At 49.2% G+C, this 112,974-nt stretch carries 119 protein-coding genes, 1 tRNA gene and 3 pseudogenes (1 of these 123 cut by a window edge); 32 read left to right on the top strand and 91 right to left on the bottom strand.

What is annotated here, in order from left to right:
- Positions 1-795, top strand: the 3' portion of a protein-coding gene (locus BLQ82_RS02860) for a transglycosylase domain-containing protein (RefSeq protein ID WP_062524048.1). The gene continues 2,175 nt to the left of window position 1, outside the view; only the last 795 of its 2,970 coding nucleotides appear in the window; its start codon lies off the left edge, out of view; its stop codon occupies positions 793-795.
- 99 nt (positions 796-894) lie between these two features.
- On the opposite strand, the gene acsA is transcribed toward BLQ82_RS02860, so the two are convergent.
- Entirely contained in the window at positions 895-2,619 is a 1,725-nt protein-coding gene (acsA, locus tag BLQ82_RS02855) for an acetate--CoA ligase (RefSeq protein WP_074647690.1), read from the bottom strand.
- A gap of 161 nt (positions 2,620-2,780) precedes the next feature.
- On the opposite strand from acsA, the gene BLQ82_RS02850 reads away from it, so the two are divergent.
- Positions 2,781-3,413: a GNAT family N-acetyltransferase gene (locus tag BLQ82_RS02850; RefSeq protein WP_062524046.1), complete on the top strand. Its 633-nt coding sequence runs from the start codon at positions 2,781-2,783 to the stop codon at positions 3,411-3,413.
- A 29-nt stretch (positions 3,414-3,442) separates the two neighbouring features.
- On the opposite strand, the gene BLQ82_RS02845 is transcribed toward BLQ82_RS02850, so the two are convergent.
- The 3 genes from BLQ82_RS02845 to BLQ82_RS02835 all read right to left on the bottom strand — a co-directional run bounded on the left by BLQ82_RS02845 (position 3,443) and on the right by BLQ82_RS02835 (position 5,965).
- Positions 3,443-4,138 (bottom strand): 5'-methylthioadenosine/adenosylhomocysteine nucleosidase, encoded by a 696-nt coding sequence (locus tag BLQ82_RS02845; protein ID WP_062524045.1) that lies wholly within the window; start codon positions 4,136-4,138, stop codon positions 3,443-3,445.
- Positions 4,139-4,231: 93 nt separating this feature from the next.
- Positions 4,232-5,242, bottom strand: a complete 1,011-nt coding sequence (gene ccpA / locus BLQ82_RS02840; protein ID WP_062524044.1) for a catabolite control protein A — start codon at positions 5,240-5,242, stop codon at positions 4,232-4,234.
- 318 nt (positions 5,243-5,560) lie between these two features.
- Positions 5,561-5,965 carry a hypothetical protein gene (locus BLQ82_RS02835; protein ID WP_143013329.1) on the bottom strand — a complete coding sequence of 135 codons (405 nt, stop codon included), beginning with the start codon at positions 5,963-5,965 and terminating at the stop codon, positions 5,561-5,563.
- Positions 5,966-6,244: 279 nt separating this feature from the next.
- Here BLQ82_RS02835 and BLQ82_RS02830 point away from each other — a divergent pair, with 279 nt between their 5' ends.
- Positions 6,245-6,769, top strand: a complete 525-nt coding sequence (locus BLQ82_RS02830; RefSeq protein ID WP_062524042.1) for a type 1 glutamine amidotransferase domain-containing protein — start codon at positions 6,245-6,247, stop codon at positions 6,767-6,769.
- 118 nt (positions 6,770-6,887) lie between these two features.
- On the opposite strand, the gene BLQ82_RS02825 is transcribed toward BLQ82_RS02830, so the two are convergent.
- From BLQ82_RS02825 to aroA, 13 genes and pseudogenes are all read right to left on the bottom strand, one after another.
- On the bottom strand, positions 6,888-8,312 hold the full coding sequence (locus BLQ82_RS02825; protein WP_062524041.1) for a DUF4179 domain-containing protein: 1,425 nt from the start codon (positions 8,310-8,312) through the stop codon (positions 6,888-6,890).
- Positions 8,299-8,841, bottom strand: a complete 543-nt coding sequence (locus tag BLQ82_RS02820) for a sigma-70 family RNA polymerase sigma factor (protein WP_062524040.1) — start codon at positions 8,839-8,841, stop codon at positions 8,299-8,301. Before BLQ82_RS02820 ends, BLQ82_RS02825 begins: the two co-directional genes overlap by 14 nt.
- Positions 8,842-9,110: 269 nt before the next feature.
- Positions 9,111-10,877 (bottom strand): phosphoenolpyruvate--protein phosphotransferase, encoded by a 1,767-nt coding sequence (gene ptsP, locus BLQ82_RS02815; RefSeq protein ID WP_062524039.1) that lies wholly within the window; start codon positions 10,875-10,877, stop codon positions 9,111-9,113.
- A complete protein-coding gene (locus BLQ82_RS02810; RefSeq protein WP_062524038.1) occupies positions 10,874-12,760 on the bottom strand; it encodes a glucose PTS transporter subunit IIA in 1,887 nt (628 codons plus the stop codon). The genes ptsP and BLQ82_RS02810 overlap by 4 nt, the downstream gene beginning before the upstream one ends.
- A gap of 658 nt (positions 12,761-13,418) precedes the next feature.
- The gene (locus BLQ82_RS02805) at positions 13,419-14,087 is read right to left on the bottom strand and encodes a hypothetical protein (RefSeq protein WP_062524037.1); all 669 of its coding nucleotides are present in this window, start codon (positions 14,085-14,087) and stop codon (positions 13,419-13,421) included.
- Between the two features lie 246 nt (positions 14,088-14,333).
- Positions 14,334-14,768, bottom strand: a complete 435-nt coding sequence (locus tag BLQ82_RS02800) for a CoA-binding protein (RefSeq protein WP_020433036.1) — start codon at positions 14,766-14,768, stop codon at positions 14,334-14,336.
- A gap of 127 nt (positions 14,769-14,895) precedes the next feature.
- Positions 14,896-15,768, bottom strand: coding sequence for a DUF4097 family beta strand repeat-containing protein (locus tag BLQ82_RS02795; RefSeq protein WP_082722698.1), 873 nt, complete (start codon positions 15,766-15,768; stop codon positions 14,896-14,898).
- A gap of 3 nt (positions 15,769-15,771) precedes the next feature.
- Positions 15,772-16,476: an ABC transporter permease gene (locus BLQ82_RS02790; RefSeq protein WP_062524035.1), complete on the bottom strand. Its 705-nt coding sequence runs from the start codon at positions 16,474-16,476 to the stop codon at positions 15,772-15,774.
- A pseudogene (locus BLQ82_RS02785) lies at positions 16,469-17,393 on the bottom strand (ABC transporter ATP-binding protein). Before BLQ82_RS02785 ends, BLQ82_RS02790 begins: the two are co-directional and overlap by 8 nt.
- A 208-nt stretch (positions 17,394-17,601) precedes the next feature.
- On the bottom strand, positions 17,602-18,357 hold the full coding sequence (locus BLQ82_RS02780; protein ID WP_062524034.1) for a response regulator transcription factor: 756 nt from the start codon (positions 18,355-18,357) through the stop codon (positions 17,602-17,604).
- On the bottom strand, positions 18,354-19,679 hold the full coding sequence (locus tag BLQ82_RS02775) for a sensor histidine kinase (RefSeq protein ID WP_062524033.1): 1,326 nt from the start codon (positions 19,677-19,679) through the stop codon (positions 18,354-18,356). The genes BLQ82_RS02780 and BLQ82_RS02775 overlap by 4 nt, the downstream gene beginning before the upstream one ends.
- A 165-nt stretch (positions 19,680-19,844) precedes the next feature.
- Positions 19,845-20,399, bottom strand: coding sequence for a GNAT family N-acetyltransferase (locus BLQ82_RS02770; RefSeq protein WP_062524032.1), 555 nt, complete (start codon positions 20,397-20,399; stop codon positions 19,845-19,847).
- Positions 20,396-21,685: a 3-phosphoshikimate 1-carboxyvinyltransferase gene (gene aroA, locus BLQ82_RS02765; protein ID WP_062524031.1), complete on the bottom strand. Its 1,290-nt coding sequence runs from the start codon at positions 21,683-21,685 to the stop codon at positions 20,396-20,398. Before aroA ends, BLQ82_RS02770 begins: the two co-directional genes overlap by 4 nt.
- 113 nt (positions 21,686-21,798) lie before the next feature.
- Between aroA and BLQ82_RS02760 the strand changes: the two genes are divergently transcribed.
- Positions 21,799-22,107 (top strand): rhodanese-like domain-containing protein, encoded by a 309-nt coding sequence (locus BLQ82_RS02760; protein WP_074647689.1) that lies wholly within the window; start codon positions 21,799-21,801, stop codon positions 22,105-22,107.
- Positions 22,108-22,132: 25 nt separating this feature from the next.
- Here the strand turns inward: BLQ82_RS02760 and BLQ82_RS02755 are convergent, their stop codons facing one another.
- From BLQ82_RS02755 to BLQ82_RS02745, 3 genes are all read right to left on the bottom strand, one after another.
- The gene (locus tag BLQ82_RS02755; RefSeq protein ID WP_062524029.1) at positions 22,133-22,645 is read right to left on the bottom strand and encodes a shikimate kinase; all 513 of its coding nucleotides are present in this window, start codon (positions 22,643-22,645) and stop codon (positions 22,133-22,135) included.
- 263 nt (positions 22,646-22,908) lie between these two features.
- A complete protein-coding gene (gene gndA / locus BLQ82_RS02750) occupies positions 22,909-24,321 on the bottom strand; it encodes an NADP-dependent phosphogluconate dehydrogenase (RefSeq protein WP_062524140.1) in 1,413 nt (470 codons plus the stop codon).
- A 262-nt stretch (positions 24,322-24,583) separates the two neighbouring features.
- Positions 24,584-25,180, bottom strand: coding sequence for a hypothetical protein (locus BLQ82_RS02745; RefSeq protein ID WP_020433063.1), 597 nt, complete (start codon positions 25,178-25,180; stop codon positions 24,584-24,586).
- Between the two features lie 258 nt (positions 25,181-25,438).
- Here BLQ82_RS02745 and BLQ82_RS02740 point away from each other — a divergent pair, with 258 nt between their 5' ends.
- A complete protein-coding gene (locus tag BLQ82_RS02740) occupies positions 25,439-26,062 on the top strand; it encodes a DUF1054 domain-containing protein (RefSeq protein ID WP_062524028.1) in 624 nt (207 codons plus the stop codon).
- A 140-nt stretch (positions 26,063-26,202) separates the two neighbouring features.
- Here the strand turns inward: BLQ82_RS02740 and BLQ82_RS02735 are convergent, their stop codons facing one another.
- Positions 26,203-27,480, bottom strand: coding sequence for an MFS transporter (locus BLQ82_RS02735; protein WP_062524027.1), 1,278 nt, complete (start codon positions 27,478-27,480; stop codon positions 26,203-26,205).
- Between the two features lie 91 nt (positions 27,481-27,571).
- Between BLQ82_RS02735 and BLQ82_RS02730 the strand changes: the two genes are divergently transcribed.
- Positions 27,572-29,047, top strand: a complete 1,476-nt coding sequence (locus tag BLQ82_RS02730) for an aminotransferase class I/II-fold pyridoxal phosphate-dependent enzyme (RefSeq protein WP_062524026.1) — start codon at positions 27,572-27,574, stop codon at positions 29,045-29,047.
- A gap of 128 nt (positions 29,048-29,175) precedes the next feature.
- Here BLQ82_RS02730 and BLQ82_RS02725 read toward each other — a convergent pair whose 3' ends face one another.
- A complete protein-coding gene (locus tag BLQ82_RS02725) occupies positions 29,176-29,499 on the bottom strand; it encodes a DUF1292 domain-containing protein (RefSeq protein WP_019911532.1) in 324 nt (107 codons plus the stop codon).
- Between the two features lie 90 nt (positions 29,500-29,589).
- The gene (locus BLQ82_RS02720) at positions 29,590-30,141 is read right to left on the bottom strand and encodes a hypothetical protein (RefSeq protein WP_020433070.1); all 552 of its coding nucleotides are present in this window, start codon (positions 30,139-30,141) and stop codon (positions 29,590-29,592) included.
- A gap of 152 nt (positions 30,142-30,293) precedes the next feature.
- On the opposite strand from BLQ82_RS02720, the gene BLQ82_RS02715 reads away from it, so the two are divergent.
- Complete coding sequence (locus BLQ82_RS02715; protein ID WP_062524025.1) at positions 30,294-31,052, top strand: MBL fold metallo-hydrolase; 759 nt, start codon at positions 30,294-30,296, stop codon at positions 31,050-31,052.
- A gap of 91 nt (positions 31,053-31,143) precedes the next feature.
- Here the strand turns inward: BLQ82_RS02715 and BLQ82_RS02710 are convergent, their stop codons facing one another.
- From BLQ82_RS02710 to BLQ82_RS02690, 5 genes are all read right to left on the bottom strand, one after another.
- Complete coding sequence (locus BLQ82_RS02710; RefSeq protein WP_425281137.1) at positions 31,144-31,377, bottom strand: DUF3892 domain-containing protein; 234 nt, start codon at positions 31,375-31,377, stop codon at positions 31,144-31,146.
- A gap of 92 nt (positions 31,378-31,469) precedes the next feature.
- The gene (locus tag BLQ82_RS02705; protein ID WP_062524023.1) at positions 31,470-31,913 is read right to left on the bottom strand and encodes a GNAT family N-acetyltransferase; all 444 of its coding nucleotides are present in this window, start codon (positions 31,911-31,913) and stop codon (positions 31,470-31,472) included.
- Between the two features lie 114 nt (positions 31,914-32,027).
- On the bottom strand, positions 32,028-32,240 hold the full coding sequence (locus BLQ82_RS02700; protein ID WP_062524022.1) for a hypothetical protein: 213 nt from the start codon (positions 32,238-32,240) through the stop codon (positions 32,028-32,030).
- 66 nt (positions 32,241-32,306) lie between these two features.
- The gene (locus BLQ82_RS02695; protein ID WP_062524021.1) at positions 32,307-33,386 is read right to left on the bottom strand and encodes a site-2 protease family protein; all 1,080 of its coding nucleotides are present in this window, start codon (positions 33,384-33,386) and stop codon (positions 32,307-32,309) included.
- A 229-nt stretch (positions 33,387-33,615) separates the two neighbouring features.
- On the bottom strand, positions 33,616-34,098 hold the full coding sequence (locus BLQ82_RS02690; RefSeq protein WP_062524020.1) for an NUDIX hydrolase: 483 nt from the start codon (positions 34,096-34,098) through the stop codon (positions 33,616-33,618).
- Between the two features lie 259 nt (positions 34,099-34,357).
- Between BLQ82_RS02690 and BLQ82_RS02685 the strand changes: the two genes are divergently transcribed.
- Both BLQ82_RS02685 and BLQ82_RS02680 read left to right on the top strand, forming a co-directional pair.
- Positions 34,358-34,429, top strand: a tRNA-Val gene (locus tag BLQ82_RS02685).
- A gap of 371 nt (positions 34,430-34,800) precedes the next feature.
- Positions 34,801-35,208 carry a ferritin-like domain-containing protein gene (locus tag BLQ82_RS02680; protein ID WP_244280676.1) on the top strand — a complete coding sequence of 136 codons (408 nt, stop codon included), beginning with the start codon at positions 34,801-34,803 and terminating at the stop codon, positions 35,206-35,208.
- A gap of 307 nt (positions 35,209-35,515) precedes the next feature.
- On the opposite strand, the gene BLQ82_RS31750 is transcribed toward BLQ82_RS02680, so the two are convergent.
- Together BLQ82_RS31750 and BLQ82_RS02670 are read right to left on the bottom strand one after the other, a co-directional pair.
- Positions 35,516-35,671, bottom strand: coding sequence for a hypothetical protein (locus BLQ82_RS31750; RefSeq protein WP_157243821.1), 156 nt, complete (start codon positions 35,669-35,671; stop codon positions 35,516-35,518).
- A 304-nt stretch (positions 35,672-35,975) separates the two neighbouring features.
- Complete coding sequence (locus tag BLQ82_RS02670) at positions 35,976-36,173, bottom strand: hypothetical protein (RefSeq protein WP_208810653.1); 198 nt, start codon at positions 36,171-36,173, stop codon at positions 35,976-35,978.
- Positions 36,174-36,603: 430 nt separating this feature from the next.
- Here BLQ82_RS02670 and BLQ82_RS32325 point away from each other — a divergent pair, with 430 nt between their 5' ends.
- From BLQ82_RS32325 to BLQ82_RS02650, 3 genes are all read left to right on the top strand, one after another.
- Entirely contained in the window at positions 36,604-37,506 is a 903-nt protein-coding gene (locus BLQ82_RS32325; RefSeq protein ID WP_157243820.1) for a hypothetical protein, read from the top strand.
- A gap of 68 nt (positions 37,507-37,574) precedes the next feature.
- Positions 37,575-38,447, top strand: a complete 873-nt coding sequence (locus BLQ82_RS02655) for an ATP-dependent DNA ligase (RefSeq protein ID WP_062524018.1) — start codon at positions 37,575-37,577, stop codon at positions 38,445-38,447.
- Between the two features lie 241 nt (positions 38,448-38,688).
- Positions 38,689-39,051, top strand: a complete 363-nt coding sequence (locus BLQ82_RS02650; RefSeq protein WP_062524017.1) for a hypothetical protein — start codon at positions 38,689-38,691, stop codon at positions 39,049-39,051.
- A gap of 313 nt (positions 39,052-39,364) precedes the next feature.
- Here BLQ82_RS02650 and BLQ82_RS02645 read toward each other — a convergent pair whose 3' ends face one another.
- The 6 genes from BLQ82_RS02645 to BLQ82_RS02620 form a co-directional block, all read right to left on the bottom strand.
- Positions 39,365-39,901, bottom strand: coding sequence for a hypothetical protein (locus BLQ82_RS02645; protein ID WP_062524016.1), 537 nt, complete (start codon positions 39,899-39,901; stop codon positions 39,365-39,367).
- A gap of 183 nt (positions 39,902-40,084) precedes the next feature.
- Positions 40,085-40,300: a phage holin gene (locus BLQ82_RS02640; RefSeq protein ID WP_062524015.1), complete on the bottom strand. Its 216-nt coding sequence runs from the start codon at positions 40,298-40,300 to the stop codon at positions 40,085-40,087.
- Entirely contained in the window at positions 40,300-41,016 is a 717-nt protein-coding gene (locus BLQ82_RS02635; RefSeq protein WP_062524014.1) for an N-acetylmuramoyl-L-alanine amidase, read from the bottom strand. The genes BLQ82_RS02640 and BLQ82_RS02635 overlap by 1 nt, the downstream gene beginning before the upstream one ends.
- Positions 41,013-41,564 (bottom strand): hypothetical protein, encoded by a 552-nt coding sequence (locus tag BLQ82_RS32320; RefSeq protein ID WP_208810651.1) that lies wholly within the window; start codon positions 41,562-41,564, stop codon positions 41,013-41,015. Before BLQ82_RS32320 ends, BLQ82_RS02635 begins: the two co-directional genes overlap by 4 nt.
- Positions 41,565-41,569: 5 nt before the next feature.
- Positions 41,570-41,869: a hypothetical protein gene (locus tag BLQ82_RS02625; RefSeq protein ID WP_062524013.1), complete on the bottom strand. Its 300-nt coding sequence runs from the start codon at positions 41,867-41,869 to the stop codon at positions 41,570-41,572.
- 20 nt (positions 41,870-41,889) lie between these two features.
- Positions 41,890-42,096: a hypothetical protein gene (locus tag BLQ82_RS02620; protein WP_062524012.1), complete on the bottom strand. Its 207-nt coding sequence runs from the start codon at positions 42,094-42,096 to the stop codon at positions 41,890-41,892.
- Between the two features lie 207 nt (positions 42,097-42,303).
- On the opposite strand from BLQ82_RS02620, the gene BLQ82_RS02615 reads away from it, so the two are divergent.
- Entirely contained in the window at positions 42,304-42,894 is a 591-nt protein-coding gene (locus BLQ82_RS02615) for a hypothetical protein (protein WP_062524011.1), read from the top strand.
- Here the strand turns inward: BLQ82_RS02615 and BLQ82_RS02610 are convergent.
- The 5 genes and pseudogenes from BLQ82_RS02610 to BLQ82_RS02580 form a co-directional block, all read right to left on the bottom strand.
- On the bottom strand, positions 42,878-43,075 hold the full coding sequence (locus BLQ82_RS02610; protein ID WP_062524010.1) for a hypothetical protein: 198 nt from the start codon (positions 43,073-43,075) through the stop codon (positions 42,878-42,880). The genes BLQ82_RS02615 and BLQ82_RS02610 overlap by 17 nt on opposite strands.
- 574 nt (positions 43,076-43,649) lie before the next feature.
- Complete coding sequence (locus BLQ82_RS02600) at positions 43,650-44,192, bottom strand: MerR family transcriptional regulator (protein WP_062524008.1); 543 nt, start codon at positions 44,190-44,192, stop codon at positions 43,650-43,652.
- A gap of 68 nt (positions 44,193-44,260) precedes the next feature.
- On the bottom strand, positions 44,261-44,968 hold the full coding sequence (locus BLQ82_RS02595) for a hypothetical protein (protein WP_062524007.1): 708 nt from the start codon (positions 44,966-44,968) through the stop codon (positions 44,261-44,263).
- A gap of 456 nt (positions 44,969-45,424) precedes the next feature.
- Positions 45,425-45,691: pseudogene (gene tnpA, locus BLQ82_RS02585) on the bottom strand (IS200/IS605 family transposase); the annotation flags it as partial.
- A gap of 25 nt (positions 45,692-45,716) precedes the next feature.
- Entirely contained in the window at positions 45,717-46,712 is a 996-nt protein-coding gene (locus BLQ82_RS02580; protein ID WP_062524004.1) for a hypothetical protein, read from the bottom strand.
- A gap of 812 nt (positions 46,713-47,524) precedes the next feature.
- Between BLQ82_RS02580 and BLQ82_RS02570 the strand changes: the two are divergent.
- Positions 47,525-47,854 (top strand): annotated as a pseudogene (locus tag BLQ82_RS02570) (transposase); the annotation flags it as partial.
- 104 nt (positions 47,855-47,958) lie between these two features.
- Here BLQ82_RS02570 and BLQ82_RS02565 read toward each other — a convergent pair.
- From BLQ82_RS02565 to BLQ82_RS02540, 5 genes are all read right to left on the bottom strand, one after another.
- A complete protein-coding gene (locus tag BLQ82_RS02565; protein ID WP_062524003.1) occupies positions 47,959-48,630 on the bottom strand; it encodes a hypothetical protein in 672 nt (223 codons plus the stop codon).
- A 282-nt stretch (positions 48,631-48,912) separates the two neighbouring features.
- Positions 48,913-49,110 carry a hypothetical protein gene (locus BLQ82_RS02560; protein WP_062524002.1) on the bottom strand — a complete coding sequence of 66 codons (198 nt, stop codon included), beginning with the start codon at positions 49,108-49,110 and terminating at the stop codon, positions 48,913-48,915.
- Between the two features lie 4 nt (positions 49,111-49,114).
- On the bottom strand, positions 49,115-49,408 hold the full coding sequence (locus tag BLQ82_RS02555; RefSeq protein WP_062524001.1) for a YciI family protein: 294 nt from the start codon (positions 49,406-49,408) through the stop codon (positions 49,115-49,117).
- Positions 49,409-49,702: 294 nt separating this feature from the next.
- Positions 49,703-49,948 carry a hypothetical protein gene (locus BLQ82_RS02550; RefSeq protein ID WP_425281066.1) on the bottom strand — a complete coding sequence of 82 codons (246 nt, stop codon included), beginning with the start codon at positions 49,946-49,948 and terminating at the stop codon, positions 49,703-49,705.
- Positions 49,949-50,486: 538 nt separating this feature from the next.
- Positions 50,487-50,699 (bottom strand): hypothetical protein, encoded by a 213-nt coding sequence (locus BLQ82_RS02540; protein ID WP_062524000.1) that lies wholly within the window; start codon positions 50,697-50,699, stop codon positions 50,487-50,489.
- A 293-nt stretch (positions 50,700-50,992) separates the two neighbouring features.
- On the opposite strand from BLQ82_RS02540, the gene BLQ82_RS02535 reads away from it, so the two are divergent.
- Positions 50,993-51,418 carry a hypothetical protein gene (locus BLQ82_RS02535; RefSeq protein ID WP_062523999.1) on the top strand — a complete coding sequence of 142 codons (426 nt, stop codon included), beginning with the start codon at positions 50,993-50,995 and terminating at the stop codon, positions 51,416-51,418.
- Between the two features lie 65 nt (positions 51,419-51,483).
- Here BLQ82_RS02535 and BLQ82_RS02530 read toward each other — a convergent pair whose 3' ends face one another.
- From BLQ82_RS02530 to BLQ82_RS02520, 3 genes are read right to left on the bottom strand one after another with little or no spacing between them, the layout of a single operon-like run.
- On the bottom strand, positions 51,484-51,957 hold the full coding sequence (locus BLQ82_RS02530; protein WP_062523998.1) for a YhjD family protein: 474 nt from the start codon (positions 51,955-51,957) through the stop codon (positions 51,484-51,486).
- On the bottom strand, positions 51,954-53,216 hold the full coding sequence (locus BLQ82_RS02525) for a DNA polymerase IV (protein WP_062523997.1): 1,263 nt from the start codon (positions 53,214-53,216) through the stop codon (positions 51,954-51,956). The genes BLQ82_RS02530 and BLQ82_RS02525 overlap by 4 nt, the downstream gene beginning before the upstream one ends.
- Positions 53,209-53,406: a hypothetical protein gene (locus tag BLQ82_RS02520; RefSeq protein ID WP_062523996.1), complete on the bottom strand. Its 198-nt coding sequence runs from the start codon at positions 53,404-53,406 to the stop codon at positions 53,209-53,211. Before BLQ82_RS02520 ends, BLQ82_RS02525 begins: the two co-directional genes overlap by 8 nt.
- A 245-nt stretch (positions 53,407-53,651) precedes the next feature.
- On the opposite strand from BLQ82_RS02520, the gene BLQ82_RS02515 reads away from it, so the two are divergent.
- The 4 genes from BLQ82_RS02515 (at position 53,652) to BLQ82_RS02500 (ending at position 57,642) form a co-directional block, all read left to right on the top strand.
- Positions 53,652-54,104 (top strand): MarR family winged helix-turn-helix transcriptional regulator, encoded by a 453-nt coding sequence (locus tag BLQ82_RS02515; RefSeq protein WP_062523995.1) that lies wholly within the window; start codon positions 53,652-53,654, stop codon positions 54,102-54,104.
- Between the two features lie 24 nt (positions 54,105-54,128).
- Complete coding sequence (gene paiA / locus BLQ82_RS02510) at positions 54,129-54,647, top strand: spermidine/spermine N(1)-acetyltransferase (protein ID WP_062523994.1); 519 nt, start codon at positions 54,129-54,131, stop codon at positions 54,645-54,647.
- 97 nt (positions 54,648-54,744) lie between these two features.
- Positions 54,745-55,788: an ArsR/SmtB family transcription factor gene (locus BLQ82_RS02505; protein WP_062523993.1), complete on the top strand. Its 1,044-nt coding sequence runs from the start codon at positions 54,745-54,747 to the stop codon at positions 55,786-55,788.
- Between the two features lie 147 nt (positions 55,789-55,935).
- The gene (locus BLQ82_RS02500) at positions 55,936-57,642 is read left to right on the top strand and encodes an ABC transporter ATP-binding protein (protein ID WP_074647680.1); all 1,707 of its coding nucleotides are present in this window, start codon (positions 55,936-55,938) and stop codon (positions 57,640-57,642) included.
- Positions 57,643-57,741: 99 nt separating this feature from the next.
- Here the strand turns inward: BLQ82_RS02500 and BLQ82_RS32315 are convergent, their stop codons facing one another.
- Positions 57,742-57,855: a YjcZ family sporulation protein gene (locus BLQ82_RS32315; RefSeq protein WP_208619445.1), complete on the bottom strand. Its 114-nt coding sequence runs from the start codon at positions 57,853-57,855 to the stop codon at positions 57,742-57,744.
- A 431-nt stretch (positions 57,856-58,286) separates the two neighbouring features.
- Between BLQ82_RS32315 and BLQ82_RS32935 the strand changes: the two genes are divergently transcribed.
- A complete protein-coding gene (locus BLQ82_RS32935) occupies positions 58,287-58,409 on the top strand; it encodes a hypothetical protein (protein WP_280117265.1) in 123 nt (40 codons plus the stop codon).
- Between the two features lie 38 nt (positions 58,410-58,447).
- Here BLQ82_RS32935 and BLQ82_RS02490 read toward each other — a convergent pair whose 3' ends face one another.
- Together BLQ82_RS02490 and BLQ82_RS02485 are read right to left on the bottom strand one after the other, a co-directional pair.
- Positions 58,448-60,049, bottom strand: coding sequence for a helix-turn-helix domain-containing protein (locus tag BLQ82_RS02490; RefSeq protein WP_244280675.1), 1,602 nt, complete (start codon positions 60,047-60,049; stop codon positions 58,448-58,450).
- Between the two features lie 115 nt (positions 60,050-60,164).
- Complete coding sequence (locus tag BLQ82_RS02485; RefSeq protein ID WP_062523990.1) at positions 60,165-61,184, bottom strand: ABC transporter substrate-binding protein; 1,020 nt, start codon at positions 61,182-61,184, stop codon at positions 60,165-60,167.
- Positions 61,185-61,483: 299 nt separating this feature from the next.
- Here BLQ82_RS02485 and BLQ82_RS02480 point away from each other — a divergent pair, with 299 nt between their 5' ends.
- Complete coding sequence (locus BLQ82_RS02480) at positions 61,484-61,675, top strand: hypothetical protein (RefSeq protein ID WP_062523989.1); 192 nt, start codon at positions 61,484-61,486, stop codon at positions 61,673-61,675.
- Between the two features lie 42 nt (positions 61,676-61,717).
- Here the strand turns inward: BLQ82_RS02480 and BLQ82_RS02475 are convergent, their stop codons facing one another.
- Together BLQ82_RS02475 and BLQ82_RS02470 are read right to left on the bottom strand one after the other, a co-directional pair.
- Positions 61,718-61,939, bottom strand: a complete 222-nt coding sequence (locus BLQ82_RS02475) for a DUF6199 family natural product biosynthesis protein (RefSeq protein WP_062523988.1) — start codon at positions 61,937-61,939, stop codon at positions 61,718-61,720.
- Between the two features lie 150 nt (positions 61,940-62,089).
- Positions 62,090-62,569 carry a GNAT family N-acetyltransferase gene (locus tag BLQ82_RS02470; protein ID WP_062523987.1) on the bottom strand — a complete coding sequence of 160 codons (480 nt, stop codon included), beginning with the start codon at positions 62,567-62,569 and terminating at the stop codon, positions 62,090-62,092.
- 89 nt (positions 62,570-62,658) lie between these two features.
- Between BLQ82_RS02470 and BLQ82_RS02465 the strand changes: the two genes are divergently transcribed.
- The 3 genes from BLQ82_RS02465 (at position 62,659) to BLQ82_RS02455 (ending at position 67,595) form a co-directional block, all read left to right on the top strand.
- Positions 62,659-63,783 (top strand): LacI family DNA-binding transcriptional regulator, encoded by a 1,125-nt coding sequence (locus BLQ82_RS02465; protein ID WP_280140346.1) that lies wholly within the window; start codon positions 62,659-62,661, stop codon positions 63,781-63,783.
- 134 nt (positions 63,784-63,917) lie between these two features.
- Entirely contained in the window at positions 63,918-66,353 is a 2,436-nt protein-coding gene (locus tag BLQ82_RS02460) for a glycoside hydrolase family 94 protein (protein ID WP_074647674.1), read from the top strand.
- A gap of 384 nt (positions 66,354-66,737) precedes the next feature.
- The gene (locus BLQ82_RS02455) at positions 66,738-67,595 is read left to right on the top strand and encodes a P-loop NTPase family protein (protein WP_062523984.1); all 858 of its coding nucleotides are present in this window, start codon (positions 66,738-66,740) and stop codon (positions 67,593-67,595) included.
- Positions 67,596-67,601: 6 nt separating this feature from the next.
- On the opposite strand, the gene BLQ82_RS02450 is transcribed toward BLQ82_RS02455, so the two are convergent.
- Together BLQ82_RS02450 and BLQ82_RS02445 are read right to left on the bottom strand one after the other, a co-directional pair.
- On the bottom strand, positions 67,602-68,381 hold the full coding sequence (locus tag BLQ82_RS02450) for a DUF817 domain-containing protein (RefSeq protein WP_074647670.1): 780 nt from the start codon (positions 68,379-68,381) through the stop codon (positions 67,602-67,604).
- Positions 68,382-68,715: 334 nt separating this feature from the next.
- Positions 68,716-70,683, bottom strand: a complete 1,968-nt coding sequence (locus tag BLQ82_RS02445; RefSeq protein WP_062523983.1) for a glycoside hydrolase family 127 protein — start codon at positions 70,681-70,683, stop codon at positions 68,716-68,718.
- A gap of 161 nt (positions 70,684-70,844) precedes the next feature.
- Between BLQ82_RS02445 and BLQ82_RS02440 the strand changes: the two genes are divergently transcribed.
- Positions 70,845-71,717, top strand: coding sequence for a helix-turn-helix transcriptional regulator (locus BLQ82_RS02440; RefSeq protein WP_062523982.1), 873 nt, complete (start codon positions 70,845-70,847; stop codon positions 71,715-71,717).
- 77 nt (positions 71,718-71,794) lie between these two features.
- Here the strand turns inward: BLQ82_RS02440 and BLQ82_RS02435 are convergent, their stop codons facing one another.
- Positions 71,795-72,016, bottom strand: a complete 222-nt coding sequence (locus tag BLQ82_RS02435; protein WP_062523981.1) for a hypothetical protein — start codon at positions 72,014-72,016, stop codon at positions 71,795-71,797.
- A gap of 319 nt (positions 72,017-72,335) precedes the next feature.
- Here BLQ82_RS02435 and BLQ82_RS02430 point away from each other — a divergent pair, with 319 nt between their 5' ends.
- Positions 72,336-72,917 carry a YitT family protein gene (locus BLQ82_RS02430; RefSeq protein ID WP_062523980.1) on the top strand — a complete coding sequence of 194 codons (582 nt, stop codon included), beginning with the start codon at positions 72,336-72,338 and terminating at the stop codon, positions 72,915-72,917.
- Between the two features lie 106 nt (positions 72,918-73,023).
- Here BLQ82_RS02430 and BLQ82_RS02425 read toward each other — a convergent pair whose 3' ends face one another.
- Positions 73,024-75,093, bottom strand: coding sequence for an AraC family transcriptional regulator (locus tag BLQ82_RS02425; RefSeq protein ID WP_244280674.1), 2,070 nt, complete (start codon positions 75,091-75,093; stop codon positions 73,024-73,026).
- Between the two features lie 184 nt (positions 75,094-75,277).
- On the opposite strand from BLQ82_RS02425, the gene BLQ82_RS02420 reads away from it, so the two are divergent.
- Both BLQ82_RS02420 and BLQ82_RS02415 read left to right on the top strand, forming a co-directional pair.
- Positions 75,278-76,045 carry a threonine/serine exporter family protein gene (locus tag BLQ82_RS02420; RefSeq protein WP_062523979.1) on the top strand — a complete coding sequence of 256 codons (768 nt, stop codon included), beginning with the start codon at positions 75,278-75,280 and terminating at the stop codon, positions 76,043-76,045.
- 28 nt (positions 76,046-76,073) lie between these two features.
- Positions 76,074-76,505 carry a threonine/serine exporter family protein gene (locus tag BLQ82_RS02415; protein ID WP_208810649.1) on the top strand — a complete coding sequence of 144 codons (432 nt, stop codon included), beginning with the start codon at positions 76,074-76,076 and terminating at the stop codon, positions 76,503-76,505.
- 151 nt (positions 76,506-76,656) lie between these two features.
- On the opposite strand, the gene BLQ82_RS02410 is transcribed toward BLQ82_RS02415, so the two are convergent.
- From BLQ82_RS02410 to BLQ82_RS02400, 3 genes are all read right to left on the bottom strand, one after another.
- A complete protein-coding gene (locus BLQ82_RS02410) occupies positions 76,657-77,178 on the bottom strand; it encodes a GNAT family N-acetyltransferase (RefSeq protein WP_062523978.1) in 522 nt (173 codons plus the stop codon).
- A 2-nt stretch (positions 77,179-77,180) separates the two neighbouring features.
- Positions 77,181-79,202 carry a Na+/H+ antiporter gene (locus tag BLQ82_RS02405; protein ID WP_062524131.1) on the bottom strand — a complete coding sequence of 674 codons (2,022 nt, stop codon included), beginning with the start codon at positions 79,200-79,202 and terminating at the stop codon, positions 77,181-77,183.
- A 195-nt stretch (positions 79,203-79,397) separates the two neighbouring features.
- Entirely contained in the window at positions 79,398-79,598 is a 201-nt protein-coding gene (locus BLQ82_RS02400; RefSeq protein WP_020433825.1) for a helix-turn-helix transcriptional regulator, read from the bottom strand.
- 231 nt (positions 79,599-79,829) lie between these two features.
- Here BLQ82_RS02400 and BLQ82_RS02395 point away from each other — a divergent pair, with 231 nt between their 5' ends.
- Complete coding sequence (locus BLQ82_RS02395; protein WP_062523977.1) at positions 79,830-80,585, top strand: MBL fold metallo-hydrolase; 756 nt, start codon at positions 79,830-79,832, stop codon at positions 80,583-80,585.
- A gap of 109 nt (positions 80,586-80,694) precedes the next feature.
- On the opposite strand, the gene BLQ82_RS02390 is transcribed toward BLQ82_RS02395, so the two are convergent.
- The 16 genes from BLQ82_RS02390 to BLQ82_RS02320 form a co-directional block, all read right to left on the bottom strand.
- Positions 80,695-81,570, bottom strand: a complete 876-nt coding sequence (locus BLQ82_RS02390) for a beta-1,6-N-acetylglucosaminyltransferase (RefSeq protein ID WP_062523976.1) — start codon at positions 81,568-81,570, stop codon at positions 80,695-80,697.
- A 75-nt stretch (positions 81,571-81,645) separates the two neighbouring features.
- A complete protein-coding gene (locus BLQ82_RS02385; protein ID WP_062523975.1) occupies positions 81,646-82,512 on the bottom strand; it encodes a VOC family protein in 867 nt (288 codons plus the stop codon).
- 231 nt (positions 82,513-82,743) lie between these two features.
- On the bottom strand, positions 82,744-83,475 hold the full coding sequence (locus BLQ82_RS02380) for a metallophosphoesterase family protein (RefSeq protein ID WP_062523974.1): 732 nt from the start codon (positions 83,473-83,475) through the stop codon (positions 82,744-82,746).
- Between the two features lie 107 nt (positions 83,476-83,582).
- A complete protein-coding gene (locus BLQ82_RS32505) occupies positions 83,583-83,954 on the bottom strand; it encodes a helix-turn-helix domain-containing protein (protein ID WP_244280673.1) in 372 nt (123 codons plus the stop codon).
- Positions 83,955-84,092: 138 nt separating this feature from the next.
- Positions 84,093-84,221: an acetyltransferase gene (locus tag BLQ82_RS32500; protein ID WP_244280672.1), complete on the bottom strand. Its 129-nt coding sequence runs from the start codon at positions 84,219-84,221 to the stop codon at positions 84,093-84,095.
- 116 nt (positions 84,222-84,337) lie between these two features.
- On the bottom strand, positions 84,338-84,514 hold the full coding sequence (locus BLQ82_RS31740) for a hypothetical protein (protein WP_157243819.1): 177 nt from the start codon (positions 84,512-84,514) through the stop codon (positions 84,338-84,340).
- A 699-nt stretch (positions 84,515-85,213) separates the two neighbouring features.
- Positions 85,214-85,636: an Rrf2 family transcriptional regulator gene (locus tag BLQ82_RS02365; protein WP_062523972.1), complete on the bottom strand. Its 423-nt coding sequence runs from the start codon at positions 85,634-85,636 to the stop codon at positions 85,214-85,216.
- Between the two features lie 53 nt (positions 85,637-85,689).
- On the bottom strand, positions 85,690-86,505 hold the full coding sequence (locus tag BLQ82_RS02360) for a hypothetical protein (protein WP_062523971.1): 816 nt from the start codon (positions 86,503-86,505) through the stop codon (positions 85,690-85,692).
- Positions 86,506-86,530: 25 nt separating this feature from the next.
- Positions 86,531-87,115 (bottom strand): DJ-1/PfpI family protein, encoded by a 585-nt coding sequence (locus tag BLQ82_RS02355; protein WP_062523970.1) that lies wholly within the window; start codon positions 87,113-87,115, stop codon positions 86,531-86,533.
- 31 nt (positions 87,116-87,146) lie between these two features.
- Positions 87,147-87,467 carry a carboxymuconolactone decarboxylase family protein gene (locus tag BLQ82_RS02350; protein WP_020433839.1) on the bottom strand — a complete coding sequence of 107 codons (321 nt, stop codon included), beginning with the start codon at positions 87,465-87,467 and terminating at the stop codon, positions 87,147-87,149.
- Between the two features lie 32 nt (positions 87,468-87,499).
- The gene (gene map, locus BLQ82_RS02345; protein WP_062524130.1) at positions 87,500-88,246 is read right to left on the bottom strand and encodes a type I methionyl aminopeptidase; all 747 of its coding nucleotides are present in this window, start codon (positions 88,244-88,246) and stop codon (positions 87,500-87,502) included.
- A 113-nt stretch (positions 88,247-88,359) separates the two neighbouring features.
- Entirely contained in the window at positions 88,360-88,908 is a 549-nt protein-coding gene (locus BLQ82_RS02340; RefSeq protein ID WP_062523969.1) for a YhfM domain-containing protein, read from the bottom strand.
- A 195-nt stretch (positions 88,909-89,103) separates the two neighbouring features.
- Positions 89,104-89,733 (bottom strand): SGNH/GDSL hydrolase family protein, encoded by a 630-nt coding sequence (locus BLQ82_RS02335; RefSeq protein WP_062523968.1) that lies wholly within the window; start codon positions 89,731-89,733, stop codon positions 89,104-89,106.
- A gap of 75 nt (positions 89,734-89,808) precedes the next feature.
- Entirely contained in the window at positions 89,809-90,672 is an 864-nt protein-coding gene (locus BLQ82_RS02330; protein ID WP_062523967.1) for a DUF2785 domain-containing protein, read from the bottom strand.
- Positions 90,673-90,948: 276 nt separating this feature from the next.
- Positions 90,949-92,127, bottom strand: coding sequence for an NAD(P)/FAD-dependent oxidoreductase (locus BLQ82_RS02325; protein WP_062523966.1), 1,179 nt, complete (start codon positions 92,125-92,127; stop codon positions 90,949-90,951).
- A gap of 17 nt (positions 92,128-92,144) precedes the next feature.
- The gene (locus tag BLQ82_RS02320; RefSeq protein WP_025703573.1) at positions 92,145-92,558 is read right to left on the bottom strand and encodes a helical membrane plugin domain-containing protein; all 414 of its coding nucleotides are present in this window, start codon (positions 92,556-92,558) and stop codon (positions 92,145-92,147) included.
- A gap of 331 nt (positions 92,559-92,889) precedes the next feature.
- On the opposite strand from BLQ82_RS02320, the gene BLQ82_RS02315 reads away from it, so the two are divergent.
- Positions 92,890-93,507 (top strand): nitroreductase family protein, encoded by a 618-nt coding sequence (locus BLQ82_RS02315; protein ID WP_062520635.1) that lies wholly within the window; start codon positions 92,890-92,892, stop codon positions 93,505-93,507.
- An 81-nt stretch (positions 93,508-93,588) separates the two neighbouring features.
- Here the strand turns inward: BLQ82_RS02315 and BLQ82_RS02310 are convergent, their stop codons facing one another.
- From BLQ82_RS02310 to BLQ82_RS02300, 3 genes are all read right to left on the bottom strand, one after another.
- Complete coding sequence (locus BLQ82_RS02310; protein ID WP_062520634.1) at positions 93,589-94,212, bottom strand: hypothetical protein; 624 nt, start codon at positions 94,210-94,212, stop codon at positions 93,589-93,591.
- A gap of 765 nt (positions 94,213-94,977) precedes the next feature.
- A complete protein-coding gene (locus BLQ82_RS02305) occupies positions 94,978-95,589 on the bottom strand; it encodes a class I SAM-dependent methyltransferase (RefSeq protein ID WP_341874771.1) in 612 nt (203 codons plus the stop codon).
- 33 nt (positions 95,590-95,622) lie between these two features.
- Positions 95,623-96,525, bottom strand: a complete 903-nt coding sequence (locus BLQ82_RS02300) for a LysR family transcriptional regulator (RefSeq protein ID WP_062520632.1) — start codon at positions 96,523-96,525, stop codon at positions 95,623-95,625.
- A gap of 285 nt (positions 96,526-96,810) precedes the next feature.
- Between BLQ82_RS02300 and BLQ82_RS02295 the strand changes: the two genes are divergently transcribed.
- The gene (locus tag BLQ82_RS02295; RefSeq protein WP_062520630.1) at positions 96,811-97,551 is read left to right on the top strand and encodes an SDR family NAD(P)-dependent oxidoreductase; all 741 of its coding nucleotides are present in this window, start codon (positions 96,811-96,813) and stop codon (positions 97,549-97,551) included.
- 373 nt (positions 97,552-97,924) lie between these two features.
- On the opposite strand, the gene BLQ82_RS02290 is transcribed toward BLQ82_RS02295, so the two are convergent.
- The 10 genes from BLQ82_RS02290 to BLQ82_RS02245 all read right to left on the bottom strand — a co-directional run bounded on the left by BLQ82_RS02290 (position 97,925) and on the right by BLQ82_RS02245 (position 110,264).
- A complete protein-coding gene (locus BLQ82_RS02290; RefSeq protein WP_074647661.1) occupies positions 97,925-98,386 on the bottom strand; it encodes a hypothetical protein in 462 nt (153 codons plus the stop codon).
- 48 nt (positions 98,387-98,434) lie between these two features.
- On the bottom strand, positions 98,435-101,821 hold the full coding sequence (locus BLQ82_RS02285) for a X2-like carbohydrate binding domain-containing protein (RefSeq protein WP_062520618.1): 3,387 nt from the start codon (positions 101,819-101,821) through the stop codon (positions 98,435-98,437).
- A 330-nt stretch (positions 101,822-102,151) separates the two neighbouring features.
- Positions 102,152-102,823 carry a YcnI family protein gene (locus BLQ82_RS02280; protein ID WP_062520615.1) on the bottom strand — a complete coding sequence of 224 codons (672 nt, stop codon included), beginning with the start codon at positions 102,821-102,823 and terminating at the stop codon, positions 102,152-102,154.
- Between the two features lie 62 nt (positions 102,824-102,885).
- Entirely contained in the window at positions 102,886-103,551 is a 666-nt protein-coding gene (locus BLQ82_RS02275; protein ID WP_062520614.1) for a response regulator, read from the bottom strand.
- Complete coding sequence (locus BLQ82_RS02270; RefSeq protein ID WP_062520612.1) at positions 103,548-104,345, bottom strand: sensor histidine kinase; 798 nt, start codon at positions 104,343-104,345, stop codon at positions 103,548-103,550. The genes BLQ82_RS02275 and BLQ82_RS02270 overlap by 4 nt, the downstream gene beginning before the upstream one ends.
- 323 nt (positions 104,346-104,668) lie before the next feature.
- Positions 104,669-105,691: a hypothetical protein gene (locus tag BLQ82_RS02265; protein WP_062520611.1), complete on the bottom strand. Its 1,023-nt coding sequence runs from the start codon at positions 105,689-105,691 to the stop codon at positions 104,669-104,671.
- A 34-nt stretch (positions 105,692-105,725) separates the two neighbouring features.
- A complete protein-coding gene (gene cysK, locus BLQ82_RS02260; RefSeq protein ID WP_062520609.1) occupies positions 105,726-106,646 on the bottom strand; it encodes a cysteine synthase A in 921 nt (306 codons plus the stop codon).
- Positions 106,647-107,295: 649 nt separating this feature from the next.
- Positions 107,296-107,871 (bottom strand): DUF4256 domain-containing protein, encoded by a 576-nt coding sequence (locus BLQ82_RS02255; RefSeq protein WP_062520607.1) that lies wholly within the window; start codon positions 107,869-107,871, stop codon positions 107,296-107,298.
- Between the two features lie 42 nt (positions 107,872-107,913).
- Positions 107,914-108,609 carry a Crp/Fnr family transcriptional regulator gene (locus BLQ82_RS02250; RefSeq protein ID WP_062520605.1) on the bottom strand — a complete coding sequence of 232 codons (696 nt, stop codon included), beginning with the start codon at positions 108,607-108,609 and terminating at the stop codon, positions 107,914-107,916.
- A 119-nt stretch (positions 108,610-108,728) separates the two neighbouring features.
- Entirely contained in the window at positions 108,729-110,264 is a 1,536-nt protein-coding gene (locus BLQ82_RS02245; RefSeq protein ID WP_062520604.1) for a DUF4153 domain-containing protein, read from the bottom strand.
- 114 nt (positions 110,265-110,378) lie between these two features.
- On the opposite strand from BLQ82_RS02245, the gene BLQ82_RS02240 reads away from it, so the two are divergent.
- Positions 110,379-112,049, top strand: a complete 1,671-nt coding sequence (locus BLQ82_RS02240; RefSeq protein ID WP_074647658.1) for an ABC transporter substrate-binding protein — start codon at positions 110,379-110,381, stop codon at positions 112,047-112,049.
- Between the two features lie 104 nt (positions 112,050-112,153).
- Here the strand turns inward: BLQ82_RS02240 and BLQ82_RS02235 are convergent, their stop codons facing one another.
- On the bottom strand, positions 112,154-112,645 hold the full coding sequence (locus BLQ82_RS02235; protein ID WP_062520600.1) for a DinB family protein: 492 nt from the start codon (positions 112,643-112,645) through the stop codon (positions 112,154-112,156).
- Positions 112,646-112,974 lie beyond the last annotated feature (329 nt).

Here is a 112,974-nt window from a genome sequence, read left to right as displayed (position 1 = left end):
GTGAAATATGTACCGAAGCAAAGTGATGATGGAATCTCCAGAGCCAAATATATTACTTATAATGGCGTGAATTACCTTCCGCTGGAAGGCACACCTGAGGATTTCCTCAAAGAGAAAATTGTCGTCAAACGCGACAAACCGATCCAGGATCTCGTGAAGGAGCTGCTCGCCGCCTTCAAGTCGATGAGGGAGCATCAATCGCTGCAATACTATATGCCGGAGGATGCGAAATCCGATTTCCCGACCGAGGTTGATCCTCGCGTGGATGACGGCAATGCCCCAACGGCTCCAAGCGGAGTCAATGTCTCATACACTACGGGTAAAGCCGTTATCACCTTTAACCCAAGCGGTTCGCCGGATGTGGTCGGCTACCGCCTGTACCGTTCACTTAACGGAGGAGCGTACAAGAAGCAGGCTATTCTATCCGTCGGCGAAGGAACCACTTTCACCCCCGGCACTCCGTCCAGTGCCAATGCCTCCTTCTATGTGGCTGCGGTGGATGTAGCCGGTCATGAGACATCTTCGGGCAGTGTAGCCGGAGCAGTCACTCCGACACCGGAGACTACGCCGCCGCCGGAAGAGTCTCCTGGTACAGAAGCTACACCAGACCCGGGAGCGCAGCCAGGCAGCACCGAAGATCCCGGCATGGTCATTATTGAGCCGCCGGGATCATCCGATGTCCCAGCCGGTGGAGGCACGAATGCCGCAGGCGGCAGTAATACTGCAGGCGGCAGCAATGCTGCTGGCGGAAATGCCGGCTCCGGAAATACGGGAGCGGAAACTGCAGCACCTTAAATTCAGGTCTAAGGGAAACCGTCAGACCTGCACAGCACAAAAACACCGTTCCCGGATCAATGCCGGGAGCGGTGTTTTTCATACTGCACAAAGTCTATATTAATCCTCGATTGTAGACAAATCCCCCGCAGGAAGATGAAGCTCCCAGGCCTTCAGCACGCGGCGCATGATTTTACCGGAACGGGTCTTGGGCAGCTTCTCCCTGAATTCAATTTCACGTGGTGCTGCATGGGCGGACAAACCTGCTTTGACAAAGGCCGCGATTTCCTCCTTCAGCTCTGCCGTAGGAATATATCCATCCCGCAGGGAAATGAACGCTTTAATAATCTCTCCCCGCATCACATCCGGTTTGCCGATCACCCCGGCTTCAGCAACCGCAGGATGCTCTACCAGCTTGCTCTCCACCTCGAACGGGCCAATCCGTTCGCCGGAGGAATTGATGACATCATCGATCCGGCCCTGGAACCAGAAGTAGCCGTCTTCATCCATATATGCGGAATCACCGGAGATGTACCAGCCGGGAATACGGAAATACTCCTCGTATTTCGCTTGGTTGTTCCATATCTTCCCCATCATGGAGGGCCAAGGCGTTCTAATCGCCAGATTGCCCATTGCATAAGGCGGCAGCAGATTGCCCCGGTCATCCAGAATAGCAGCTTCGATGCCGGGCAGCGGGCGCCCCATGGAGCCGGGCTTAATATCCATCCCCGGATAATTGCAGATCAGTTGGGCTCCTGTTTCCGTCATCCACCAGGTATCATGAATACGCTGCTGATAAAATTTATCGCCCCAGCGCACAACTTCGGGATTGAGCGGCTCTCCTACTGACAGAACATGCCGCAGACTGCTGAGATCGATGTCCTTCAGGCTGGCCTCCCCCGCTCCCATCAGCATACGGAACGCGGTAGGTGCGCTGTACCATACCGTGACCCCAAACCGCTCAATGGTCTTATACCAGTCCTGCGGGCTGAAGCGGCCGCCTCTTACAACATTGGTCACCCCGTTCAGCCAAGGCGCAAAAATCCCATAGGATGTTCCGGTAACCCAACCGGGATCGGCCGTGCACCAATAGACATCGTCAGGGCGCAAATCCAGTACAATTTTGCCTGTATAATAATGCTGGATCATGGCTCTTTGCACATGATATACCCCTTTGGGCTTGCCGGTTGAGCCGGAGGTATAATGCATAATCAGCCCGTCCTCCAGACTCAGCCACTCCGGTTCAAGCTCTGCAGAGGCCGCAGCCATCGCTTCTTCGTAACTGACAAGCCTTTGCCCGCCGTCCGTCAAGCCGCCTACTACAAACACATGCTTAAGCTCCGGCAGCTCGGCTCGTTTGACCCGCTGCAGCAGCTCAGGTGTGGTAATGAGTGCCACTGCACCGCTGTCCTCCAGCCGGTCCTTCACAGCCGTTTCCATAAAAGCCTCAAACAGCGGTCCCGCTACCGCTCCCACCTTGAGAACTCCCAGCAGACTGAAATAGAGCTCCGGCCGGCGCGGCATAAAAATAAACACCCGGTCACCCCGCCCGATGCCATGCTGGCGCAGCACATTTCCGAAACGGTTCGACTGCTCCCGCAAATCTGAGAACGTGTACATTTCTTCCCTCGCGGAATCACTGTAGATCAAAGCGGTGGCTGCTCCACGGCCTTCAAGCACATGCCGGTCAATGGCTTCATGGGCCATATTCACCTTGCCGCTCTCATACCAGGAGAAGCTTTTCTCTACATCCTCCCACCGGAATTCGCTGACTGCCCGGGAATAATCAGCCATGTTGGCCTGCTTTACACGGCCCGGTAAAATTTCGCTGTGAACTTGCCCCATTACTCTTGCCTCCCTCACTTGTTTGATTTAAGCTTTAAGGGTGAGACTCTTCTCTTAAGCAATGCTGTCAATGGATCAAATGTGAAAATTTTATGTCGGACTTAGTATATCACAGGAAGCGGTTACATTCTAGAATATAGTGAATTGAAGGGAGCCTAGCTATGGAGCACCGCAAAATCCCTGTATCCCATACACTTCCACATCACGAAAGTACAATTACCGTTAGCGGACCTTTGTCTCCAGACGCGCTGCAAAGGCTGCAGATGCACCCTGATCTGGACGCCTTCCGTAAACCGCAAGAACAGCTGGAAGCGCTTATAGAGATTGCCGGACTGCCGGAAGGGCGTGTAATTGCCGCTGTTGTTGACCAAATGATCGCAGGCTATGTTACTTTTCACTATCCGGATGAACTGGAGTTATGGTCTCAGGGGGGAATGGAGGATCTGATAGAGCTGGGTGCTGTGGAAGTCGCGGATGGCTTCAGGGGAATGGGGCTTGCGAAGCTGCTGATTAGCAGCGCTTTTGAGCAGGAACAGCTGGAGAACTGCATCGTGTTCACAACCGAATATTACTGGCATTGGGACCTGAAAGGCAGCGGGCTGGATGTATGGGCCTACCGTCAGATGATGGAGAAGCTGATGCAGACGGTAGACATGGTGTGGTATGCCACAGATGACCCGGAGATTTGCTCCCATCCAGCCAACTGCCTGATGGTACGCATCGGGCGGGAAGTCCCGATGTCCTCACAGGAAACCTTTGACAGGGTGCGTTTCAGGCAGCGTTTCATGTACTAGGGGGCATTCTATCGGCCGGAAGAGATTCCTTACATCGCTTTCAGCATGTATTCGAGAATCGCATGGGAGCGTTCCGAGGCCGTAACCGTAAATTCGCGGTAGTTCACATATGCCGATCCGTCTGCTTTGTCCGACATGGAGCGGATAATCACAAAAGGGATCCCATTCATATAGCAGACCTGTGCGACGGCCGCCCCTTCCATTTCCGCGCAGGCTCCATCCAGCTGCTCCCGAAGCTCAGCTACAACGGCTGCACTGGCAATAAATTGATCTCCAGACAGCACAACTCCTGTAATTGACTTCTGTTTCAGCGTCCGGCAGGCTTCTTCGGCTAGCTGCACAAGGGCTGGATCTGCTGGAAAAGAGGACACCTCCTGATACGGAATCACACCCCGCGGGTAGCCTAGAGCGGTGACGTCCATATCATGCTGGATGCAGTGGGATGAAATGACGATATCCCCAATACCTAGCTCCGGATGCACCGCCCCGGCAACACCAGTGAACAGCACACGATCCGCTCCGAAAGCATCAAGCAGAATTTGTGTCGTCACCGCAGCATTGACCTTGCCAACTCCCGATTTGCAGAGAACCACCCTTTTGCCGAATATAGTGCCTGAATAATAGGCAACGCCTGCCTTGACTGTGCTCACCTTATCTTCCATGCTCTCCAGCAGCAGCTTGATCTCCTCGTCCATCGCTCCAATCAAACCTATGATTTCACTCATATGTCCCCTCCTGCGTTTAAGTAAAATACATCTCTATAAAACATAAAAAGCTCCAATAGGAGCTTTCTACGCACTTATGTTCCTTACAGATACTTATTTGTTCACATGATTCACAGACAAACGGAGGATCGTCTCATGAGGCAAAATGACGCGCGGATTCTCAACCGTTTCCTTCTTCATCAGCTTCGTCAGGAGTCTCATTGCTACCGCGCCAAGATCGTACATGGGCTGCGCTACAGTTGTCAGCAAAGGACGGACCATAGAGGCCATGCGGATGTTGTCGACACTGATGATCGAGAAGTCATCCGGAACCTTCAGGCCTTCATCCTGAATACTGTGAATGGCGCCAATCGCCATTTCATCGGTTGCCGCAAATACAGCTGTCGGCTTCTTCTTCAGCCCCAGGAAGTACTTCATGGCTTCGACACCGGATTCGTAACGATAGTTCCCGATGCGGACCAAATCCTCCTGATACTCAATGCCTGCTGCTTCCAGAGCTTTCTTGTACCCCTGGAAACGGGCATAGCCATTGGCAGGGTCCTGCAGCGTTCCGCTGATCATGGCAATTTCGCGGTGTCCGTGGCGGATAAGTGTGTTCACGGCATCGAACGCCGCCGTCTCATGATCGATATCCACAGACGGGTAGGTTCCATTCTCATCACGCGTTGCGCAGAGTACAATTGGAACTGCAGACGTTTGGAAGGCTTGAATGTGCTCTTCTGTTACGGTTCCACCCATGAACAGCAGCCCGTCCACCTGCTTCTCCAAAAGCGTGTTAATGACACGTATTTCCTTCTCTTTGCGCTTATCCGCGTTACACAAAATAATGTTATAATGGTACATGTTGGCAATATCTTCGATCCCGCGCGCAATTTCTGCAAAAATCGAGTTCGAGATATCGGGGATAACAACCCCAACGGTTGTTGTTTTCTTGCTGGCGAGACCTCTCGCCACGGCGTTTGGACGATAGCCCAAACGTTCAATCGCTTCAAAAACTTTCTTCCGGGTCTGCGGTTTCACGTTCGGGTTATTGTTCACAACCCGTGATACCGTAGCCATAGATACGCCTGCTTCTCGAGCTACATCGTAAATGGTTACCGTCAAATTACTCTCTCCATTGCGATAAATTTTATCGTTCGACTAATTAAAATTATGATACGACACTTTGTACAATTGTGCAATGATAACGCTTCATTTTCCTTTCAAAATTTCTTTCAAGGGCTGAGAACGCTATCGTGATGCGGGAAAATACGCTCCTGCTGCTCCATTGTCCTCCTAATGATTTCCAGCCTGAACATGCCGGATTCATAGGTTTGTCTAACCTGCTTCTATCGTATCAAAAAGCGCGTGAAAAATCCAACATTCGTGAAAGATTTTCATTAATTTTGCAGAAAAAATTTCAGTATCCGCTTTATTTCGCCTTTATTTTGCGCTTTCCGCCGGCTGAACTGTCAATTGCGACAGTCTGGTTCCAGTTTCATCCATCCATTTATGGTCGTTTAGATCCACTGCCAACCGGTATACATCCAGCAGCAGGTCAATCCGCCCCTGTATCGCACCCCGGATTGTTTCCTCCAACTCGGCCATCCTCCCGGCATACAACCCCTTAGCAAAGGTTTCCTTGAGGACACTGGCCCATTCATTTCTGTCAGCAAACGAAATATGCCGCTCGGACGGCGTTTCTCCAAGTTCGTGAATCAGCTTGCCCAGATCGCTTTTAATGCATGACAGAGGCTCATAGCGTCCACACTCCCCGCAGGTATAGACAGGGACATGCGTAATTTTTATCTTTGCACTGTAGATTAACGTATGCATATGTATGGTCATGATGCCGCCGCAGCTGCAAGACGTCTTTAATAAATAATCTTTGTACATCTCCCACACCTCAGATTTAATTTGTAAAATCCCTGAACTGCATCATCCATAAAAACACGAAACTCACCTGTTCAACCCCTATATTCGACCTGCTTCCCCTCAATCCCTGCCGATTTGCATAAAATGATTTATTTGGTAATTCAACTAAGGATTTCAATCCGCCGGATGACTTCATATTTCAAATTTGCTAGAATATACTGAAGGCTAGATTCTTGAAGGGAGCTGCAGAACATGAGACTAACCGGCAAAAAGGTTATAGCATTGGTAGACGACGAATTCGAGGATTTAGAGCTGTGGTATCCGGTGTACCGCGTCAGAGAGGAAGGGGCCGAGGTCCATCTGGCCGGGCTGGAAAAAGATAAAACCTATGTGGGCAAATACGGGGTTCCGGCTAAAGCTGAGTATTCCTGGGATGAGCTGGACGCCGCCGATTATGACGGCATACTCGTTCCGGGCGGCTGGGCTCCCGATAAAATCCGCCGTTATAGCGCGGTGCTGAAGCTTGTACAGGATTTTAACGCGGCGAAGAAGCCGATTGGGCAAATCTGCCATGCCGGCTGGGTGCTGATCTCTGCAAAAATATTGAATGGAGTCACGGTTACCTCCACCCCAGGTATCCGTGATGATATGGAGAATGCCGGGGCGGTCTGGAAGGATGAGGCTGTCGTAACCGATGGACATATCATCTCCGCCCGCCGTCCGCCGGATCTGCCGCCTTATGGCAAAGCTTTCTGCGATGCGTTGGCGGGAGAGTAGTCCGGAGAATAAGCGGAATCACAGTATATAAAAGCCCTGCCCTTTCTACTGTACGAAGGGCAGGGCTTTTTGTGTTCCAATGTTATGGCGTGCGCCAACGGTATTCTGTGCTCCTACGCTATTTGCGGATGAAGAGGGAAACGTTTTCCTTGATCGGATTTGAGTAGCTGTTGATCTTAAAGGTTAGCGGCTGAGGCAAAGTTTGACTGCCTAGATTAATATAATATAGGGTAGGACTGTTTTCCTGAGTTATATCCACTTTGTGCGAATACAGGCTGATGTCATCATAATTAATTGTGTGCGCTATCCCCTTGCCATCTGTAAACCGCTCATCCAAAATCATATTTACGTCGTAGGATGCACTAACCTTTTGAACAGGTGGATAAAGCTCTAAAAGCATTGTGCGCTTGCCCCTGCCGGTTGTACTTATGGACACCTTGAGACGGTCATCGGGACTTTTGATAATCTGCTGCTTGCCGGTATCAATGATGAGCTCTGTTGCGTCCTTGTCAATTGCTTGGATTCCGTCAATTTTAAGCTCCAGCGGCTCATTGGAGGTATTGTCGTTATCAAATAATATTATCTGCCTGCCGACCAGACCATAACTGCGTTTGGAATAAAGCCCTGTAAAGTCATTGCCGCTGCCTAACATCAGCCGTGGCGAGATCAACCCGAAGATTTCCTTGGTGTTGTGCTCATCCTGCCCTGTTTCCAGGTAGATGCCGGTTGCAGCGATATAAGCCGTCTTTATTTCAATGCTCTGGCCTGCTATGACCAGACTTTTATTAATCTGGAGCGTGTTTCCGGTTTTAGCTAAAGACGCTTTATCGGGCACGATCGGCACAGATAGACTGGCCACTGCCTGCTCAGACTTGACATACAGATTATTGGATTCGCCTTCTCTGAAAATCTCTGTGTTCACAAACAATTGCTCTGGCAATTTCGTATATTCGTCATCCCACAAAATCTGCTCGTATCCGCGCGTTATACCCCGCTTGGCATTTTGAACAATCCCTGGTACATTCCAGCCTGCCAATTTATTCTTTTCATTAATCAAGGATACTCTAAAATTTTGCGAATTCTCCATCGTATTGTTCTGTAGAGTATACAAGACTATAATCCCTTTCTGATCAGCTGCGATACCATTTACAGTCAGCACAAACCCGTTTTGCTCCACCGAAGTGCTGTTCACCCGCTGTATCAAGCCTGCATCCAGTGCCGAGGTGACCGTTAAATTGCTGCCGACAGCTGTACGGAACACCTCAAATTCGCCCCAATCATGCGCTGAGCTAAGCGTAGCTTGGGCATCCTTACTGCGCAGCTCCATATGATCGGCGAACCGGGGAAATGCAAACAACAACACGATAGCCAGAACAGCAAGTCCTCCTATAGTAAAGTGTATGCCTGTGTGTTTCCGGCGGTGTTTTGTATCGTATACTCCGTTCCGGATGGCCACTGCCAATTTGAACTCAGACACCTCCGAAGCCTCCCGCGACACTTCGTTGAAGTACTCCTTCAGCAGTCTCTCTTCACTCTGCATCATACTCCAGCCCCCCTCTCAGCTTCATTTTGTGGCGCAGCTGCTTCAGTCCCTTGTTCAGCCAGGTTTTGACCGTCCCCTCCGGCCGGTCCAGCACCTCGGCGATTTCAGGAAGCGTCATATCCCGGTAATACTTCAGCACCAGCACCTGGCGGTATTTCAGCTTCACCCCATCCAATGCCTGCTCCATATCCAGCTTGCGGTCACTGGTCATCTCCATGATCCCGCTGCTGCTGCAGCTGTCCGCACGGCCCGGCGCAAGCCGCTTCCTGCGCTTCAGCTCATCCTTGCAGCAGTTGACCAGAATGCGGGTCATCCAGGGGGCAAACCGGCCGGTGTCCTTCAGGCTTTTTCGTTTGGACCATGCCCGGTATGTAGCTTCCTGCAGCACTTCAAGCGCATCCGGTTCGTTTCTCAGGTAACTGTACGCTATCCCGTATAGGATTTTTTTCTGCTCAGAGACCTGCCGGATAAACAGCTGCTCTTCTCCATCCGCAGTATGTGCCCATTCCCCTTCCAAAAGCTTCTCCATTCTCTGACTTCTCCCCCTCCTCGTTCTTTATTGAACTTCTATGTATACTGACTCCATTGGGCGGGAAACGGTTTTACTTTTTTTGGGGGAGACAGCAAAAATAGCCCCACTAAGTGGGGCCTTCCCTGTGAAGCTTGCTCACTTCACGATCCATCCGCCAGGGATGCGGACAGGTTGTCCGTTATTGGAGCGGATCAGACAATTTCTAATTCCTTCTGCAATTCCCTGCTCAGTAAAGGGGCCAGTTGTTTCGGGCTGTCCGGGCCAGTTTACGAGCTTTTGCCCTTCACCTCTGCACCTGTTCCAAGCGGAATCCCGCTCCGCCGTGCAAAAGCCGTCAGTATTTCTTCCGTCTCCGTACTCGTCCGGTGCCGGAAACAGGACTTGGCCGTTTCACTGGCTTCGGAAGCCAGCGTGTTCAGTGCGCGGTGCTTCACCTTCAAGAGCGCCTGCGGCGACATGCTGAGGTCACTGATGCCCATCTCCAGCCAGAGCGGCAGGGACCGCTCATCAGCCGCCATCTCCCCGCATACACTGATATCGATGCCCACACGCCGTGCCGCATCCACGGTCATCCGGATCATCCGCAGCACTCCCGGATGGTAGGGATGATACATATGCGCAATCTGTTCATTCATACGGTCAACTGCCAGCACATACTGGACCAGATCGTTAGTACCGATGCTGAAAAAGTCAACCTCCTCCGCGAGCAGATCCGCAATCATTACCGCTGCCGGAACCTCGATCATAATCCCTACAGGAATATTCCGGTTGTACGGAATCCCCTGCTGGTCGAGTTCTTCCTTGACCTCGTTCAGCACTGCTTTGGCAGCCTGCACTTCCTCTACGGAAGAGATCATCGGGAACATCATTTTTATATTTCCGTAATGGCTGGCCCGCAGGATCGCGGTCATCTGGGTTTTGAACATGTCTTTTCGGTCTAGACTGATGCGGATCGCCCGGTAGCCAAGGAAGGGATTCTGCTCTTCAGGAAGCTGGAAATAATCCAAATGCTTGTCTCCCCCGATATCCAGCGTGCGGATGACGACGGTTTCGTTCCCTACTTTTTCCGCTACCAGCTTATAGACCTCGAACTGCTCCTCTTCCGTCGGGAATGAACTGCGGTCCATGTACAAGAATTCGGTCCGGAACAGCCCGACGCCTTGAGCCCCGTACTTGAGCGCCATGTCCAGCTCCTTCACGGAACTGATATTGCCGGCCAGCCGCAGCTGCACGCCGTCCTTGGTTACAGCATCCACTGTGGCGAGGAGCTCCAGCTGCTCTTTTTTGCGCTGCTGCTTCGCCCGTCTGGAGGTATACTCTTTCAGCGTCAGTTCATCCGGATAGAGCTGAATCACCCCGGTTTCTCCATCCATCACCAGCAGGTCCCCAGTCTGAATCGGTGTCAGGATTTTGTTCTCCAGTCCTGCTACCAGCGGTATCCCCAGCGCCCGGGCCATGATCGAGGAATGGGAGGTTTTGCCGCCCATCATGGTTACGATGCCGAGCACATAGGTTGGATTCAAGTGGGCCAGCTGTGAAGGCGACAGCTCTTTGGCCACAAGAATATAAGGCTGCGTATCAGAGGGCAGTGTAACCTCCGGCGCACCCAGAAGATGCTTCAGCAGACGGTTGCCGACATCCTTGATATCCACCGCCCGCTCCTTCATATATTCATCGTCCAGCAGGTCGAACATTGCGACAAAATGATCGATGGCCTCTTTGACCGCCACCTCTGCCGCTTTATATTGCCGCTCGATAATGCCGCGGATTTCACTCATGAACACCGGATCATCCAGAATCGCCAGATGGGCGTCAAAGATGCTCGATTCCTCCGGCCCGACCACCTCACGGAATTCTCTTTTGATAAATTCAATCTCATCCTTTGAGGTGCGGATCCCTTCGTATAAACGCTCGAACTCCTTGGCCAGATCCACCGGGTTCACTTGTGTATCCGGCAGGCTCCATTCCCAGTTCGGCAAGACAAAGGCCTTCCCGATGGCTACACCTGCTGCTGCGCCTATGCCTTGTATCATGCTTCAACCCCTCCAACATTGCTTTCATGTAAGACCACGGACATCACAGAGGACTGCCCCTTTTTAACATTTTTGAATGGAGCATAGCTCCAGGATTTCACACGGTCCGGGTTCGTAATCACCATTGGTGTCGCCAGTGAAGGTGCATGATCACGCAAATAGGTCAGATCAAATCTCACCAGTAGCTGCCCCGGCTCCACACTGTCCCCTTCCTGCACAAGCGCCTCAAACGGCCCTTTAAGCTGTGAAGTATCGATCCCGATATGCATAAGCACCTCCAGCCCCTCCGGCGTAGAAATGCCCACTGCGTGCATTGTAGGGTATACGTGCATGACCTTGCCGAAGACCGGCGAGACGAGCTCTCCCTTTTCCGGGAAAAATGCTACCCCGTCGCCCACCAGCTTCGCGGCAAAAATATGGTCCGGCACTTCTTCAATCGGCATCATCCGGCCCTGAATCGGCGAACTGAACAGCACCTGTGGCAGATCGCGGAGCAGCAGCTTGTTGATCTCCTCCCGGATCAGCTCGGAATATGTCCCGAACACGACCTGGACATTCCCCCCGCCCAGCTTAATGATGCCGGCAGAGCCAAGTCCCTTCAGTGCCCCGGTGTCGATATACCGGTCATTGTGCACTGTTAATCTCAGCCGTGTGATGCAGGCCTGTACCTGCACGATGTTTTCCTTCCCGCCCAGCGCTTCCAGGATCAGCGGAGCCTGATAAGGAATATTGCCTGCCCAGTCGCCCAGCTCCGAGCCTTCCTCGCGTCCCGGTGTTGGAATCTGGAAGCGGCGGATCGCCCAGCGGAACACATTATAATAAACAATGCCATAGCCGATGCCGATTGGAATCAGCAGCCAAGCCCGCTGCGACAGATGCATATTGAGGAAAAAGTCAATCGCCCCCGCCGAGTAGGAGAAGCCGTGATGGATGCCCAGCGCATAGGTCAGCACCATCGCCAGACCGGACATGACCACATGCAGCGCGAACAAATACGGCGAAGCGAACAGAAAAGCAAACTCAATCTGCTCCGAGACACCAGTCAGGAAGCAGACCATGGCGGCGCGCAAAAACGTCTTCTTGATCTTCGGCTTCAAATCCTCGCGCGCTTCCTGAATAATGGCAAACGCAATCGCCGGCAGCGCGAACATCATAATCGGAAACAGACCAGCCATAAAGATGCCCGCTGTAGGGTCTCCGGCAAAAAAACGCGGCAAATCCCCCTGCACGACTGCACTGCCGTCAGGTGTCGTAAAGGTTCCCAGCTGAAACCAGAACACATTATTGAGAATATGGTGCAGGCCAAACGCCGTCAGTACTCTGTATAACACTCCGTACACAAATACGCCATATCCGCCAGTTGCCTGTATATCACGGAACAGGATGTCGAGTCCATGCTGCAGCACAGGCGACAGTCCAAGCATCACCCAGGCGAACAAGGCAGAGAACAGACCCATGAACAGCAATACAAAACGCGACCCTCCAAAAAACTGGATCGCCTCCGGCAGCTTGATATTTTTGAACCGGTTATGCGCCACACCGGCGACAATTCCGAGGATAATTCCGATTAGTGTTGCAGGCTGTACCGCCCCGTCTCCCATGTTGGAAACTATCCGGTCATAAGTAAACATCCCCGCGAGCGCCGCCATTCCCGCCGGTCCGGCCTGATTGGACAACCCCCACGCCACACCGACCGCAAACAAATAAGGCATGAAATAAAAAATCCCTTGCCCCGCGTAAGTAGTCACTTCGGATACCGAAGAAAGTCCCCATGCAGACCACGGCAAACTGCCCAGACTCAGCAAAATAGCCGCCGCCGGCAGCACCATGGTAGGAAGCATAATGGCTCTGCCCAACTGCTGCAAAGATCCGAGCCAATTCAAGGTGACCCTCTCCTTTCTTTCTATATTGAATGGTAAGCGCTGCAGCAGGTTTTGTCAAAAGATTCTGACCGCAATATTACCTTGCAAGTGAGGAATTTTATGTTGAAGGCCTGAGTTGGTGGATGAATGCTGCTTAGTTAGTTTATGGCATGCATAGCTATATGATCCCGAGTAATATTACTGAATTTAGTGCCGATAGGTCATCAGTTATTCTCGCCAGCGGTAGATAGTTTGGAAACTGGGTTCATTCTAGTTAGATACACAATGCGCACTTAGCTGGAGCATGGATCGAGATTTGTTGGAGACTTGTTTCGAGCTTTGATCAAGCTTGATCAAACTTTGGCGGAGCTTTGACGGGGCTTTGACGGAGCTTTGACGAAGCTTAGCTGGGGCCAAGGCGCTTTGCTGTCCGAATCCATTCTAATGTATTTTGTGCAACAGATTAGGGGGCTAGTTGCTCAAATTAGCATTCTGTTGCACTTCATACATTAGATTGTTCGAAAACAGCTCAAAATGAGGAATATTTCTAAATTCTGCTGCACAAAGTGCAATAGAATCACTTTTTAGTGGATAATTAGTAAATTCAATTGCACAAAATGCAATCAAAATACGATGGAGCTGTGGTTAGCGTTAATGCCTCATGATTTCTAAGACTCCATTACCACACTTGATCAGCGGGTATAGGCTTCACTTCATAATACCGAACACCCCGGCCACCTGCTATCGGCTCCAGCAGCCCCTTTGCACTCAGCGATTGCAGCAGCCTGCGCGCCGTCCGAAAATTAATTAGAAAATGACCGGATACATCCTTCGGGCGGATGGGCTTCCCCAGTTGCCAAGCCAGACGGAGCACTTCTTTTTCCTTGGACAAGATATCCTTCACCGCAGTCTTTCTGGCTAAATATGGTGCGAGTGCAAGCTGCAGAAGCATCCGGCATACCTCAGGGCGCTGCTGAATATCATCAAAGGAAAAGTGAAGCATCTTCCACCCCATTCCTGTCAAAAAGGTATCGCGGTTCAGGGCATAGCTGAATTTCTCACGGTCCATGTCCTTTATATGGCTCTGGAAGCCGTCACATTCGATCCCAAAACGGCCGCCGCTCGTGGGCAGGAATGCAAAATCCAAGAATTGTGACTTCCTGTTCCAATCTAATACTTCGTATTCCGGATGCAAATGCTCCAGCGACTCAAACAGCGGCCACCACACATTTTGCAAAAATAGCCTCTCGGCGTAATTGTGTCCCCTCAGCAGCCTTCCTCTCCGCTCACCTGTCCGTTCGCTGCTATGATGCTCGATGAAAATGCTGTGCGCTTCCTCAAACTCCATGTTCATTCCCTCCCCGGCAAAATAAAAAAGAACGCCCCTACCCGAGTACAATTCGGGTATAGGACGTTCTTCGTCTGCTTCTAAGTATAACAACGCCGTCCGGTAAAATCTACTGATCCGGCGAAAATCGCCCGGCCATGCCTACAGCCGTAAGTTCCGCGCCACTACATGGGGAACAAGCGGTGGGGGGCGGGGTTCAGGGTTCCGGCGGCTCGGCCCTTCGCCGACGCGTTCCCCGCTAAGCCCTTACGCCCGGCTGCGGCCCTTCATGGTGATTGCTTCCTCGACCTTGATGCAGCGGTCCATAATTGCGGTCATCCCGTGCTCAGCGGCGATGTCGGCAGCCTCCTGGCTGACGATGCCCTGCTGGAGCCAGAGCACGCGCGCGCCGATGTCAGCGGCTTCCCGGGCGACGTCTGCGCAGTATTCACTGCGGCGGAAGACATTCACAATGTCCACTGGTTCAGGGATTTCTGCCAGCGTATGATAACATTTCTCGCCCAGAATCTCACCGTCTACAGAGGGGTTGACCGGAATAATACGATAACCGCGGCTCTGCATGGCGCCTGCCACCATATAAGAGGTGCGGTCCGTTTTGTCGGAAAGTCCGACTACAGCTATATTGCCTGCAGCAGCAAGAATTTCACCAATCTGCTCCCGGCTCGGGTTCTCAAAGCTCATGTGTATTTCCCCTTTCCATTTATAGTGCCAATGGTGCCCATAGGGACATGGACACTCTACCATACAGCACATAGTTACTTACAAATACATCATACAGCGCAGCGCGAAAAGTTCCAAATTTATGTCTTTATTTAACATCGATGCTTCCTGAATAGCTTTTGGCATACAGAGAATTCCCACCGGCGCCAACGGTTCCATTTACATCCTCATCTGTATCCTTCGTGGTTATGAGATTTGCTAAATGAACGGTTGAATCTCCTTTTGTATTTTCCACGGCCACTTTTAAGCTGGATGGTGCTGTTTTATATACAATCTGAATATCTCCAGTTATGGTTTCAATTCTTTTTTCACCTTTCTCCTCCATCCCATGCAGGACGATTTCACCACTTTTAGAAAACACATTCATTACTGAACTGGTTACGTTTTTAAAATAAAGATCATTCTCTTTGGCGGCTACGTCCATTCTGCCGAATGAGCTGTTGTTTACAGACAGGTCGCCTTCAATTAGATTAAAGTTCGCGGAATCCGCTTCAGTTTGATTAAATTTTACGTTGCCTGCTTGATTTTGAACGATTAAATCATGGGTTGCTAACGCCCGGAAATTCAGATCTCCTTGATGGTTGACCACTGACACTTGTTCTACTGTATTTTTGGGGATGGACAACCTAATGGTTCCCTCTTTCTGAAAAGTAAACGCTGAGAAGGCACCGCCAATTAGTTTATCTTGTTGAATAATGAGCCGATTAGCTCTACGTGTCACTGCAACAGGAGTCTTCTTCTTATCCTTCTGCCTGCCCGTGATGTCTACATGAATTTGATTGTCTGCTGATTCTTCCACTTCAAGATCCCACGAATCATTGATGATGTCTATGCTCTGAATGGCTTCCGGCGGGAAATGTTCCGATATCTCCAGCTTTCTTGATCCCACTTGCGAAGCAATCCCAAGGATTCCTGCCAAGACAACGGCTGCCATTATCCAGTTCCATCTATTTGTCTTCATAACTTATGCAACATCCTTCCGGTCGATATTCCGGTACGATAGATAAGCTACGGTCAAACCTAACACACAGAACACGATAGGCACCCCGATCAATTGAAACATAGATACAGAACAGCTTCCATCTGAAACCGTAGCATTTAGCAGTGTTCCTATGATTACTGAACTAGTTATTGTTGTGGCAGTAGATTTTTTACGCATACCGAAAAATAAAGGGATAAGACTTAAGCCTGCGGTCATCGCTGAAGCGATCAAGACAGCTGGAACAGCCGCCAGCAATTCCCCCCACGACACCGGTGTTTCGAAAAAATGAACGTTCGGATTTAACATGACGGTCACAATCTCAATGAATACTGTAGAAATCACGACACTTGAGAAACAGAAACCAAGAACAAGCAGTAGCTTTGCTTGAATCAGTTTTTTACGCGGTAAGGGATATGAAAATAACAACTGAATGGTTTTATTCTTATATTCTTCAATCACTAACCTGGAAATAATAATGCCCGAAAAAACGACAAAGGTAATGCGGACAAAGATATTGGCCAGTGACATAAAGGCTGTAAAATCCGCAAACATAGGTTCACTCTGTGCATTTGACATCAAAGCCATGCCTGCCACCATTCCAAAAATAATAACCGTACAAACCAGAGCCTTAATAAGGTATCCCGCCAGCTGATTTCTCTGCCATTCAATTTTCATCAGTCTAAGCATGTTGTCTGCCCCCATGAATGAGATTCAGGAAATACTCTTCCAAGTTGCTTTGCTGTGTTTCAATGCTGTTTACAACGATATCATTTAGCACCAGCTCTTTATTAATGACCGATTGCGACACCTCATGCTGATAGACCCGGATCGTTTCTGTATCAACCGCTTCAAAGTTATGCAGGTTTAATTTTTCTTCCAGCACAAGTGCCGCCTGCTTGCTGTTTGCCACTTTTATTTCCAGGTATTCAACATTTTCTTTTCTGATTTCAGTCATCTTAACTTCCCTGATTAGTTGCCCCTGATTAATAATTCCAATCGTATCCGCAATGGATTCAATCTCAGAAACAATATGACTGGAGACTAAAATGGTCATCCCGTACTCCTTCTTCAGCTTCAATAAAAGCATCCGGATATCCTTGATTCCCACCGGGTCCAGACCATTAATCGGCTCATCTAAAATCAATATTTGCCGGCTGGGTAAGAATGGCTCTGGCAATTCCCAGGCGCTGTTTCATCCCAAGGGAAAACTCATTCACTTTTTTATCTTCCACCCCTGTTAAGCCGACTGTCTCCAACACTTCATGGATTCGAGCCTTGCCCTGGAAACGGGCGTAATCACAATGATATCTTAAATTCTCGGCAGCTGTCAGGCGTTCATAAAAAACGGGATATTCAATGATGCTTCCGATATGCTCCAAGTATTGAAAAGACGTTTTGGATACAGGCTGATTCAGAACAATAATCTCACCTGAGGTTGGCTTCACCAAATTAAGGATCATTTTCATAATGGTTGTTTTCCCTGCACCGTTTGGGCCTAAGAATCCGTAGATTTCACCCTTTTTAATACGCATGGTTACCTTTGAGACGATTTCGTTCTTTTGATAAGATTTTGATAATTGATTGATCTGGATCATTGCTTCCATTATTTCTCGCTCCTTATGCAGTGTGGTCTATCTTCCTGCTACGTTTACAGCATAAGGCTATTGCCTTCGATTCAAGAGGGGCATATCATCAACCGTCCCTTAACCTTCATAAACGGTACTCTTATAAAAGAAAAAGAAGCGCTGGCGGCCATTTAAGAAACAGCTTCCAGCACTTCTTATGAATTTTTTATGAATCCTTAAAAAACACTTAATGAAGGAACTCTTTCTGCCTTAAAGCTTCCATCCTTTCAATGGTTTCCTTTTGTAGTCTTCTTGAGACCGAACAGCTTACATCGTGGTCAAACAAGACAAGCTTGTTCTTCTTATCAACGGATCTAATATTAAATAAGTTGACTACAAATGCCCGGTGGCAGCGGAAAAGGCGGTCATCATAACCGGCAATTTCATTTAATTCAGCATAAAAATCAAGAACTTTAGTTTTAGTAATTAACCTTATTTTATGGGCAATTTCTGAAGTTTCGAAATAAAGGATGTCAGAAAAAGGTATTTGAAAGCTGGTGTATTTATTCTCAAATGTAAAGTTATCGGAACTTACCGGAACCGTCCGGCGCGAATCGGCAATGAACAGGCACTCTTCGACTTTTTGAATAAATTCTTCTTCTTCTAAATCCTTTTCAATAAAATCTAAAGCAGCCACCCGGTATGTAAACGTTATTGGCGCTAACTCGGAATGGGTGGTAACAAAAACAATCGTGCCGTAGGGATCTTTTTTTCTAATTTCCTTAGCGACAGCTAGCCCTTTATGCTCTTCATGTTTGATCTGCAGATCAAGAAAATACAGCTGGTGGTCAGCCGCATTTTCAATTTGCGATAATAAATGATCCGGTTTTGCGGTCGAATATAAACTCCGGCAACGGATCTGATGTTTTAACAACAATGTCCGAATGATCCGTTCTAACCGCTGCTGCTGGATCAGGTCATCCTCTAAAATAAATATGTTCATTTCCGTTCCCCAGTCTTTCTTAAGATAAGCGTTTGAGAAAATAAACTAGGGCGGGCTTCCGTTTCAAGGGATACAAATTGATTTTCTTTTAAAATCTGCTGCACATTATATAGTCCCAACCCGCGCCCCTTGCCTTTTGACGAGTATCCGCGTTCCCCCAGCCGCCGTAAACTGAAGTTCTCTCCGCTGCTGTTTTCAATGATAATCCGCTGAGTGGCGGGATCTTCCAATAATACAATCCAAAGCTTCGCTTTTTCCGTCTTAGCTGCTGCTTCTATCGCATTATCCAATAAAATGGAGAGAATCCGGGTAAAAGAAATCAATCCCATCTGAATCAGCTGAATGGGTTCTTCAATTTCTAACGAAACATCTATTTTCATTTGTTGGGCCATTATTATTTTCGCAGCCAGAATACTTTTGACCTCGGATACATGCAGATTTCGCAGCTTGACAAAGCTGTACTCATTCTTACGCATTAGTTGCCCCGTCGGCTTAACGGTTTGTTCAAACACTTGTTTGACTTGCTCCCAATCTTCGCGGTAAATCCCATCCTCCAGAGTCAACAGGATATTAGCATAGTCATGACGAAAGCCTCTGAGCTCATCATACATTTTTTCGAGCTGCGCTGCATAATCCTTCAGCTGTACCAATTGTTCACTTTTAGATTTTTCCATTACTCTTTTTTGAATATGATTGTATTGAAATTGCATATACAGCAAGGCAATGATAAACAGCAACCACATCCCTATCAGTAATGTTCTATGGAATGAACTAAAATCACCAGTTGCATTACCAATGGATAAGATCGGATATACCGAAAGGATAATAATCATTAAAAGGACAATCACCGGAAAAAGAATGACTCTGCTGGATTCCTGCAGAATTTCCTTGTTAAGCTGTGGAACATAGCGGCGTACCGCTCTAAGACCGATTTCATTGATAACGGGCGGTGCCATAGCTGTAAACAGATACGGGAGATAGTTAATATTTGCTGATGATTGTCTAAAGATGAATTCAACCAAACGCGTAAGCGGATCTGCTGCAAGATAGCCTAAAAAAGAATTCATAACCAAAGCATATGCTCCGTAAAAAACACCTAACGCAGTAATGGTTTTATGATTTTTGAAGTAGGATATGCCAATAAAACAGAGAAAGAGCGTAACAGCCCCCCATACGCCGATAAAATATGTAGAAACAAAACCAATCAATACAAACACTGTCAGCCAAATTATGATTTCCCGGATTGTAAAGCGATAGCGTGAAATAGATTGAAAAATAAAAAAGAAGCTTAATATTTGAATGGCCATAATTAGATTAATCATGTTTCGTACCACCAGTCTGCGAGTGAAAAGAATAACACTCTTCAGTCTAACACTAAACTTTTTTTTACAACAGTGGTACGAAAAAAGTTAACCCGACAAAAAACACTAACAAATCGTTGTTAGTGTCGTTGTCTTGCCAAGTATTGAATTCCGCTGCAGCTCTTCTTATACTAGGTAATCCCTTACCTTGCACAACCAAACCATGTGAACCGAATCCGGTCCCCAATAATCCTTAACCACGGTGTGGGGCTCACCGAATTTCCGCAGCCACCTTTGCTGCGCCCGCTTATAGCCGCTGTCCAGGCAAAACTCTTCAATCCCCCGGCTCTTTAGATAGGCCATCAATTCCCTAATCAATGCTGAACCGATTCCTTGACCCTGGCAGCTTGGCAAAATGTATAAGCTCCCCAGCTCACCCACATCATCAAGCTGATGTTCCGTACAGGACCGGATATCCTCACCGCAGGGGGCAAATGAAATCGTACCAGCAACTTTTCCGTCCAGTTTTGCAACAAGAAAATAGGTGTCCGAATGCTCAGGGTCCAGAGCGCTGGCAGCCATTTGTTGTTTGTTGTCAACTTCACTTTGGATATCGTCCTGCAAAGAGGCAAGTCCCTCTTGTGCAAAGGCATCTGAGATCGATTCCTCAAAAAGCCCATATACAGACTGTATATCGTCTTGGGTGAGCGGGTGTATGGTTAACCGGCCGGGCTTAGTCATACCCACTCCACATCTGCGCCAAGCAGGCGCAAATGGTCGAAATATTGCGGGTACGATTTGGCCACGTGATGGGCATCCTTGATCCGCAGCGGCTGGCGGGCCCGCAGGCCGACTACGGTCAGCGCCATGATTACCCGGTGATCATAATGCGCATTGATCGTCACGCCGCCTTCAACCCCCTCAGGCTTGCCATGTACAATAATCTCGTCCCGGCGCTCCTCAACGCTTGCTCCGGCCCGGGCCAGCTCAGCCAAATAATCGGTAATGCGGTCGCATTCCTTGTATCTCAGATTCTCAACATTATAGAAGCGGGAGGTGCCTTCGGCAAAGACTGCGGCAGCCACCATCGCGAGGACCGCATCCGTTGCCGCATCACCGTCAAATTCCACAGCCTTCAGGATGCCATTGCCCTGCACATGCACTGTGCCATTCTCATGGGTAAGCGGCACCTGCATCATGCGCAGCACATCGACAATCGCCCGCTCGCCCTGTTTGCTCTGTTCGGCAAGCCGATGAATCCGGACATCCGATTTCGTTACCGCCGCCGCTGCGAGCACAGCTGCCGATCCGGGATAATCGCCCTGCACCGTGTAGGACTTGGCTGCATAGGCCTGGCCGCCCGGTACTTTGAAGGACATATAGTCGTCAGCCGCGTGAACAATAATCCCCGCCTGCTCCAGAACCTCCAGTGTCTGGCCTACAACCACTTTGGATTTCAGGTCATCCAGCACAATAATTTCACTGTCTTCCTCAAGCAGAGGGGTCAGGAACAGAAGTGCACTAAGATATTGCGAGCTGACTGCACCCGATACCGTGATCCGCCCGCCAGCCGGTTTGCCGCCGTGAATTGTTATTGGAAGTCTGCCGTTATTATGCTCTACCTCTACGCCAAGCTGGCCAAGCGCTGTAATCAGATCGTCATGCGGGCGTTTGCCCAAAGAATCCGGATACGTGTTCACAAAGGTAACCTCAGGACTGAGGGCCGCCACAGCCATTAGAAAACGCAGCACCGCACCCGCATTGCCCACGTTAAGCTCTTTGACATCACGGGGATGGCGGCCAAAGCCTTGAATGACAATTTTCTCCTCATCTTCTGTAAGCACCGCTCCCAGATCGGCGATACATCTGCGGATTGCATCGCTGTCTTCGCTGTGCGCCGGGTGGTAGATCGTGCTGACTCCTTCCGACAATGCGGCGACCAGCAGGTAGCGCGTAGTGTAGTTTTTGGAAGACAGGGCTCCGAATTCCCCTTGCAGGGTTGGTGTAGGCCTAACAATAACGTCCATGATATTAGCTCTCCTTATGGGCTCAAATAGATTATGTATTGCTCAGTTTGACAGGGTAATCTGCAATTGTGTTATCATGATATCATTCTTCTACACGAAAAGAGGTCATAACCATGAATGAGATTCCCCAAATCACAGCACAAGAATTGCGGCAGCGTCTGGAGTCAGGTGAAGACCTTGTCCTGATAGACGTCCGTGAAGACGACGAGGTTGCTTTCGGAATGATTCCCGGTGCGAAGCATATTCCTATGGGCGAGATACCGCAGCACACGGAAGAGCTGCCCCAGGAAGCTGAATTCGTCTTCATTTGCCGCTCCGGCGCCCGCAGCCAGCGTGTCTGCGAATACCTGCAGCAGTTCGGCTACCGGACATCCAATCTTAGCGGCGGGATGATTGAATGGAATGAAACCGCTGGGGCCTAGGTCCTGCACAGATACGCTTAAAAGCTCAACCGCGGTAGCGCATTAAAATATGCTTCGTCACTTCTGCCACACTCAGCTCTGTTGTATCGACCGTGCAATGTGCGAAACGGTAAGCGTTCCGGCGCTGTTCGAGAATCGTCAGAACCCGTTCCTGTGCATTGCCGGCGAGCAGCGGCCTGTTCTGATCCCCGCTGACACGGGCGATAATTGCCTCCTCCGTAGCGGTCAACGCGACTACAAGCCCGTTCTGCAGCATGATGTCCGCATTGCCCGGAGCCAGCACGGCACCGCCGCCTGTGGAGATAATCCGGCCCTCTCCCTCCAGCATGTCCTTCAGTACTGCCGATTCGATCCTGCGGAAATATTCTTCCCCGCCTTCCGCGAAGAGCTCCGCAATGCTCCGGCCTTCTTTCTGAATAATCACATCATCCAGATCAACCAGCTCATAGCCCAGTTCCTCCGCCAGCAGAGCGCCTACTGTCGACTTTCCCGTAGCCATCATCCCGACGAGAATGATATTTTTATTGGCGTAATTCATCATGACCCTCCAACCGCGACATTTGTCATATCATAACACAGGGTGAAAACATTGCACAAACGGTAAATCATCCGCACAATAACCCCAGCATTTTTTTCAGATATGTCAAAATAAACTCACAAAGCGGGGCCTTTGCACGGAAGCTGATTCAGGTACTTTGCGGGGACCCCAATATATACTTTCTGAGATGAAACAAGGCCCGAAGGCTCCCGCTGTCTGCTAAGGAGCCGTTCGGGCCGCTGTTAACTGCTTGTGCCTGAAACTTATTCAGACAGCCAGTTGTGATGGAAGACGCCTTCTTTGTCCACACGCTTGAAGGTGTGGGCACCGAAGTAATCGCGCTGTGCCTGAAGCAGGTTCGCCGGCAGGCGTTCTGTGCGGTAGCTGTCGTAGTAAGCCAGGGCGCTGGAGAACCCTGGAACCGGAACCCCTTGGGCCACGGCAGCGGAAACCACTTGGCGCCATGCGGCCTGGTAAGTGTCCATGATGTTCTTGAAGAACGGATCAAGCAGCAGGTTTTTGAGCTCCGGATTGTTTTCGTAGGCATCGGTAATATTCTGCAGGAAACGTGAACGGATGATGCAGCCGCCGCGCCAGATTTTGGCCAGGTTGCCGTATTTCAGATCCCAGTTGTATTCCTCGGAAGCTACACGAAGCTGTGCGAAGCCTTGGGCATAGGAAACGATCTTGCTCGCGAACAGTGCCTTGCGCACGTTCTCGATGAACTCGGCTTTGTCGCCCCGGAAGGGCTCGGTTACGGGACCGCTAAGCACCTTGCTCGCTGCGACCCGCTCTTCCTTCATTGCCGACAAGAACCGGGAGAATACGGATTCTGTGATCATGGACAGCGGCACACCGAGATCCAGCGAGCTTTGGCTTGTCCATTTACCAGTACCCTTTTGGCCGGCGGCGTCCAGAATGACATCCACCATCGGTTTGCCGGTTTCTTCATCATATTCTGCAAAAATATCCTTGGTGATCTCGATCAGGTAGCTGTCGAGCTCTCCGCTGTTCCAATCCGCGAAGATGCTGTGCAGCTCTTTGGCATCCAGGCCAAGCACATCCTTCAGCAAATGATAAGCTTCGCCGATCAATTGCATGTCACCGTACTCAATGCCGTTATGGACCATTTTTACATAGTGCCCTGCACCGTCCGGTCCGATATATGTACAGCAAGGTTCTCCGTTCACTTTGGCTGAAATTGCCGTAAGAATGGGTTCTACCAGCTTATAGGCGCTTTCCTGGCCCCCAGGCATGATGGACGGCCCTTTCAGTGCGCCTTCTTCACCGCCGGATACACCGGTGCCGATGAAGCGGAAGCCTTTAGCCTCCAGTTCCTTATTGCGGCGGACCGTGTCAGGGAAATAAGCGTTGCCCCCGTCGATGATGATATCGCCTTGATCCAGATGCGGCAGCAGCTGCTCGATGGTAGCATCGGTTGCTTTGCCCGCCTGTACCATGATCAGAATTTTACGCGGCACTTCCAATGATTCGACAAACTCCTCAATGGAAAAAGTACCCGTCAAGTTTTTGCCTTCCGCTTCGCTGATGAGGTCATGAGTTTTCTCCGGGGAACGGTTGTACACCGATACGGTGAATCCTCTGCTCTCGATGTTAAGAGCCAAATTTTTACCCATTACCGCCAAGCCAATGACGCCGATTTGTTGTTTTGCCATCTGGTTCTCCACCCTTTGCACCTGTATTTGTGTGAAATCCATTTCTCGCAGTATTAGAATACCATCCTTTGTTAGAGACAGCAAAGTCCTACCGCTTGAAAAGAGATCAACTTCATTGACAAAATCCTGCATATCACGGAAATTGCTCACAATGAGTATTTTAACGTTTTTGCAGGCAGAAGTGAATACCCGCTTCCAGTCCGGCGGCAAACTACAGGGCACCCCATATGCGGGATGCCCTGGCTCAGTCCAATGCAGCTTATCACCATTCAAGCATATTTAATTCTCTGGTCAATTCAGCAAGTCTCGCTTTGCACGCTGCTGTCCGCTCATCATCCTTGCTCTGAATCGCCTTGTGCAGCAGGTCCAGCTGCTCATCCACCTCAAGCCTGCGGTCCCGGATACGCTCCTCCCCCTCAACGGAGTAGAAGAGTTTGGTCAGTTCCTGATCGGAGAGCAGAGGGCCTTTCTGATACAGCACGCGCTGCTGATACCCGGAAATTTCCACCAGCCGGATAACCTCACCGAACAAAATATTCTCAATGATAATCTGGCGGTCGCGGAACCGCTTGACAACGGCGTGCCCGCGCATATCACCAATCAGCTTCTCCATCCATTCCGACAGGCGCGCATCACGGATCATATAATCCCCCACCAGCTTGAAGCCGTCCTTAATCCGCTGGAAGCGCAGCTTGACTAGCTTGCGTCCGGTGCGCACCGAAATAAGAAAAACCGTTTCATTCTCGCTCCAATAAAGGGAATAGCCTTCCTTAATCAGGTCCTTGATCAGGTCCTGGATATGCTGCCTGTCGAAGCGCAGCTCCAGATTGCAGTACTCGACTTCGTCATTTTTGTTCACGGCACTCCCCCCTAACGGCATTGTTTCAGCAAAGCCATCTTCATTTGCCTAACCTAGAGTAGAACTGACTGCCGGACCTCCACTTGCAATATTTAATTTTGCGTTCGTCTTACACTTATTTTATACTTCATTTTATGTAGCGGTAACTTGGTTTATTGACTATTTTTACCCGCTGCCCGCCATTTCAAAACGCTGGCTCCCGGTTTTGCAGCAATTTTATTGATATCAGTGATTATTTTTCATACAAGGAGACCTGACATGCCATTTCAAGGATTTACTGCTGAAGATTTTGATGTTTTTCATATTGACGGTCTGGAACCGCGCATGGAGGCGCTGATCGCCGGAGTCCGGCCGAAGCTGAACGAGCTGGGGGATGAGATCGCTCCTTTTTTATCCATGCTCACTGGAGAGGAAATGTTCCCGCATGTCGCCAAACATGCCCGCCGTACCGTTCATGCGCCGAACGATACCTGGGTTGCATGGGGTCCGAATAAAAGAGGCTATAAGGCGCTGCCGCATTTTCAAGTGGGCATGTTCCACAGCCATTTGTTTATTGTCTTTGCCATTATTTATGAGAGCAGCAATAAAGCAACCTTCGCCGAGGCGCTGTCCAGGCATCTGGACGACGTTCAAGCAGAGCTTCCGGGCGGTTACTTCTGGTCTACCGATCATTTAGACCCCCGCGGCACCGCTCAGGCCGATATGGATAAGGGGGCATTTGCCGAGCTGTCCCGGAGGCTTAAGGAGGTCAAAAAGGCCGAGGTCACCTGCGGGCTGCGCATTGACAGGGATGATCCGGTTCTTGCGGATGGAGACAAGCTCCTGAACATGATCCGGCAGACCTTTGAGACGCTGCTGCCCCTGTACCGAATGTCCTTCTGAGCTCTCCCGTTATCTCCACTGGCTTTCTGCATCTTCTGTAAAAGCTGCTCATTCGCAAAAGCCGCCGGCTTCCGGTTTCTTCCGGTTGGCCGGCGGCTTTTGTTGTACTTCGCCAGATTCTATACAGGGCCTCAGCCCGTTTACAGCTTCCGCTTGGTTCTGTGAACTATAAGCAGATGCAGTCCGAACAAGAGGACCATCACGAATGCGCTGGCGAGGAAAGGTGTACTATGCCCAACAGAGTCCCAGAGCTTCCCCGAGATCACCGGCCCGGCCACCATACCCGAGCCCTGCAGCGTCAGGAACAGTCCCCACACGGTTCCCCTCTCACCCTTCGGCACCTGCTTGGCCAGAAAAGCATTCCAGGCCGGCAGGATCAGCGCATAGCTAATACCTACAAGAGCTACTGCAACGAAAGCGAGCGGCAGCCAGCGTACCTGGGAAAAAAAGGCCAGCGAGCCGGCAGCGAGCAGGAACCCGATATTCAGGAAGACCGTTGTTCCGATCCGGTCGACCAGTTTGCCTGCCGGAATCAGAGCCAGTACAGTGATGCCGCCTCCCGCAATCAGCAGCAGGCTGAACTGGTTAGGCGTAACGTGCAGCTCGGAGCGGGCAAACAGGGTCACTACAGGTGTCATCAGACCGATCGCAAAAGCCTGCAGGAACAGCGCCGGAAACAGCAGACGGCTGACCTTCAGGGTGGTTCTGACCTGATGGAACGTCCGTTTCAGACTCTCCAGCGGGTTCCCCCGTCCACGAACAGCTGCCGGCCCTTCACCACCGCCCCGCACAATAGCATGGGGCGCATGAGTGCCTATCCTTGACGGCAATAACAGTGCGACGGCCGCCACTGCTGCTGCACAGCCCATAAGCACAAGAAACATGGAGTGATAGCTCTGTCCGCCGTGATCCATCAGAAAGTTGACTACAATGGGGCCAATCCCGGTTCCAGCCAGAGAGGCCATCTCTACAGCCCCCATGGCTGCGCCGCTGCTTCCGCTTTCCGTTGAACCGGCCAATTCGGTAATCCCCGTCATGGTGCAGGGCCACAGCGGTGACGTTCCTATGCCCAGAATGAGACAGGCCACGGATAACCATACGGCATCTTTGGCATAGATAATTAGACCCACTGCAACGAGGATCAGCAGGAGAGCCCCCGTCATTGTCCAGCGGTACCCTATCCGCTCCATCACCCAGCCCGAGGGGCTGCGGAAGAGGTTGTCTCCCAAATACTGCATCGCAAAGGCGAAGCCAACCACGGTGACCGAGATCCCGAGAATATTCTCCATGTAGACCGGCAGCAGGGCTACCAGCAGAGATCCTTTAACAAATTCCACCAAAAATATGATCGCCCACATCTCCAAAATGAACGGGGAGGCTAAATTGATATGCATACGCTGCGCTACTTTGCCAGACATTCCATCACATCCTAGTATTATGTTGATTGATTTGTTATACTGGGGCTTGCTTGAAAAAATTACTCTTCACGAAAGGTTGTGACAGCATTAAATGGATCAACACGTAACTCCCCTCTTCACCGCTCTCAAAAAGCATGCCGCCGGAAACCCAGTTCAATTTCATATTCCCGGGCATAAGAAGGGGCTAGGAACCGATGCCGAATTCCGTGAGTTTATCGGCGATAACGCTCTATCCATAGATTTGATCAACATCGCACCGCTTGATGACCTTCATCAGCCTAACGGCGTAATTCTTGAAGCTCAGAAGCTGGCTGCGGAGGCTTTCGGTGCCGATTATACGTATTTTAGCGTACAAGGCACGAGCAATGCCATCATGACTATGATCCTCTCTGTCTGCTCGGAAGGAGATAAAATTATTGTGCCGCGCAATATTCACAAATCCGTGATGTCGGCCATTATTTTCTCCGGAGCCAAGCCTGTTTTTGTCTCTCCTGTACAGGATGAGAATCTTGGGATAGACCATGGTATTACCACCAGCGCACTCGAGAAGGCCTTAAGGCGCCATCCCGATGCCAAGGGTGTACTTGTTATCAATCCTACGTATTTTGGCGTTTGCGCCGATCTGCGTTCGATTGTCGACCTGGCCCACAGCTACGGGGTTCCCGTACTGGTGGACGAGGCACATGGAGTATTGATTCATTTTCATGAGGATCTTCCGGTATCGGCCATGCAGGCCGGAGCTGACTTGGCGGCAACCAGCGTACACAAGCTGGGCGGCTCCATGACACAGAGCTCCGTGCTCAATCTGAATGCCAAGACCGGACTTGTTAATCCGCAGCGGGTGCAGACGATCCTCAGCATGCTGACCACAACTTCAACATCATATATTCTTTTGGCATCTCTGGATACCTCCAGACGCAATCTGGCCCTGAACGGCCACGAGATGGCGGCAAGAACCATTGCCCTGTCCAACTATGCGCGTGATGCGATCAATAACATTGACGGCTTGTACAGCTTCGGCAAAGAAATTCTTGGTACAGAAGCTACCTTTAACATCGATCCTACGAAGCTCAACATTCATGTGCGCCATCTCGGGATCACCGGTTACGAGACGGAAAACTGGCTCCGCGAGAAGTACAAGATCGAAGTAGAGTTAAGCGACATGTATAATATTCTTTGCCTGATTACCCCCGGAGATACCCAGGAATCTGTCGATAAGCTGATTTCGGCCTTGCGTGTGCTGTCTGCGATTCATTACAGCAAAGGCGAAATCTATGAGCTTAAGGTGCAGGTTCCGGAAATCCCGCAGCTCGCCTTGATTCCCAGAGATGCTTTTTATGCAGATACGCAAGTGGTACCTTTCCGCGAGTCTGCAGGCTACATCATTGCGGAGTTCATTTATGTCTACCCTCCGGGAATTCCGATTCTGCTCCCCGGTGAAGTTATTACCCAGGATAACATCGATTATATCATCGACCATGTGGAAATCGGACTGCCGGTCAAAGGCCCCGAAGACCGCAGCATCAATTACGTCAAGGTCATTGTGGAGGCTGAGCCGATCTCCTGATCGGCTGTCATCCTCCGGCCAATATGAAACACAAAAACCCGACACTTAACAAGTATCGGGTTTTTGTGCGCCATTCGCGTCACAGCCTTGTCCAAGGCGGTTTTCAGCCAATATGGCTGCACTGAAATCTATTCTTGCTGGGCAAGCAGCTCATTGTAAGCTTCTTCAACAGCTTTCCATTCAGCTTCATCTTCAATGTTGTAGAGTACCATTTCTTCATCTTCTTCTTCCATGCGCAGAATGATGCCATCTGCTTCAGGGTTTTCGCGTTCCAACAGCAGAGCATACAGCTTCTCGCCTACATCGAACGTTTCCACCAGCACCATTTCCACATCTTCGCCCTGCTCATTCGTCAAGGTCAGCACAAACTCCTCGTGCTCATGGTCGTGATCATGTCCGCAACCGCATGCTTCACCATGTTCATGGCCATGCTCATGTTTGTGATCGCTCATTGAAATACCTCACTTTAGATTGATTTATCCTACATTTGGTATCGTAACACGTAAGATAAGTCAGGTCAATTTGAGGGAGGCCTGAATCAGCTAATCGAGCGCAGTGATTACTTTCTCTGACACAAGTATATAATCAGCGCCTTTGGAAGGCTTAATATAGAACCCTACCCGGTATTTGCCGGCATCTTTGAAATCATAAGTGAATTCTGAAGTCGGGAACCAGAAGTCCTCCTTCTTCGAGCTTCCGAGATCCTGGGACTGAATGTCCTTCACGTTGCCGGACGGGTCTGTGATCGCCACCTTTACCGCTGCAACCTCCTCGGTTAAGCTGTCTACCTGAGTCAGCACCTTGATCTTGAGCTTGCCTACATTCACATTGCCAAAGACGTTGTCACCCTTGAACAGCACAATATGGACATTCGGCCTCAGGATGCTCAGCTTGCCTGAACCATCCCAGCTGACGACACCCCCAGCCTCCCTGGCGGGAATATAGGCTTTGCCGTCGATTAAATAACCGCCATCGGCCACTTCTTTGCCGTTGCTCCATACTCTGATCTTCTGGTTAACCGCATCCGCAAATAATAATGAGCCTCCCATTAAGGAAAATACAACCACACACACAGCAATTTTCTTCCATCTCATCGCTAGAGACCCCCAAGTAATTCATGCTGTTAATATATACTGCAAAAATAGCAACAAGTTGCGGAATGGCAGGGGAATTATTTCACTCCTTTTGTAAACAATGATACGATAGGATCAATAGATTCCAGCCGCGATGACAGGAGGGCTTCTTCATGACTATTTATTTGCAAATGCTGGGCACAGGAGATGCCTTTTCCACAAAATACTATAATAATAATGCTTTGCTGAGGGACCATGGATACACATTGCTGATCGACTGCGGAGTAACTGCACCCCAGGCGATGAACGCACTTGGGAAGTCCTTTCGTGAAGTGAATGAAACGCTGGTTACGCATATCCATGGCGATCATATCGGGGGACTGAAAGAACTGGCGCATACCCTGGACCAGGAACCGGCCAGCAAAATGACACTGCTGCTGGCAGAGACTCTAATAGAGCCGCTGTGGCAGCACCCGCTCCTTGAACCTCTGCATCGGGAAGGGGGCCCCCGGTCGCTAGCCGATGTATTTAACGTCAAACCGCTGAAACCTGACACTCCGTACAAGCTGTCACCTTCTCTTACGCTGGAGCTGATCCGCACGCCACACATGCCCGGGAAAGCAAGCTATTCGCTTCTGCTGAATGAGTGTATCTTTTACAGTGCAGATCTGACTTTCCAGCCTGAGCTTCTCCTCCACCTGGTTCATAACCGCGGGGTCACGAAGATTCTGCATGACTGCCAGCTAAGCGGACGTGGACAGGTGCACACTACTCTTAGAGAACTAATGTCCTTGCCGGAAGAAATCCGGAAGCTGATCATGCTGATGCATTACAGCGATGAGAAGCCAAAGTTCGAAGGGAACACCGGGGAGATGGAATTTCTGGAGCAGCAGGTGGTCTATGGGCTGCCCGACTGCAGGAAGGATGCTTAATAGCGCACAGCATGTATTCGTTAATATTTACACAAAAACAGCCGGACAGTGCGTCAATCGACGCCTCTCCGGCCGTTCTTATCTATGCGGACTAAAACTGCGGAAGCTGATCCAGGTTGTTCGTTGGATCACCATCGGCATCGCCGCGGATGTACATTTCGCCGTCTCTGCCTTTAAAAACATTCACCCCGGCAATGGCACCTGCCTGAACCTCCTGCAAAGCCTGCTGGTAATCAAGCATCCGTCCTGAAGAGGTCTGGAAGCTGACCAGGTCTCCGTCACCATTCCGCCGGGCCGCTATAAACCGTTCACGTGCACTGTTCATCACTTAGGATCTACTCCTTCGCGCTTGGATTGGCCATGATTAGGCTCTATTCTAGCTTCTCCTGAAACGGTAATGAGTATGTATTCCTTCAGCTAGAGCGCCTTTTCCATCCGGACATGCAAAATACCCGCATCATAGAAAGGCTCTAAGGATATCACCTTATAGCCAAGCTTGATGTAAAAATCCTCCGCATGGCACTGTGCGTCCAGTATGGAGGATTTAAGACCAATCTCCCGGGCAAGCCCCTCAAGGGCCAGCAGCAGCACACGCCCATAGCCCTTGCCGCGGTATGCCTCGTGAACAGCAATCCGCTGCATTTTGGCCGTATCGGCTTTGTAGTATATCATTCTTCCTGTGGCTACCGGAATGCCTTCATCCAGCAACAGCATATGATGAACGCTGTCGCCAATCACATCATATTCATCCACTTCTTCTTCCACCGGTACTTTCTGCTCTTCAACAAAGACCTTTTTGCGGATGTCCAGTCCCGTTTGGAGCTGTTCATCCGTGGTCACACGTACAATTTCTGCTGCCATTTTCCTTTGGTCCCCTCTCAAATAGGTCAAAACGATAGTCGACCCATTATACAGAATTTCCATTTCTCTGTACAGATTAAGAGATGAACGCTGTACCTCCCCAGGTAACCGCTGCTAATGGCCCGAATAGACCTCTTCCGGGATCGAACGGTCATAGACATCCTGAATAACCGGTGACAGTGTGCTGTCTGTTCCCCCCAGCGGTCCATCAAGGTCGGTCATCCTATGGATTTCCACAGCGCCCGGGGCCTGATCCTGCGCTGCGCACCCTACTGTACTCAGAAGCATGAGCAAACAGGCTGCAGCCTGTAATGAGTTCCTGCGCATAAGCCTTCCTCCTATCCTTTCAGCTTTTTACAGCTTTGACGGTTTGGAGCGATGCTAAACGGAGGATTAGAGATTTACATTCCCCACCACATGCACTAAATACATCAGGTACCCAATGCCTCCCGCAAGCACAGCATAAGCTGCACCATATTTCCAGCGGTAGCTTACCGGCACATCATAATATTTGTCGTTCTCAAACACAGTATACTGGACCTCGCACAGCGCATTTAAATGCAGTCCTGTCTCCTCCGTAATGTGCTCAAGCCGGGTCAGCTTTACCTTGTCAATGATGCTCTGTACTGGAAGTCTGGCGGTACCGTAATAGTCCAGGCTTTCGTAGCGGATGCCGATATACTGCTGCCGCTCCAGATCGCTGTAAGTGGTGAACGGCAATTCTCTGGTGTGCTCCGGCCCCGGAATCAGATAGCCTTGTTCTCTTAAGTGTTCTACGGGAATAAGGAATCTGAGCAAAAGGGTCCGCACCTGGCTGTTCTTCTTCCGGCTGATATACTTCTTGTACAAGTCATAGGCAAACAGCACCCAGATAATCAGGAACAGGACCGATTTCAGGTAGATGATTACTCCTAGTCCGCCTACCAGTCCGACCAGCCACAGCCAGCGGGTGACCGCAGTCGCAATACGCCCCCCATCCAGCGGGTGAATCGGCAGCAGATTGATCAGGTTGAGCAGAAATCCGACGTAGGCCAGAGAGTACAGAAGCGGACTGTGATAATAATAGGCGAATGCAAAAACAACTGCTGCACCCGCGCTGCCCAGGATAGGGCCTCCAAAGGCTACATAAGCCTCCATTTTAGCGTCCAGCGGCTGTTTTTTCATGGTGATTAAAGCGCCCAGAAAAGGAATAAACAGCGGAGCGCTTACCGGAAGACCGATCCGCTTCGCGGCAATCACATGTCCTAACTCATGGACAAACAGCAGCAGCACAAAGCCGATGGCGAACTGCCAAGGATAGATCAGTGCATAAGCCCCTATCGAAAACATCATAGATATCAGCGGACCGGCTATTTTTCCCAGCTTCAGCAGAGATATAATCGCCTTTCCTTTCAGGAGCAGCATGGCTGCCCCTCCTCCCAGCCATTTCAGCCCGGTTGAGGTTTTATTCTTGGATTCATTGGGTTGCGGCAAATTCGTTGCTCCTTTATCTTTGTTTGATTCAAGATTATCATTTTGAGAGAGGTGATTCCACTAGAAGGATGTCCAACTGCCGTATAATATCCTGCCATAGCGGATTCAGCACTGTATTATATAGAAGAAACCTGCTCCGCTCAGGGGGATCCTGTTCGCCGCTGACTGCAGGAACCGCTTATGCCAGCCTGCTCCGGCTGAAGACGGTTCCGCCGCGAATCTGACCTGTTTATATTTTTCTGCTCATGGCCACTTGGAATTCAGGTTTGGTTTTATAAACTATGTAGGCCACATTTCCCGCAAAATCCAGATAAGCCTGGAACCGGGTACGGATTGCAGGACTTGTGATCATCTCAAACGCGGTATCTTTGGCTACCCACCGGCTGTCCGATGTCTCATCAGAAGTACTTAACTGCCCGCCGACCGGCTTGCAGATATAATCCAGCATCACTTTAGTAGGGACATCCGTTACTCCGTCATGCCATTTATAGGTCGCCGTATTGGAATATACACCAATCAGGTGCGACACTTCCGTATCGATTCCGCTCTCTTCCTTGATTTCACGAATCAGTGCTTCGATTAGGTTCTCTCCCGCCTCCACCTGACCGCCGGGAAACACCCAGCCGCCATGATAGGTTTTTACCAGAAGAACCTCTCCCTGTTCATTCTCAACAATTCCTCCGACAGCAACGATATGAGTAGGCATCGCCATGTGAGTTACCTCCGATTATTTTAAGTTCACTTCCATTTACCAGCTACATTATCCTCCCCTGCGAAATAATCCACCTTGTCAGCCATATACACTTCCTCATATTGTTCACCTGAAAATTCCAGGCGTTGAAATCTCTCCTTAGCTTAGAGTACTCCTAGCATATCATATTGGGATAATTTTCATATCGGATATTCACAAGCCTGCCCAGAAAAAAACATTGCCTTCCCCTCACATCCTATGGTATTATAAATTTCGTTGCAGGACGGTAGCTCAGCGGGAGAGCACTATCTTGACAGGGTAGGGGTCATGGGTTCGAACCCCATCCGTCCTATACTGCATCACCCTCTAAACTCCTTATTTTATAAGGAGTTTTTCTTTTTGTCTTCCTTTCTACTTACTAAGATAAAATAGCGATTTGGTGTCGATTATCCTGCGGCCAACACGGACGATATGAAATTGTTCACAGTTTAGGAGCTCACAGGTCCCTTATGTCATAAACTGTGTTTCTCCTTTGTTGGTGAGAGATGAGGTACTCCTGCTCCCTGAGATAATTTCTGCAATGGGCTGGCGCGCATATGATTGGTCGTAGAATACTTACTAAGTATTAGAGGCCTAAGCTCATGTATATGGTTTATCCGTATTGGTACAGATCACAATTTGTCCCTATTTGGGCAACTTCAACTCCAGATGCACTTGAAATTAATGAGGAGTTCAGTCCAAGGGGAGCGAAATGATGAGCATTTTTATGACCAACTCATTCAACTTGCTCCAAACCACGAACAAGCTGAAGTTATTACCTCTATTCGATATGATGAACGAGGGCATTATCAAATGTTCCGGCAAATGTTCCGGCAAATGTACAGGGAATTAACAGGACATGAAGTGACAGGAGTTAGCAAGGAAGTCCCTGAACAAGTTACTTCGTATACTGCCGGTTTGCAACAAGCCTTCCAAGGTGAATTGTCTGCAATTGAAAAGTATTGGAATATATGGTTTGGATTTCCATTAGGCGTTTATAAGGATACTTTGTACGGCATTATTCTCGATGAGCAGAAGCATGCTTCGAAGTATAATAATCTATTGCTGCTGAACTCAGCTGCATATCGGTAGTAATTTGTTACAGAAAAATAGAAAAAGCCCCGGGGTGGCTTCAGGGCTTTTTTAGCTAATCTCCGTGCGCATAACATCGCGCGTCATGCCGAAATCGTTCCTGGCATCCTCACCAAAATATTTTGTGATACACCAAGAATCCTCCTGTCCATACGCTAGCACTCCGATACTCTGCTGCTTCAGCTCTTTTTGCAGCTGTTAGTATCCTGCATAATCCGGCGCTGGATGGCTTGGCCGGCATTGAGTAGCGCGTTTCAGAATGTTCCCGGAGTCTAGATCTTCTTGAGGCTCTTGCCAACCATGGTATCTATGTAAGGGAGCAGGATGAGGTCACGGACATCGTCCTCTCTTCAATCGTTATCATTTTACCTCCGGCATCATGCTGCTGCCCCTCGAACTGCTCAACATGCTCGGTCATGATCATTTTTGTTTTCCAGCGTTCGTTACCGTCAAGTTTGCTCACTGTGGCCCCTCCTTAATGATAAAGCCAGTAATCTATATTAGTATTGCGCCTGGCACTCTGTGGCCCCTGCTGCAGCGTTGTGTCATATGGTATGTTGCGTTCCCACGCTTCCAGTATATCCGCCTTCTGGATAGGTTCAGACACGCTCCATTCTATGTAATTTTCGGCGGCCAACACTTTAAATCCCTTGATTATCTCCGCTGGCCGCCGCCCGCTTAACCGCCTCAGCTCCGGAAGAGTCGGCAGCCGCCTGAAGTGATAGTGAAACTGAGATATGATCCGCAGCAGCTTACGCGGGGTATCATCAAGCATATCTCCGCTCCTGCACAGGCTGCCAGGCGAGGATGTTTGCGGCCAGAAATACCCGGGGCGCACCGGTGGAAAGGCAGGTTGCCCGAATGCGGCCGTTACGGATTCCCATAACCTCTATCTTCCTCTGTGTGATCTTTCCGGCATTGTCAATATATATAATTTCAATCGTTTGGCCGATACTCATTTTCATGATAGATCGCCTCCAAAAAATAAGAACGTTTGTTTGTATTATAACCAAACATACGTTCTATATACAATCATGAGTATATTCCACTACTCCCACATTTATGTACATTATTTGAATACAATCTAATTATCCCATATATAAGAATTTATGTTTAGACTTGAATTTATTATTGTCATATTCTTATTAGGCCGACACCAGTTGTTATAATTTTATTTTTATCAGTTAAGACAATACATCTGATAACAACTACCTTGGAATTATTGACTACGTCGAGATGTTAAATGGGTGAAATTAATAAACTAATCTTATAGAGGACCATTTCATGTCACCCAAACAAAAAAGGAGGAATGACAATCAAGATAATTAATTATTTTTATCTAAAATAGATAAAATTATATTAATAAACTATTACCTAAATGAAAGAGGTTATGAAATGAAGAAGTGGATTACATTGATTTTCTTGAGTATGTTCATCATCATTTTAGCTATACCTTTGTCTTCTGCCTTAGCCAATTCTGAACAGGGAACATCAACATCGGCGACTGACACTAATTTATTATTGGGTAAAACCGCAACTCTAATTAAATATAATACGGGTTACTACAACAATCAATCTGAAGCTTGGACTGATGGTATATTGACAGTCGATGGTCTGCTATATGGGGGACAGGAGTTTAAGTATACATTTAATGATCCAGTTGATATATCAAATATCAACATACTTACTCCTTATACTTCCAATATAGCATTAGTTTTCACCTCAACTGATAGTAATAATCAGAAATCAAACTTGTCAATTATAAGCAATAACGTTCCATATGACAATAAAGTTGACTTGAAAAATGTTGTTTCTATAACGATCTATAACGGTGGTAACATAAATATAAGAGAAATAATGGTTTATGGAAATTTGTCTGTAAAAGCTACACCAGAACCAACAGCAACTCCAACACCATCTCCTACACCTACGGCGACACCAGAACCAACTGCCACAACAACGCCAACGGTTACACCGACAGCAACTTCAACACCAACGGCGACTCCGGTACCGACTGCAACGCCAAAACCAACCGCAACCCCAGAACAACCTGCAGGTGACCGAGCGCTGCTTACGGTTACTTTTATCAACGGAACAGAAAAAGAGTATGATCTTCCCAGAACTGAGGTTGATGCTTTCTTGAACTGGTACGATGCCCGTGATGCAGGAAGAGGCCCGGGTTCTTATGCAATTGATAAGCATACAAACAATAAAGGCCCCTTCAAAAAACGTAAAGATTATGTTGTCTTTGATAAAATACTCAACTTTGAAGTAAGTGAGTACACAACAACCGAATAGTCCTTACCAGCACTTACCTCCTCTGTCCTCTGTAGCATAACGCTATAATTGGATAGAGGAGGTTTTCTATGTTTATATCCCCTATGCTGCTGCAAACGGCTCCCCGGCCATTCTCGCACAGCGATTTTATATATGAACCAAAGGTAGACGGGCACCGGCTAATCTACTCCCAGCAGGCCGGAAAAGTGCGGCTATACACACGCCACAATAACGACTGTACTCGGCAGTACCCCGAAATAAACGGAAGTACAAGCGCACTCTTCCCGCATGATATAACGCTTGACGGCGAAATCGCGTGCGTTGATCCAGTCACCGGCGCGGTAGACATCGAAGCTGTCACATCTCGATTAAACACAAAACGCGCTGATAAAATACGCAGGCTTATGGAGAGGCTGCCGGTAACATACGTTGTCTTTGATATCCTGCGTTATAAAAGCGAGGACTTGCGCAAGCGGCCGCTGATGGAGCGCAAAGCGATCCTCGCGAGCCTGGCGCTTCCAAACGTCCATTTCGGCGTGATCCCGTACGTTGAGGGTGTGGGCGAGGCGTTATTTGCGCAGATGCAGGCGCGGGCAATGGAAGGCGTCGTGGCCAAGCGCAAAGATAGCGTGTATGAAACAGACCGGCGTTCCGCACAGTGGCAAAAGATTATTAACTGGTCGTACGCCGACGTCTACCTGAGCGGATACAAAAAGTCCGAATTTGGATGGCTCGCGGCTGTGCCGGACAATCGTGGTAAAATGCGGCCGGCTGGCGTGATTGAGTACGGGCCTTCGCCGGAGCACAAAAAGGCGTTCTATAACGTCGTTAAGCCTCTGGTTACCGGTGAGGACCGCGATTATGTATACGTGGAACCGAGGGTATGCGCACGTGTGAAAATGCGAAACTGGACTCGCGCGGGGATGCTGCGGAGTCCAGTATTTACGGAGTTTATCGTATAAGCAAAAAAAAGCCCGTCAGGCACAAGCCCGGCGGGTTATTTTACGCATTGTTTATAGAATCTCTCACTATTAATAGTCCTTAATTACCATTCGAATGTTCTCATTTGTTAGCCGACATATAATTACCTTTTATTACATATTATTTGTTAAATTTATCAAACTCGCTACCTATATACATTATTACCCATATACCATACTATTATTTATGTACACAATACAATATTTAGGAGGGTTAACGCTTATGAAAAAGAAAGTTGTGATTGGATTATTAACTGTTGCTGCATGTTTTTCTATTGGATCAACATCTTTTGCTTCTAGCGCTTCAACTACTAGCCCCATCTCTACTCCTGCAACGACATCCGTATCCGCAAATCAAGAAGTAACTCCACTAGCTGGCGGCTATAGAGAAGAAACTATTCATATGAAATCAGGATACGGAAGATATCTTGCTGGCTACAATTTCCAGTTGATTTTTAATGACGGGGCTATTGAATTTTATGAAGACGGATTTGTAATAGCTGTTAAATATGGAGCCGCAGTAGTAAATGCCGACGACGGCAATGGCAACACAATTTCTTACACAATCCTTGTAGATAGACAATGATTACAGTATTAAATAAGACCCTGCTAATTTCTGCAGGGTCTTATTTTATGTATACTCTAAATTCAAATCTTTCCCGGATAAACCGACCACCAACTATCTTAATACTCTCCTGGGGAGTATCCTTCAACTATACCACCGTAATCCATTATACGGGCTTCAGGATCATCTTCTGGCCGAACCATACAAATACCTTAGTCTGTGATAAGGCAGCCGTCAGGTAGTCTGTATCGCTCTCAAGGACTTTGTATGTAGTACTCAAATTTGTCACTCCTTAAACTCAACACAACGGATGTAAAAATCTAATTGAAAATCTTTATTGTTTTTTAGAAAATCGTTCTTTTTCTACAACTTCATAAAGATAATTATCTAAAGCATTTCCACCAGACAGATATTTTATATGGGCTTTAAATTCTTCTATGATACAAAATAATTCATGAATCCTCATATCCACAACATCTTTATTACATTCAATATTAATAGGATCAGTTTCTTTATATCCAGAAATTAAAAGAAACAGCTCATTAATTCTTCCTAAAAACTCTTTTAGACCTTTGATCAAATCATCATGGAGCCAAATCTCATATGATTGAATTAGACTCCTAAGTTCTTTAACTTCTATCGATATTTCGAATTCTACCAATTTCTTTGCCTGTATAAACTCATTTCCCTGTCCATAGAATTGCATTAGATAATTTTCAACTTTAACTAGAGCGGGTTGAATTTTTGAATGAACCTCTTCTCGTATACCTAGTTGAATATTTAAAAGACTCTGTTTTCTATCCTCTTCTAATTTCTCTTTCTTTTCTTTCCTTTCTTCCTTTAATCGATTTTCTGTAATGTAATAATTCACAATAGTTCCAATAAGTAATACTAAAACTGTTGTAGCTGAGGATATAGCGGCACTCCATATGTAATTAATAGATTATAACCTCCTTCACAATTTTCTTCTTTAAATTTCGACAAGCAACCAATTTATTCCTTTAAACTAAACCAAAAAAGCCCACCAGCTGAAGCCAGTGGGCAAACGTACCATCTAGTCCTTATCAGTATACCCCTTGCCTGCTTCCGGGTTGCTCACGATTCCCAGCACGACCAGGATACCCAGAACCGCATTCACTGCCGCTGTAACCTCGTCGTATTTCTCCGGGGCTAATTGCACCCCGAAGATCGCCCCGACCGTCTGTACACCCAGCAGCACCGCAGCCGTCAAAGATACCCACATACCATAATTACGCCATTTGCTGTTCATTATTTAGCCCCCTTGGTCAATGTTACTGTTTTGCTTGCCTGGTCCCAGCCCACCGTAAGACCTAGAGCCTGTGCGATGGCCTTCACTGGTAGATAGGTTACTCCTGCATCCAATACGCCGCCCTCGATCTTCTTTCCATTTACCTTTACAGTAACTTTTACATCCTTGTTCACTACCTTAGCCTCCTTTGTTTTTAACGCCTCATATAACCGGCTCCACGGGAATTTAGGTCCGGGGCAGTGTGGCTTACGAACCGGGTCCACCTGAAAATGTCCAATAACATGCCGCTCGTCCAGCGCTATAGGCTTGCCGTAGAGCCGCTTAACCTCAGCACTGATATATTTGTGCAGCCATACCGTAGCGGCAAACTGCGCCTCTGTGAGCGTCCCGTCCGTGCCCTCATGCTCAATGCTGACGGTGTATTTATTTGGGTTTGTGGGCGAATGCTCTTTGATCAATGGCGCTGTTGCTTTTGCAATTGAAGCAATCGACAATCCATTCGCCCAGGCCATACGCTGTATATCAACGTACTGGTGAATCTCTCCGGCTTTGGATACGCCAAAGTGAGCGCTGCTCTGATCATTGCCGGACGATGTAAACCAGGAGTCCATGCTGCTCATCGTCCCACTGCTAATATGGTCTACAATCGCTATGGGCACATGACCGTCCCGGCTGCTGCTATTCGTGTATTTATTGCCTTTTTGAATGATATTCACAGTTTCTCATCCTCCTTGTCTTTGACCGCTGGGAAGGACAAGAAGAGGTCCTGCCGTTTGGTGTACATCAGCACCGTTAGGATCACTAGCCCCAGGGTAGTGCCGGTCTGAGCAATTGCCCAGGCTTGAGACTTAAGCGCGGCATAGACAGCATCCCCGCCAGTAGCTGTGCTGAAGCGAATCCAGAAGGCAACGGCCATTTTGACCGTGTATGCCCCGAGAAAGAAGAACGCCGCCAGCATAAACAGGCTGACCACCCGTGCCCTGAATCGCTTCCGGAAGTACAAAAAAAGCGCGGCTATGAGCAGCAGCGCACAAACAAACGAAATACCGTATGCAATCAATAACAAGATATCAATGCCCCCATGATTAACACCCCGATCATATATTAAAAATTCAGCAAAGCCGTTATTCCGGATCTCGTCCTGGATTTCTTTGGACGCGTCCTTGTATCGACGGATGGAAAATGCGACCCTGCGGGACGCCTGCGCCAGCTCCTTCTCTCTCTTTTTGTGCTGGGGCGATAGACGTTTGATCCAATGACTCAACACGGTTATCCTCCCCTATCCTCATCATTGCCGTTAACAGCAGCATGATCTATTTTGAGTCTCTGCAGCACTTCAAGTGTTGGAGCCATAAAGTCAGCCCTTTCCTTGTCCAAGGTAGCCTGTAGCCGGTCCCGGTCTTCCTCCGCGCGGTCCAGCAGCTCACGCGGCACCAGGTTACCCTTAACGATGGACCTGACTAGCATGATCACTATGATCAGCAATATCAGCGCGACGATGTTGGCCAAGCCATATTTATCTGCGAGCGGCAGCAGCTTTTCCAAATTTATAACGTCATTGCTATCCATTCCCCCGCTCTCTTCTCTCTTTATGGTGTTTCATCTTCCTGTTTTACTACCGACTCTGCACTGGATTGCAATGTAGCCAGCGTATCACCAATTTTTTGATCGATCTGCTGAAGAATCTCAATTTCTTTTCCTGGATGTAGCGATAACATGTATGTGATTACAGAGACTGATTCTTCGACTGGATTTAATGCATCTACTAGCATTTCTATTTTTGGTGTAGCTTTCATTTCTTTCCTCCTTTCAGACAACTTAAAAGCCCCTCCAGGATTGGAGAGGCTTTCTTATGAATTGAGCATATCATTCTCATTCTTCTAATAAGCTGCGGATATTCAACTATTATCTCTTTGCAAATTGAAACTAAGAAGGAAAATTTTCCTTGGCGTAGAATGTAAGAAATCTACAGAAATTTATTTTATATGAAATGAGGCTGCATAGTGAACTTACGTCAATTCATGAAGGGTCATGGTAGTGAAAATTTTGAGATACTGAGAAATGAGAAATCGATCGGGATTTTTGAAGGGATGAGGAACTCTAGTCAAGGCAAACGATTTATTCATTTCTTTCCAGAAACAGATATACAACCGGAGGATTGGATATCTGTGTTGAATTCAAATGAAAAATTTTATGTTGATGACGTTGTTGTCTCAAAGGGATTCGGTTCTGGCAATACCAACTTCTCTAAAGATGCGTATTATCTAACGGAGTCTCAGTTCAAAAAGCAACAAAACGCGCAGTCCTCATCAGTAACATTTCAGATTGGCGATGTACAAAACTCAATTATTGGAACTCAACACAACGCAACGTTAACCAACAATTTTTCTGATAAACAAATAAAAGACTACATCGAACAGAACTGCGGTGAAGATAAAGAATTAATGAATGACATGTTGAAAATGGTCAACAGTATTATCGAAAACAACATCCCAGTTCAAAAAGGTACTTTCGCTCGTTTTTCAGATAAAGCTTCTAAATATGGATGGCTCTTAGGAGCAATGACCTCAAAACTACTTACTCACTTTTTCTAAATGAGTCAACTTTTACTTTCATCTGGTCAGCCAATATGCCTAATCCAGAAATCACTTTGATAACATCCGTTGGAGTGACATTCGTATAACCTATTGAAACCTTAATTGCAGCTCCACTCTCAAATACAACTTCCTTTTCGAAAGACCAGTTATCTGATTTTACATCCGATTCACTACTCATATATATTTGCCACCTTCAAAAAGAGTAAAAGCCCTTCCTATAACAGGAATGGCTTTTCTGCTTATAACATATCAAGGTTTATATACTTTTCTAATGCTGTATTAGTACGGAATAATCTTGATTAACCTTTTTCTTACTAGGAGATTTTTCATTGAATTAGAAGAAAGTAACGGATATTGTAAAAAAGTAGCGATTATTGAGTTTTAGAGTAAGGAGGAAGTAAAATGGGGTATGCTATAGCTTTCTTGATAATTTGTGTTATTGCCGGATTGTATAATAAATCCAAGGAAGATCAGGCGAAGTCATTAAGGGAATTGAGAGCGAAAAGTAAAACCGATTATTATGATTCGTTAAGCCAACTCTCAACTAATTCCGAAGAAGGAGTTTACGTCCAGATGGAAAATTAACAATAACTGATGAAACATCAATAGCTAATGATTTAAATGCGCATTCTGGAAATAACTTTACAGTAATCGAAAAAAGCAGATAATAATTACAGTAAGAAGGCCCCTCCATAAAGAGAGACCTTCTTAGTTATTAGGATATAGTTGTTTATATACTGTAGTACTACGGTTTAATGCTTAAGTGCTGCTATTTGAGCATCAAGATCATTAAGTTGTTGTTGGAGTGTGGCTAGTTCGGTTTTGAGCTGTTCAAGCATCTTTTCACTCTCTTTTTTTGTATTCTCCCATTGCGGGATGGTGGTTGAATTAGGGTTTTCTGATATTAGAACATCCCAATTATCTACTTGCGTTTTCTTAAATTCAGAAACGATAGCTGTTTTTTTCTCAACTTGCTCAGCTATTTTATTCCGTTCAGCTTGCAATTCCGCAAGAGTTTTTGTGTTCGACGCTGCCGTCGGCACCTTTTCGTTTTCACTACTCATAATGATTTTCTTCCCCTCTACGGTAAGGCTTGCACCGGTTGCCTCGGCGACTGCACGTACCGGAGCATATGCCGACCCGTTAATAATAACTGCCTCAGCAACCTTCGTCCCACCCTTTTCGATGGTAAATAACCCCTGCACCTTCTGGCCGATTAAGCTCGAAGCAGCGAAGGCAGAGACTCCACCAAACAACAGTGCACCTACGACAAATCCGGATATAAACTTTTTCAAAACGAACACTCCCCTTGGCAAAGATTTCTATATCTCTATTATCGTCACAAAGCAAGAAAAGTTTCAAGTTAAGAAGAAGTCGTAAAGGTTCCACCCCAGTTTTGGTTGGCGGCATTTCCATGGTTATGAGTGCCTATGTCAACGGTATGCTTATGACCAATATCCGATTTATGGTTAAGGGCGTTCCACAAAGCCGTGATAGCACTGTTAATGGTGTCTAGTTCACTTTGTAGTGTTGCACCTGAAAAAGCGCTTTGAATATCTAACCACGAACGAAAACGTACCTTTCCATTTGGCTGTAAGTCAATGTTGCTTCCAGATAGGTTTAGATTGCCATAGGCACTTATCGCAAGACCAACACCCGGCGAGTTATATATCGTTGATTCATTTCCATTTGCTAAGAAACGAATCTTACTGACTCCACCGTCATACGCCGGAATCAATATACCACTGGAAGCATCTGAATACACTCCAAATGCTACACTTGTAGGATCAATTTCCACTCTCGGATAAACACCAGATGATCCTGTTCTAAATCTCGCGCCTGTAATAATGCCCCCGATAATCTCCCCACTGGCGTAGATGTTACCTTCAAACGTCCCCCCCCTGGCATTAATGGTTCCCTGAAACGTCCCATCTGCAGCAAATACTGACCCGGCTGAATTAACAACAAATCTCCCGTCTCCCACATTAATAGATGATCCAACAATAGCCCCGCCTGAAAAATTAGAATTAGCGATGGACGCATAATTTGCCGTCAATTTATTCGCTACCAAGCTCGATCACTCCGAATTCAGGACCGGCTGTTGATTACGTAATATTGGCCGCGTTCGTTCTTAGTATGTCCCTTGAGGATTATCTTCTCCCGATAATCTTCAGAGGCCATTGGAACAAGGAATTGGATTTCGTAATCCGAATTAATTCGCCGCTTCCGCGCTACATCATAAGCTTTCACTAGAGCTCCGATTGACACCATATTTTTATCATAAGATTGAAGGTAGCTCAAATAACATCATCCTCTCCTTAAGGAAAACTTTCCTTACGTATAAAAAAATAGCCCCCGGAGAAATTCCGAGGACAAAATCATAACCACCCGTCAAACGGGTGGTTTGCTCTGAGGCTATAAGCCTTCTGGTGCCGGCTAGCATCTAAAGGGGCTGTCTTTCACTTCGTTCAAGCTACTATGCCTTTGCCCCTTTTGCCTACCCCTGAAGGGGTGCTTGGACTACCAGCTACCCCTTAAAGGGGTTCTCATACTCTTTCACACTTAGCTTATCCAGTGCAATATCGTGACTTTCCTGCTCCTAAATATAATTTTTAATCGTTGCTTCATTGAGACCTACCGTGCTTACATAGTACCCTTCTGCCCAAAAATGACGATCCCCGTACTTATACTTCAAGTTTGCATGCTTATCGAAGATCATCAGCGCACTTTTCCCTTTCAGATATCCCATAAAACTCGAGACGCTCATTTCCGGTGGAATACTCACCAACCTATGAAATAGTTATATTTTTTTTTAGATGCTAATTAGGCAGAAGTTGCATTTCTCCAATTACTATGTGCTCAACAGAGCCATTGTTTGCAGTGATGTTGATTCTATATTTGGAGTACGCTTTTTCATTTGTAAATGAAAACTTTTTAGATTCGCTATATACCCAATTCGTTATATTATTTTGGGAATCAAGAACAATCCATTCCTGGCCGTTCCATGCTTCGAATGTCCAAGTTTTAGGTGCTCTTGCAACGGACACCGTATTATTGGGTGAGTTTTGAGTCTGCAATGTATATGCTCGAACAACTTGAGGTGAGTGGAATGCATATTCTAACCATCCCGAAGTAATATTTTTCTCCGTGTGCCATCCTCTCCCACTCGATTCTATTGTATCGTTAAATGCCGTCCAAGCAGCATTTAACGACGAGAACTCAGTGCTTGCGCTCACTTGTCCACATGGGGCAAAATTACTTGTCATTGTGGGAACAAGGTCATTACCCTCGCCAGATGAAATACAAGATTTATTTGTCCAGGGCTCTCCATTGTTAATTAGTATCGTCGCATTCCCTTTAGCTCCATCAACCCATCCACCAGCTAAAATTGAAGAGCCTGTAGTATTTGAAACAATTTTCCCATAATAGACTCTCTCAGAGCAATTTTGATACATACCACCATAAGCAAGGTGGTAAACAACTGTAGTGTCCTTTTTGACAGTTGTAGGTGCCCCTGGTATTATTTCAGATTCTATTCCATCGTAGCTTGTGCCTTGCGTATTAATCTCATCTCCATTTTTCTTAAATAAATGAATACTGAGTTCCGCATTGTTTGTTAGACTTGTGACATTTAAGGAAAGATCCATCACTTGTGATTTACTGCAAAAAGAATTTAGCGGAATGGTAAAATATATTGTATTACTATTTTCTCCTCCATCCAAGGAAGCTACTGCAAAGGATTGATCTTTAGACAAAAAAACTACTGTTCCGAAAAGAATTACAAACGATAGCAAACATCTAACTAACTTACTCATAAATAAATCCCCCAAATCTAAAATTTATTATTTCTTTTTTTCGCTACATACCTCCCCATGTCATATTTCGGCACTCAGGAAGTTTTCCCCTTCTGAATTTCCACTCTGGAACAAAACTCCCCTGTCCCTTCACAACGGCCCCAGATACACCCGCATATTTCTTCGGCTGTTTCGAATGCACAGTAGCGGTGGACGAATTCCATTCTGTTTTCTCAAATTGATCTCATCTTATGATATTTCCTTTTTTGTAACCCCACTCTCCGGCACATCTTCTCCTATTACATTCGTCTGATACATGGACTGCTGGTCCCATGACTTTAGAGCCTAGATATTTAGCAGCATAAACATTTATAAAAACTCTATATATCTATATAGGTAGGAATAATATCTTAGGTAGTCATTCAGGCGTAACTGAACTAGATGACACTCAAACATATACATTAAAAAGGTCAACAAAAATTACACTGACTAACGGAACTCAAAAAGAATATAATCTAACTATGACTGTAGTAAATGCCTTTTTGGAGTGGTACGATGCACGAGATGCCGGATCTGGCCCAGCCCAATACGTAATCAATAAGCACGATAATAACAAAGGACCTTTCAGCAAACGCAAGGATTATGTTGTGTTCGATAAAATCCTGACCATTGAAGTCAATGAGTATACGGCTCAATAAACAAAAATAAAACCCGTCAGGCATTAAGGGAGGCCACTGAAAAAGTCCATTACGAGCTCAAAGAGACATTCTCCACATAGAATGTCTCTTTTTTTCTATATGATTAAAGCATCAAACCAAAGGTCGGTGATTATCATGCTTCCTCAGCAGCAAAGCTTTATCTTGAGCCCGTATATTGAGCTTTACAATATTCTCATTCCTAAAGATAATTTGCTGCGGCGCATGAATGAGTGGGTAGACTTTAGCTTTGTGTACGAGGAGCTGCACAAAAAGTATTGCCAAGATAACGGTCGAACTGCGGTAGATCCGGTCCGAATGTTTAAATATTTATTGCTCAAATCCATTTTTGACTTGTCTAACGTTGATCTTGTGGAACGTTCCAAAACCGATTTGTCATTCAAGTTTTTTCTTCATATGGCTCCAGAGGAAGAGGTCATTGATCCCAGTTTGCTAACCAAGTTTCGTCCATTCGGAAAGAATGGACGTCGTCTTTTTAAGATATGATTGTGATTTTACCAAGAAAGGTTACTTTTTCAGTGGCCTCGGTATTTGCCTGACGGGGTTTCTCATTACTTATAATAAGAAGTCGGCAAGATAACTACATCCGCTCCTTTCTTATTTGTATTACTCGCAAGTGAGAAAACAACAACTCCGATTTCAGAAACGCCCGCAACATTTATCTCACTTGAGGTGAGTTTTGTGCCGGGTTCTAATAATATAGTTTTCAGTTCCTCTTTAGTCGCATTATTAACAAATTGTATTTCTGCTTTATTCCCCAATGTAAAAATATCCACTACTAGAGTTTGATACTTCTTATTTGGATAAAATGTTGCCACCGCTAATCCATAAACTTTAGAAGCGACGATAGCTTCTTTATAATTAACTCCATTAAAATTTACATAAGCTGGGTTTTGTGAGTAACCCATATCTTTATTAAAAAGGGCTTTCTCTTTAATCAAGGGTACTGAATTTTGCTTTTCGCCTATCTGTAATGTATTCGTCGATTTATCTACTGTTATGTTTATTTTTGTCGCTTCGGTAACTACGCTTACCGGTATGTATTGTTGGCCGTTAATAACTACTGGTTTTGCTGAGTTTGCACTTGGAGCCCAATCGAAGCCATTAAGTTTATACTTTAGATTAGAAATCGTACCTTTGACTTCGTTCGCAGCAGCAAATGCAACCGTACTTCCTAGTAAAAGCGTCAAGATAGAGACTGCAGCAACTTTTTTGAAATTCATAATAATCCCCCTAATAACTATTTTTCCCTTTCTATTATCGGATGAATATACGAAATAGTTAATAAGTATGATATTCCATAGAAAATGCCGGGATTTATATAAGTGAAAGGAGTGAATATATGCCAAAAGAACCGAAAATAGCAATAGAACATAGAAACAAAGATAAAGCTACGGAATGAGCAGGGAGTTATATACATACCATACGAGGTTTAGTTCAACTGATGAGGTTAATTTCTTTTCCTTGATTACAAAAACAAACCCGTCAGGCATATGCCCAGTATATTATTTTATGTATGCTCTAAATTCAAATCGCTGCCGGATAAACCGGCCACCAGCTATCTTAATACTCTCTGGAGAGTATCCTTCAACTATGCCCCCGTAATCCACGCCCTTCTGGATCATCTTCTGGCCGGAACCATACTGATTCAAAGCAGCCACGAGGAAGTCTGTATCACTCTCCAGGACTTGTGTAGTGCTCAAGTGATCACTCCTTCTTTAGGAAGGTAGCGAAACGGTCATCGTACTTTGTAATTTCAACTTCTATAACTTCATACTGGGCAATTTGATTTTGATAAAACGGGTCTTCCTTCAAAATAAAGTCTAAGTCTTCTTTACTTAGGGTATCAACTAAAATTACACCACCAGTTCTAGGGACCTTCCTTCCCGAGAATATGAACTTATTTGAGTTGTAATACTTTTCGAGAAATTTGACATGCTCTTCAAGATGATTCTGAACCTCACTTATCGACTTTATATAACTCAAATTCACAATAAACATATACGGTCCCCCTCAAATTAAAATGCCCTATCAGACTGGCAGTAGACTGTCCATCCGTATTATTTAATCATAATATTTCATTTAGAACATTATGTATATGACGTTCCTAAATGAAAATACCCCGCCAATGCTGGCATAGTACAGCACTTCCGCGTAATCTAAATATAATTAATTTGGAGCATTATGTATGTGACGATAAGGGAAACTGAACGCAAAGAAATACCCCACCATTACTGGCAGGGTACAGTTTTTCCGTTACTTCTATTTTATCTTCACTGGAACAATGTGTAAATGCTATTTTGCAGAATATTCATTTACGCTGAACGTGAGTATCTTATCAAAGATCACATAATCTTTACGGCTGGTAAACGGGCCTTTGTAATTGTCGTGCTTATTAATGGCATACGACGCCTTCCCTGTTCCGGCTTGCTTATTCTCATACCAGGTGATAAAGGAATTCACTTCATCCATACTCAGATCGAACTCTTTTTCAAGGCCAGTATTCATCGTTACGACCAGGATTGCACGGTTACCTGTCAATTGATCCGGAGTTGGGCTAGGTGTTGCTGTTGGCTCCGGTGTTGCTGTTGGTTCAGTAGTCGGTGTACCTGTCGGTTCCGGTGTAGCCGTAGGCTCAACCGTTGGTTCTGATGTTGGTGTCGCTGTTGGCTCAATGGTTGGTTCTGATGTTGGTGTCGCTGTTGGCTCAATGGTTGGTTCTGAAGTAGCTGTAGGTTCTACGGTTGGGGTGGCAGTTGGTGTTATAGTCGGTGTCGGTTCTATATTATAAAGATTAAATTCAGCAACATTTATTGTTCCATTTATTTACAACACACTTAAGAGTTAATGAGGGAATATATGGATTAATAAAAAGAAATGCCACCAACATAAGACCGATGGGTTATTTTATATGCTCTAAATTCAAAACGATTTTAATACTCTCTGTAGAGTATCCCTCTTTTATACCACCATAATATACGTGCTTCTGGTTCATCTCTGACTGGAACCATACCGATACCTTTGCCTGTGGCAGCAGTTAGGAAGTCCGTATCGCTTTCCAAGACCTTGTATGTAGTGCTCAAACATTATCATCCTTTTTTACAGACTCATAACGTTCACGAATCTCAAGGTTTTTTGCGTGATTGTATAAATCCAAAGCTGTAATTGCTCTGAGAGCAAGTTTAACAAATAGGATAAATGCAAAAACCCCTAATCCAATACACGCCAACCAAATCAAAAAGAAAAAAACACTGATTCCTCCACCATAAAACAATCCGGGTTGTGACACCATTGTTGCAGATCAACTCCTTCTTTAGAGTTTATTAACCGAGTATATTCCGTTTGGAACATTATGTATATGACGATAAGGAATTCCTCCTGATGCGAAACTGGACCAAATCCGGCATGCTACGGATCAGCATCTTTTGGTAAAAGTGTTTTCTGTATATTCCCTCGCTACTATCTAGGTTTATATGATTAAGCAAAGTACAACTTAAATGTATATATTCATCAGGAATTAAGTCCAATCTATCCTTGCGGATTCACAATAGAATAATGTATAACCTTGAAGTGGAGTGATGATAAATGGCAGCAATTATAAGTTATGGTTCACAGGCAAAAATCCCGTTAGACCCGTTCGCTGTTACTCAAACGGTTGTGGGGATTCCCGGAGCTGGAGCGGAGCTAGCCACAGCGCAAGTAAATATTAGTCCGGCTAATCCTGCCTCTTTCTCCAGCAGAGTCGAGTTAAATGGTAGCTTTAGTCTTACTGCACTTGCTAATAGTCAATTTTTTGCTATAATTCGGCGTGCTGGAGTTGATATTTATAGATCCTTTTATCGTTTTACTACAACTACTGATATTCAGATAAATGTTCTGTGGGTGGATGGTCCTTATCTTGGAGTCCACAACTATGAACTGGTAATTCAAAATGATAGCAATCTGCCTATAAATCTATTTGGCCCCATTGCATTCACAGCGACTGCTATTGGAGGAGAGGGCGTAATTTAAGCTATGGAAATAAACGGGACTGATCCAAAAGCCATGAAATGGCTGCTTGGGTCAGCCCTTTCTTTTCATTTTAGATGCTCCCTTAACACCACCCCAAGGTCGGCTGTATATTTGGTCAGCCTTAGGCTGATCTCTGTGCGCATCACATCACGGGTTAGCCCAAAGCGTTCCTGATATCCCCGGCAAAAGATTTTGTAATACACCAAAAATTCCTCCTGCTCATCCGCCAGCACTTTGATATTCCGCTGCTTCAGCTCTTTTTGCAGCTGATACGTATCCTGCATAATCCGGCGCTGGATGGCTTGGCCGGCCATCGAATAGGCGCGTTTCAGAATGCTGCCGGAGTGCTCAAGCTCCTTCAGGCTCTTGCTAACCATGGTATCTATGTAAGGGAGCAGGATGAGGTCACGGACCATCGTCCTCTCTTCAATCGTTATCATTTTACCTCCGGCATCACGCTGCTGCCCCTCGAACTGCTCAACATGCTCGGTCATGATCATTTTCGTTTTCCAGCGTTCATTGCCGTCGAGTTTGCTCATTTATAATGCCCCCCAATCTGTTCAGCTCTCTCCCGGGCAACTCCGGATTCAAGTAAAGATGAAGCCCTGATGAGGGCTTGATTTCCATAACGGGCTTTAATTCCGTCGATTGCCCGTTCCTTATTGTAAGAGCGAACCCGGTCATCGAACAGCGTAAGCTGGATCACTCCGTCATCCGAAAGGCGGGACAACGTTATGGCTAAGCGCCCTACAGGCAGCCCGGACCAGTTGTCCGTGAATAATGTGAGCGCTGCTGCGGCCACTTCATGCGTCAACGATGAAGGCTCAGGCAATGTCATCTGGCGCTCATAAGAGCATGAGTTCTCTCCGTCCGTCTCCAAAACTGAAATAGAGACCACTGACCCCATGTAACGATACCGCCGTGCCCGCTGGCACACCTCGATGACAAGCTCAAGCAGCACAACCTCGATATCCGTCAGCCGGGTATATAAATTCCAGCGCAGAGCCTTGCCATGCCCTACGGACTTGATCTGATGCCGTATTCCTGTAACCACGGGACTGGGATCAAGGCCGCGCGCGGTTTGCCAATAATATTCTGCCTGAATATCGCTCTGCTTACCCATGGTGGTCCGCATTCGCTGCTTAAACTCCGGCAGCTCCATTCGTGCAATGTCTCCGATTGTGGATATACCCATGCGCCAAAAATTCCTGGTCATTCTAGACGCCACCATAAACATATCCTGAATCGGCAGGCTCCAAAGGGTGGACTCTAACTGGTTAAAGGTAAGCTCGTATATCCCGTCCTTCATCTTTTTGGCGTAGTTATCTGTCGCCATTTTTGCCATGACTTTAGTGGAACCAATGCCTATCCGGGTCCAGACACCTGTCGACAGCAACACATGGTGCTGGATTTTGTAAATCATGTCTTTCAATGACCCTCCAAAATAAGCAAGAGAGCCTGTAACATCCAGAAACTGCTCATCGATGCTGTAGGGTTCCACCAGATCGGTATATGTCCGGTAAATTTCTGATATCAAAAGCGAGACCTTAATGTAAGTTCCCATGCGGGGGCGTATGACGATTAACTCCGGGCATTTTGCTAAAGCTTCACCTACACGCGAGGCCGTCGTTACGCCCTGTGCTTTGGCAATCGGGCAGGCCGCCAGTACAATGCCGTTCATTCTGGCCGGGTCTCCTACCGCAACCGGTTTATCTCTGTATTCAGGATGGGCGGCTTTTTCCACCGAGGCATAAAAGGATTGGCAGTCGGACAGTAGAATCACACGATCCTTAGGCATAGCGCTTCTCTCCTACCCGCCGCCAAGCGAGGATATTGGCAACAATAAATACGCGGGGTGCTCCGGCAGTAAGACAATAGGCCCGGAGCCGCCCGTCCCTGATTCCCACAACTTCAATTTTCCGCTGAGATATGTTTCCCAACTTATCCATATATACAATTTCAATCGTTTGACCGTCTCGAATCTGCATAAGATCCGCCTCCACTACAGGAACATTTGTTTGTATTATAACCAAACATACGTTCTATAAACAACAAGTAAGATATTCTTAGGCTGGGATAAAAAAGAAACAAGACCCTCCGCCATTCCTGTATAACAAAGGTGGAGTTCCAGGATCATTATTTTTTTGTTGCAAATACAATAAAATTAGGTTAAATTTAATCCGTTCCATTTTTATTGCATTTGCAACAAAAATATCTGCTAAGGAGTTAAGTGATGAAGGAAATTCTTCGGGAAATTGGAATGATAGCAAGGGCACTGGATTCTATGAGCAATATAGAATTTAAAGAATATGATCTTACAAAAGGGCAGTATTTATACCTTGTGCGGATATGTGAAAACCCGGGAATCATCCAGGAAAAGCTAGCTGAAATGATAAAAGTAGACCGGTCGACAGCAACCCGTGCTATAAAAAAGCTTGAAATGAACGGTTTTATTGAAAAGAAAGAAGACAAGCACAACAAAAAAAATAAAAAGCTCTTTCCTACAGAGAAAGGGCAGCATGTTTATCCTTTTATTAAAAGAGAAAATGATCATTCCAATCGGGTTGCCCTAGAGGGATTTTCCGCAAGAGAATTAGAAACCATGTTCACTCTGCTCCAAAGAGCAAGAAAAAATATAGAAAAAGACTGGGAATTTGTAAAAAAAGGAAACAAAAGAATTTATTAATTTTAAAAGGAGCGACCCGTTTAAATGACTATACACATAACAAAGTGTGGCCTTAAAGATTCATTCCAGCTTCAAGAAGTTAGTTATGAAACGTTTAAGGAGACGTTTAAGGATCAGAATTCACCTGAGAATATGACGGCCTATTTGGAAAGAGCATTCAGCTTGAACCAATTAGAAAAAGAATTATCCAATATTTTTACGCAATTCTTTTTGATTTATTTTAATGATGAAGTTGCTGGATATTTAAAGGTAAATACCAATGACGCCCAGTCTGAAGAAATGGGTGATGAAGCGCTGGAAATCGAGAGGATTTATATAAAGCACAAATTTCAAAAACACGGGCTTGGTAAAGTTCTGCTAAATAAAGCTATAGAAATGGCGATGGAACACAATAAAAAGAAAATCTGGCTGGGTGTATGGGAAAAAAATGAAAATGCGATTGCTTTTTATAAGAAAATGGGGTTTGTTCCAACGGGGGGCCACTCTTTTTATATGGGTGATGAAGAACAATTGGACATTATCATGACCAAAACACTCCTATGAGGGATCTATGGCATTTGAAGCCCGCTTGAAAAGGCACTTCCACAGGCATATAATAGATTAGATGAACACTAAATTCCACTAATAAGTTGGAGGCGCCATGAACCTCGATATCCGGGAACAGCTTGATCCTCTTTTTGAAACAATGGGCCTGCTCTATGTCAGCAGCAACAGGGAACAGCATAAGGAACAGACAATCCTTGAGCTGGACAAATTCGGCATAGACGGCGAGGCCTTTTACAATAAAAATCTGAAAATAATCGATAAGTATATCCAGGCCTTTCAGAAGCATCAAATCACTGGGGACAGTGACCGCCTGTTTTTTACGGATGAGACGTATTTCTCTGTGCTGCTGGCTCTGCTGTGTGAAAATGCCAACTGGCTTACAGAGCTTGATAAAGTGTCTGAAGACCGGATCCGGGAGGCACTGCTTCAGGTATTGATATCGGAACACAGTGAGCAGCACGGTTCTGCCGTTGAGGGCGCGCACCTTAATGTACGTTCATTGGATGAGATCATTAGCTTTCTTGAAGGATGCCCGTTTGAGGAAGGGGTGAAATGGAAGCTGATGAGCTTGCTGCAGCAGCCCCGTAAACACATGTTGGCGCTGGTGAGTACGGTGAGCAGAAATCTTCCCGCTTTTGAACAGGCCTCGAAAGAGATCGAAAAGCCGCTTGGCAAGCTGATTCCCAAGTTAGTGCAATCGATTCATAAGAACGGTGATGAGCGGTTTCTAAAGCTCGTTGAGTTATTCAGCCGGAGTAGTACTCTCCATCCCGCTTTGATCATGCCTCTGGGTCAGGTGATGTACGCATCGCAATGTTATTGCGGATTGTATGTCGGCTTACTCCCCATCTCCGGCAACCATATGGCCGATTCCAAAGAATACCTGCTTATGAGATTAAAGGCGCTTGCCGACAACAGCAAATTGCAGATACTTTCTTCACTGAAGGCCAGTCCCAAATACAATCTGGAGATTGCTGAACAGTTAGGGTTGTCGGCTGCTACAGTATCCCATCATATGAATGTGCTGTTGGCCAGCGGGATGGTGGGGATTGACAAAAAGAACAGTAAAGTCCACTACCATTTGGAGACGGACAATATAAGGCTTTTAATTGATGAACTGGAACGGTATCTGCTATGAAAACAAACGGCTTCCCGCAAGGCTGCGGGGAGTTTTTTTATAGACATAAATTCGATATTCAACTTATTTGTTTGACCAACATCTAATTAATATGGTATATTCCATTTGTTATTTCACCGCAATCTAACTTAGGGAGTGGAAAATGTTATGAAACAAGCGGTCCGTGAGCACAAAGTACTGCTTACAGTTACACTGTTATGCAGTGTTCTCACCTCAGCAGCGGGAGTGCTCATTGCCCTCATCCTGCAAGAGGTGATTGACGCTGCTTTGCAGGGAGACAGACAGCTTTTCCGGGAAATTCTGCTGCTGTCGGTTGTTTATTTGCTGCTTTTGGGATTGTTCGGACTTATTTACTCGCTGTGCAGCAAAGCTTTAATCCGCAATGTGACGATTTCACTGCGCGAGCGGGTGTTCCGCGGCGTATTCGGGCAGAAGGCCGAAGCTTTCTCAGCAACCAATACGGCTGATTATTTGTCCGCACTCACCAATGATATTAAGCTGCTGGAGGATAACTGTATCCAGCCTATGCTGCAGGTTCTGCAGAATGTAGTGGTATTTGCTGTTTCTTTGGGGATACTGCTCTATCTCAGCCCTTTGGTGACTGTAATCTTGATTGGATGCATGGTGCTCATGTTTGCCATCCCCTCTCTATTCGGCAAAGCGCTGCAGCATAAGCAAAGTGAAGTCTCCAGCCAAATGTCCGCGTTCACCGCAAGCCTGAAGGATTTATTGTCCGGGTACGAGGTGATTACATCCTACGCTATGGGCAAGTATGCCGAGGACACCTTCAAACAGCAGAACCACCGGGCCGCCGGAGTTCGGTTTGCCGCTGACCGGCTGTTCGCCTTCAACGAAAGTGTGTCCCATACTTTGGCGATTCTGACACAGTTTGCAGTTGTTTTTATTGCCGCCTATCTGATCATTACCGGCAATCTGTCCGCAGGAAGCCTGGTTGCCCTGGTTCAGCTAAGCGGCGGTTTTGTGGGTCCGGTGCTGGCCATCATGGAGAATCTCCCCAAAATCCAGGGGATCAAACCTGTTCAGGAACGCATCGATTTGCTCACCGGAGAGAAACATGAGCCGGATGCAGAAGGCCTTACTCCTGTATTTAACAGCACGTTGGAGGCGCGTCATCTGCAGTTTAGCTACAAACCAGGAAATCCGGTAATACAAGATCTTTCCCTTAGTCTGGAGAAAGGAAAAAAATACGCGCTGGTAGGTCCCAGCGGCTGCGGGAAATCAACCCTGGTCAAATTGTTGACGGGGTATTACGATCGCTTTGACGGTTCCATTGCGCTTGACGGCACGGATTTGAAACGGCTTGACAGGGAAAAGCTGCAGCAAATGGTCTCCACCATCCATCAGAATGTGTACATGTTTGATTCCGATATCAGGCACAATATATGCCTGCACGAGGAGTTTTCGGATCAGATGCTGGATACGGCCCTTCACACCAGCGGAATTCATAAGTTTTTGCAGAGTACACCGGATGGCCTGCACTCCCCTGTCGGAGAGAACGGTTTGCAGCTGTCGGGAGGCCAGCGGCAGCGGATTGCCGTCGCCCGGGCACTGATCCGCAATAAGCCGATTCTGGTCCTGGATGAAGGCACCTCGGCTATTGATATGCAGACCGCTTATGAAATCGAGAGCAGATTACTAAAGCTTAACGAGCTGACCCTGATTACAATCACCCATAATATGAATGAGGAGCTGCTTGGCTTATACGACCAGATTATATATATGGAGGATGGGCAGATCGCTGAGACGGGAAGTCTGGAGGAGCTGCTTAAGCCAGGGGGCAGATTCAGAAGTTTTTATACTTTGGAAAAAGAGCTGGTCGGCACTGCCGGATAATTCCGTCCAGCTTCACACCCAAAAACCGCCAGCTTGAGAGCTGGCGGTTTTTGGCTTGCAATTGCAATGGGCGTTAGCAGTGAGCTGCAGTAATGCAGCTTACAGCAAAATAGTTTTGGATATGATTACCAGCAAAATGAACAGAACCAAGATAGCACCGGTAGAAGTAAATGCGCCATATCCGCCGCCGTATCCTCCAACATTTTCACCCATAATTCAATTCCTCCTTAAAATAGAGTACAGCTTAGAATATGCGGAATAACCCTATACGCTTGGGCATACAGGAAAAAGAAATAATATTTAGGCCTACCCACTTTTCAGGTTCATCAGCTCCTAATAAATATAACAAAGATGTAACTTTCATGACTGTTAATGATTGCTAATTCGGTTTAAATAATTAATACAAAGTATTTTAGAGATAGAAGCAAGGGAAGTGGACGAAATGAAAAAAAAGGACATTCAGCTCGCACTCGTTAGCAGTATGTGTCAACGCGTTCATCTGGTAAGCGGGGAAACTTATACCGGAAAATGTGAAATCAATCCCATCTCCGATGTTTTGGAGGTTTCCACCCAAGAAGGGCGGCTTACGCTCCCTTACTGGACCATAAAACGTTTTGTCAGCTTTAATCCCAGAGGTGAAACCAATGAGCAAACTCAAACGTTCCGATAGAGCAGTCGTCTCTTTTTTACTCGGACTGGCTTCTTTGCTGATTATCGCATTTTTTATCATCCGTTATATTGTTCAAAATGTATCGTTTGCCCCCTAAGCTCAGGCTGCGTACGGACGTGGCCTGTTCTTCTGCCTTCACGCCAGCACGCGCAGTACATCCTCAATCTTACGCTGATGGGACAGCACGCCGTAATTCATCCAGGCCATAAAATCAACCTCGTATACACATCCGCTGCGTACAGCGGGCAGTCTCTTCCAGAGTGAGGTATCCATCAGTTCCCGCCCTTCACCCTCCTGCCGGTCAAAGGTAATGAACAAATGATCCGCATTAAGATGTGACAGCTCTTCAGCGGTAAGGTTCGCACGCTTCTGGCCCCGGGTGAGTTCCCGGACGAGCGGATGCGCCTGCAGCCCCAGATCATGATGTAATACGCTTCCGGTATATCCCAGCTCTTCACAACCATATAGAGTGATTCCGCAGGAGGAGAGCCGCAGGAAGGCTACGCTCCGGTCCTTTACGCTGCGGCTGAGCTGTTGCCTGGCCCCCTTCGCCCGGTGCTCATAATTGCAGATGACCTCCTGCACACGTTCCGTCCTGCCGAAGATGGCTGCTGCAGAGCGCAGTGTAGCCCGCCAGTCTTCCTGATAAAAAGGGAGCCGGAGCAGCGGGGCAATCCTGCGGCACTCCTCCAGATGCCAGCGCTGAAAGCCGTCATCCAGCATAATCAGCTCGGGCATAAAGCGGGAGAGGCCGTCCCAGACTCCAGTGGAAATATCGAATGTTGGCACCTGCTCGAGACCGAGATACTCCTGTTTACCCCACTGGGGATGGGAGAACTGAGCCACCGGAACAATCCCCAACGCCAGCAGGTAATCCTCCAGAAAAGGAGCGAATACACGCAGCCCTTCCTGGTGGAGACTCCGGTATTGGCCGGGCGTAACTCCCACCGAGCCCTTAAAACGCCGGTTGAAATAATATTCATTGCTGTAGCCGACAGTTAATGCGATATCATGCAGACGGTCATCGGTCAGAAGCAGTTGCTGCTGTGCCCGTTCTATTCGCAGTCCATTCAAATACTCTAAGGGAATCCGCCCCGTCATCTCTTTAAAAATCCGCGTAAACCGGACACGGCCCACACCTGCAACCTCCGCAAGCTGATTGACCGTAACCGCCTCACTAAAATGCTCCTGCATATAGCGGATAGAACGCTGTACCGCCTCATGCTCATCCCTTGTCTTCAGCGCTGCGGCATTTGCACGCATAATTAACAGCAGCAGCTCTTGAAAGCGGATATGTCCCGCGAACCCTTCGATCTCTTCCGGGCTCCTGCGGCTATGGCAGATGGCTTCGAGCAGCAATGCGCATTGTGAGTAAGGTCTGCAGCTAACAGGTCCCGGGCGGAGTATTCCGCGCATGGACAGCCTCTCCTTCCAGCTATGCCCACTGCTCCCCCTGCCAATAATTTCAAAGGCAATCCGGTAAAAGCAAAGCCCCTTCTCCCCTGCCTGAATCCGGTGGATTGCCCCGGCATCAAACAGGAATCCCGCGCCTTTTTCCACTGGAAACCGTCTTTCGTCCGCTTCGACCCAGCCCTGCCCCTCTGAAACTATAATCAGCGTATTGTCCTGAAACAATGGAGCTGGACTGTTTTCGGTAAGGGATTGGGTAACTTCTTCTATACTTATTAAGCTGTAGAACAGCTTTTTGCTATTGGTGATATCCGGGTCCTGCAGCATTCTACCGCCCCCTAATTGAGAATCATTTTCACCACCTTAGTGTAGAACAAAATAGAAGGCCTATCAACCATGCTGATAGACCTTCTTGTACGATTCTTGGTGCCTTACTTCCGTTTCATTTCACCATTGCCTCCAGCAGATCGTCAAGCTTCATTGAATTGGCCGTAATGGCCCCCGACTGCCAGTGGGAGCGTTCCATTTTATAAATATTCCCCTTCTTCACCGCAGGCAGGTTTTTCCACAGTGGACCGCCGAGGAGTTGAGCCGCTTCCTGATTCTCCGCCGTATCCCAGCCGCCATGGTCAGGAAATACAATAATATGATCCGCTTCAAGCTCAGGAATGACCTCTTCCGATATTATAGCCTGAAAATCTGTCATCTCCGCAGCCATAGGGACTGGAGTAAGTCCGAATTGATCATATAACACACCGGTAAAACGGTTTTTGACACCGAATAAAGCAAAGGTTTTGTCCGCAACATTCAGCCGGATGACTGCCACCTTTTCTTGTCCCAGCGCCTGCTGCAGCTTGGCTTTTCCATCCGCCACCTTCTGATCGTACTCTGCAAGAACGGCTTCTGCCTTCTCCGGAATGCCCAGCGCGTCTGCAATGGCTGTCAGCATTTGTCTGGAGTCCTGCAGCACCCGCTCCGGCAGGCGATAGGTTGGTGCGATCTTGGAATATTGTTCAACTTTGGCCGCATCCGCTCCGCCGTCGAGAATGATCAGATCCGGATCTTTTTCCAGCAATGCCTCTATACTCCCCGAAACATCGAATTCAGGCACATCCAGGTTCAGGTAATCCTGCTTGCCCCAGCTCGGATGATACCACTGAACAACCGGAGTAATCCCGAGCGCCTTCAGATAATCCTCCACGTAAATCCCTGCTACCCGCTGCGGGTTCACGGGGATTTCAACATCCCCGAATTCACCGGCAACAGTCCGTGTTGCGGCTTCGGCAGGTGTGCTGCTGCCTGCATCGGCTGGCATGCTGCTTACTGCGGCATCCGCCCCCGTATTTGCTGACGGTACGACACCGTTGTCCGCAGCATGGTTATCGGTTCCACACGCCGCAAGCACGGTCAATACCAGAATAAGTACAGCTGTCCAGATAAATCTTCTAACCCGTTTAACCATTGATTGCTTCACTCCCGCACTCTATTGTAATTGATTATCATTCTCATATAATCTTAATCCCAATAGTAGCATGTCCTCCTCAGCTTTCAATGCACTTTCTCGATGAAATTCTTATACAAACATGCTTGATATCATAGAACACGGCTGAGAACTAAAAAGGACCCTGCCGATAGCCGGCAAGGCCAAGTGCATACAACAGGTGTTGCTTCTACTATAACGGGTAATTATTAAGAGAGTGTATGAACATTCGCATTTTTTTACCGTATTGAACGAGACATTCATTAACGGAGGCGATATTTATGAAGCAAGAAAACAGGGTGTGCAAGACATGCGGAAGCAGCAATTTTACAGAAGGAGAAATGAGAAACGGTTATGCCAACGTCATGCCGATCGGCAAGTCTTTTTCTTTTGGCTCGCCCGTGATTTTTATCTTTTGTAAACAATGTGGCGAGGTGGCTTCCATCATAATTGAAAAACCGGAGAAATTCTAGTTATTCTGCTTCACATACCTTCCATGCCTGCAATTCTTTATATTATTTTAGAAAATAAGGCAACAGCAACAGTCCAAGCCCAACAGCTGCAAATATGGATGCACCTATAGCAGAAACTACAAAATAGGCTCTGGGCGGCTCCCTTACCGCCTTCCAGCCCTGGGTAATCCGCCAAAAAGAGTACGGACGAATTGCCGCAAAGGCTGCCACCGCCGTCCAGACGGCAATAAATGCTGTGAATACCCATGAAATAGCGTTTGGCATCTAACCACCCCTCCTATTCATCCGTCCACCATAAAAAAACAGCTATGCTCCGCAGAAATAGCCCACCTATTCAGGCAGGGCTCAAACTTCCATTCGGTGTAACTTCAATATAGCTGAAATGGAACAATATGTAAATCGATATTCAGCGTTTCATTCTCCGTTCTCTCTGTAATCCAGCCTATATTCAAACTCCACCTCATGCCGCACCGGAATGCCGTCATACCCGGTTAGCGGAATCGACGGCTTGAGCTTCCGGGCTTCCGTAATCGCCTCTCTATGCACAGCTATAAGGTCGAAGCCTCTTTTCTGATAAAAGCGAATAGCCTTGCTGTTGTCGTTTGAGGTAATGAGCCATACTCTGGTGCACCGCGCACGGGCTGCCTCTTCCACAACCAGTTCAATTAACCGGCTGCCCGCCCCGATATTCTCAGTCTTGCTGTCCAGAGAGACGATTTCGCATTCCTCGTCCCGGCAGCAAAAATAAATAGCCGCATGCACCTTGCCGTCCAGTACAGCGCAGTATCCGGGCAGCTCTGCCAGCTTATGCATCCGTCCTCTGGATACGATGACTGTTCCGCTAATCTGAAGCGCCGCTTGGCCGGTGCCGGAATCTATTGCCTGAAAAAGCATCTCTTCCCATCCTCTCTCCTTTTCATTTTCCTGCTGCATTTATTTGTAACGCAAATCAGGAGATTGGGCAAGCAAATTTCTTAGCCCGGGTGATTGATTTCCGGAGGGATTTATTTTACAATGGGTTCATAAACGCGCGTTTACGTAAAGGGGGCAATATGCGCAGCGAAGATATAGCAAAGCTCGCCGGGGTATCCCGAAGCACGGTTTCCCGCGTGATCAACAACTATTCCAACGTCCCTGAGGAGACCCGGGCCAAGGTGCTGAAGGTGATTGAGCAGCATCAGTACGAACCCAACAGCTTCGCCCGGGCTCTGGCCGGCAAGAAGACCGACACAATCGGGCTTTTCGCTATCAGCATGAATGAGAAAGAGAAAGCGACCCGGATCTATCAGAACAATTACTTCGCGCCTTTCGTTGATGCCGTTGTCGACACTGCGAATGCCCGCGGCTGTTATGTGCTGATCCACACTGTATATTCCCCGGACGATTTCCTGAAGGTGAAGCAGGCCTTCCTGCAGAAACGGATTGACGGCGGCATTATCGTCGGCACCCAGAAGGATATTGATATCGTGCGGGAAATGGTCAATCTTGAATTTCCGCTTGTGCTGATCGATTACGATATTTCGGAGATTATGTCAGAGCATCTGGACCGCAATCATCTGGCTATCGTGAATTCCAAGGATTATGAGGGTACCGTCGAAGCGATTGAGTACCTGATCAGCCTGGGCCATGAAGAAATTGGCATGATCTGCGGGCGCATGAATACGCACTCCGGACGGGAGCGCTACATGGCATATGAGGATACGCTGAAGAAGCATGGATTAGCGCTGAATGAGGGCTTCGTCCTGCAGGGTGATTTTCTCAAAGAGTCCGCTTATGAAGAGGTCACGAAGCTGCTGGCTTCCGGCGCTGCTCTGCCGACCGCCTTCTTCTCCGCCAACGATGACATGGCTATCTCTGCAATGGAAGCGTTCTCTGAATACGGGATTTCCGTCCCGGAGGATATCTCCATCGCCGGATTCGACGATGTGCAGTTGGCTTCACGCATTCATCCGAAGCTGACCTCCGTCCGTCTGCCGATTTATGAAATGTCCAAGGCCGCAGTCGAAAAAGTAATTGAGCTGTGCGACTCCCGCCAGCCGACCTTTAGTACCATCAGCTTCCCGGCCAAGCTTGTCCAGAGAGATTCCTGCCAGCCGCCGAAGATCTGAAGCTTCCATTGCAGGATGCCATGTCCCTCTACAGCCCTGCAGATTATTTTCATTCCGAGAAACTCCCCTCCCCCGGGGGATTTTTTCTCAGCTTTGTAAACGCGCGTTCACAATTGAAAGGAGACTATTCTCTCATGAAATTCGGAACCTTTGACGACACCCGCAAAGAGTACGTAATCAACACTCCCAAAACGCCTTACCCATGGATTAACTACCTCGGCAACGAGCAGTTTTTCGGCCTCATCTCCAATACTGCCGGCGGTTACACCTTCTACCGGGATGCCCGCATGAGAAGACTTACCCGTTACCGGTATAACAATATTCCGCTGGACACAGGCGGACGCTACTACTATCTGTATGACGGCGGTGATTTCTGGACCCCGGGCTGGATGCCGGTTAAGCGCGACCTCGATTTCTACGAGTGCCGCCACGGTCTCGGCTATACCTCGATTACCGGCGAACGTAACGGCATTTCCGTGAACCAGCTCGCTTTTGTACCGATGGGCCACAATGCCGAAGTGCACCGGCTGGTGGTTAAGAACACCGGCTCCGCGCAGAAATCCGTGAAGCTGTTCTCTTTTGCCGAGTTCTGTCTCTGGAATGCCCAGGATGATATGACCAACTTCCAGCGCAACCTAAGCACCGGCGAAGTTGAAGTGAAGGATTCTGTAATCTATCACAAAACCGAATACCGCGAGCGCAGAAACCACTACGCTTTCTATTCTGTGAACAAACCAATCGACGGCTTCGATACCGACCGTGAATCGTTCCTCGGGATGTACAACGGCCTAGACAACCCGCAGGCGGTTGCTGCCGGTGAAGCCGCCAATTCCGTAGCCAGCGGCTGGTCGCCGATCGGCTCCCATGCCCTGAACATCACGCTGGAACCTGGCGAAGAGCAAAGCTTCATCTTCGTACTCGGCTACATCGAAAATCCGGAAGACGAGAAATGGGAAGCGCTGAATGTCATCAACAAAAAACCGGCGCTGGCAGTTATCGAACAGTTCGCTACAGACGCCCAAGTAGATGCTGCTCTTGCTGTTCTGGCTGCACACTGGGATAACCTGCTGTCCAAATACCAGATTCAGAGCGGCGATGAGAAGCTTAACCGCATGGTTAACATCTGGAACCCGTACCAATGTATGGTTACCTTCAATATGTCCCGTTCGGCATCCTATTTTGAATCCGGGATTGGCCGCGGCATGGGCTTCCGTGACTCCAACCAGGACTTGCTCGGGTTCGTGCACCAGATTCCTGAGCGGGCCAGAGAACGCATCCTGGATATCGCTGCTACCCAGTTCGAAGACGGCAGCGCGTACCACCAGTACCAGCCGCTCACCAAAAAAGGCAACAACGAAGTCGGCTCCGGCTTCAATGACGATCCGCTCTGGCTGATCTCCGGAACGGCTGCCTATATCAAGGAAACCGGCGACTATTCGATTCTGGATGAGCAGGTTCCTTTTGACAGCAATCCGGACAATACCGCTACCCTGTTCGAGCATTTGAAGCGTTCCTTCGAGCACGTCACCAACAACCTCGGACCGCATGGCCTGCCGCTGATCGGACGCGCAGACTGGAATGACTGTCTGAACCTGAACTGCTTCTCCACCGAACCGGGCGAATCGTTCCAGACGACTGAGAATATCGCAGGCGGCGTAGCAGAATCCGTGTTTATCGCAGGTCTGTTCGTCTTCGTTGGACCGGACTATGCCGAAATCTGCCGTATGCGCGGACTGGACGATGCAGCTGCGGATGCGGTTGCGAAGATCGACAGCATGCGTGAAATCACGCTAACCCACGGCTTCGACGGCGACTGGTTCCTGCGCGCTTACGACCACTACGGCGACAAAGTCGGCAGCAAGGAAAACGAGGAGGGCCAGATCTTCATCGAGCCGCAGGGTATCTGCGTAATGGCCGGGATTGGTGTAGAGGACGGTCAAGCCGCTAAGGCCCTGACTTCCGTACAGGAACGTCTGGATACGAAATACGGTATCGTTTTGCAGCAGCCTCCTTACTCCAAGTACTATCTGAACCTGGGCGAAATTTCTACGTACCCTCCGGGCTACAAGGAAAATGCGGGTATTTTCTGCCACAACAACCCATGGATCATGATTGCCGAAACCGTACTGGGCCATGGCGACAGAGCTTTTGAGATCTATAAAAAAATTGCTCCGGCCTACCTGGAAGACATCAGCGAAGTTCACCGTATGGAACCGTATGTGTACTCGCAAATGATCGCTGGTAAAGATGCCGTACGTCACGGGGAAGCGAAAAACTCCTGGCTGACAGGTACCGCTGCCTGGAACTATGTGGCGATCACACAGTCGATTCTCGGAATTCAAGCGGATTTTGCCGGTCTGAAAGTAGATCCTTGTATTCCTGCAGCGTGGGACAGCTTCGAAATCACCCGCGTCTTCCGTGGGGATACTTATGTGATTCAGATCAAGAATCCGAACCATGTCTCCAAAGGCGTAGCCAGCCTCACCCTCGACGGTACAGCCGTAGAAGGCAACATCATCGCCCCTGTGGGCGACGGCGCCGTGCATCATGTCGTTGTAGAGCTGGGCTGATTAGCTTCTGCTCCGCCAGCACAGTTTATAGTTTGTAATTTGTAAAGACAACCGGGCTTCTCCTTTTGTATCCAGGGGAGCCCGGTAATTGTATTTATCTCTGCTCAATGGTAATCTATGCAATAGAGATGCATATAAAGGAGCATAAGCTAATCATGTGGATTACTCTGTAAAGATTAACATTTCGAAAAGATGCCTGTAGTAGTGGATTCACTATTCTATTTGGCATGCTTTTCTTTAATCTTACAGGGTATGCAGGGAAAGGTGTATCTTCAACCCATCCTGCGGATACCTTAGGGTATCCGCTTTTATTTTTACGGGAAACCGCATCTCTATTAATCCTGTCCCACATATCCTCCTAATCACGAATGGAGGAATTATGATATGAAACCGAAGTTAGTCTTGATTGAGGGATTACCAGGGTTCGGGAAGACCACAACGGCGCAACTAGTTCATGAAGTTCTCACTGAAATGAACCTTACATCCCAGCTTTTCCTAGAAGGGGATTTGGATCATCCTGCCGATTATGAGGGAGTCGCCCGCTTTAGAAAAAATGAATTCGCTGAATTATTGAGTGCCTTTGAACAGTATAGAGATCTATTAAGTAATCGTGTGGTCAAACAAGATGACAATTACTTTCTGGCCTACCGAAAACTTAAAGCTGAATACGGGGCAAGCTTTCCAGATGAACTGCTGCATGCATCCTTCAACAATGATGTTTATGAATTGCCGCTGGATCAAAACAGAAAACTGATAACAGAGCGTTGGAAAAAATTCGCAGATAGTGCCCTAAAGGGCTCAGACACCTTTGTTTTTGATTGCTGCTTTATACAAAACCCTGTAACCATAGGAATGATTAAATACGGCGCACAGAAGGAAGATGTCAGAAGTTATGTTGCAGAACTGGCAGCGATCGCGGAGCGGCTGAATCCATTGTTAATTTACGTCGAACAGAACGATCTTGATCATTCTTTCAGAAAGGCTGTTGCAGAAAGACCTAAAGAATGGTCCGAGGGCTTTATTGAATATTATACAAACCATGGGTATGGAAAAAAGCATGGACACGCAGGGCTGGAGGGAACCCTTCAGGTTCTTCAGGCCAGAAGACAGCTGGAAGCAGAAATCTTTAACGGCTTAAAAATTGCCAAGAAAAAAGTGAATAACTCTTCTTATGACCTTAACGAATATAAGCAAGTTTTAGCGGGGGTTCTATCAGAATACTTTAGCCCTGCAAATGAATAGGATGCATTAGACCAGATTTTTCGTTTCCCGCCCGGCTTTGACATGTTTAAGCTGGGCAACAATAATGACGCTAATGATGACCAGAAGGAACCACGAACTGATCTTGCTGAAGCTGACCAGATGCCAGGCTTGGTATTGGTTGGGATATCTCCAAGCATTAAAAAATGTAGCTATATTTTCAGCTAACCAGATAAAAAAACCTACAATGAAAAAAGCAAGGGTCAAGGGCATCCGATAAGTGGTGTTCCGAACCCGGTAGATGATCCATGTTCTCCAAAAGACAATAACCACAAGCGCCGTCAGCCACCAGCGGAAATCAGGAATAAAATGATGTGTAAAAAAGTTCAGGTAGATGGCCCCTCCCAGTAATCCCGCTGCAGCAAGCCCCGGCCAGCCAGTCATGTCCATCTTCAGTCTGCGCCATATCTGGCACATAAAGCTTGCAACACTCGCATACATAAATCCGCTATAGAGCGGTACACCGAGCAGCTTCGTTAATCCGGGCTCAGGGTAGGCCCATGACCCCATTCTTACCTTATATATTTCCAGCAACAAGCCGATCACATGAAATACGCAGATCACTTTAATCTCATCGATGCTCTCTAATCCACTGCGGTACATAAGATACTGCACGGCAAGCAGGATTACAAGAATAGCATCATAACGATAAAGGAAGGGTACCTCAACTGCGCTGGAAAGAGCTAAAGTTCCAAAAATCGCAACAGGAAATATGCAGCTCATCGCCTGATGGTAGCCAAAATGCAGCAGCTGTATTATGGGTTTCAATAGTATACTCTCCTCTTCTGCGCCCTCATCAATATTGATTACTATGGCTGTTGTTTTCGCCTAAGACCGTTTTCTTCAAGATTTACGTTTCCTGCCAAGCCCCCCGCTGGATTATGGTCAACTTGAATTTAACATAATATTTATCGTTTTACAATATATTTAGATTGATAAAGAATACTTAATTGTTGTTTGGCGGTGTTACTAGACTTATTTGCAGTCTTTAATTTCCTGCGCACCAAAAACCACCCAGCGTACGCTGCCGAAGCTGTACGCCGGGTGGCTTTTGGTATATCATTCTATGATTCCATGTGATCCCGCATCCATCCGGCGCTGATTACGCCTTGCTCTCCGGAATCCATACCTTCATCTCGCCGCTGCCGCGGTTGCCCCACAGATAATAGGGAATGGCTGTAATCGTGGCGGCTTCCACAGGCGCCTTTGCTCTGCTGTACAAGCCGCCGCTCCAGCCTGCCTGCTCTATCCGGCTGCCTTGGCCTTTTACCACTACTGCACCGCCTAACAGTGAAGCTTCAAATTGCTCTGTTAACGGAGCAGATTCATCTAATGCAATCGAGCTTAGCGGTGTGCTGTTATCGGCGGCTTCCAGACAGTAGACCAGCGGGCCGCGCTGGATAGCGGTCTTCCCGGCATCTGCCCGCAGCTCCGGGTGGGCATAGACCCGGTGCGCTTCCATCGGCAGCTTCAGCTCAATCGTGTCTCCGGCATTCCAGACCCGGCGGATCACGCAGTATCCCTGCTCCACACTTTCGTCCAGGCTCAGCTTCTCGCCGCCCACCCAGATCTCCGCACTGCTGCTCCAGGAAGGAATACGCAAAGCGATGCCGAACTCGGCAGCTTCCACCGGATTAACCTTCAATGTGATTGTCCCTTCCCAGGGGTAGTTGCTTTGCTGGGTAACAGCGACTGCCGTCCCCCCCAGTGTCGTGTTCAATTCACTGCCAATGTACAGATTGGTGTACAGGGTGTCCCCGTGAACTGTATAGATATACTGATTCATCGAGGTCAGCAGCCGGGCCACATTCGGCGGACAGCAAGCGCAGCCGAACCAGCCCTGGCGCTCGGATTTCACGTGATGCTTATCCGGATTGCAGGAGCAGGCCTGCGGCCAGACCTCAAGCGGATTCACATAGAAATAGTGCCTGCCATCCTGTGCCATAGACCCAAGAACGTTATTGTAGAGCGCCCGTTCCATCACATCCGCATAGCGCGCATCCGGTTCCAGCTCCAGCATCCGCCGGGCAAAAAAGATCAGTCCGATCGAAGCACAGGTCTCGGCATATACCATATCATTGGGCAGGTCATAATCGAAGGTAAACGCTTCACCTAAGTGTGTGGACCCGATGCCGCCGGTAATATACATCTGCTTGCCCGTCATATTGTCCCATAATCTCACACAGGCATCACGCAATGCACGATCTCCGGTAAGCGCTGCCAGATCCGCCATCGCCGTATACATATATACCGCCCGGACTGAATGTCCTACAGCCTCTGTCTGCTCTCTCACCGGAATATGCGCCTGAAAGTATTTCAAGTCTATACTGCTCGCCGGAGTGCTGCTCCAATGCGTAACCCGGCCACGGGCCTCCCATTCCTGCCGCAGAAAATTGGGCTCCTGGCCTCTCTGATCGATAAAAAAGCTGCTGAGCTTCAGATATTTCTCCTCACCCGTCAGCCGGTACAGCTTCACCAGGGCAAGCTCGATTTCCTGATGCCCGTCATAGCCTTTCAGCTTGCCATCCTCCGGTCCAAATACGGAACCGATATGATCGGCCATACGGCGCATCGTATTCAGCAGCTTGTCCTTGCCCGTGGCCTCATAATAGGCAGCCGCAGCTTCGATGAAATGTCCGGCACAGTACAGTTCATGGCAGTCCTGGAGGTTGGTCCAGCGTTTGCCGGGCTCCTTAATCGTAAAATAGGTGTTCAGATAGCCATCCGGCTGCTGCGCTGCGGCGACCAGATCAATGACCGCATCAGCCCGGGCCTCCAGCTCGGGGTCGCGCTTCAGTTGGAGCGAGTAGCCGACCGCCTCCAGCCATTTGGCGACATCACTGTCCTGAAACACAAAACCGTGAAACTCCCCTGTTTTTCGGCCGGCGGCAATCTCGAAATTGGCAATTGCATGACTCGGCTCCGCATCCGGCACCCGGTCATGCAGTGCTTCATACTGATAAGGAATGACCACATCCTGGACTAACTGGATATAACGTCCCCAGAAGTCATCCTGGATAACAGAAGACAGATTGCCGGCTGTTCGCTGATTTTCGCTGATTTTATTCATTTGCCACTTCTCCTCTATATTCATTTCATCCTCGCTATTTGCCATTATAGACGGTAAAATAAATAAAAAACAGGATCAGAAGCAACCCTGTTTTTGTACAATTTCACACTCCTAGAAGTACGCAGAACATTGTGATGAAGCACAATAAAAAGGAGAGTACCATGCCATTTAATCCATCCTACATTCATCTGGCAGCACCGCCTTTCCCCTATTTCCTGGAGGGCGACCGTACCGTCTATCAGCCGGGCGATCAGCATCCGAGCCGCAGCCGCATGGGGAAATTCGATCTGCTGATTGTTGAACAAGGCTGCCTGTTCATTGGCGAGGAGCATAAGCAATGGGCCGTGCCAGCCGGGCATACCCTGCTTCTTCTGCCGGACCGCTACCACTACTCGGTTAAGCCCTGCGAGGAAACGACCTCCTTCGTATGGCTGCATTTTCACACCGTAGCCGAATGGGTTGAGGCCGAGGGTGATCCCGTATATGCGAGCCGGGAAGAGCATCTCCAGAAGTTCCTCACTTATCCTTATACCATCCGTGTGCCGCAGTTCGGTTCCTTGCCCGACCCTTTTGAGCGAAGCGGCCAAGCAGAGCTGCTGCTGCAACTGGGCCGGGGAAGACGTTCCGGTGCCGTATGGCAGCAGCAGCGGATCTTTGAGGACATGCTGCGGATGCTGGATCTTGGCCAGCAGGATGCCGGGGGAAGCTCTGGTGCGGAGATTGCCGAACAGACTGAGGCTTATTTGCGCAATCACTATACAGAGCCGCTGACGAATGCCAGCCTGGCGGATGCGCTGCATTTTCACTATAACTATCTGGCGCGCTGCATGAAACGGGTCTACGGGCTGACCCCTATGGAATATTTAACCGATTACCGGCTGGAGCAGGCCAAACTGCTGCTGCTTAAGACCGAAATCCCCATCGCCGGCGTAGCCGAACGCACCGGATTTGAGAGCACTGCCTATTTCTCACGGCGGTTTGCCCGCAAGGTTGGCATTTCCCCCCTGCGTTTCCGCAAACGCTATTCCCGCTAAACACGGCTCCCGTCACGGAATAATCCCGTCATCCAGGCGCTTCTGCTTCAGCTGAGCTTGCAGAGCCGGGGGCTGCTCTAATTCCGCTCCTTCCATTCTAAGGTTACCCGGAATTCATGAAGCTCCCGGTTGTAGGACAACCCCCGGATACGGACGGAATTAGGGCTATAGGCCCTGATCGGCCCTCCGGGCTCCACAATCCCCGCTCCGCTTTTTACAGCTACAGTTACATTGACTTCCGACAACGCGGCGGCCAGAAGCTCCATATCGCTCACCAGCACTTTATAGATAAAGCTCATTCGTATCACTCCTGCCCTGCGTGTAAAATTTCAAGTATGCTTTTCATAAGGCATCGTCTTCGAATAAAACCGCTGTCGCTGGACAAGCTATATTACGTTCATCATTTATAGTAGAGGGGTAATAATGGGAGTTCTTAAGGGCCATTGGAGGATATCCCGCCCTGCACCGCTCCAATTAAAGAAACTTGGCCCCGTCCATGCCTAATCATCCTGTGCAAGCAGGATTTTTTTGCGTTTTAGCTATTTTTTTCCACCAGAATGCATATTCATTAAGACATGTTGTATAGGAAGACATGCCTTAAATCTGGAGATGTTGAATATGCACGCTTTTTCCAAGTATGCCGTTATCTTTCTCGCAAGCTTGCTGATCGCCACAGGCACGAACTTCTTTCTGGTTCCTTACAAAATACTTGATGGGGGAATTATCGGCATCGCTCTCATAATTAATTATATCTCCGGAGCAAAAATCGGACTGGGCGTCATTCTGTGCAGTGTTCCCGTTTTCCTGCTTGCCTGGCTTAAGGAGCGGGATATTTTTTACAGCAGTGTGCTCGGCCTCATAGTCTCCTCCTTTATGATTGAGCTTATAGGTCCCTTTCAATATCACTTCCTGTATTATGTGGAGCTTGGCTCGGTTTCCAGCGCGATTATCGGCGGTTTCCTGATGGGCACCGGCCTCGGGCTTATGCTGCGGTTCGAAGCGAGTACAGGCGGTACGGATTTGCTGGCCAAGTTCATTAATCGCTATATCCCGCTCAACCTCGGAGTCATCATCTTTCTGACCGATGCCCTGATTATCGGAGCCGGCGGCCTGCTCATCTCCAAAGAAACCTTTTTCCACTCCATCCTGACCATCCTCTCCGGCGGGGTTGCAACCGGTCTATGTACCCTTGAAAAATAAAACAAAATAAATCAATGCCCAAACGGGCCTGTCATCAAAACTATGAAGGAGGCGGTCAATAACAAAAAGACTCCATCCTCAGATAGAGTCTCAATACTGTTACAGTTTATAGATTAGCTTTCGCTGCAGCAGCCAGCCAATCGGCTAAATCATTGATTTGATTAAGAATTGCAATAGGATCACGGTACCAAGATCTCGATTCATTCCACAAATACACGCGTCCTTCCTTGACCGGAGGGAGAATCCCCCAGATTGGATCAGCCTGCAGCTGCTCCAATGTGGATTCGGTGGTTAAGACAAGATAATCCCCCGTATACTCCGGCAACAGCTCCAGCGCAAATTCAGCAAAGGATTCCTGAAGCAGTTCTTTGGGTACTGCAGCAGGAGGGATCATCCCAAACTGCCCGTACATAATACGTCCGCCTCTGCCGGACTTGCTGCCAAACAAATATACAAGACCATCAAACTCTTGCATAACGGATATGGTTTCATTCTCCGAGACAGCTTCCTGTACCTTTTGCTTCGCACTAGCTATCTCGTTCTGGAATTGCTCCTTCCATTTCCGGCTTTCTTCCTCCTTGCCAAGCACTGTTCCGAAATAGTCCATTTCAGCTTCAACGGATTCAAATGCATTGTACGGCATCACCACTGTAGGAGCGATTTTTTTATACTTATCGTAGGTTTCTTGATCCGTTATATGAGAAATAATCAGATCCGGTTCCAGCTCAAGCAGCTTTTCCAGTGAGTTGCCCACATCTGTCACACCGTCAAGCATTCCTTCAAGGTAAGGGCTTGACATCAAAAACTCCTCTGCCGCAATGGGTTTGACATCAAGCGCAAGCACAGTGCCCAAATAGGAGATCGCAGCAACCCGTTGCGGGTGAGCGGGAATCTCCACTTCGCCAAATGACGTATCGACAATTTGGGTTTGCTGCGGCAATCCGTCATCCGGCTGAGTAGATGCAGGCGATACCGTATTAGTCTGTTGTTCATTTGGCACCTGGCTGCTCCCCGCAGCTTGTGATCCACCTTGGGAAGTTCCGCAGGCAACAAGCAGCAGCATGACACATAAGCTAAGCATTGTGGTCATTTTCTTATAATGGTTATGCATATCGTACTCTCCATCCTCCATATATTGATAATGATTTTCATTATCATAAATAGGATAGCGTTGGAGAAGTTTCATAACAAGAGACGGATTTAACCTCTTTATAGCATGATCCGAATTATTTTTTTGCCCGGCTTCTGATTGTGCTCTAAACATTCCAGGTGCAACACCCATGCTTTTTTTGAATATGCGGTTGAAATATACAACGTCACTATAGCCAACATACGCAGAGATTTCCTGCAAAGAAGCATTGGTAGCAAGCAGCATCTCCTGTGCTTTATGCATGCGCAGTTTGATAACATAGTCAAGGGGGCTGTAGGAGGTCTGCTCTTTGAATTTGCGCGAAATGTATTGAGGACTGTAATTAAGCTGCTGCGCCAGCCGTTCAATGGATACCGGACCTCGATAATGCTGTGACAAATGCCGCACAACCTGCTCCGCTACTGATGGTCTGAACGCTCTCCGGTGCTGCTTGTCCTGTAAAGTGTGATGGAGGAACTGCATGAATATTCCCTTCACCAGCAGCTTGCCTATCGGGCTTTTGTCGGCATGCCAGCTCTCCAGCATCTGCTGGGCAAGACTGAACAGTTCCAGCGGCTCTGCTGGAGAAATCCCCCACGTTTGATCAAAGGGGCTGTCTGTTTGCATCAACATATGAAATTCACGCAAGGAACTTGGAGGCAAAACAGCTTTATAGAAAATGAAATGCAGCTCTATGCCCTTCTCCGTATTTACTTTAAGTCTCCTGCCTTTGCCTGAATGCAGCAAATAAAAGCTTCCAGCCAGCCAGATGTCTTCATCCAGCCAAAGCTCACCACTGCCGTTCGTACAAAATATAAAACAGCTTGCAGGCAGGGTATAAGGAAGGGGAAATCCCCCTGCTTCTACCCGGTGCACCCGAATATCCAGCACCCTCAAAAGCACCTGATCCCAAAGCTGCAAGTGATGATCGTTCTTCATAGCAATTTGATCCCCTTTGTCATTCTTGACTGCCAGCACAGCCCTTGTCTTACTCTGCGGGATGGCGATTTGCTGGTTTCTGGTTTCATTATAGCACCCGGGAAGCATTCGCCACCTCCTCTACTAACATCGCGCCCAATCGATTAAACATCAGGATTCCTGTTTACATAACAGGTGCTCCGAATATACTTACATTGAGTACATTTAAGGGAATCACAGGAATAATGGTTGATCTTTTGCGGAATTGCGGCGACAATCGAAGATATAACATTCCAGGGGAGGATCGACGAAGTTGGATAGCACAAGCAGCAACAGCAATACTTCCACGCATGACATTATCGACCTGTGCCTGCTGGCCGGCAAAATCATGCTGCAAAGCGGTGCGGAGACCTACCGCGTGGAGGACACCATGAGCCGTATGGCGGCATCGCTCGGCTTTCCGGGCGCGCACAGCTACGTAACGCCAACGGTCATTATGTTCACCACCAGCCGGACGGAGCCGGTGAAGCTGTTCCGGATTGCCGAGCGGACGACCGATCTGCAGAAGGTTTCCGAGGTTAACGACATCTCACGGCGGTTGAGTGAACGCCAGATCACGGCCAATGAAGCCCGCGAACGGCTGGGCGTAGTGGACGATGCGGCCCATGCTTATCCGGCCTGGCTGCAGATTGCAGCCGCTGCTCTAACGGGAGCCTGCTTCACGGTCATGTTCAAAGGCAGCCTGTGGGATGCCCTTCCTGCCCTCTTGGTGTCCGGTCTCGGGTTCGCGGCAGCCACATATCTGCACCGGCTTGTACAGATCCGGTTCTTCGCAGAATTCACCGCCTCGTTTCTGATCGGACTGCTCGCCTTTTTCTCTGTGAAGCTCGGCGTGGGCCAGGAAATGGACAAGATTATTATCGGCTCGGTGATGCCGCTTGTGCCTGGACTGCTTATTACAAATGCGGTCCGCGATTTGATGGCCGGCCATCTGGTCTCCGGCCTCTCCAAGGGTGCCGACGCGTTCCTGACGGCGTTTGCCATCGGGACAGGCATCGGGCTTGTGCTGTCACTTTTTTGATCCCCCACGTGAAAGAGGTAACCTGTTCATGATTTTGCAACTGATAACCAGTTTTATTGCCGCTGCCACCTTCTGCATTCTGTTCAATGCGCCGGTGCGCGCCTTAGTACAATGCGGGTTTGCCGGGATGGTAGGCTGGATGCTGTATCTGCAGCTCGATGAAAAATGGGATACCGTAGTAGCCACCTTTATAGCGACGGTGGCGGTCGGGGTGATCAGCCAGATCTTCGCCCGCTCCTTCAAGATGCCGGTCATCATCTTCAGCGTCGGCGGCATTATCCCGCTGGTCCCGGGCGGCCTGGCGTATGACGCCATGCGCAAGTTCGTCGAGAATGACAACAATCTGGCTATCCAGTTTGCCGTCCAGGCCCTGCTGCTCAGTGGAGCGATCGCAACCGGACTTGTACTTAGCGAGGTGCTGGGACAGATGTTCCGGCGGAAGAACGGCCGAAGCACATAGGAGCGCCGTACAAGGCACAACCCCATTAGCATAGCTTGAGTCCCGCAAACGAACAAACGGCTGCTGCTGTCCAGCGAAGGACAGCAGCAGCCGTTTTGATTTTTACAGACACGCTTGGCAGTCGATTTATGTGGACATAATTACCGCCCGGCTAAACCGTCCGTCCGATAATTTTTTGATAGCTTGCGATATCCAGCCATCTGCCGAATTTGCTGCCGATTTCTTTGAACAAAGCGCTCTGCTCATATCCGTGTCTGGTGAACAGCCGGCGGCTCGGTTCATTGTCCGCGCATACCGTCGCCACCAGCACATGAAAACCGAGCCCGGCCGCACGCTCCTCAATGAAGCTGAGCGCCTTCCCGCCGAGTCCCCTCCCGCCGCTGCCCGGCTTCAGATAAATGCTGATTTCACCGGAGCTGTCGTAGGCCTGTTTGTTCTTGTGTCTGGCAATCAGGACATAACCCTGCATTTCGAAGTTCTCCAGAATGGCGTAGGATTTGAAGCGCGGATCGCCGCTCAGCACCGACTCGCGCATAGCAGCCTCATCCAGCGGCTCTGTATGAAAAGAAACCGTCGTATTCAGCACGTAATAATTATAAATATTTACTGCTTCAGCCAGATGTCCTTCCCCTAGCTCCGTAAAAGACAATCCGCTTGCTGCTGTTTCCCCCATGATCAGTCCTCCCAGATCGCTGTTTCCAGCTGATCAACAAATTTCCGCAGCTTCCCGGCGATCTTTAGATTAATCGCCCCGTCCTGATACATTTGCTGCACGGTATTCCGCTGTTCCTGGATGGCCTGGAGCTTCAGCTCAAGCTTCTGGTCATCGACAACCCCATCCTTAATCCAGCCGTCTCCTTCAATGAGCCGGGACTCCATTTGCTCGTACTTGTCAATGACCTTCTGTGAGGCCAGACGGTTCTCCTCGCTCATGTCGGCGCTGACGGCAGAGATGGCAGCCTGGCACATTGAGATCTTCGCGGTCCGGGCGCTTTCAGCATTCTGTGCTGCCTGCCGTCCCTCATCCCCGTTCAGCCGGCCGGAGAATAAACCCGAGAACAGACGCTGAATTTCAGTAAGCGAGAATTTGATCTGCGTGTCCAGCCGCTTGCACATCAAGGCTTCCTTATGATCCAGCAGTTCTTCCATCTTCGACGCTACAGGAGCAGCGATGGAGCCATTCTCCAGCATCCTCCGCAGTTCCGAACGCTCCGCGGCAATTGCGCTCCGCTTGACCTGAATTCCCAGCTGCCGGAAGCGTTCCGCTTTCGGATCATCGACCGCTTTTGGAGCGCACAGCTTGTCAATTTTGTCCGTGAATTCCAGCAAAGCAGGCTGATTCACGGGCTGGGGATTCTCCGAGATCAGGCTGCGCAGCATGCTCATGCCGGCGTCAATGACTACTGATCTTGCGGTCAGCTCTGAATTGTTCCGGACACTCTCCACCACAACCGCCTCTTTCTCATCGGCCAGCAGCGGCAGAAAGATGCTGGCAATAATCAATGACATCAGAATCACCCCTGCCGCAAGGGCAATAATCAGATCCCGCTGCGGGAACGGCGAACCATCTCCCAGTACCAGCGGAATTGAGAAAGCCCCGGCCAGCGTTACCGCGCCCCGCACACCCGAGATTGAAGTAATGAGCTGTGACTTTAGCGGTGATCTCGGTATCTTCAGCCTGCGGCTCTCAAACAGGGAATAGGCATACACCCAGAGAAACCGCAGCACAATCAGCAGCGCCGTAATCGCCAGCACATAACCTGCCACCATGAAGTTGTTCAAGCTGCTGTCGTGGTAGATCACCTCCATGACGTCTGGAACGGATACGCCAAGGATCAGAAAGACCAGACCATTCAGGATGAGCAGAAGCACCGACCACGTGCTTGCCGATACAAGCTGCAGTTTGTATTGCGGAGATACAGCACGGTCCTTCTCAATGGCGAACATCACTCCGCCTGCTACCACAGCGAGGATACCCGACACGCCGATTTCTTCACTGACCAAATAAATAATAAAAGGCGTGAGGATCTGCAGCAGCACATGAATCGTAACATCCTCCATACCGAACCTGCGGATAAATACGCTGAGCCGGATCAGCACAAACGACAGCAGTGCTCCGAGCAGCAGCCCCCCTGCCGCGATCAGCACAAAGCTGACCGTCGCCTTGGGCAGCGAAAACATTCCGGTAACCGCCGCCGCGATGGCAAACTTGAAGGCGACCAGACCGGAAGCGTCATTCATCAGCGACTCGCCTTCAAGAATGCGGTGGATACTCTTCGGCAGATGCACCTTCCCCGCCAGAGAGCTGACCGCTACGGCATCGGTAGGCGAAAGAATCGCAGCGAGGGCAAAGGAAGCAGCCAGCGGTATCGACGGAATCATCCAATGGATGGCATACCCGGCCACAAATACTGTGGCAAAGACCAGCCCCAGCGCCAGCAGCAGAATGGGAGCCCTGAGATTCCACAGCTCGTCGCGCGGTGTGCGCCTCCCGTCATTGAACAGCAGCGGCGCAATGAACAGCACAAAAAACAGCTCCGGCTCAAAGGACATATGTATACCCGTTGGAATAACGGCAGCAATAACACCCAGTCCAATCTGGATCAGGGGAACCGGCACAAAAGGAATAAACCGGTTCACGATGTTGGAGACTGCGATCAGTCCCAGCATTAAAAGCACAGCGAGAAATGTCTCCACTCCCATCAACCTCCCCTGATATTTAAGCTGCATTCAGCTTCACATTCTCTTAGTATAGTAATTGGATAAACCGATTGTCAGCACAAGTTCCAGCAGCAGCGATGCCACCATAAGAATGATGGTAATCAAATACAGCCGCCCCTAGTCCGATACACAATCCGGAAATCATTCCTTCTCCGCTTAGAACAAACCTGCCTACCCCTCCTCCTCATATTCAAAAATATCCTCGATGCTCAGTTTGAAGTATCTTGCCAGCTTGAACGCCAGGATGATCGACGGATTGTACCTCCCGTTCTCCAGGGAGCAGATCGTCTGTCTTGACACCTCCAGAGCCTCCGCAAGCTCCTCCTGCTTGATGCCCTGCTGCTTCCGGATTGCCTCAAGCTTATTCTTCATGGCTGTTCCTCCCGGTAATGTAAAGCTAGCTTTACATAGAGAATATCATCTCCCGCACAAAATGTAAAGCCAGCTTTACATAGCGCAAATATTGTTCACCATTTAAAAGGTTGACAAAAATATTTATTTGTGTTATAATATTAAATTCGGCTATTGAAAACAAAACCGGATTTGCGTATGATATGCATTAGCCTAACGGCATAAATTTATCTTTAGTAGCGGAGGGATATCATGCATATCGCCAAAGGAATTGAAATGCTGGAGATTTCGGTCCCCGTCATGGGAGGGATAGACACATTCTATCCTGCCTTGATCTGGGACAAAGAAGAGGCTGTACTGATCGATACCGGAGTGCCCGGGGTAGCGCAAAAGTTGAAGCAGGCTGCGGCTGATGCCTCTGTGCCTTGGAACCTTGTGCGGACCATCCTTATCACTCACCAGGATATCGATCATATCGGAAGCCTGCCCGCTCTTCTGGAACAGAGCGAAACCAAAATCACCGTTCTCGCGCATGAAATTGAGCGGCCTTATATCGAAGGCGACAAAATGCTGCTGAAGCACACTCCTGAAGCGCTGGCCGCCGCCGAAGCTATGCTCCCCAACAACGTATCGGAGGAATGGAAGCGGGCTTTTCTGCATGTGCTGGCTCATACTCCCAAAGGAAGAGTGGACCAGACGCTTACAGGCGGCGAGCTTTTGCCCATTGCCGGCGGAATTACTGTCATTCATACTCCCGGCCACAGTCCGGGCCATCTGAGCCTGTACCATCAGGCCAGCCGCACGCTGATTGCAGCCGATGCGCTGACTGTGCGCGGAGGTGAGCTATGCGGTCCCGATGCAGCAGCTACACCTGACATGGCTGAAGCCCTCCGGTCTCTGCATAAATTTGCTGATTTTGAAATCGATCAGGTCATTTGCTATCACGGGGGCCTGTTCCGGGGCGGCGTTAACCGCCGGATTGCCGAACTGGCGCAGGGAGGCAATTAGTCTCCGGCCCATATGCGGGCATGCCTAAACGAACGTAACAAGCAGGAGCCGGACCAGTCTAAGCCGGTCCAGCTCCTGCTTTATATTAATTCTTTTGAGTAGTCGTGATTTAGGCCAGCTGCAGGATATCCTGAACGATCTCCCGGTCCACATCCAGATCAAACTTGCGGCCCCAGAAGCATCCGGTTCCCTTTTGCCGGATTCGTTCGTAATCCTCTGCCCGCAGTGTTCTCGGAAATTCCGGCCCGGTCTCCCAATCGGTATAACGTTTGATTTCATTAACCACCTTATGCTTAAAGCTGCTGTTCAAAATAATACTATGGAAAAAGATTTCGTCTCCGCAAAAGGAGTTTTTAAATAAACGGACATAGCCCGGATTACTGCGGATGTACTCCAAAATGTATTCCATGCATTCTCCGGTAACAGACATCCAATTCGAGCCCTTATACAGAGCATCCGGCAGGTGCTTCAGGCTGCGCTTCAGCATCGGCACCGACATCACCAGATTGATGTAGCGGTTGCGGATTTCCGAGACGGCCTTGGCCCGGGAGACGAGAAACCTCGGATAGTACACAGACACTCTGTACATGCAGCCCCACATTTCCGCTTCATTCGGCAGCTGCAGATGTTTGACGAACTCTTTTCCCCGGTTTTCCTTGAAGAAGTCAACAATTGTCCGGTTCGAAACCAGCGGCAGATCCTGACCGCTTATAATATGAATGTAGTCAAAATGCCCATGTTCCTTAATCAGTTCAAAGCATTTAAGAATGCATTCAATCTGGCCGTAGTGGCCCCACTGCACATCCACAGGCTGCTTCACAAAATGAATGTCTTCCCGGTGTAGGATTTGCGCCTCGATCCCGCTTTTCCGGTCCACATGGAGAAAAAATTCCACATGCTCATCCGTTAGCGATTCCAGCAGCAGATTGATCTGCTCCGGATTTTTATGACAAAGGACAACATATGCCATTCTGAAATTATGCAAGACATTCATCCTTTCGCTCATTTATTCCCACATATTATAGGGGAATGAGCGAAGATGAACAAGTCTTAGCGTTTTTTACGGCTTCACCAGCAGCTTAATGCCTATGTTCCATGGATCGGTAACGGTGACAATCCCACCGGCTTCATCCACCTGGTATCCGGCGGAGCGGACCCGTTCAGCCACAGCATCACGTTCATGAATACTTGGCAGCAGCAGGGTAAAATAGTCAATGCCCGCCGCATCCGCCGGTACAGCCGGAGCCCCTTGACCTGCCCAAATATTCAGCCCCATATGGTGGTGGTATCCCCCCGCTGAGATGAACATCGCTGCATCACCGTATTGCGCTGTCTGCTCGAAGCCCAGCGTATCAACGTAGAATCTCTTGGCCTCGCCAAGATCGCCCACGTGAAAATGAACATGCCCGATCACAGTGCCTGCAGGCAGCCCGGTCCAGGACAGGCCCTCAGAAGCAGCCAGCAGTCCATCCACATCCACCGGATCTGTGGTCATGACCACATCCCCGTTCGCCTCATGCTTCCATGTATCCCGCGGCCGGTCACGGTACAGCTCAATTCCGTTATTATCGGGGTCCTGAATGTACAGTGCCTCACTGACCAGATGATCGCCCTGACCGATGTGAATGCCGGAATCAATCAGATTGCGCAGCACCAGTCCCAGGCTGGGACGGTCAGGCACAAGAATGGCGAAGTGATACAGCCCCGCTGCCGAATTGCGCCGGAGCACCCGCGCGTTCTTAATCTCCCGCAGCACCAGGAGCACATGCTGGCCATCCGCTGTCATTTCCGCTTCGCGCCCGCTCTGGCGCAGCACTTTCAGCCCTACCACGTTCTGATAAAAAGCGAGCGAACGCTCCAGATTGCTTACCCGAAGCTGCACCCTTCCAATTTCCAAAGTTTGCGGCAATGTTGCTGCTGTTGTCATATAAACCCCTCCTGAATGAACATAAGTTATCCAATTTCCATGTTTATGGTTAGTCTTAACAAGTTCCAATACTCCGATTCAGCAAGCTGTAACTGTTCCCGTTACATATTAACTAACTTTATCTTAGTAGCATTCTATAAGTTTGTCAATTACTTTTCCAAAAAAGAAAAAAGCCGACCAGCACGGTCAGGCTTAACTAGAACTTCATATGAATACATCTGCTGCCTGAATTCATCCGCCTTTGCCTCTGTATTCAGCAGTCCTAAGCTCTTTAATGTAAGGCGCCAAATGGGGCATTTGCGAATCTACAGCCTGCTGTACAGCCCGCTCGATGTCATAAGGAACCCTTACAAACTGTATATTCATCGGTGCCGGATTGTGGCTTCCGTACTCACCTTCCATAATGACATACGAGGCCTGTGTCAGATCCAGCGGATTGCCGACACTCCCCGCATTGAATAACGTCTTCCCTTCCAAGTGCTGAAGATAGGCGCCATGAATATCCCCATATCCGGCCACATCCGCAGGCAGCTGGCTGCTGCACAGCTCTGAAGACTCAAACAGCGACACACGCAGCTCCAGCTCGTCCCAGGGCTGGACCCGCTCATTTACACTCCGCGGCGAAGCATGAAAAAGACGGATGTAACGGCCGCTCATCCAGAACTCAATGGAGAACGGCAGTCCGCTCAAATACGCCAGGCGTTCTTTTCCCAGCAGAGCCTGATGCCATTTTATCGCCTCAAGCTCACTTTCACCTGCTATGAACTCATCCCAGTTGCCCCTGACCACTTTCTCACAATGCTCCCGGATCAGGTCGACAGTCCAATCAGAATTGGGTCCTTTGCCCACAAGGTCTCCCAGGCAGAAGATCCGGCTGATCTTGCGCTGCTGAATATCCGCCAGAACCGTCTCCAAAGCTGTTACATTGCCATGAATATCTGAAATTATTGCGATTGTCTCCACGTATGTACCTCCGTTGCTGTACTGTATAAACTAACTTGTGATTTTCCATTTCGGTACTTGGTCATGACTCCGGAGAATGTTTGGACACCCGGCCGCTGTATCTTCCATCATTTAAACATTTTTGCGCCGCTGTAGACTCTTTTTTCAGTGGTTGCGGCTTGAATCCATTCCAGCAGCCCTGCCTTGTTGAACAGAAACTGGGCATCGACCTTAATGTACGGAATCTTGGTTCCGCCGAAAGGCCCGTCATTACTCAACAGGGAATTTTCAGCCTTCATAATGTTCATCACCTGATCTTCACTGATTCCCAGAAGGACTGCCGTCTCCTGAAGCGTCAGCAGAAGCTTATTCTCAGTGGCTTGTGCTTCAACCGCCTGCCCGCTGCCCGCCGGCCGGTCATTGCTGATAATCATGCAGCCGGTAATAATAGATAATCCCAGAATCAAGCTAGCCGCCAGCAGCGATAATTGATTTTTCATAAGCATCTCCTTGGTTCCAGTCCCGCTGTATTCAATAAGCCAGCAGTCTCTATATTCCCCTTCGTGCCATTCATGCTCCGGGAGCAGCTTTTTGCGCACAAACCCGTTTTTCTCATACACTCTCAGCGCCCGGTGGTTCTAGCTTTGCGGGTCCATCACAATTTTATCCGCCCGCTTCACTGTAAGGAGAAAGACAGCTGTCTCTTTTACCAGCTGCGAGCCAATCCCCTGATTCCAGAGCCCGGGCTCGCCGATAAACTGGTCCATTCCGTAAATCTCACCCGTGACATCCGGCCGTACTCTGTCCGCTCATCGCCATCAATCGGATAGAACTGAATATAGCCCACGTATCTCTCTTATAGACAAAATAGAACGTTCCCGTGTTACATCCGTTTATCAATGATGTGTTTGCTTTCCCTAATTTCTTTGCGCAGCAGCCGGATTTCCTCAATCAATATGTCCAGCTTGTCTGAGGTCTGTGAACCGTCTACAGCCTTTCTGATGACGAGCATAAGCACCACCAGACCGATGACCCATAGAACCAACGCAATAAGCAACATCAATCCACTCCCTTCGTGCATGCATGGTGTCAGTCTAAAGCATTTGGAATATAGTGTAAAGGAATGGACAACCCAAGCCAACTCGCCTACCTATTCTTTAAACAAAAAAGGGACCCCGCCAACGTCCGGCAGGGCCAAGGTCTATTTATAAGGGGGTCATTGGATCACTATAAGCCCTGAAGCTTAAAAGCGTATGAAAATCTAATAAAGGTTTGCTGAAATTGTCGAATCCGGTTCGCTGCCATTAAAAAGATCCCGCCGAGGCACGACAGGATCTAAACAAAAACCTATCCACTGGGGGGTGGAGACCTCTACTATACTCCCCGAACCTTAAAATCACATAAATTCTTCCTGAAGGTTTTCTTAAATTTCACTTTCCTGCCAGACAGCAAGTACTTCACTTGTATACTATTAAGTGGAATTTGTCCCACTAAATCGCTGAAATCTGCGTAACAGCAGTGTTTAGTGGGAATTTCTCCACCTAATCTGGTGAAAACCCGGCCGAAGCGGTCTTATGGGCCAAATTAGTGGTACTTTTTCCCACTAGCGTTGTTGAAGGAGGTGATCGGCTAGTTTAAGTTGTACTTTTTCCACTTCTGTTCCTGTCAAATCCGGCACAAGCAACAAAAAAAGGGGCAATCCGCAGCCATGAACATGGCTATGGCCCCCTTTTCCAAGACGCAGCGCATTACAGTCTCATTAAGACACCGGAATCTGATTCACGATCTGTTCCAGTGTAACCCCTTGCAGCACATTCTCCAGTGCCTGCTGGGCCAGGGAAAAGACCGGGACTATAGCTCCGGCAATGTTTTTGCCGACAGGACAGCTCGGGTTCGGATGCTCGTGAACGGAGAACAGCGTGTCCGCCTCCACCGCATTCACAGCGCGGTAAATTTGCAGCAGTGTGATTTCACCCGGGCTGCGCGCAAGCTTCGCTCCCGCTACACCGGGGCGGACCTCAACCAGCCCAGCCTTATGCAGCATGCCTGTAAGCCGGCGGATCACCACCGGGTTGGTGTTGACACTGCCTGCGATCCATTCCGAGGTGCTCTTGCCTTCCTTATTACTGTCGATCAGCGTCAAAATATGAATAGCCACCGCAAACCGGGTGCTGATGTTCATGGAAATCTCTCCTTAGTGCGTTAGCCCATAGATGCAACTATAATAGTTACATTCTAACCAGATGTCAATAGCTGCAGCAGCCCGGCAACCTCGTCAGGATAATTCTTGGTCAGCCTTGTTTTGCCCAGGTTGCTCTTCACGATCTTAATCAGCCGGGGATCTCCGCTCGCCGCATATTTACGCAGCATGGCAAATCCGGGCTGGGGCAGACTGGCGGCAAATACACTGAGACTATATTCCAGACCTTTGGACAAGACGCGAAAATGTTCCCGGTCGGCTGAGCCTGAATCGCCGCTGCGGATACCCTCCATAATTCCGGCTGCCAGCTCCAGGCAGTACAGAACATTGGCCTCAGCCTTCAGCAATGGCGGATGCGCCAGCGCTGCCACAAAAGCGCGCTGCTCCAGCAGCGTAGCGCCCGGACGCCAGCCGTTAAGCAGCCCCCTAAGGAGAGCAAAGTCGTATTCACCCAAGGACTGTAACCCCATTGCCGCAGCCTCACGCAACCTCCATCTGCCATCATTCATCGCCGCCTGCAAGAACTTTTCCGCCTGGCTCCGCCGAGTACTGTCCGCATGGGCATAATGGGCTCCGCAGGCCCACACCGCACAGAAAGCCAGGTACTCCTGCGGATCACCTGACTTTGCTTCAGACTCCGGGAGCTGTGACCAGGCAGTGATCAGCTCCCAGGCAGTCTCCGTCACATCAGGTCCCGCAAACAGCTTGGCAAAGCTGTCCGCCAGCGTAAGGTTAGCCCGCGGCCCGGGCAGACCGCTCTCTTGCAGCATAGAATCTGTCAGCAGCGGCCATTGCTCACGATCATCTATCTGCTGCTGCAAGGCTGTCAATATGGCTGGTTTTTCTTTCATCTTAAAGCCCCGTTTCTCCATTCTTCTACTGTCTGCGAATGATTCCTTGCATAACATAGGGATAGTCGATTTGCTTCTTAACAGCCAGCATGGCATCTTCTCCCGCCAGAAGCGACAACATATACAATCCCAAATCAATAGAGGTGGACACTCCGCCTCCTGTAATGATCCTGCCGTCCTGAACGATCCGCGTCTCCACTACCTGCCCGCAATAAGGCTCCAGCAGCCCGTAGGAAGAAGGATGTGTTGTGGCCCAGCAGTCCTGCAAGAACCCGGCTGCGCCCAGCAGCAATGAACCGGTGCACACCGATACCTTGTAAGGAACACTCTTGGCACCTTGAAGCCAGGAAATGAAAGGTCCGTCTTTGCGCAGAATTCTCGTCCCCATTCCGCCCGGCACAAAGAGCAGATCATATTGCCCGAGCTCCGGCTGAACCCGGCTGATCTTGACCGTCAATCCCTGCTCATCCTGCACTTCTTCCCTGAACCCGCAAACATCCATTTCCAGTCCATGTCCTGCTTCAAAATTCCCCAAGCGGCGAATCACATCATAAAAGCCGGCAAAATCCAGAAAAGTGATCCCGTCAAAAAGTATAAAAGCAATACGCATCGTTATCCTTCTCCTCCCGGCAATTCAAAAACTACTCGCTGTCATATGCCTGCAAGGCCACCGGCAAAGCCTGAATAACCGCGTTGCCCACCGCCGGAAGTCCCAGCAGAACAGCACTGATGATCTCTTCCCGCGTGGCTCCAAGCGCCTTGGCATGCTTTACATGAAAGGGCAGTCCGCTTTCCAGGCGCACCGCAGCCAATACCGAAATATAGGCGATCTCTTCAGTCTTCGGATCAAGACGGCTTGCCGCGTCCAGCTTCTGGACGGTCTCCATCCAAGCCTGCTGCTGCTGTGGCGCTTCCTTCATAAAGGTGGCAAATGCATTGCTCACTTGCGGTAAATGATCCATTTTTTTAGCCTCCGTTTCAAATATGCACCTGTCTAGGCACTGGTCAGGATGATCGGCTTACCCTTGGTGACTATGATCGTATGCTCATACTGGGCCACCCGGCTGCTGTCATTAACACTGAGGGTCCACCCATCAGACTGCTGCTCCACGAAATCCGCCCCGGTAGACAGGAAAGGCTCGACGGTAATGACCTGCCCTTCTTTGAGCACAGTGGTTACACGCGGATTGTAGAACGGAAGAATTTCGAAAGGCTTCTCATGCAGCGATCTGCCAATGCCGTGGCTGCACAGATTGCGCACTACTTTATAGCCGCGTTTGCGGGCTTCCGTCTCCATCACCCGTCCGATTTCGTTAACCTTCATCCCCGCTCTAAGATGATTGATGACACTCATCATAGTTTCCTCAGTACTGCGGCACAGATGGACAAGCTTCTCATTGTACGGCGGCAGTTGAAAAGAAACCCCTGAGTCCCCATAATAACCGTTCAGCTCGGCGGAAACATCAATGTTAACCAGGTCTCCTGCTTGAATGACTCTGGAGCCCGGAATTCCGTGGGCCACCTCTTCATTGATACTGATGCAGGTGCTTCCCGGAAAATTATAAGTGACCTTGGGCGCGGATTTCGCGCCGAACCGCTCCAGAATCGCTGCCCCCACCTTGTCAAGCTCAGCGGTGGTCATACCGGGAGCTATACTTTTTCTCATTTCCGCAATAGTGTAGCCAACCACTTGGCCTACCGCCTTCAACCCTTGTAAATCCTGCGCTGTATCGCTCGTCATCTGCTCCATTCCTCTCCGTTTCAAATTATCCCGCATGGGTGGCTGTATTGTATTTGTCTCCTGAACAGACTGTGACCCCTACTAACAATATTCCTGTATAGAGTAATCGGGCTTCAGGGTAAAAAGCTTGACGAATGATCCATATTCCGTGATACGGTTACCGGTCCCGGGACCGCAACTGAAGCCTGTGCGGCTCCTGTTCCGGCGTCAGCCGCAGAACCTGCTTCACTATACACAAGTTTTCTCAGCTTGTCGGCGTCCTTAGCGGAGACCTTATATCCTTTGGTGCTATTCTCCGCAAGGACCAGCAGCCCTTGCTTACCTTTGGCTTCTCCAAGGTTCAGAATATAATCCTCCGTATAGCCATCCCCGAAGGTCAGCTTCATCTTAAACTCAGCCCCATGGTAGAGATCATTTTGCAGCCTCTTGCTGCCGTTCATCGCATCTGCCATCAGCTTGATAAATGCAGGATCCGTAAAAGTCCGGCTCTCAAGAGGTTCACTCTGCGTCCTATCGCCGGCAGGCTGACAATCCAGGGTTATCTCTGAAATCCACCTGGCATTGATAAATCCAAAAGCATTCTGGCAGCCGCTCAGCAGAACAGCCAACAGAACAGGCACAGTCAGCAGAAGCCTTTTAATGGGTTCCACCTCCAAATCCATATGTATTCTCCAATTATAGCAGTCTTGTGAACCAAATAACATTCTCGCCCTTTAGCAGAGAGAAACGGCTAGCTTTCCTTTTAGAAGGTGGGGCATTTTCTGCAAAAATAAAAAAAGACCCGTCCATTATCTCAACGGACCGGTCCTTAAGGATTGGCAGCTTTTTTATGTAAAGGAATGCAGCCTGCCGACAGATTAGCTAATGGCTCCCGCCGCTTTCAGCCAGGCCTCGGTAATGAGCGCATGTCCGGCAGGGGAAGGATGCACGCCATCCGGTGCCCAGAATACAGAATCTGCCTTCACGGATGCTGCAGCAAACAGCCCGTCCAGGGGAACCAGCAGGGCACCATACTCGCGGGCAAGCTCGCGCACCACGTGGATTTTCGGGTCCAGATCCTGGCGCCAGCCCTTGCGGTCTTCCGGAACCGGCAGCACAAAAGGCTCAACCAGAATCAGCTTGGCATGGGTTGCTCTGAGGGTGCGTTCAATAATATCCCGGTAGGAAGCTTCAAATTGTGCAGCCGTTGTTTCCTCACCGGAGTCAAAGCGGCGCCAGGTGTCGTTAATGCCGATGTATATCGAAACTACAGTCGGCTTCAGCTCCAGGCAGTCCTTGTCCCAGCGCCGCTGCAGATCCGCCGCACGGTTGCCGCTGATACCGCGGTTGATGAAGGTCAGCTTCTTCTCGGGATACAGCAATCCCAGCCGTGCGGCTACCATCAGTGCATAGCCCACACCAAGCGAAGACGGGTCTTCATAGTTGCGGCCCCAATCCGTAATGCTGTCACCCTGGAACAAAATGATATCGTTTTCTTGAAATTCCATCCTGAAAGTCCTCCTATGAAACAGCTGTTATAGTATAAGCAAACCTATTATAGCAAATAGATTTTTGCGGAGCATCTATTGAACAGAATTAGTGGTTTTTGCTGTGAACTCGTTCATTTTCAATTCAGCGGCAAGCAAAGCTTCCTGAAGCTCCTTGCCGAAATACTCCCTTTCTCTCCTGAAATAAAGAGCCCGCACAAAGTTTTTACTGTTGATCCTGTTGATGTATAGGCTGCGGTTTCCGGGCTGGCTGCCGCCGGCTGCTAGACTGCTGATCCATTCAGCAATGCGATCCCGCGCAAGCAAATTGCGGTGGATCATCGTATCCACAATCGTAGCTATCCGCTCATCCTCTTCTTCTCTGAAGATATATACTCCGTTCTGCAGCATGTCACGGACCGCTTCAAGCACCTCTAGCTGCACGGTCTCACCGCTTTCCTCACACTGCACTAATTCATCAATGGCATCTGCCCCGTGAGCCGCCGAGTGGGCCCAGCCGCCTTGTTCGACATAGCCCCGGAGATCTTGTTCTTCAGTATAATAACTGAGCAGCGCTGACTTCAGCTGATGAAACCCGGCAGCATCCAGAAAAGGCTGTTCTCTGTGCCGCTGGATAATAAGACCTATTACCAGTGCCGAGAAGGTGCGAGTAAATACCTTTTCGTCTCCTTGGGTGCCTAAGCCAAAGAACAGATGCTGCTCATCCAGCAGCACCGCCAGAATGCCGCGCAACTCGCCGGAAGAGAAGAGGCGCTGCTCCAGAATCCATTCGTAGAAGGCCGGATAGATCAGCTCGTCCCGCAGCTCAGGCTGAGGGTCCCCGATATATTCCAGCATCAGGCAGATGAAATCCTGCACCTCCTCACCCTCACGAAGCTTGTACTGCTCTGCTGCTATTCTTTGCAAGTCGATCATTAACTGTGTTCTGATTTGGTTCATTGTTTCCCTCCTAAGACTCAGCAGTCTATAGCCTGTGCGGGCCTTGGCATAGCATCGGCGGGCAGTTGCCTTTGGCCTTCAATGCTTGATTCACCCAGCATAAAATGCCTTCCACCTATTTACTATGTAAAATAACACATTCCCGCTAGCCCTTCCATTAGACCAAAAAAACCTCCAATCAGACCCGACCCTTATGCTGCCAAGGGAGCAGGTCTAGCTTGAAGGTTAAACAGCCGCTTTATATCAGATTATTCAAAAGTCAGATTGAATCAATAATTAGTACGCCAGGCTGAACAGGCCTTTGATATGGGACAAATAACGGATATTGCTCGCTTCCTTCATAAGGGTTGCCGGCAAGCCCTTTAGCGGAGTATTGCTGGCCCCGATAATTGCCACACCGTCTTTGCGCCCAAGGCTGGCAAGCGTCCCGGAGTTGATTGGACTGAAAGCTTCGGAGGCTGTGTTAGTCAGATAAGCATACAGATTGTAGCCGATCAGCTCGCCCATCTGCCAGGCAATTTGTGCTGTCGGCGGGTATGGACGTCCGTCCGCTGCGAAGACAACCGCACTGTCCCCTGCGACAAAAACATCCGGGTGCGAAGTGGACTGCAGGAAGTCATTCACAGTCGCACGGCCGCGGTTCACTTCCAGGCCGGACTCGCCGACCAGAGGATTGCCCTGCACACCGCCGGTCCATACGAAGGTATTGGCAACAATTTGCTGGCCATCCTTCAGATCAATTACATTGCCGGCAACATTCGTAACAGGAAGGCCTGTCAGGAAGGTTACACCGCGGGCAGTCAGGCTCGTTACTGCACGCTCAATCAGGTGATCCGGCAGCACCGGAAGGATTTTTGGACCCGCTTCTACTAGCATCAGCTTGATTTCCTGAGGATTCACACCATAGCGTTTGGTCAGCTTCGGCAGCACATCAGCAATCTCGCCTACCAGCTCGACGCCGGTCAGACCGCCACCGCCAATCAGAATCGCCGCATCGGCAGGATTGTGTGTCTTCGCATACTCACGAATGCGGTCTTCAATATGCGCATGAATTTTTTTGGCGTCAGCGGCGGATTTCAGCACCATGCTATACTCTTCCAGTCCAGGAATGCCGAAATAAGCAGTAGTGCTGCCCAGCGCAACAACAAGCGCATCATACGAGAGCGCCGTACCGTCAGACAATTGCACCTGCTTGCTGTCAACAGAAAATGATTTGACCTTGGCAATTTTCAGATCAATGTCTTTTCCGGCAAAAAGCTTGGTGAGCGGCATGGCTACGGCTTGTTCCGCAACACTTCCTGCGGCCAGGCGATGGAGCTCCGTAATAATCTGATGCGTCGGATATTGATTGACAACCGTGATTTTTGCTTCAGCCTTACTCATATATTTGCGCACGTTAATAGCACTCAGAAGACCGCCGTAGCCAGCTCCGAGAATAACGATATGTTTTGACATCATAATTTCCTCCGTCCTTATTTTTGTGGATTCCGTTCGCCGCTGACCTGCAGGTATGCATTCATGAAACGAAGCATTTTTTGCACCTGAGGGTCCTTGATCATGCGCATCATGCCGAATAGTGTGATATTTTCGCTGCTTTCGTTGGCACGATCCTTGGCTTCGATTACCGTAGCTGCCATCGTTTTGACGGAATCCACTACAGGCTCGGCAAGTTCTTTGATGGCACCTACCGTGTCACTCTTCAGCACCTCATCCGATGCAACAGTCTGCACAAAATCAAGCGACTTGGTTAATGCGCCAACCAGCTGCGTAATCTGGGGAAGCTGCTCCACCAGCGTCGTTAGGGATTCCTGCACCTCAGGCTTCAAAAGCTGATCCAGAAGATCCTCTTTGATAAATGATTTACTTTGCGTGATTGTTTCTGACATATTGAGTTCTCCTTTACATTAGCTTTCTCTCATAATAAAAATGGATGAAAAGATTAATCCCTAAATCAATGTGATTATTATAACATTCTTCATGTAATAAATGTCACAATCTTTTTGCCTGTATATCCTTATTTTGTGATTAAAATCACTTCTTTTCTGCGGTTTTTGATTCATTTCTCAATTTCATAAAAAATTTTGTTTTGAGCTGCATTTGATCATTGACTATGTTCAAACACCGTGATATGTTTAGCAAGTAACATTTAGTAAGTTCATTTATTAATATCAGCTATTAATAATTGTTAACCACTACATATATTATGGAGGAATGAACATGAGCACTTTTTCAGAATTGGTTCAAGCACGCAGATCGGCAAATAACTTCGTCGAAGGGATCAAAATCCCCCAAAGTGAGCTGGAAGAAATGTTCTCGCTCACCCGCCTCGCCCCTTCAGCCTACAATTTGCAGCACACCCATTATAAAGTGGTCAGTGATGAAGGCCTGAAGGAAAAGATCCGCGAAGCGGCCTATGGCCAGTACAAAATCCATACCGCATCTGCCGTCATTGTCGTGCTTGGAGACAAAAATGCCTATCTGCAGGCATCTGAAATCTACAGCGGACTCAAAATGCTGGGAGCCATGAGCGAGGATGCTTTTGACCAGACGATTGCCGACATCCACGGCGCCTACAGCGGTAATGACGCTTTTCAGCACGATGAAGCGGTCCGCAATGCCTCTTTGTCAGCCATGCAGTTCATGCTGATTGCCAAGGACAAGGGTTGGGACACCTGCCCGATGATCGGTTTCGATGCACAAGCCGTCAAGGCGGCCCTGAACCTGAGCGACAATATGGTGCCTGTCATGCTGATTACGATCGGCAAAGACAACCAGCACAAGATCAGACCCCGCGGCTACCGTAAGCCGGTGAATGAATTTGTAGAGTTTTTTTGATTGTAGCTTAGAAAGAGCCTTCCGGCATTGTGCCGGGAGGCTCTTGTGCTTAAATATATTGAACAATCCGCTGCAAAAAGATCATTTGGCATATTGCAGCAGAGCAATTGCCGCACGCTCCCGCCGGTCCGGGTCTCCGCTGTCCAAGGCACATTTCAGCACGGCTAGTGCTTTTGACAACGTCTCTGCATCTACTGTTCCTGTCTTTTCGCCTTCGTGAATACCGTCCGCAGAGGGATCTGTAATCCACAGCTCCAGCCTTGCCTCCGGAAGCGGACCATCGTACTGCAAGACTGGTTCTTCTCCGCCAATCCAAGCACTCAGCAGCGGATTAAGCGCCGGAGCTGGCACCGTCTTCAGCCAGGTCACTCCCCGCCGGTGGCAGCGTCCGTCTTCAGCCGAATCAAAGGCTTCTGCATAAAAATAATCGCCCAGATCGCCCAGATAAGCCCACTCCCCGTCCCCGATCAGCACATAATCCCCATCCTGCATGACATTCACGAACATGTCCAGACTGTCCGCTGCAGCTTCCAGCTCCGCTCCGGCGGTGGTTCCGGCCAGAATCAGGCGTGTGCGGATTTCCTTTTTGCCGGCATGCTCCAGATCCCCTATACCTGTATAGCCGATACATACGTAATTATCTTCCAGAAACTCCTTCATCCGGTCCACCCCGGGCAGCCCGGTCTTCACCCGAAATAGCTTCATTGCCGTCACCCTTCCATTCTTATGTATAGCCTGCTTCTGCACTTATATACGGTTAAATTATACACCAAAAAACTAAGGATACGGACGAATAATAGCGCTTACATTAGGATGATTCTGAAAACATACCCAAATTTAAAGCATTCGCCTTTTTACGAATCCGCAGAACAGCGGTATAATTCAGGTATCAAGTCAAGGAACCATACACTGCTGAAAGGGAATCGCCGGAAAGGTAAAATTTCTCCGAAAATGAGCTTTAGCAGATGTACTCCTTGAGCTTGAGACTATATCTTTGATCCTGTTGCTGAAGCTTTCAGTCCATCCCGGAACGAAAGGGTATGAGCTTCTTAAAGCTCAAACATCGGTCCATAAAGCCAATCGTTAACCAGCGGATGAATTAGAGAAGACTCACAGGCAGGATAGGCAAATATACTGCCGCCTCGGACGATTTCTACCCGGCTGAGTACAAGGATAGGATAAGGAGTCTGAGAAAAACATGGGTATAGTATGTACAGCATAACCCCCTATTGTTGATGAATAATCAATAGTAGGGGGTTATGTTTACTTTGGGCATCATGCTCATGAAGCCTCCCTTTATCATATAAAGTCTGGTATTTCAAAAAACGGCTGCCCATAACATCCGTCATGGATACAGCCGTTATAAGAATCTTGTGAGCGCCTGTCTGTTCAGACACGCAGCAGCCTTAGCATGGAGTCCGCACCTTTTTGAAATTCATAGCGGACCTGCTGCTCTTCTGCCGTCCAGCCTTAGGCCTGAGCTGCACAGACCAGCTGCTCCAGCTTAGGGTATCTGCGGGAGGATAAGTCCACCAGCGGGAAGATGCGAATTTCTGACTTCGTGACCCTCATCAATTCCTGAAGTGTCCTGAGATGAAAATCATAGTCCAGCCGGTCCCCATACATAAACAGAAAATGGGCGGACAGGGTGAGATCAAAGGACCGGTCTGCAAAAGGCAGCAGAGGCAGCTCGACTGGAATATAACGGCTGCTATTATGCTGCCTGTCCAGCGTACTGGCTGCTAAGGCTGCTGTCCTCGCCTGCTGTAACGCATGTATGGAAGTGAACTCCTTCCACACAAAATTATCCTGAACCTTGTCCAGCTGCTGCACCGTATGCTCAATATCCTTCAGCCCTTTGTCCCTCAGCGCTTCGGCGGAATAATAGTAAGCAATGTCTGCGGCAACAGATGCCGCGCCAAGCTTGCGGGCCTCTGCGGTAAACGAGCAGGCTCCCGCCGGACAATCCAAAATACTCCGTCCCTCCAGTTCCCACGGCTGCAGATTAAACATCCGCAAATACTCCTCAAAAGTCCGGCCAATAAAAACAATACGCTCCAAATCCAGTTTGTTTCCGCTCATCTCTGCTCAGCTCTCCTCTTCTCTCCTGTGTGCCTATTCCCGGCTAAAAACCGGCTGCGCCGCCAGTTCCTGCCTGATAAAATCATACAGCCTGCGGACGGGCGGTTTCAAGGGGTAATCCGCAATCCGGCAAATGATGCCGCAGGTCATGTCCACAGCTCTGCCTTCCAGCCTCCGGGTTACGGTTCCGGCGGGATCAGGATCGAGAGTCACCTCCGGCACAAGCGCGATGCCAAGCCCGCTCGCTACATAGAACTTCAGTGCCGACATGCTGCCGATTTCCATGGTATTGAGCGTCGGGCCGGCAGCTTCCATCAAGACGCTTTCCAATTTTTTGCGGTAGGGACAGGTAGGTGCTGTAATCAGCAGCCGGTGTCCGCGCAGATGATCTGCAGTAACGGCGGGGGCGGAAATAAGCGGATGGCCTTCCGGCAATAATAGTACGAACGCTTCCGTAAACAACGGTTCAAAATGCAGCTCCTTCCCCAGTTCCGGAGCGGAGCAGATTACAACATCCAGCTCTCCGCGAAGCAGCCGGTCGCACAGTACACCTGATCCGGAGATATCTACTGACAGTTCCATTTTGGGAAACAGGGTCATGAATTTCTGCAGAATGTCAGGCAGCCGGTAGCTCGCCGTCGGATCTGAAGCGCCGATGCGTATGCTCCCCGCTTCGCCGGATTTCAAATCCGTGATGCTGGTCTGCAGCCGTTCCATATCCTGGACTATCCTCTGGCTCTGTTCGTAAAACAACCGTCCGGCTTCGGTTAGGGCCACGCCTTTGCCCCGTTCCAGCAATTGAACTCCCAGATCCGCTTCCAGCTTCTGAATTTGCATCGTGACCGTAGATTGGGCATAATTCAGCTCTTCTGCAGCACGGTTGAAGCTGCCGGAGCGGATGATGGCCTGAAAGGTTTTTAATGTTTTTAGATCCAGCTTGGTTCCCTCCCTTCTGGCTCAAAGCCCAATGAAAGCCCGAATTAAAAAATTACTTTAAGGGTTTGCTTGAGTTACTTTAATGATTCACTTCAAAAAAATTGAACTCATTCTTCAATTCATTCAATTATACAAAACTGAATAAAATTTATACAATACTCTATATCTACAGGTTATTGATTGACTGAACTTGAATTTACTGCGTTCATATCAGAAGAGATGAGAGGAGTTCGGTTACTTCAGACCGCATCAACAGATAATAATTCGGACAAGGAGTGGATAAGCTTGAATTTATCAGAAAAAGTGGCACTGGTCACAGGCGGAGGAACTGGCATCGGCAGAGCAGTAAGCCTCGAACTGGCAGCATGCGGAGCTGCGGTCGCCGTTAATTATTCCCGTTCAGAAGCCGAAGCGCTGGAAACTGTTCAACGGATAACAGATCAAGGCGGACGGGCAATAGCTGTACAAGCGAATGTGGCCCGGGACGCAGAAGTGCGGCAGATGGTTGAACGGATTGTCGGAGCCTTCGGAACGGTTGATCTGCTCGTAAATAATGCCAGCATCACCAGGCATATCCCTATGGATGATCTGGAAGCGGCAACGGAAGAAGTATGGGATGAGCTGTACGATGTAAATGTCAAAGGCATGTTCCTTTGTGCGAGAGCCGTGGCGCCTTACATGAAAAAGAACAAACAGGGAGCCATCGTCAATCTCGGCAGCATTGCCGGAACTACCGGTGCCGGCTCCTCTCTTCCCTATGCGGTCTCCAAAGCTGCCGTTCACGGGCTAACCAAGTCGCTGGCCCGCGCGCTTTCCCCCGACATCCGGGTCAACTGTGTAGCGCCGGGAGCTGTAGCCACCAGATGGTGGGCAGGACGGGAAGAACAGATGCGCCGGCTTGCACCGAATCTGCTGCTGCAGCGTATCGCGGAACCTGAGGATATTGCCAAATTCATCTGCTCCACCCTGGAGCAGGAGGCAATGACCGGACAGATCATCACGGTGGACAGCGGGCAGACGCTGTAAATGCCGTAGCAGAAAGGAAGACAGCTGTTTCTGGACAATAGAATAGCATTCTATTACGAAAGCAACAGTACTCAATACGGAAACAATAGCACTCATTACGAAAGCAACCACACTCATTACGAAAGCAACAGCGCTCATTACGAAAGAGTACTCAATACGAAAGTAACAGCACTCAATACGTAAGAAACAGCCTCTCATGTCTTCTCAGGCACTCAAAAGTGGCTCTATCACGAATAATTTGTGACGCTACAGCAATCATGCGGTACACTTGCATATTGTAAACGAGCAGCAAGGCTCCCTTAGTGGGGGACTTACTGCTCGTTGTTTATAGTAACCTTCCGGTCCGATTCAGCAGATATGACGGGCACGCATACTAAGTAATTCGCCTTTCAAGCCGGACTGGTCCCATCAAAAAGGTAGTTATACCTTTCATTTTTCCGCTAGCGCCTCTTGGGCTGGATTCAAAGGTATTTTTACCTTTGATTTTACCGCTAGCGCCGCTCAGGCTAAATTCTAAGGTATTTATACCTTTGGTTTTGCCGCCAACGCCGCTCAGGCTGGATTCAAAGGTATTTATACCTTTCATTTTGCCGCCAACGCCGTTTAGGCTGGATTCAAAGGTATTTATACCTTTCATTTTGCCGCCAACGCCGTTTAGGCTGGATTCAAAGGTATTTATACCTTTCATTTTGCCGCCAACGCCGTTTAGGCTGGATTCAAAGGTATTTATACCTTTCATTTTGCCGCCAACGCCGTTTAGGCTGAATTCTAAGGTATTTATACCTTTGTTTTTACTGCCAGCCCCGCTCAGGCTGAATTCAAAGGTATGCGCCACTTAAGGAGTTCCAGCAACCATGATGGCTTTTGGGACCCCTTTTATGCATTAGGATGGCTCATTCCCCCACGCCAGACTGCCGGAAATATAGGCTGGAGTTTTACTCCAGTCTGCATAATTGGTGTCCGCTCCATTGAAGGAATAGTCCCCGGTCTGTGTGTAATTGCTCCAGTCCGATTTCGCCACCCGCACCTGGATATCGAGGCTTGCGCCTGCTGCGAGGGAACCCGCTGCGCTGTTAAATCCAAGTTCCACATAATAATCGGCGCCGGTTTTAGCTGAGGGCATTTTGACAAAGCTGCCCGTCACATTCGCACTGCCGACCTGGGACCAGTCACAGAAGAAGTTCTGGGCCTGTTCTCCGTCGATGGTGAAATAGTATCTTAATTTCACACCGGACAGTGTAATCGCACTGGTGCCAGTATTAACAAGCCTGAATTTGGGGCTCATCGTATTGGCAGAAGCCGCTGTTCCGCTGTTATACATCTGTACCTTAAGCGCCCCGGCCGGTGGGGCAGTTGTGTCCACAACAGCAATGTCAAGCGGTTGCGCAGCTCCGGCACTGAAGCTGAAGCTTAGGGTAGTCGTACCCACCGGCTGGGCGGCCAGATATTCTTTCTTAATTGTTACGCTTGTGCTGCTGACCGTATAATCGGTTCCGGCTGTCAACACAGCAGTTCCGTTCTTAATCGAGCTCAGGGTATTGCCATTCAGCGTCAGTGTGACTGGAATATCGGCTTGGTTGGCCGTCTTCTTGTCAAAGCTGGCAGAGACCGGTGTAATAACTGAATTGGCCGTTCCTGTGGTGTCAACGACAGCAATAGTCAATGTCTTCGCCGCACCCGCGCTGAAATTGAAGCTGAGCCGGGTGGTACCGGTTGCCTGGGCGGCCAGATACTCCTTCTTGATCGTTACCTTGGTGCCGCTGACCGAATAATCTGCTCCTGCTGACAGAGCAGCGGTACCGTTCTTAATCGAGTCCAGGGTAGTTCCATTCAACGTCAGGGTCACAGTGATATCCGCCTGGTTAGCTGTCTTCTTGTCAAAGCTGGCGCTGGCTGGTGTAATCGCGGTGCTGGCGGCTGGCGGATTCACCGGATCGGCATAGAGCGTGCCTCTGCCGTTCGTTCCGAGATAGACCCGGCCGTAAATTCTGGGGTCTCCGGTGATTGCCATGTTAATTTTGGCGTATTGGTGGGCATCGTCATTGATCCGCACCCACGATGCACCGGCATCATCCGAACGGAAGACACCTCTCACTCCATCAATCTTGGCTACCGTATAGAGTGCCATATAGTTCTGGCCCGGAGCAGCCATGCCGAAGCCGATCAGATCGGCTTCATCCACGTTCGTCAGCTTCGTGAAGCTTGTACCCGAATTGGCAGAGTGCCACAAACCATACTTGCCTTCAACCGCATTGCCGCCGGCAAACCAGATGTCTCCTTCGATGCCCGGCATGGCTTTCATACTGATCTGGGCCTGATTCGGCTGCAGCCCTCCTACGTTATTGGTCGGGAAGCCTGCCGCCGCCGTAGCGTTGAAGGTAGCTCCGCCATCTGTGCTGATATAGAAGGTGCCTGCGTAGAACGCATAGAATTTGTTCGGGTTCACTCTATCGGAGGCCACTTTGGCTCCAGCCGGGACGCCCGAGCTTACGTTCCAGGAGTTCCCGGTGGTTTTGGAATAATAGACCCCTATATCCGAGGTGCTCCACAGGATAGAATTGCCGCTCGCAGATACCGCAACCTGGCCTTGTCCTGCGGTGGTTTTCGTGCCGCTATAAGGCTCGCTGTTCGGCATGTACCAGTTGACGCCGCCGTCGTTGGAGATTCCGACCGACTTCATGCTCGGTGTCTTCTCCTTGTCTGCGCCCCCTACACGCACCACATAGGCAAGGTTCAGTTCTGCATAGTCGATGCCCGTCGTCGTTGCCCAGGACGGGCTGGTCTGGAACTTGACCGGTGCCTGTGTCAGATCTTCATAACGGAAACCGGAAACGTCGCCAAGCGCCGTAATCAGATGGGCGCTTCCCGAAGGAGGGCTGATCAGCCCAAGCACAGCCGTTTCCTCCACTCCTTTGGCCATTACTGCAATATTAACTTTACCTCCGGTATCCCAGGAGGTCAGATTATTCGTTCCGTAGATTGTGGCCCCTGTGCCGTACATCATCCGGTTGGAGTTGAACGGGTCAATCTCCAGATCGCCCATCATCCAACCTAGCTTCGGTGACGGATCGAGCGAAGTAGAGCTGGTAACGCCATGGTTCAGCCAAGGCGCGGCGGTAATGTCCATAGCAAACTTGTAGCTCCGCTCCGGGTAGCTGCCCCAGTCCCAAATCCGGCTCCAGGTCGCTCCTCCATTCGTGCTGCGGAAGATCACCTCGTCCGGCCACCAGGCATTCAGGCTGGATACCATGACCGTATCAGGATGCTGGGCATCCACAGCCAATCCGCCGAAGCCGTACCAGTTATCCGTTCCGGTAGACGGGCTGATGTTGGTCCAGGCCCCGCTTGTTGTGTTCAGCTTCCAGACTTCACCTTTGCTGCCATCATACGGGCCGACACCATTACTGTACGTAATGTATAGATCTCCTGTAGAAGACAGCACCCCGTGATGGGGCAGGTAGCCGGTGGGCTGTCCGGGAATCGCCGACCATGTTGCTCCGCCATCGGTACTGCGGTATACGCTGCTTGCTGTGTCGGCAACACCAACATAGATTGTCTGCGTGGCGCTGCCCGGTGAGCCTGTACTTTGATCAAAAGTAATCCAGGATAATCCGACCAGGTCATTGCCGTATTCAAGCGTCGGATTCTGGATATAGGTGCCGGCATTCGGGAAAGAGCTTACTTTCGACCAGGTTACACCCGAGTCTGTGCTTTTCCATAACCCGTTGCCGCTGCGCGCTCCAAAAAAAAGGATGCTGTTCTTATTAGGATCGATCATCAGACGTTCTCCTGCGGACCGCCCCGGCATGTTGCCTCCAACCTTGAACGGCAGCGGAGTGGACTGCCAGGTATTTCCCCGGTCGCTGGAACGCATAATCTGCCCGTTCTCATCCCAGCTGTTGGTATAGGTGCCTGTAGCCATGTATACCTTGTCAGGATCGATAGGATCAGTCGCAAGGGCATCTACACCGTTCTTGTTCCAGTCTACCCAGCCTACCGCATCGCTGATGGATACCCAGCTGCCTGTGGCCTGATTCCAGCGGTACGCGCCGCCGATATCGGTACGCGCATAGATTAAATCCGGTTCGCTCTGATTAAAAATAATGCCGGGCACAAAACCTCCGCCTGCTCCAGTGACGACACTCTTCCAGTTATAGTCTTCGCTTGCGGCTGCGCGGGTAATCGCTGGAAAGGCAGTGAATAACGAGCTTGTCATAGCGGCCAGCAGGACAACCAGTCCCAGTTTACGGATACGTTTTCGAGTCACCATTTACGCCTCCTAAGGTTTGATTTTTCCTAGTCAAATCCATGGGTTTCTTGCGCTTCCCCCGCTTCCTTGCCCCTCCCTTCTGATCCCCGGCATCATTCCGCAAACAGCAGCATGTACAACTGGTAACGCTTACATTATAATTGGTAAATATTATAATTTGTTAGGGGAAAATGGTTGATTTTGCGGGAAAATGGTCGCCTGCTTCTGCACCATTTTCTACCTGTATATTACATTTCCAATATAAAAAAGACTCTCTGAACCAGCCAGAAGAGTCCTGCTATACTAACCTTGTTAATCTAAAAGTGAACCTTGGGGCAGAAATGGTCTGCTTTATGCCCGTTTTCGCAGCAGCGCAATCGCCGCCAGCAGAAAAGACAGCAAGGAAATGCCGAGTGCAATGTAAATCATAGGGGATACGCCAGATGCTTTATCATGTTCCTCCATAATCGCATTGTGCTCGTCCATACTCATGGAATCCTGGTCACTCATGTTCATCGATCCGTGATCATCCATCGCCATGCCGGAATGACTGCCGCCGCCGGCTGCCGCCTGTACAATTTCCGTGATGGAATGTGGAGTTTCCGTTCCTTCCTCTCCGGACCACTGCACCAGGCTGCCGTCAGCATAATGCTGGTAAGCGTTCCATGCGATATCGCCCGCAGTATCCGGGTTCTTGGCTGTGAAGTAAAAGCGCTGGAATTGACCGGCCAGGATACCCTCTCCAGTCGATACCCAGCTGATTTTGTTGCCTTCTATCTTCACATCCCAGCCCGGCACAGCCTCGTATTGCTTGAATTCCGCTCCTGCGGGAATGCGCAGATCGATCTGCACGGTGGCAGCATCTTTTTCGGAAGGCACTTTTAGGGTATACGTCTCCCATGCGCCGGTGGTAGATTCGGTTGGTGCAACGGTCACATGCGCACTGGCTGCAGCCGCAAACAGCATCAGCGCTGCCGCAGATGGCGCGGCCAATACCGCTATTTTACGAAACAGTCTATTCATATTAATGTCTCCTTCTCCGAAATTTCATCGTTTGAAGCGCTGCCAATGAGCGGTATAGATACCTACTGTTTCTTGGGAAAATCCCGCTCCCGCGACGCAAGCCCCTGCTCCAGGGCATATCTCGTAAGCTGTGTGCGGTTCTGGAGCTGCAGCTTCTGGAGGATATTTTTGAGATGGTTTTTGACGGTATGCTCCGAGATTCCGAGTGTTGCCGCGATTTCCTTATTGGTGGAGCCGGAGGACACACATCCCAGTATTTCCTTCTCCCGTGCCGTTAATGCTTCCCGCTCTTCCTTGACGGAGGTGACAGCAAACTCCTTCAGTATCTGAAAAGCCAGCTCCCGGCTCAGCGGAACCTCCTCACTGACAATCGCCAGCAGGTATTCAATCCAGGTCGATGGAGCCAGGTTTTTCAGCAGATAGCCCTGTGCCCCCTGCTTCAGCGCCTCGAATAAATAGGAGATTTCGTCAGATACGGTTACGATCACGATTTTGACATAGGGAAATTCCAATTTGATCCGGCGCGTAGTCTCCAGACCATCCATCTCCGGCATTTGAATGTCGATCAGAATCAGATCCGGCATCCATAGTCCGGTCCGCTCGATGGCTTCGGCTCCGCTTCCCACTGCCCCGATAACCTCAAAACGTTCATCTATGGCCAAAATCTCGCACATCGCCTCACGGGCATGGGCATGATCATCCACAACAAGCACCCGGAAGCGGCTCATACGGAAGCCCCCTTTTTGGCAATTTCTACGATGGTCCCGTAAGCCCCGGATTTCAGCGCAAGTGTCCAGCCCATTCCTTCCGCACGCTCCTTCATAATCTGCAACCCGTAGCTGCCGCTTACGGCAAAAGGGTCCTCATGCCGGATTCCGGCTCCGTCATCAGAAATGGCTACACGCCAGCCCTGCCCGTCTTCGCGGCCGGAAATCGCAACCCTGCCCGCCCGGGTATGCTTGCGGACATTAATCATGGCCTCACGGATGCAGGAGAGTAGCTCGGCCTGTTCTGCAGGACTGAGGGTTTCGTCCCGCAGGCTCCAGTCCATGGCTGCCTCAACGGTGACCTCACGGGCAATCTGCTTCAACTGCTCCTGGACGGACTGTGCCAGCAGAGACGTCTCTGCCCCTGCAACCGGAACCTTCAGATTAGATATGGCCTGACGGACATAGCGGTTGGTTTCATGCACGTTTTTTTTGAGCTGGCCGATTGTTTCTGCATCCATTTCTCCCCGCTCATGCTTCTGCTCCAGGCGGTCGATCCGTACAGACAACAAAAATAAAGATTGCGCGATCCCGTCATGAAGCTCTTTTGCCAGCGCCTCCCGCGCCTCCATGGCCGTCTTCAGCATACGTTCCTGCTCCAGCTCTCTGGCGTTCTTTTCCATGAGGGAGAAGAGCGGCAACAGCAGTACTATGCTGAACAAAAATACAAGCACAGGCGTTAAGTAATTGCCCATATCCATGGAGAGATACGGCATCAGGAACTGATGGCGCACTATTTCCCAAATGCCGACCATAACGGTGGGCAGCAGCAGAATAAGCAGTTTAATTCTTGTATACGTTGCCGTCCCCTCCCAAATCTTAAGCTTACATTAGCATTCTCCCGCTAACCTGACATGACTCTTTCGGGCTATACGGAGGCTTTAAATGTTACAAAAATAAGTATTTAAAATTTATTGCGAACTTTTCCGGTTCAACTTGCCCGCTGGCACAAAAACAGATGCGGCTCGCACCCCATCCGTTCACTTCTTATACATTTCCTTATACTGGTTCATCCAGTCCGTCCGCCAGCCATTTTCAAAAAAATTCCTGTCGTCAATTCCAGCCTAATCCTTGCAGCCTATAAAGGTGAAGTGTACCGGCCGTATTCGATTCCCATTTCCTTGAACCCTGCGTTTTGCTGGAGGAGAAAAAAAGAATTCACACCCTCCGCTCCCCACCAATTCACGCCAAGTGCTACGCCGTTTAACGTCCTTGCCGCAAAAAGCAGCGAGAACATCCCGGGAGTGATTTCCCCGCCGTCATCAACACGCCAGACCGAATATTCATCGTCCCGGATTTCCGCAGGATAGTCCATAAAGCTGAGCTCCGGCCCCTTCTGGAGCACCAGGCTGAACAGCATATTTGTGTTCTGTCTCACGAATTGAACAACATACAGGTGCAGGTCTTCCGGCGCTTCCGAGAGATCTGCGAGCTTCCAGATGGATTGAATATGGCGCTTTTTAAGCGCAAGAATTTGCTTCCGCACCGGATTATCTGCATCAAGCTGCTGTGAATTGTCTGCTGACGGCTTCACTGCAAGCAGCGACCCGCGGTCCAGCTCTGCAGAATTGGCCAAGTAGTAGGTCTCATCAGATGCTGCCTTCCCGTCCTCCACAGTAAACACATATCCGGACAGGTTAGCGAAATTATTCGCCATATCCCTGCCGTTGCTGTCAGCGCTGCCGGGCTGCCATTTCTCCAATGTCACACTAAAGACCCGGCCATTGTTGCCAATAGCTGTGTTCAGCGATTCCATTTCTGCAAGCCTGCTGTCATCGTCCGATGCGGCAAGAATGCGCTTGCCTGAACTGTCGGCAAATCCAAAGCTGGAAGACAGCTTCGCCGGATCGAGAAAGGCTGCCGGTACGGCGTTGGACGCCTCAACAGATGGCTTACTGCCGGAAGCCTCCCCCGTCTCTTCATGGGTAACTGCCGGTTGAAGTGCTGCCTCAGGAGACACTGGCGTTACCTGTGGAGTCTGCCCGGCGGCTGCTGGCGATCTACCTGGTTGTCCGCCTTTTGCAGAGTCTTTCTCCTGTGTATTGCATCCGGCGGTAACCAGCAGAAGGACAATGACAGTCATTCGGAACAGCTTCAGCATACAATTCCCTCCCGGACAGGAAGTCTACCTATCATTAAAATATCCCCATGCTCAGGTAACGTTCACCTGTATCGGGAGCGATGCACAGCACCCGCTTGCCGCTCCCCAGCCGCCGCGCTTCCTGAAGCGCCGTCCATACCGCCGCTCCGCCGGAAGGTCCGATCAGGATTCCCTCTGTACCGGCCAGTGTTCTGACCATCTCCAGCGCGTCCTCATCGGAGACCTGGACAATTTCATCATAGATGCCTGTATTCAATATGGCCGGTACAAAACCCGGGCTGGTCCCGACCAGCTTATGCGGTCCGGGCTGGCCGCCGGAAAGCACCGGTGAGCCTTGCGGCTCCACCACAACAATACGGATCTCCGGCAGCTGCTGGCGGAGTGCTTCTCCGGTACCTGTTATGGTACCGCCAGTCCCCGAGGCTGCTACGAATACATCCAGCCTGCCATCCATTTGCGCCAGGATTTCCGGTGCAGTTGTAATCCGGTGAATATCGGGATTGGCTTGGTTCTCGAACTGCTGCGGAATGAAGCTGTCCGCAATCTCACTTCCCAGCTCCAGCGCCTTGGCGATTGCTCCCGGCATCCGCTCTGCTGCGGGGGTCAGCACTACCTCTGCTCCGTATGCTTTTAGAATATTGATCCGTTCCTTCGTCATATTGTCAGGCATAACCAGAATGGCTCTATAGCCCTTGGCCGCCGCATTCATCGCCAGCCCGATGCCCGTATTGCCGCTTGTCGGCTCGATAATGGTTCCGCCAGGCTTCAAGACTCCGGCAAGCTCTGCCTGGAGTATCAAATTATATGCCGCCCGGTCCTTGACGCTGCCGCTGGGGTTGAACATTTCCAGCTTCACATACAGTTCCGCATCCTGCGGTCCGGTTAGCCGGTTCAAGCGGACCACAGGCGTATTCCCGATCAGTTCCGTAATATTGCTGACTACAAGGGATGACATGATGAGCCTCCTCATTTCTTCTGCTGTCTATCCCCCCATTGTAGCGCTGTGGGGCAGCTCTTGTCGACTGAGCCACATCTAAGGTATTGCGGAGCAGTCCAAGTACCCGCAAAAAACCGCCTCTTCAAAAGAAGAGGCGGCGCTGACTATTCGCCAGAGCCTGAGAAGAGGCTCCGCCATTCATCCCTTATTCGCTTACATCTGCTTAAGGATTAACGGTGATCGTGAAGGTGGATGTAGTATTTTTTACACAACCACCTCCCCTAATTGTTTGGCCGCTTAAAAGTACATAAATCTGTTTTTTGCCAGGTTCACCTCTTGAACTTCCCCGCCCCCTTTACGGTGTAGTCTACTAATTAGCCAGCAGTCTGTTCTCCCGGCACTCTAAAATGCAAAAAGAACGATTCCTCTTGCGAAGCCCTGCAGAGCAACAAACCGCAAGATGCCTGAACCGAACCCGGAGACTTTTCTACGAACTAACTAATTATGGTAATAATATAAGATATCGCTAGATTTTGATCGAGGGCTGATTCTATGAATTGTATGTGCATTATTACGATTTGCAGTTGCAGATCTATTTTCAGACAGCAGAAAAAGGCCCTTCCGGCGGGAAACCACCGGGCGCAGGGCCGAACGGGCTCGCCAAATGCTAGACCCTTAGGGAGCCGCGGAACCCTCTGGCACCATAATAGGATTCTGCTCCATTGTGGTACATAAAAACCGTGTCATAGCGGCGATCGCAAAAGACGGCTCCACCAAGTTTTCTAATGCTCTCGGGTGTTTTCACCCAGCTGGACGTCTTCAAATCGAATTTCCCGAGCTTCTGCATCTCCCGGTATTGCGCTTCTGTTAAAAGCTCAATGCCCATGGCAGCCGCCATTTCTATCGCGTTATTTTGCGGCTTATGTTCTTTGCGCGACTCCAGCGCTTCACGGTCGTAGCAAATACTTCTGCGGCCTTTCGGACTTTCCGCTGAACAATCGTAAAAAATGTATCCGTCCGTCTCAAGGTCATGACCAACAACATCCGGTTCACCGCCAGTCCTTTCCATTTCATAAAGCGACCATAGCTTTTCCGGCTGAGCTTCAAGCTTTGCTTGTACATTAGCCCAATCAAGGCCTTGATGACGGTTCATGTTTTTCTCAAAACGGGCTTTCAAAGTTTCAAGCAGTCCCTCACGTTGTTCCGGAGACAAATTGATATGGTTGTTTGAGCTGGTTGTCATGTGTATTCTCTCCCTTCAATATGCCAAAACTGACGGTCTGGATTATTCGTATAGATTGCCGTTTGCCAATTGAACCAGCTTGTCCCGGTCCAGCACACTCAGGCTGCCTTTCTTGCGTTCAACAATCCCTTCCTCCACAAAACGGCGCACGATCCGGTTAAGATGCCGGTAGCTGGTCCCGAGCATATCTGCCAGTTCCGCAAGTGTAGACGTACGTATCTCTTCCACGCGCTGCCCGCCGCTGTCGGCAAACAAGGATAACAGATAGCTGGCAAAACGGTTTTCCAGCGGATAGAGCAGATTCAGCGCCGTAGTCTGGCCCAGCGTGTACATTTTGTGGCTCAGCTCCCCTACCAGGAAACGCAGCAGGGCTGTATTTTCCTCAAATTCCCTCAGCACCAGCGCTCTTCCGGCCGCCAGCAGGAGGCTTTCGCCCATGGACACTACTTCATTTTTGACCGGATATTGGCGCAGCAGCTCCACATCTCCAATGACCGACATCGGCCGGGCAAAACGGACCAGCAGCGATTTACCGTTAGGGAGCAGGGTATGAATCTTGAGCCGCCCCTCTACCAGTATAAACATATGCTCCAGACGGTCGCCCACCGAGCAAATGGCCTCACCGTCACTATAGCGCCGCAGCTCCATACCGGAGATGGCTCCGCTGCTGAATATCTCCATCAGACCGTTGTGCCCGGCCAAAGTCCGGATCTTGTCCTGATCTGCAATCCACTGCATAAGCAGCTCTCCCACCTTTGGTCACGAATGAACTAAATGTAACACACTATGCGCGGAGCAGCCAACTCCCCTGTAATCCGTCAGCCCTTCCGTTGCAAATCTACCACAGTTGAAGGCTTCTATTCGGCAAAATACTGCTCCAGCGCCCGCTCCGCACGGAACTTCGCTGCATTAAAAGATGGCCATGGCCGCGCGTCTTGCGTCCGGTTTTCCCATTTTTCGCGCAGAATCTCATCCAGCCTGCCGTTGTCCTGCCTGCTGAAGTCGATCAGCAGCGGCGTAACGTCCGGTGACAGCCTGGATAAATAGCTGGTGTCGAGGATGCCGCTTGTCTCATAGCGCTGGATATTCTGCTTCGCGATAATGTGATCCATGCCAATATAGTTTATTAACACGTAGGAGAACAGCCCGAGAGCCAGACAGCACGGAGCAAGCGGAAAATGCACCCGGCTGATCCGCACCGCCGCCAGCACCAGCAGCAGTCCGAGAAAAATCATAAACGCATGCACCAGAAACCGGATGTAGGTATATCCGTAAGCTTCTTCATACAGGGCCAGCCGGGAATAGGCGGAATAGAGCATAACCACAGAACAGAGCACCAGGATGTAGAGCAGGAAATTTACGATTGTGCGCAGCCGGGCTGCCGCCGGGCCAACCGAATGCAGGGACAGCAGCAGCAGAACGAAATTGATTGAAGTCACCAGAATCAGCTCCAAAAAACCGCTGCGCGCATAATCGGCATAGGTGCTGCCCTCCGGCAGGATACCATCCCAGGCACCAAACAGGTAAGAGAATTGCAAGCTTACGAACAGCACGTATACCGTATTGATGACGGTCAGAATGGTAGTGAGGATCACCGGGTCCACTTTGAGCGTCAAGGGTTCGGGAAGCAGTGCATGGAGCGACTCCGCCGAAGGCCCATCCTCCATATTCAGCTCGGGCTTCGGGTTCCACACATACACCTTGTGATCGACAAAACCCCAGAGAAGGCCGAACATCCCGATTCCCAGCAGGAGAACCCACAGCAGCCGTACAAACCCTTCGCCAAAGGAGAGCCGTTCCAGCATCTGCGGAATCCCCGCCAGCAATTCATGGAACACACCGTCCGCCGAGGATAGCAGTGATGTTACAATCAGCAGCAGCGGCAATGAGATTCCCAGCCCGATCAGCACTTTGATCACCACTTGCTTCCGTTCGTCCTGCAGCTTCCCCCCGCCGAAAATTCTGCGGATGATCCGTGGAGCTGTCCCCCAGTGCCGCAAGCTTTGGGCAAAAAAATGCTCCGCCGCCGCCCCAATCATCAGGGGTCCGCTCCAGGACGGCAGCTTATAGCTAAGCATATAGGTCATATGTAATAAAATCAGCGCCGGAATGACCAGCAGGTTCAGTCCGAAGAACAACCCGTTCGCGAACAATGCATATGTCAGAGAGAGCAGCACAATCGCCCCCAGCCAAATATAGCTGACAACAGCGGGCTTACGCAGCTTGTCTTTGGCAAAGTAGAGCACAAACACATAAAACAAACATACAAAAAGCGGATAGGAAACCCCCGGCATTTTCCCGTAAAACAAATACTGGTGCAAGACTGCGAGCAGAAAAGCCGCCCCCAGGGCCTGAAGAGCCCGTTCCGGTTTCGGTACCGTTTGATCTTCCATGGTAAATACCTCCATCTTCTTACTTTCTTATCCTGATTCTAGCTGATAAAATAAGAAGAAAAAGAGAAAGATTACAAGGTTTGTTTCCTATTTTAATGAAGGAGAGCGGGACGCATGAAGCTGCACAGCCAATTTTTGAAGCTCCATTCCCATCACGGAGGGCCGGCGGAAATCCCGGTTACACTAGATGAGCTGGCGCACACCCTGGGCTGCACCCACCGCAATGCCCTGCATATTATCAATAAAATGGCCGGACTGGCCTGGATCACCTGGACCCCCAGCCGGGGCCGGGGCAAACGCTCGAAGCTGACGTTCCTTGCGGACGCGGAGGAGATCGCCCTGGAGTCCGTGAAGCAGGCAATCAGCAGCAGGGACTTCGGCAGCGCTATCGAAGGCATTCGGGGACATGCCCGCTCCTCCTCGCTTCAGAATACGCTGGAGGGCTGGCTGCTGGCTTATTTCGGGCATCATTCCGAAATCCGCAGCAACAAACAGATTGATACGCTGCGGCTGCCGGTTAACCAGAAGCTGCATACCTTTGACCCGCTGTATATGAATCTGCTGGCGGAATCTTTTGTATCCAGCCATGTTTTTGACGGACTGGTGGGGCGAAGCAGCGAACGGGGCATTGTTCCCGGCCTGGCCCACGCCTGGGATGTGGATGGCAGCCGCACCGGATGGACATTTCACCTGCGCAAGGAAGTCCTGTTCCATCATGGAAAGGTGCTGTCCGCCGAGGATGTGGTCTATTCACTGCAGCGGCTGATACAGACCTCGCAGCGGACGCTCTACAGCTCCATTTTCAAGGAAATTACCGGGGTGGAGGCCTTGAATTCTACCACGGTGCGCATTGTTCTGCGGAAGCCGAATGAGCTGTTTCTTCCGTTCCTGTGCACCAGCCGGGCAGCGATTGTTCCGCGTGATATGGAATCCGGTCCGGAGAGCGCTTTTGGCCGGAGGCCCGTCGGCACTGGACCCTTCAAGCTGGTGGAGATAAGTGAGGAGCTCTGCGTGCTGGAGGTATTCCCTTATTATTATCAGGGGCGGGCCCATTTGGACCGTGTGGAAATTCTTCATGTGCCGTTTGGCATAGAGCAGGCGCAGCCGGATACGGCTTCTGCCTTTCATGTCATCCCGAATCCTTCCACAGCGGATGCCTCCTCCTGGAGCCGGATTCATTCCGAATCCTATGTACGCAAGTTTGTCACCTGCAACACGAAAAAAAACGGACCGTTAAGCGATCCCCTGCTCCGCGCGGACATTCTGTCTTGTCTGAGTGAAGCGGCCCCGCCAATTGATCCCGGTACTCCAGAGATGCTGCCAGGTCCCCTGCAGATTGCTACCATTCCGCAATATCTGGGGGATGCCGAGTATATCGCCTCCCGGCTGATCCGGCACGGCTATGCCTGCAGCGTCCTGTCCGTTTCGCCGGAGGAATTCAAAGGCCCTGTGCGCCTGCAGTCTGACCTCATCGTCTTCTCTCTGCTCCGAGATCAGGACGAGGAGCTGCGGCTGTTCGATCTGTATCAGACGCTGGCACAGCATGTGGAGCCTGGCATCCGTGCCGGCATAGAGGGCATGCTGAACCTCATCGCAGGCCAGCCCGATCCCGGAGCGAGAGGCGAGGGCTTCAAGCGGATTGAGGACAAGCTGACGCGGGATCATCAGCTGCATATTCTGTACGAAAAGCCGGTCCAGACCGCTTATCTGCCTTCCGTGCGCGGCGTAACTTTCAACAGCCAGGGCTGGGTGGACCTGCGGCATTTGTGGTTTCCGCGCGTATAAGAGCGCTCCTTTTTGAAAAAAGCTCCGGCGGAAATTCCGCCGGAGCTTGTGCTTCGTATAGCTTTTGAATGAAAGTGCCGCCTACAACCAGCTTGTTAGTCCCCTTACCCTCTGCCGGGCAGACTGTCCACTAGTCCCTTGCCGATTACGTTGGCGGACGGCGGCTGCTTGCCGGCTTCTCTGGCCCACACGGAGAGTTGCCCGATATGATGAATTTCGTGGGCGATCACATGGCGCATAATCTCGCCCCAGGCATAGGTTACCACGGATCCATCCTTTTTTGTGTCGTCAAAACTCTTCCGCTCCAGCCCCCCGTTCCAGCCCAGTACAAAGGCCTCTACCTCCGGCCGGAAGCGGGCATCCAGCTCCCTTACCTTCTCCAGGCTGCTGAACCCGGCAAAATCCTCCTGAAAATCAGGTTTGCCCTGCATCACCATAATCCAGCTCCACTCCACATCGGCAATATGAAACAGAGTCTTCAGAATCCCGCCAACCCCGCCGACCCGCGGCTTCAGCAGCTCCTCCCCCGGCAAATCTTCACACCACTTATACCACTCTTCCCGAACCATCCAGTTATAGCGGAAAAACGTCTGCATGCAACCCCTCCAATGTAGTGTTGTCAGTACTAAAGCCATTAACCAATAGTGCCATTAGCAAAATTCATAAGTAAGAGTCATAAGCAGGAATCATAAGTAATAACCATTTACAAAATTCATAAGCAAATGTTAAGTAAATCACACTTGTTCCTAGTTTAGCACACCAAACGGAATCCCCGGCATGGAAAAAACACTTATAGCTAACTTTACGACTTCCGCCGTGCCCTGCTGCTGCTCTCTATTGCCCACATGGCCTATCTGCGCCGAAATCAAAGGTATTTTTACCTCTCATTTCGCCATATGGCCTGACCACGCCGAATTCAAAGGTA

The organism is Paenibacillus jilunlii, from assembly GCF_900102965.1.
Lineage (GTDB): Bacteria > Bacillota > Bacilli > Paenibacillales > Paenibacillaceae > Paenibacillus_AQ > Paenibacillus_AQ jilunlii.
Note: the sequence above shows the minus strand (reverse complement) of the source record. Positions and strands in the feature narration are given on the sequence as shown.

What these genes read in the sequence shown, in the direction of transcription:
- BLQ82_RS02505 (WP_062523993.1), top strand. Translation starts at nt 54,745, where the DNA reads ATGAACCTCGATATCCGGGAACAGCTTGATCCTCTTTTTGAAACAATG.
- BLQ82_RS32935 (WP_280117265.1), top strand. Translation starts at nt 58,287, where the DNA reads ATGAGCAAACTCAAACGTTCCGATAGAGCAGTCGTCTCTTTTTTACTC.
- BLQ82_RS02730 (WP_062524026.1), top strand. Translation starts at nt 27,572, where the DNA reads ATGGATCAACACGTAACTCCCCTCTTCACCGCTCTCAAAAAGCATGCC.
- BLQ82_RS02265 (WP_062520611.1), bottom strand. Translation starts at nt 105,691, where the DNA reads ATGCTGAAGCTGTTCCGAATGACTGTCATTGTCCTTCTGCTGGTTACC.
- BLQ82_RS02340 (WP_062523969.1), bottom strand. Translation starts at nt 88,908, where the DNA reads ATGGATTTGGAGGTGGAACCCATTAAAAGGCTTCTGCTGACTGTGCCT.
- BLQ82_RS02425 (WP_244280674.1), bottom strand. Translation starts at nt 75,093, where the DNA reads ATGCTTCCCGGGTGCTATAATGAAACCAGAAACCAGCAAATCGCCATC.
- BLQ82_RS02435 (WP_062523981.1), bottom strand. Translation starts at nt 72,016, where the DNA reads ATGAGCTTTATCTATAAAGTGCTGGTGAGCGATATGGAGCTTCTGGCC.
- BLQ82_RS02360 (WP_062523971.1), bottom strand. Translation starts at nt 86,505, where the DNA reads ATGAAAGAAAAACCAGCCATATTGACAGCCTTGCAGCAGCAGATAGAT.
- BLQ82_RS02335 (WP_062523968.1), bottom strand. Translation starts at nt 89,733, where the DNA reads ATGGAATTTCAAGAAAACGATATCATTTTGTTCCAGGGTGACAGCATT.
- BLQ82_RS02310 (WP_062520634.1), bottom strand. Translation starts at nt 94,212, where the DNA reads ATGAAGCTATTTCGGGTGAAGACCGGGCTGCCCGGGGTGGACCGGATG.
- BLQ82_RS02845 (WP_062524045.1), bottom strand. Translation starts at nt 4,138, where the DNA reads ATGAGTGAAATCATAGGTTTGATTGGAGCGATGGACGAGGAGATCAAG.
- BLQ82_RS02440 (WP_062523982.1), top strand. Translation starts at nt 70,845, where the DNA reads ATGCCATTTAATCCATCCTACATTCATCTGGCAGCACCGCCTTTCCCC.
- BLQ82_RS02470 (WP_062523987.1), bottom strand. Translation starts at nt 62,569, where the DNA reads ATGCTTTTTCAGGCAATAGATTCCGGCACCGGCCAAGCGGCGCTTCAG.
- BLQ82_RS02460 (WP_074647674.1), top strand. Translation starts at nt 63,918, where the DNA reads ATGAAATTCGGAACCTTTGACGACACCCGCAAAGAGTACGTAATCAAC.
- BLQ82_RS02350 (WP_020433839.1), bottom strand. Translation starts at nt 87,467, where the DNA reads ATGGATCATTTACCGCAAGTGAGCAATGCATTTGCCACCTTTATGAAG.
- BLQ82_RS02770 (WP_062524032.1), bottom strand. Translation starts at nt 20,399, where the DNA reads ATGACTAAGCCCGGCCGGTTAACCATACACCCGCTCACCCAAGACGAT.
- BLQ82_RS02385 (WP_062523975.1), bottom strand. Translation starts at nt 82,512, where the DNA reads ATGACAACAGCAGCAACATTGCCGCAAACTTTGGAAATTGGAAGGGTG.
- BLQ82_RS02285 (WP_062520618.1), bottom strand. Translation starts at nt 101,821, where the DNA reads ATGGTGACTCGAAAACGTATCCGTAAACTGGGACTGGTTGTCCTGCTG.
- cysK (WP_062520609.1), bottom strand. Translation starts at nt 106,646, where the DNA reads ATGTCATCCCTTGTAGTCAGCAATATTACGGAACTGATCGGGAATACG.
- BLQ82_RS02610 (WP_062524010.1), bottom strand. Translation starts at nt 43,075, where the DNA reads ATGAGTAGTGAATCGGATGTAAAATCAGATAACTGGTCTTTCGAAAAG.
- gndA (WP_062524140.1), bottom strand. Translation starts at nt 24,321, where the DNA reads ATGGCAAAACAACAAATCGGCGTCATTGGCTTGGCGGTAATGGGTAAA.
- BLQ82_RS02270 (WP_062520612.1), bottom strand. Translation starts at nt 104,345, where the DNA reads ATGGTCGGCATTTGGGAAATAGTGCGCCATCAGTTCCTGATGCCGTAT.
- BLQ82_RS02235 (WP_062520600.1), bottom strand. Translation starts at nt 112,645, where the DNA reads ATGCAGACGTTTTTCCGCTATAACTGGATGGTTCGGGAAGAGTGGTAT.
- BLQ82_RS02755 (WP_062524029.1), bottom strand. Translation starts at nt 22,645, where the DNA reads ATGAATTACGCCAATAAAAATATCATTCTCGTCGGGATGATGGCTACG.
- BLQ82_RS02625 (WP_062524013.1), bottom strand. Translation starts at nt 41,869, where the DNA reads ATGGATAGCAATGACGTTATAAATTTGGAAAAGCTGCTGCCGCTCGCA.
- BLQ82_RS02670 (WP_208810653.1), bottom strand. Translation starts at nt 36,173, where the DNA reads ATGAAAATGAGTATCGGCCAAACGATTGAAATTATATATATTGACAAT.
- BLQ82_RS02735 (WP_062524027.1), bottom strand. Translation starts at nt 27,480, where the DNA reads ATGTCTGGCAAAGTAGCGCAGCGTATGCATATCAATTTAGCCTCCCCG.
- BLQ82_RS02830 (WP_062524042.1), top strand. Translation starts at nt 6,245, where the DNA reads ATGAGACTAACCGGCAAAAAGGTTATAGCATTGGTAGACGACGAATTC.
- BLQ82_RS02445 (WP_062523983.1), bottom strand. Translation starts at nt 70,683, where the DNA reads ATGAATAAAATCAGCGAAAATCAGCGAACAGCCGGCAATCTGTCTTCT.
- BLQ82_RS02690 (WP_062524020.1), bottom strand. Translation starts at nt 34,098, where the DNA reads ATGGCGATGCCTACTCATATCGTTGCTGTCGGAGGAATTGTTGAGAAT.
- BLQ82_RS32505 (WP_244280673.1), bottom strand. Translation starts at nt 83,954, where the DNA reads ATGAAAAATCAATTATCGCTGCTGGCGGCTAGCTTGATTCTGGGATTA.
- BLQ82_RS02315 (WP_062520635.1), top strand. Translation starts at nt 92,890, where the DNA reads ATGAGCACTTTTTCAGAATTGGTTCAAGCACGCAGATCGGCAAATAAC.
- BLQ82_RS02415 (WP_208810649.1), top strand. Translation starts at nt 76,074, where the DNA reads ATGATTTTGCAACTGATAACCAGTTTTATTGCCGCTGCCACCTTCTGC.
- BLQ82_RS02805 (WP_062524037.1), bottom strand. Translation starts at nt 14,087, where the DNA reads ATGGAGTTTGAGGAAGCGCACAGCATTTTCATCGAGCATCATAGCAGC.
- BLQ82_RS02400 (WP_020433825.1), bottom strand. Translation starts at nt 79,598, where the DNA reads ATGAAGAATAAGCTTGAGGCAATCCGGAAGCAGCAGGGCATCAAGCAG.
- BLQ82_RS02325 (WP_062523966.1), bottom strand. Translation starts at nt 92,127, where the DNA reads ATGTCAAAACATATCGTTATTCTCGGAGCTGGCTACGGCGGTCTTCTG.
- BLQ82_RS02565 (WP_062524003.1), bottom strand. Translation starts at nt 48,630, where the DNA reads ATGAATTTCAAAAAAGTTGCTGCAGTCTCTATCTTGACGCTTTTACTA.
- BLQ82_RS31740 (WP_157243819.1), bottom strand. Translation starts at nt 84,514, where the DNA reads ATGTTGCTTATTGCGTTGGTTCTATGGGTCATCGGTCTGGTGGTGCTT.
- BLQ82_RS02725 (WP_019911532.1), bottom strand. Translation starts at nt 29,499, where the DNA reads ATGAGCGATCACAAACATGAGCATGGCCATGAACATGGTGAAGCATGC.
- BLQ82_RS02530 (WP_062523998.1), bottom strand. Translation starts at nt 51,957, where the DNA reads ATGAGCAAACTCGACGGCAATGAACGCTGGAAAACGAAAATGATCATG.
- BLQ82_RS02795 (WP_082722698.1), bottom strand. Translation starts at nt 15,768, where the DNA reads ATGAAGACAAATAGATGGAACTGGATAATGGCAGCCGTTGTCTTGGCA.
- BLQ82_RS02825 (WP_062524041.1), bottom strand. Translation starts at nt 8,312, where the DNA reads ATGATGCAGAGTGAAGAGAGACTGCTGAAGGAGTACTTCAACGAAGTG.
- aroA (WP_062524031.1), bottom strand. Translation starts at nt 21,685, where the DNA reads ATGGACGTTATTGTTAGGCCTACACCAACCCTGCAAGGGGAATTCGGA.
- BLQ82_RS02305 (WP_341874771.1), bottom strand. Translation starts at nt 95,589, where the DNA reads ATGAGCGGAAACAAACTGGATTTGGAGCGTATTGTTTTTATTGGCCGG.
- BLQ82_RS02320 (WP_025703573.1), bottom strand. Translation starts at nt 92,558, where the DNA reads ATGTCAGAAACAATCACGCAAAGTAAATCATTTATCAAAGAGGATCTT.
- BLQ82_RS02800 (WP_020433036.1), bottom strand. Translation starts at nt 14,768, where the DNA reads ATGAGCTTTGAGAACCCGAGCCGGGAGCAGATTGGTGAAATTCTTGCT.
- BLQ82_RS02330 (WP_062523967.1), bottom strand. Translation starts at nt 90,672, where the DNA reads ATGAACCAAATCAGAACACAGTTAATGATCGACTTGCAAAGAATAGCA.
- BLQ82_RS02580 (WP_062524004.1), bottom strand. Translation starts at nt 46,712, where the DNA reads ATGAGTAAGTTAGTTAGATGTTTGCTATCGTTTGTAATTCTTTTCGGA.
- BLQ82_RS02620 (WP_062524012.1), bottom strand. Translation starts at nt 42,096, where the DNA reads ATGAAAGCTACACCAAAAATAGAAATGCTAGTAGATGCATTAAATCCA.
- BLQ82_RS02255 (WP_062520607.1), bottom strand. Translation starts at nt 107,871, where the DNA reads ATGACAACCAGCTCAAACAACCATATCAATTTGTCTCCGGAACAACGT.
- BLQ82_RS32325 (WP_157243820.1), top strand. Translation starts at nt 36,604, where the DNA reads ATGAAGAAGTGGATTACATTGATTTTCTTGAGTATGTTCATCATCATT.
- paiA (WP_062523994.1), top strand. Translation starts at nt 54,129, where the DNA reads ATGACTATACACATAACAAAGTGTGGCCTTAAAGATTCATTCCAGCTT.
- BLQ82_RS02525 (WP_062523997.1), bottom strand. Translation starts at nt 53,216, where the DNA reads ATGCCTAAGGATCGTGTGATTCTACTGTCCGACTGCCAATCCTTTTAT.
- BLQ82_RS02280 (WP_062520615.1), bottom strand. Translation starts at nt 102,823, where the DNA reads ATGAATAGACTGTTTCGTAAAATAGCGGTATTGGCCGCGCCATCTGCG.
- BLQ82_RS02835 (WP_143013329.1), bottom strand. Translation starts at nt 5,965, where the DNA reads ATGACCATACATATGCATACGTTAATCTACAGTGCAAAGATAAAAATT.
- BLQ82_RS02500 (WP_074647680.1), top strand. Translation starts at nt 55,936, where the DNA reads ATGAAACAAGCGGTCCGTGAGCACAAAGTACTGCTTACAGTTACACTG.
- BLQ82_RS02790 (WP_062524035.1), bottom strand. Translation starts at nt 16,476, where the DNA reads ATGCTTAGACTGATGAAAATTGAATGGCAGAGAAATCAGCTGGCGGGA.
- BLQ82_RS02410 (WP_062523978.1), bottom strand. Translation starts at nt 77,178, where the DNA reads ATGGGGGAAACAGCAGCAAGCGGATTGTCTTTTACGGAGCTAGGGGAA.
- BLQ82_RS02365 (WP_062523972.1), bottom strand. Translation starts at nt 85,636, where the DNA reads ATGAACATCAGCACCCGGTTTGCGGTGGCTATTCATATTTTGACGCTG.
- BLQ82_RS02455 (WP_062523984.1), top strand. Translation starts at nt 66,738, where the DNA reads ATGAAACCGAAGTTAGTCTTGATTGAGGGATTACCAGGGTTCGGGAAG.
- BLQ82_RS02245 (WP_062520604.1), bottom strand. Translation starts at nt 110,264, where the DNA reads ATGGAAGATCAAACGGTACCGAAACCGGAACGGGCTCTTCAGGCCCTG.
- BLQ82_RS02540 (WP_062524000.1), bottom strand. Translation starts at nt 50,699, where the DNA reads ATGGTGTCACAACCCGGATTGTTTTATGGTGGAGGAATCAGTGTTTTT.
- BLQ82_RS02240 (WP_074647658.1), top strand. Translation starts at nt 110,379, where the DNA reads ATGAAGCTGCACAGCCAATTTTTGAAGCTCCATTCCCATCACGGAGGG.
- BLQ82_RS02760 (WP_074647689.1), top strand. Translation starts at nt 21,799, where the DNA reads ATGAATGAGATTCCCCAAATCACAGCACAAGAATTGCGGCAGCGTCTG.
- BLQ82_RS02520 (WP_062523996.1), bottom strand. Translation starts at nt 53,406, where the DNA reads ATGCAGATTCGAGACGGTCAAACGATTGAAATTGTATATATGGATAAG.
- BLQ82_RS32500 (WP_244280672.1), bottom strand. Translation starts at nt 84,221, where the DNA reads ATGGACCAGTTTATCGGCGAGCCCGGGCTCTGGAATCAGGGGATTGGC.
- BLQ82_RS02640 (WP_062524015.1), bottom strand. Translation starts at nt 40,300, where the DNA reads ATGAACAGCAAATGGCGTAATTATGGTATGTGGGTATCTTTGACGGCT.
- BLQ82_RS02780 (WP_062524034.1), bottom strand. Translation starts at nt 18,357, where the DNA reads ATGAACATATTTATTTTAGAGGATGACCTGATCCAGCAGCAGCGGTTA.
- BLQ82_RS02275 (WP_062520614.1), bottom strand. Translation starts at nt 103,551, where the DNA reads ATGAGCCGCTTCCGGGTGCTTGTTGTGGATGATCATGCCCATGCCCGT.
- BLQ82_RS02650 (WP_062524017.1), top strand. Translation starts at nt 38,689, where the DNA reads ATGAAAAAGAAAGTTGTGATTGGATTATTAACTGTTGCTGCATGTTTT.
- BLQ82_RS02680 (WP_244280676.1), top strand. Translation starts at nt 34,801, where the DNA reads ATGAGGAGTTCAGTCCAAGGGGAGCGAAATGATGAGCATTTTTATGAC.
- BLQ82_RS02820 (WP_062524040.1), bottom strand. Translation starts at nt 8,841, where the DNA reads ATGGAGAAGCTTTTGGAAGGGGAATGGGCACATACTGCGGATGGAGAA.
- BLQ82_RS02720 (WP_020433070.1), bottom strand. Translation starts at nt 30,141, where the DNA reads ATGAGATGGAAGAAAATTGCTGTGTGTGTGGTTGTATTTTCCTTAATG.
- BLQ82_RS02535 (WP_062523999.1), top strand. Translation starts at nt 50,993, where the DNA reads ATGGCAGCAATTATAAGTTATGGTTCACAGGCAAAAATCCCGTTAGAC.
- BLQ82_RS02700 (WP_062524022.1), bottom strand. Translation starts at nt 32,240, where the DNA reads ATGCGCAGGAACTCATTACAGGCTGCAGCCTGTTTGCTCATGCTTCTG.
- BLQ82_RS02250 (WP_062520605.1), bottom strand. Translation starts at nt 108,609, where the DNA reads ATGCAGTGGATTGCAGATCAGGACAAGATCCGGACTTTGGCCGGGCAC.
- BLQ82_RS02430 (WP_062523980.1), top strand. Translation starts at nt 72,336, where the DNA reads ATGCACGCTTTTTCCAAGTATGCCGTTATCTTTCTCGCAAGCTTGCTG.
- BLQ82_RS02655 (WP_062524018.1), top strand. Translation starts at nt 37,575, where the DNA reads ATGTTTATATCCCCTATGCTGCTGCAAACGGCTCCCCGGCCATTCTCG.
- BLQ82_RS02485 (WP_062523990.1), bottom strand. Translation starts at nt 61,184, where the DNA reads ATGGTTAAACGGGTTAGAAGATTTATCTGGACAGCTGTACTTATTCTG.
- BLQ82_RS02555 (WP_062524001.1), bottom strand. Translation starts at nt 49,408, where the DNA reads ATGTTTATTGTGAATTTGAGTTATATAAAGTCGATAAGTGAGGTTCAG.
- BLQ82_RS02490 (WP_244280675.1), bottom strand. Translation starts at nt 60,049, where the DNA reads ATGCTGCAGGACCCGGATATCACCAATAGCAAAAAGCTGTTCTACAGC.
- BLQ82_RS02705 (WP_062524023.1), bottom strand. Translation starts at nt 31,913, where the DNA reads ATGGCAGCAGAAATTGTACGTGTGACCACGGATGAACAGCTCCAAACG.
- acsA (WP_074647690.1), bottom strand. Translation starts at nt 2,619, where the DNA reads ATGGGGCAAGTTCACAGCGAAATTTTACCGGGCCGTGTAAAGCAGGCC.
- BLQ82_RS02515 (WP_062523995.1), top strand. Translation starts at nt 53,652, where the DNA reads ATGAAGGAAATTCTTCGGGAAATTGGAATGATAGCAAGGGCACTGGAT.
- BLQ82_RS02850 (WP_062524046.1), top strand. Translation starts at nt 2,781, where the DNA reads ATGGAGCACCGCAAAATCCCTGTATCCCATACACTTCCACATCACGAA.
- BLQ82_RS02395 (WP_062523977.1), top strand. Translation starts at nt 79,830, where the DNA reads ATGCATATCGCCAAAGGAATTGAAATGCTGGAGATTTCGGTCCCCGTC.
- BLQ82_RS02715 (WP_062524025.1), top strand. Translation starts at nt 30,294, where the DNA reads ATGACTATTTATTTGCAAATGCTGGGCACAGGAGATGCCTTTTCCACA.
- ptsP (WP_062524039.1), bottom strand. Translation starts at nt 10,877, where the DNA reads ATGATACAAGGCATAGGCGCAGCAGCAGGTGTAGCCATCGGGAAGGCC.
- BLQ82_RS02740 (WP_062524028.1), top strand. Translation starts at nt 25,439, where the DNA reads ATGCCATTTCAAGGATTTACTGCTGAAGATTTTGATGTTTTTCATATT.
- BLQ82_RS02710 (WP_425281137.1), bottom strand. Translation starts at nt 31,377, where the DNA reads ATGAACAGTGCACGTGAACGGTTTATAGCGGCCCGGCGGAATGGTGAC.
- map (WP_062524130.1), bottom strand. Translation starts at nt 88,246, where the DNA reads ATGACGAGCGATACAGCGCAGGATTTACAAGGGTTGAAGGCGGTAGGC.
- BLQ82_RS02355 (WP_062523970.1), bottom strand. Translation starts at nt 87,115, where the DNA reads ATGCGTATTGCTTTTATACTTTTTGACGGGATCACTTTTCTGGATTTT.
- BLQ82_RS02775 (WP_062524033.1), bottom strand. Translation starts at nt 19,679, where the DNA reads ATGATTAATCTAATTATGGCCATTCAAATATTAAGCTTCTTTTTTATT.
- BLQ82_RS02480 (WP_062523989.1), top strand. Translation starts at nt 61,484, where the DNA reads ATGAAGCAAGAAAACAGGGTGTGCAAGACATGCGGAAGCAGCAATTTT.
- BLQ82_RS02475 (WP_062523988.1), bottom strand. Translation starts at nt 61,939, where the DNA reads ATGCCAAACGCTATTTCATGGGTATTCACAGCATTTATTGCCGTCTGG.
- BLQ82_RS32315 (WP_208619445.1), bottom strand. Translation starts at nt 57,855, where the DNA reads ATGGGTGAAAATGTTGGAGGATACGGCGGCGGATATGGCGCATTTACT.